Genomic DNA, 113317 nt, shown 5'->3' with positions numbered 1-113317 from the left:
CGGCGCGCCTTATGGCCAGTTCAGCGCCGTCAATCAGGCGCTCGACGGCGAAGGCAAAACGCTCAGCTTCGCCATGAACGCGGGCATGTATCACGACGACCGCGCGCCTGTCGGCCACTACGTCGAAAACGGGCAAGAAGTCATGCGTGTGATCTCGGCCCCCGGACCCGGCAATTTCGGGCTTTTGCCCAACGGCATCCTCTGCCTGCGCCCGGGCCGGGCGGACGTATTCGAAACGCTGGCCTTCGTGGAACAAGCCCCCGACTGCACCTATGCCACGCAATCCGGGCCGATGCTGGTGATCGACGGCGCGCTGCACCCGCGCTTTTTGCCTGACAGCACCTCACGCTATATCCGCAACGGGGTCGGCACGTCCGCCGATGGGACCAAGGCGGTCTTTGCCATCTCGAACAACGCCGTCACCTTCCACGAATTCGGCAGCCTGTTCCGCGACGCGCTCGACCTGCCCAACGCGCTCTTTTTCGACGGCAATATCTCGCGGCTGTACATGCCCGACCTGAACCGCGACGACTTCGGTTTTGCGCTGGGCCCCATCATTGGAACGGTTGTGCCCGCCCCGCGTTAGGCCCACGTCCGGGGGTTGCCCTGACCAAACAGGGGCAGGCGCATGTCGAAAAAGAAAAACCTGAATGACCAACCCGTCGGCTGGGCGCTCTTCCGCGTGTCGGCGCCCATGAGCATCGGCATCTTCGGCGTGCTAATGGTGGGGCTGGCCGACGCGTTCTTTCTGGCGCGCTACGGGGATTTCGCGCTGACGGCGGTGGGGTTCATCTACCCCGTGACCATGACGCTCACGTCCCTGTCCATCGGGCTCAGCGCAGGCACCAGCACGGTCGTCAGCCAGGCGCTGGGGCGCGGCGAAGAAGAAGGCAAACAGCGCACCACCATGCACGCGATGCTGATGGGCCTTGCTTTGTCGTCTGCCCTCGTCACCGCATTCTTCCTGCTCTCCCCCTGGCTCTTCGGCACCATGGGCGCATCGGACCAAGTGCTCGACGCCGTCATGGCCTACATCCCGTGGTGGTGCCTCAGCTTTCCGCTGCTGGTGATGGCGCAACTCCTGAACTCGGTCTTCCGCGCCGCAGGCCGGTCCGAGGTCGCGGCAATCACCATGTTGGCCCAGGCGACGCTCAACATCGCCCTGACCCCGCTGTTGATCTTCGGCTGGGGGGCCATTCCGGAATTCGGCGTCGCAGGTGCAGGCATGGCCACCTTCATCGCGCGCGCAGCGGGATTTGCGGGCGTGGTCCTGTACGCCTGGTGGACGTCCGAGCTGTGCTTTGATGTGAACCCGGCCAAGGGGATCGTCAAAACCGTCAAACGCATCGGCCGGGTGGCCGCGCCCGCCTCCCTGTCCAACGCGATCAACCCGGGCGGCATGGCCGCCGTCACGGCGGCGGTTGCCGTGGTCGGGGACGCTGCCGTCGCAGGCTTCGGGGCGGCAACGCGCGTTCAATCGCTGCTGTTTCTGCCCATGCTCGCCATGTCGGCGGGCATCGGCCCGGTCGTGGGCCAGGCCTGGGGGGCCGAGGATCAAAGCCGCGCGCAAAAGGCCGTGCGCCTGACCTTCTACGCCTGCGCCGCCTATGGCGCGGTCCTCGCCGCCGTCCTTCTGATCTTTGCACAGCCCATCGCGGCCCTGGTCGCCGACAATGAAGACGCGGCAGAGTACGGCGCGCAGTACCTCCGGCTCGTCGGACTGTCCTTCTTTGGCTACGGCATCCTCGTCACGGGCAACGCCGCCATGAACGCCCGCGACCGCGCGCTGTGGTCCATGGGCCTGAGTGCGGCGCGGATTGCGCTGATCTATATCCCCTTCGCGTGGGCAGGCGTGCTGATCTTCGGCTACACCGGTATCCTCGGGGCCGCACTGCTGGCCAATGTGCTGGGCGCTTTCGGGGCGATCATCGCCTGCCGCGCCGTGGGGCTGCTGGGCACCGACACCGCAATCATCCGCGGCCCGGCGCGCGCCGCACGTTCCCTCACACCCTCTGATTGACAAGGCCCGCAGCCCTGCGATACGCGGCACGCCTTATCGAACACACGAGGACAGCATGGGCCGTTCACGCAAAGGACGCGACATTTCCGGGTGGTTGGTGGTGGACAAGCCTGCGGGCCTGACCTCGACCGCCGTCGTGAACAAGGTGCGCTGGGCGCTGCAGGCCAAGAAGGCGGGCCACGCAGGCACGCTTGATCCCGAAGCGACAGGTGTGCTGGCCGTGGCCTTGGGCGAGGCGACCAAAACGGTCCCCTACATCACCGACGCGCTCAAGGCCTACCGGTTCACCGTGCGACTGGGCCAAGCGACGAATACGGACGACGCCGAGGGCGAAGTGATCGCGCAGTCCGCCACCCGCCCCTCCGATACACAGATCAAAGCCGCCCTCGGCCACTTCATCGGCGACATCATGCAGGTTCCGCCCAAATTCTCGGCGGTCAAGATCGACGGGCAACGCGCCTACAAGCTGGCGCGCGATGGCGAAGACGTCGAACTGGCGGCCCGCCCCCTCTGGGTCGACGAACTGGTGCTGACCGACCGCCCCGACCCAGATCATGTCGAGTTGGAAATGGTCTGCGGCAAGGGCGGCTATGTCCGCTCCATCGCCCGCGATCTGGGCGAGGCGCTGGGCTGCTACGGCCACGTGCGCGAACTGCGCCGCATCTGGTCCGGCCCGTTCGAGGCCGAGGAGGGCCTGACCTTCGAGCAGATCGAAGCGCTCGCACACACACCCGAACTCGACGCGCACCTGCGCCCTACCGCCCATGGCCTCGCCGACCTGCCCGAACTGCGCGCCACAGCGGAAGGGGCGGCGCGCCTGCGCAACGGCAACCCCGGCATGGTGATGGCCGCAGACGTCGACTATGGCGAAGAATGCTGGGCGTCGTTCGACGGCAAACCGGTGGCCGTGGGCCGCTACAAGGCGGGCGAGCTGCACCCCGCACGGGTCTTCAACCTGTAACAAACCGGCGCTGCACGCCCGAAACACGCCCGAAAACCATCGCCAAATGTTACAATCCCGGGGATTCCGATAAGCGCTGCGTGAGCGGCCTTCTCAAATGGAACCATTCGGTCCACATCTATCCCATCACACCAGCAAACGTCCTAGATCGGGAGAGAGACCATGAACACCCAAACCCTTCGCACCGCCGGCACCGTACTGACAGCCGGTGCCTTTGCCACCATCGCCTTTGACGTCTTCGGCCAGGCGCTCAGCCCGCTGTTCGGATACGCCAAACTGGCGCCCGTCGGCCTTGCCGGGGCGTCGATCAAGGCCATCTTCGGCGCCAACCCCTCCGGCGCGGCCTACCTGCTGCACGCGCTGACCGGGCTGATTTTCTACGCCGTGGGCTGGTTCGCCATCGCACGTCCCATCCAGCGGGCGATCCTGCCGCGGCTGCACTGGTCGCTGACCGCAGTGGCCTACGGCACAGCCCTCTGGGTCTTTGCGCTCTACTTTATGGCGCACCTCGTCACGGGCAATGCGCCGTTCCTCGGCTTCACCGGGATCACCTGGGTCGCGCTTTGGGGTCACATCGTCTACGCCCTCGTTGCCGCCGGGATCATGGAGGCCAAGGGCGCCGTCCTGAACATCCGCCGGAACTCGGTGGCCGTGCCCGCCGAATAAGCGGAACCACACAAACCGATTGATGGGGCGGTCTGCGGCTGGCAGAACCGCCCCATGATCACTCGGACCCACATCAAGGGCGACGCGCCGTCGACCGCAATCTACTCCGACTGCGAACGATACCGCTACAGCCTGACGCGTATCTGGGACGGCTCTGGGCGGAAGGTGAATTTCGTGATGCTGAACCCCTCGACCGCGACCGAGGTGCAGAACGATCCCACGGTCGAACGGTGCGAACGGCGCGCACGCACACTGGGCTACGGCAGCTTTGCAGTGACCAATATCTTCGCCTGGCGCGACACCGATCCGCGCGCTATGCGGGCGGCAGTGGACCCCATCGGTCCGGACAATGACGATGCAATTCTCGACCGGGCGGCCTGGGCCGATGATGTCATCGCGGCGTGGGGCACCCACGGCGCGCATATGAACCGCGGAGCAGCCGTTGCCACCCTCCTATACGGCATCGAACGGCCACTCTTTCACCTGGGGCTGTCCAAGGCCGGGCACCCAAAACACCCGCTCTATCTGCCCTACACGCAACAGCCCGAAGCCTGGGCAATCCCCGCCGCTGACACCCCGCGTTAACCATTCTACCGGAATGGCTTTGCTTCAACCGCAGGTATACGTTAGAAAACCTACGGGTGGGTTTTGCCTAGGCGTTTGGAAGTAGTATTATGTTGTGGCTTGCTGGTTTGATGGGACTTGTCGCGGTCGGTGCCGTGGGCGTCGTGGACATGACGACAAACGATGAGGCGGAGGACACAGCCGATGCGGAAACGGAGGCTGACGTCACCGCGCAACCCGATGCAGAATCCCTTTCCGACAGCGCCAGCAGCGGCCCGGAACCCCAGACACCTTCGGACGAAACGCTGATCCTCGGCAGCCAGACGGATGACATCCTCGTCGGCACCGATGGCGATGACACGCTTTATGGCGAAGAAGGCGATGACACGATCGACGGCGGCGCAGGCGACGATACGCTGAATGGCGAAGATGGCGATGACGTCATCACGGGCGGGGCCGGTGACGACGATATGTTTGGCCACAGTGGTGATGACCTGCTGGCTGGCGGCGACGGCAACGATCAGATGCAGGGCGCACAGGGCAACGACACCCTGTCTGGCGGCGCCGGTGACGATGCGGTGCATGGCGGCTTGGATGACGACACGCTGACCGGCGGGGCCGGTCAGGACACCCTCTTTGGCGGTTGGGGCGACGATCTGCTGAACGGTGTCGAAGACAACCCTGACACCGACGCCAGCGACGACACCGACGGCAAGGACTATCTCAACGGCGGCGGCGGGGACGACATCATCATCGCAGGACAAGAGGATATCGTCACCGCAGGTGAGGGCGAGGATACCATTGTCGCTGGCACATGGATGCAGGACGGAGCGGCCGCGACAATCATGGATTTTGACGCGGAAGACGACAACATTCTCCTGGTCTACGACGATGCAGAGGATGAACCCGTGGTGTCGCTTGAACTGGATCCCGACGATCCCAACACGACGCGTGTGATGATGAACGGGGTTGCCGTGGCCAACGTGATCAACGGCGCACAGATAGATATGGCCAACATCGCCGTCATGCCGCTCAGCCTCGCTCAAAACGCAGGCATGGCGCCAACCTGACCTAATTGCAGGGCACACGGACCCCGTTGCCAAGCCACCGAATCTCTCCTATACGCCCGCATCTCCGGCACGTTGCCGGACACTATGGCCCCGTGCTGGACGACATCCCGGCCGGCGGCGTCTCACTCTAACCTGAAAAGGAGATCCCGATGTCGATCACAGCCGAAGACAAAGCACGCGTGATGAAAGATTACGGCACCAAGGAAGGCGACACCGGTTCGCCCGAAGTCCAGGTCGCCATCCTGTCCTCGCGCATCGCCACGCTGACCGAGCATTTCAAGACGCACAAGAAAGACAACCACGGCCGCCGCGGCCTGCTGAAAATGGTTGCCCAGCGCCGCAAGCTGCTCGACTACCTCAAGGGCAAGGACGAGGCGCGCTACTCCGACCTCATCAAACGCCTGGGCCTGCGCCGCTAACACAGCTCAAAACCGAACAACCAAAACCGCGCCATCCGGCGCGGTTTTCATTTGAGCGGCGCTGTCACAAACCATTGGTCTCGCACCGCGCATCCAAGCCCCTCGCCCACAGCCTGAGAACATCGTGTTTGCCGTGCGCGGCATAGTCCGGCAAACGGTGCAGGCGCGCTTGCACGTCTTTCGGCAACCGGGCTTGGAAGGTATCGGACAGAATGATGTCGACACCAAAGTCACGCGCGGCACCCTCGATGCGCGCGGCACTGTTCATCGTGTCACCCAACAATGCGATCTCTTTCTTCCACGCGCCAACCTCACCCGCCGCAATCGGGCCGCAATGCAACGCAATGCGGATGTGCATCACCTGTCCATAGCGCGCGATGTATGCGTCAGATTTGGTTTCAAGCATCTCGATCATGGCGGTGGCACAGGTCAAGGCATGCTCGAACTGATCAGGCTTTGTCATTGGCCATGTGGCGATGACCGCGTCCCCGACATACCGGTGAATCTCGCCGCCCATGTCCGCGATAGGCTCATCCAGATCATACGCCACATCCCCCAGCAGCTCGTGAAACCGCAAATCACCCAATCGCTCGGCCAGCGCGGTCGACCCGGTCAGGTCCGCAAACATGACAATGCGGTTCTCCAGCCGGGGGCGCCTGTACCGCCCCGTGAACACGGCCAAAGACGCCTCCTTGCCCAACAGCTGATACAGTTCCAGCGCAGTTGAAATAGCCGCTGCAATGCTGATCGACAGCCAAAAGCTGAACAGAAAGCCCGGCTCCAACCACCGCGCCGTGCCAAAAAGCACCCAGGGCGGCAGCACAAGGCTCACAACGATAATGACGGTGTAGGCGACCGCACGCATCAGCACGATGCCCGCGATGGGCACTTTTCTGAGCCATCGAATAGACCTGTTCGACAGAAAAGTGGCCTCGAACACGATGCACCCGGCCCCGATCAGTGCGCCCGTCACAGCCGCCACACCCAACTGCGAAAACGGGACAGGCAGCCCTCCGTCCAGCAGGGTCGTGAGCGCGCCGACCAAAAAGGAAAACCCGATCACCTTTGCAAAGAAGATCGGCGTTTTCGACCGTTTCACAGCATCTTCCTCTCCAACGCGCAGACAACCAGAAGGTACTCACGTCCGCAAATCGGGTGCAAGACCGGGCGGGCCATGGCCCTGCACCGGGACATTCTTGCCCGCGTCGGCCAATGGACGGACCGGCGGCGCAACCTACCTCCCAGACATGCACGACCTGCCCCGCATCGCCCTGTCGGTCCGCCAACCCTCCGCCTGGGCCATCATCGCGGGGCACAAACCCATCGAAAACCGCACAATGGGCTCGATCCGGGCGGGGCGCATGGGCCTCGGGCGCATCGCGCTCCACGCCGCCGCCGGGCTGAAGGAAGACGAGTTTCGCTACCTCTACTGGCGCCTCGAAAAACACGGCGTGCGGTGCCCGCATCCAGCCGACCTGCCACGCGGCGCGATCATCGGCTCGGTCGAGGTGACGGGCATCATCACAGACTCCGACAGCGAATGGTTCGGCGGCGCCGCAGGGCTGACGCTCAAAGACCCGGAACCCTGCGACCCGATCCCGGCCCCCGGCACGCTGGGATACTTCGAATGGTCGCCCGGCGGCACCCTCGCGCCACCCGCGCGCTGGATGCAGAACTGGGGCACCGCCGCCCCCGACGCACAGACGAACGACCTCTTCCCCGACGCCCCCATCGCCTTTGCCAAGCCGCCGAAACGGCCCTGGTCCTAAGCGCGGATGCGCCGCAGCGGCGATGCTTCCAATTGCGACAAAAGTGCTGTATGCGCGCACAATCTGAAAGCCTGGCGCCCGGACCTCAGCGCCCGACAAACAAGATACCGGGGTCAGGGGGAATACGCCCCCTACGCAAATGGCCATCCGGCCAACTTAGGAAACACTTGATGTTCAACGAGACGAAAAAATCCATGCAGTGGGGCGAAGAGACGCTCACACTGGAAACCGGCAAGGTCGCCCGTCAAGCGGACGGGTCCGTCATTGCCACGCTGGGCGAAACCAGCGTCATGGCGAACGTGACCTTCGCCAAATCCCCCAAACCGGGTCAGGACTTCTTTCCCCTGACCGTCCACTACCAGGAAAAATACTACGCCGCGGGCAAGATCCCCGGCGGTTTCTTCAAGCGTGAGGCACGGCCCACCGAGAAAGAAACCCTGACCGCCCGCCTGATCGACCGTCCGATCCGGCCCCTGTTCGTCTCCGGCTTCAAGCACGAAGTGCTGGTGATGTGCACCGTTCTGTCCCACGATCTGGTCAACGACCCCGACATCGTCGCGATGATCGCCGCCTCCGCTGCCCTGACCATTTCGGGCGCGCCGTTCATGGGCCCCATCGCCGGTGCGCGTGTTGGGTACGAGGATGGCGAATACATCCTGAACCCCACCGTCGACGACATGCAGGACCTGCGCCTGAACCCCGAGCAACGCCTCGATCTGGTTGTCGCCGGCACCAAAGACGCCGTGATGATGGTCGAATCCGAAGCCTACGAACTCAGCGAAGCGGAAATGCTGGGTGCGGTCAACTTCGCACACGAGCAAATCCAGCCCGTGATCGACCTGATCATCGCGCTGGCCGAAGACTCCGCGAAAGAACCGTTTGACTTCCAGGCCCCCGACTATTCGGACCTCTACGAAGCGGTCAAAGCCGCAGGCGAAACGCAAATGCGCGAAGCGTTCGCGATCAGCGACAAGCAAGAGCGCACCAGCGCCGTGTCCGCCGCCCGCACTGCCATCGTCGAGGCGCTGACCGAAGAGCAGCAAGAAGACGGCAACCTCGGCTCCGCCCTGAAGAAGCTCGAAGCGTCCATCCTGCGCGGTGACGTGGTCAAGACCGGCACCCGCATCGACGGTCGTAAAACGGATGAAATCCGTGACATCGTGTGCCAAACGGGCCTCCTGCCCCGGACGCACGGCTCGGCACTCTTCACCCGTGGTGAGACGCAAGGCCTGGTCGTGACCACACTGGGCACCGGCGACGACGAACAGTTCATCGACGCCCTGCACGGCAACTTCAAATCCAACTTCCTGCTGCACTACAACTTCCCGCCCTACTCGGTCGGCGAAGCGGGTCGCGTGGGCCCTCCCGGACGGCGTGAAATCGGCCACGGCAAACTGGCATGGCGCGCGCTGCAAGCCGTGCTGCCAGCCAGCACCGACTTCCCCTACACCGTGCGTCTGGTATCGGAAATCACCGAATCCAACGGCTCCTCCTCCATGGCGTCCGTTTGCGGCGGCTCGCTGTCGATGATGGATGCAGGCGTTCCGCTGAAATCGGCTGTGGCCGGTGTGGCCATGGGCCTGATCCTCGAAGAAGACGGCAGCTACGCCATCCTGTCCGACATCCTGGGTGACGAAGACCACCTGGGCGACATGGATTTCAAAGTGGCAGGCACAGAAAACGGCATCACCTCGCTGCAGATGGACATCAAGATCGCAGGCATCACGCCCGAGATCATGGAAAAAGCCCTGGCACAGGCCAAAGACGGCCGGATGCACATCCTGGGCGAGATGGGCAAAGCCATCAGCGGCGCGCAGGAATTCTCGGTCCACGCACCGCGCATCGAAACCATGCAAGTGCCCACCGACAAAATCCGTGAGGTCATCGGTTCCGGCGGTAAAGTGATCCGCGAAATCGTCGAAGTGTCGGGCGCCAAGGTCGACATCAACGATGACGGCATCATCAAGATTGCATCGCCCAACGGCGAAGCCATCAAGAAAGCCTACGACATGATCCACTCGATCGTGGCCGAACCGGAAGAGGGTGCGGTCTACACCGGCACCGTCGTGAAGATCGTCGATTTCGGCGCCTTCGTGAACTTCTTTGGCAAGCGCGACGGCCTGGTGCACGTGTCCCAGATCGAAAACCGCCGCCTGAACCACCCGTCGGACGTCCTGAAAGAGGGCCAAGAGGTCAAGGTCAAGCTCTTGGGCTTTGATGACCGCGGCAAGGTCCGCCTGTCGATGAAAGTCGTCGATCAGGAAACCGGCGAAGAAGTGAAGAAAGAGGAATCGGCCGCGGAATAACACCGCACCGATTTCGTAAATGACAGGCCCCGGCAGCGATGCCGGGGCCTTCTTGTTTCACACGTCCATTTGTGGTCTCACACCGCCATGCCCAGCCCCTCTGACATCCAGATCATCACTGTCGCCTACAACAGCACCGGCGTGATCGGCGACATGCTCGCCTCGGTCCCCGCTGACGTGCACGTGGTCATCGTGGACAACGCCAGCAGCGACGCGGGCGCGCTGGCCTCACTGGCGGAAACCCACGGGGCAACCGTCGTCACGAACCCCGAAAACCGCGGCTTCGGCGCCGCCTGCAACATCGGCGCGGCGCATTGCAACCGCCCATGGCTCCTGTTCCTCAACCCCGACGCACGGCTCGAACCCGGCTGCCTCGACACGCTCTGCCACGCAGCAGACGCACACCCACAGGCCAGCGCCTTCGCCCCACGGGTCCTCGACGGCAAGGGCAGGCAAGCCTTCCGCCGCCGCTCCCGCCTCCTGCCCAAAAGCAGCCACTGGACGGGGCAAGCGCCACAACAGGACACAAACGTCCCCCTGCTCAACGGCGCAGCGATCTTTGTAAAGGCATCGCATTTCAGCGACATCGGCGGCTTTGACGACCAAATCTTCCTCTATCACGAAGATGACGACCTCAGCCTGCGCCTGACAGCAGCACACGGCCCCATCCGCTTCGTCCACGACGCGGTCGTCACCCACGCCGAAGGGCGCAGCACCGCGCGCACCCCCGCCACTGCCGCGTTCAAGGCCCGGCACATGGCCCAATCGGCCATCTATGCGATGGAAAAACACGGGCAGACCGGCGCACGCCGCCGCATCATCGCCCATGGCCTGATGCAGCTCATCTCACCGATCACCCTCATCTCGGCCCGCAAACGGGCCAAGGCCATGGGCTTTGTCAAAGGGGCGCTCTCCAAAGGGATCGCGCCCCAAAGCTAGGGTTACTCCGGGGCCTTCGTCTTGCGCAGATAAGGCAACACCGTCTCGAACGCGCCAAACTTCGCCTTGGCGTCCTCGTTCGATACCGACGGCGGAATGATCACATCCTCGCCCGGCACCCAGTTCGCAGGCGTCGCCACGCCCTTGGCCGACATCTGCAAGCCATCCAGCGCCCGCACCACCTCGGCAAAATTGCGGCCCACGGTCATCGGATAGGTCATCGACAGCTTCAGCTGCTTGTCCGGCCCAATGATGAACACCGACCGCACAGTCGCCGAATCTGCCGGGGTCCGGCCATCAGGCAAATACGCCTCGGCGGGCAACATATCGAACGCCTTCGACACCGCCAGCCCGTCATCTGCAATGATCGGGAAACCGGCCTTGGCCCCAGCGACCTTCTCGATATCACCCTTCCACTTCTTGTGATCCTCAACGCCGTCCACAGACACACCAATCACCTTGGTCCCACGCTTCTCCCACTCTTCCGCCAACTGCGCCACGGCACCGAACTCGGTCGTGCACACGGGCGTAAAATCCTTCGGGTGCGAAAACAAAATCGCCCAGCTATCGCCGATCCACTCATGCAGCGAAAACGTGCCGTGGTCCGTTTCGACCGTCAAATCCGGGATGGTGTCGTTGATGCGCAAACCCATAGTGTCCTCCGTCGGGATAGTAATGACACGGGCAACCTAAGCCATAGAACGTGCCATTACATCCCCCGTCTTGTGGCGCGCCGATGCAGGTGCCACAGTCCAACAAAATGTCAGGGAGGCAGAGATGCTCGAAAAACGCGATTTCTACATCAACGGCCAATGGGTCGCCCCGCAGGACGGCACCGACCACCACGTGATCGACCCCTCGACCGAGGAACCAACAGCCGTCATCTCACTCGGCGGCACCAAGGACGCAGAGGCCGCAATCGCCGCGGCCAAGGCCGCCTTCCCCGCCTGGATGGCCACCCCGGTCGAGGACCGCATCGCCCTCGTCGACAAGCTGATCGACATCTACAACACCCGGGCCGAGGACCTGGCCCAGGCCATGTCCACCGAAATGGGCGCCCCCCTCGACATGGCGCGCAGCCAACAGGTCGGCGCGGGCACATGGCACCTGAAAAACTTCATCCGCGCGGCCAAATCCTTCGACTTCAACCGCCCCCTCAGCGACCGCGCCTCGAATGACCGGATCATCTACGAACCCGTCGGCGTCGCGGCTCTGATTACCCCGTGGAACTGGCCCATGAACCAGGTCACGCTCAAGGTGGGTGCCGCCGCCATCGCAGGCTGCACCATGGTCCTGAAGCCTTCCGAAGAATCCCCCCTCAACGCCATCATCTTTGCCGAGATGATGGACGCGGCGGGCTTCCCGCCCGGCGTCTTCAACCTGATCAACGGCGACGGCCCCGGCGTGGGCACGGTGCTGTCGGGCCACCCGGATGTGGACATGGTCAGCTTCACCGGCTCGTCCCGCGCGGGCAGGCTCATCTCGAAAAACGCCGCCGACACGCTCAAACGTGTCCACCTTGAACTGGGCGGCAAAGGGGCCAATGTCATCTTTGACGACGCCGATGAAAAGGCGGTCAAACGCGGCGTGTTGCACATGATGAACAACACCGGGCAGTCCTGTAATGCTCCCTCCCGGATGCTCGTGCAACGCAGCAAATATGACGCCGCGGTTGAAGAGGCCGCCGCCATCGCGGGCAAAGTCACCGTCGGCCCCGCCAGCGAAGAAGGGCACCATATCGGCCCGGTGGTCAACGAAGTGCAATGGACCAAAATCCAGGACCTCATCCAAAAAGGCATCGACGAAGGCGCCAGGCTGGTTGCCGGCGGCACAGGCCGCCCCGACGGCTTCAACAAAGGGTACTACGTCCGCCCCACCGTCTTTGCGGACGTCACCAACGACATGACCATCGCACGCGAGGAAATCTTCGGCCCCGTCCTGTCGATCATTCCCTTCGAGACGGAAGAAGACGCCATTGAGATCGCCAACGACACGCCCTACGGCCTGACCAACTACGTCCAGACCCAGGACGGATCAAGACTGAACCGTATGGCCCAGGCCCTCCGCTCCGGCATGGTCGAAATGAACGGCACCTCCCGCGCCGCAGGCTCCCCTTTCGGCGGCATGAAACAGTCGGGCAACGGACGCGAAGGTGGCATCTGGGGGATCGAGGATTTTCTCGAAGTCAAAGCCGTCTCAGGCTGGGCCGCCGAATAAACCAAGATCCAACTTCACTTGGCCAAATAAACTCCGGGGGGAGGCGCAGCCCGGGGGGCTGGCCCCCCTCATCCTTCCGCTTCCGCGACACGGCCGGATCAGCACCGTAAGGCGGGCTTCAGCCCGCCATCCGCCGGCATTTACGCGCGCTTAACCTTTGCCACCGTCCGCACCGTTAACACCCGCAAATCGCGCCAAGTGGTGCACAGCCGGTGCACAGGCTGTGCACGCCTTGTGTACGGTCCGTGCATCGCCCCAAACCCCTTGCCTGCAAGGCGTTAACGCCCGTTTTGCGACGTCGCGTCGCCAAGGGGCTTAGCAGCCCCACCGAACGTTGCGTCTCAGAACGGCGCAGCAGCCCGAAACCGCATCATCTTGCCACTGTCCGGATGCTTGATCCGCAGCTCCTCCGAATGCAGCATCAACCGCTCAAAGTCCCGCGCAAGTCCGTCCGCATAGAACGGATCACCCAGGATCGGATGGCCCAATTCCATCATATGCACCCGCAGCTGATGGCTCCGCCCCGTCTGCGGCATCAACCGCACCCGGCTCTCCGTTTCGGTGTCGCGCAGCACCCGCCAATCGGTCACCGCGGGCTTGCCATTCTCATGGTCCACATGCTGCCTGGGCCGGTTCGGCCAGTCCACGATCAGGGGCAGATCGACCCGCCCCGTCTTGGGTGTCATGCGCCCCCAAACCCTTGCGACATATGTCTTTTTCGCCGCCCGCAGTTCGAACTGCTTGGACAGGAACCGCTGCGCATGGGGCGTCAATCCAAACACCATCACCCCGCTCGTATCCCGGTCGAGCCGATGCACCAACAACGCCTGCGGCCACACCGCCTGCACCCGCGCAATCAGGCAATCCGACAGGTGCTCCCCCTTGCCCGGAACGCTCAACAAACCCGACGGTTTGGACACCACCAACATCTCCGCATCATCATGCAGAATGTCGAGCGGTTCATCAGGCGGGGCATAGACATCATCCATCCCGCCCGCCTGACAAATGCGCGAACATTTGGCAAGTCCGATCACGTTTGAGAGAGGCACAGACACAGCGTTTGCCTAATACGCCACCCCGTGTTCTGTCAGCGATATGAAACACTTAGCCGCCCTTCTCCTCGCCCTGCCAACCCTCGCCTTTGCCCAATGCGGCCCCGACGCCGCCTGCGCGATCGACGGCGGCAGCTACCACATGACCGGCGCCGAAACCGGGCCTGACCCCAAACCTGCGCTCGTCTTTTTCCATGGTCACAACGCCAGCGGCCAAATGATTTTCCGCGGCGGGATCCAATCGGAATTCGCCGACGCAGGCTATGTCGTCATCGCCCCAAACGGCCAGCAAATCCCCGGTCGAGAAACCCGGTTCTGGCCGGGCCGCGATGGCAGCGCCCGAGACGATGTCGGCTTTGTTCTGGACGTCGTGGAGGACGCGAAAACCAAGGCGCGCATCGACCCGAACCGCATCTATGTCGCGGGCTTTTCCGCAGGGGGATCAATGGCTTGGCTCATGGCCTGCAAACAGGCCGACGCCTTCGCTGCCTACGTCTCCATCGCCGGCGCACTCCGCGAACCCAACGACACAACCGACTGCCCAAACGCCCCCGTCCGCTTTCTGCAAATCCACGGCTTCGCCGACAACCAGGTCCCCTTCGAAGGGCGCGCCATCCGCGACTGGCACCAGGGCAGCCTGTGGGACAGCCTTGCGCTGGCCCGCACCGCCAACCAGTGCCGCACGCATCCCGACACCATCGAGATCGGCGACCAATTCCGCTGCCGCGACTGGAACGCAAGCTGTTCAAATGGCGCGACAAAATTCTGCGAACACGATGGCGGCCACGGCATGCCACGCGGCTGGACGACCCTTGCCAAACAGTGGTTCGAAGGCTCCTAAGCCGTCGCCCGCATCTGCCGCACCATCGACACCGAATAGATCACCAGCGCCGCCCAGATCATCGGAAACGCGATCATCCGCGCCTGCCCGAAGGGCTCCTTGAACACCACAACGGCGCACAGAAAAATCATCGTCGGCGCGATGTATTGCAGGATCGCGATTGTCGTCAGGCGCAGCCCCTTGGCCCCATTTGCATACAAAATCAACGGGATAGCCGTGACCGCCCCGCAACCCAGCAACAACCAGTCGGTGCCAAAATCGCCCACCAGAAACTGCCCCTGTCCTGTGCTGGCCAGCCACCCGACATAGGCCAGCGCCGGGACCAGCAGGATCAACACTTCAAGCAAAAACCCCTGGTTTGGCCCAATCGGCAACTGCTTCTTCGCCAGCGCATAGAACCCCCAGGTCACCGTCAACCCAAGCGCCGCCCACGGCACAACGCCTGCCGAGACGGTCAGGACCACCACAGCACAGGCCGCCAATCCGATGGCAACCTTCTGCGCCCCGGTCATCCGTTCACCCAGCAAAACCGCGCCCAAGGCCACTGAAAACAAGGGGTTGATGTAATACCCAAGCGCCGCGTCCAGCGCGTGACCACTGGTGATCGCCCAGACGTAGATGCCCCAGTTCAACGTGATCAGCGTCGCCGTCACACACCCCATCGCCAACATCCGCGGATTGCGCAGCGCCGTCATCAGGTCGCCCGTGCGCCGCAGCAGGATCAGCAAGAGCGCTGCAATCGGCACCGACCAGATGATCCGATGCGCCACCACCTCCGCCGGACCAAGATGGTCCAGCAGCTTCATATAAAGCGGCAGAAAACCCCAAAGAAAATAGGCGGATACGGCAAAGCCGAGCCCTTGGGGCGTATCACCGGATGGTTGTGTCATGGGGTGGTCCTTTCCGGCCCACCCCTAACACCGGTTCAAACCCGCGTCACGCCTTCACGCGCTCGGATTTCGGGTCATACATCGGCTTCAACGACGCCTCTGCCAGCACCCGTGTGCCAGCCACGTCAATCTCGAAGGTGGAGCCCAAAACCTCCGCCGCCGTCTCGCCCTTGCAGGGCACATAGCCCAGGCCCATCGCAGCCCCCAGATGGTGTCCATACGCACCTGAACTGAGATACCCCACGATATCACCGTTCCGCACAATCGGCTCATTGTGATACAGCAGCGGCTCGGGATCGGTCAGCTTGAATTGCAGCAGCCGGTTCTCCAGCCCTTCGTCCCGCTTGCGCAGCACCGCATCGCGCCCGATGAAGGACGGCTTGTCCTTTTTCACGGCAAAGCCCAAACCCGCTTCCAGCACATGATCTTCGCAGGTGATGTCATGGCCAAAATGGCGGAAGCCCTTTTCGATGCGACACGTGTCCATCATGTGCATCCCACACAGCGACATACCCAGATCCTGCCCCGCCTCATACAGCGTTTCAAACACGTGACCGGCCATGTCGGAGGAGACGTAAACCTCCCATCCAAGCTCACCCACGTAAGTCACCCGGTGCACCCGGGCGAGGCCCATGCCGATCTCGATCTCTTGCGCCGTACCAAACGGATTGACCTCGTTCGAGAAGTCGGCGGGGCTGACCATTTGCAAGAGTTTACGGGCATTTGGCCCCATCACGGCCAGCACGCCTTCGCCTGCTGTGACGTCCGTGATGACGACGTTGAAGTCACCCACGTGGCGCTGCATCCAGGTCTGGTCAGCAAGTCGCGTCGCTGCCGGGGTCACGACCAGATAGGCCGTTTCTGACAGGCGTGTGACGGTCACGTCCGCCTCGATCCCGCCAGTGTTGTTCAGGAACTGGGTATAGACGATCTTGCCCACCGGCACCGTATAGTTGCCGCCGCCTACGTAGTTCATGAACGCCTCGGCGTCGCGCCCTTCCACCCGGATCTTGCCGAAGGAGGACATGTCGTACATGCCCACATTCTCGCGGATCGCCTTGTGTTCGTCGGCGACGTTGCCAAAGAAATTCTGGCGCCTCCACGAGTATTCGTAAGCCGGTTGCTGACCGTTGCGGGCGATCCAGTTGGCGCGCTCCCATCCCGCGAACTCACCCATCACGGCGCCCTGCTGGATCAGATGGCTGTGAAACGGACTGCGGCGCACCCCGCGCGCGGTCGCCTTTTGCCGGAAGGGGAAGTGGTCGGCATAAAGCAGGCCCAGCGTCTCGGTCGAGCGTTCAGCGAGGTAGGTCTTGTTGCCCTGGAACGGCTGCATCCGGCTGATATCAACGTCGCCGAGGTCAAAGGGTTTGTCTCCATCCTGCATCCACTGCGCCAGCGCCATGCCCGCGCCACCCGCCGACTGGATACCGATGGAGTTGAAGCCACAGGCGACCCAGACATTGTCCATCTCGGGCGCGAGGCCAAGGTGGTAGGCGTCGTCGGGCGTAAAACTCTCCGGCCCGTTGAAGAAGGTGTGGATGCCCGCCTCCGCCAGCATGGGCATCCGGTTCACCGCCGCTTCGAGGATCGGCTCGAAATGATCAAAGTCCTCGGGCAGTTGGTCGAATTCAAAGTCGCGCGGAATGCCGTCCACGGCCCAGGGCTTCGCGTTTGGCTCAAACGCGCCCAGCAGCATTTTCCCTGCGTCTTCCTTGTAATACGCGCACTCGTCCGGCACGCGCAGCACGGGCAGTTGCGTCAGGCCCTGAATGGCCTCGGTCACGATGTAGAAGTGCTCGCAAGCCTGCAGCGGCACGTTCACGCCCGTCATCTTGCCCACTTCGCGGCCCCACATGCCCGCGCAGTTCACGATCATGTCGCAGGCGATATGGCCGTTGGTGCCATCCTCGCCCTGCCAATCCACGCCCGTGACCTTGCGACCCTCGCGCGCGATGTGGGTCACGGCCACCCGCTCTTGCACCTTGGCCCCACGCTGACGCGCGCCTTTGGCCAGCGCAAGCGCGATGTTGGCCGGGTCGCCCTGACCGTCGAGGGGCAAATAGACACCACCCGTCACGTCGTCGATGTTCAGATGGTCGTAGCGGGCCTTGACCTCTGTTGGCGAAATCTCCTCGACCTCCACACCAAAGGCGCGGGCCATGCCCGCCTGGCGGCGCAGCTCTTCCAGCCGCTCTTCGGTCAGGGCGGCGGTGATCGACCCCACGCGTTTGAAGCCGGTCGCAACCCCGGTTTCCGCTTCCAGATCGCCGTACAGCTCCTGCGAATAACGCGCCAGCTTGGTCATGTTGGCCGTTGCCCGCAACTGCGCGATCAGGCCCGCCGCATGCCAGGTGGTGCCGGATGTCAGTTGCTTGCGTTCCAGCAGAACAACATCTGTCCACCCCAGCTTGGTCAGGTGGTAGGCAACAGAACATCCAATGACACCGCCGCCAATGATGACGACGCGGGCGTGGGAGGGAAGGTCAGGCATGGCGTATCCTCAGATGATGGTGTGGCCCGCAGCGCGCAGGCGGCGGGCGATTTCGGCAATATGGGCGGGGCTGACTTCGCAACAGCCGCCGACGATGGTGGCGCCGGAGGCGACCCATTGCATGACGTGGTCGGCGTAAAGTTCGGGCGTAAAGTCGCGGCGCAGGGTCAGGCTATCGACGGTTGGTTTGTCCTCGAGGAACCCTTCGGCGATCTGTTCGAACCCGTTGGCATAGGCGCCAATGGGCAGGGTCGTGCCCTTGAGCGCCGCGAGGGCGGGCGGGATGGCCTCGGGCGTCGAGCAGTTGATCAGGATGGCGGCGGCACCGCCGTCCTCGGCGACAGGCACAACATCAGCGACCGGTTCACCCGAGCGCAGGCGCGACCCATCGCGGTCATCGACCGTGAGCGCCAGCCAGACGGGCAAGCCCAGCGGCACACTGGCGGCAAGGATGTCGCGCGCATGGGCGACTGACGCAACCGTTTCGCAGATCAGCAGATCACAGCCAGGCGCCAGCAATTCGGCCACCTCCGCAAAAAGCGGGACAGCCTCGTCGGCGGGGGGATGCAGATCCGGCCGGTAGCTCGCCCGCAACGGGCCAATGGCACCGGCAATACGGCCGGCGCCATGTTCGCGCCGCGCCGTCCGCGCCTCGTAAAGCGCGCTTTGGTGCAGGGCCGTAAACGCGCCCTCAACCGGGGTATCCGTCAGACGGTCGTGGTGGATGGCATAGCTGTTGGTCGTGGCAATCGTGGCCCCGGCAGCAAAGAAATCCCTGTGCACGGCCGTGACCATGCCGGGATGATCCAGCATGATCTGTGTGGACCATAGCGGCGTGGGCTTGTCCCCGGCGCGGTGCACCAGTTCCTGGCCCATGCCACCGTCAAGAAGTGTGATCTCTGCCATTGTTCTTTCTCGCAGGGCGCCGGAAACCGATACAGTTTCCGGTCCGTTTTCTGGCTCAGAAAACGGCTACGCGCGCAGCCGTTCGTTCTCCGGGTCCCACAGGGGCTGATCAGGTTGCACAGTGGCCGGATAGCGCTTGCCAAACATCTCGACCTCAAGCGTCGTGCCTGGCGAAGACAGATCCGTCCGCACAACACCCAACGCGACAGAGGCATTGATACGATGTCCCCACGCGCCCGAGGTCGTCTCGCCCACGACATCATCACCGCTCCAGATCGTGGACATGTAAGGCGCGTCCTGATCGCCCGCGTCCACCAGCATGGTGACAAACCGCTTCTTCGATCCCTGCTGCTTTTCGTTCTGCAACGCGGCCTTGCCGGGGAAGTCCTGCGGCTTGTCCAGCTTGACGAAACGGTCCAGCCCGCCTTCGAACATGGTGTAGTCGGTCGACAGATCACCCTTCCATGTGCGGTAGCCTTTTTCGACCCGCATGGAGTTCAACGCGTACATGCCGAACGGGGTCGCGCCTGCATCGCGGATCGCCTCATAGACCTTGGCCGCCTGATCGGTCGGTGCGTGCACCTCCCACCCCAGTTCGCCCACAAAGGACACGCGCGCCATGGTCACCGGCACACCTGCCAAAGTCGCCGATTGGTGAGTCAGCCAGCCAAGCGTCAGATCGGCATCCGAGATACCCGCGAACAGGTCGCGCGATTTTGGCCCGGTTACCAGCATGGTCGTGACGTCCTTGGACAGGTCCTTGATCTCAATGCCTTCGGGCGCGCGAGACACCAGCAACTCAAAGTCGTGCCATTGCGCCACGGCGGCGGTCATGATGGTGAAGTCGTCCTCTGCGTGTCGGATCACCGACACTTCGGTCAGGATACGGCCCCGGCTGTCGGCGAAGTAAGACAGGTTCATCCGGGCCGCCTTGGGCAGCGCGCCGGTGATCTGGGTGCGCAGGAATTCGGCGGCACCTTGGCCCGCGAGCGAATAGCGCGAGAAGCCACACATATCTATGACGCCGACGCCATCGCGCACCTCTTCGACCTCTTCCTTGATCCGCTGTTCCCATGGACCTTCACGGTCCCAGGTCTGCGTGGCTTCCTCTGAGGTGTCATCACCATCCTTGGCAAACCAGTTCGCCCGCTCCCAGCCGTTGTAAGCGCCCATCTGCGCGCCGTCGGCCAGCAAGCGGTCGTGGTTGGGCGATAGCTTCTTGTCGCGTCCGGCGGGCCATTCGTGGTGCGGGAAGTGCATCGCGTATTCGTGGCCGTATGTTTCCAGCGCTTTCGACAGGCAATAGTTGTGATCGGCATAGTCGGTGTAGCGGCGTGGATCGACGGCCCACATGTCCCACTCGGTCTCGCCATGCATGATCCATTCGGACAGCACCTTGCCCGCGCCACCGCCCTGGGCAATGCCGAAGGTAAAGGAATGCGCCTCGAACGCGTTCTTGACGCCGGGCATGGGCCCGATCATCGGCAACCCATCGGGGGCGTATGGGATGGGACCGTTGATGTTGCGGCCCACACCTGCGGTCCCGAGGGCCGGGACACGCTCCATCGCGTCTTCGATATAGAACTCAAGCCGCTCCAGATCGTCGGGATAAAGCTGGAAGCTGAAATCGTCGGGCATCGGATCATCGGGCGTCACCCAGTGTGCCTTGCAATTCCGCTCGTACGGCCCAAGGTTCAGACCATTCTTGTCCTGCCGCAGGTAATAGCTGATGTCCACGTCGCGGATCATGGGCATCTTGTGGCCCTTCTCCTTGGTCCACTCCGCCAGTTCAGGGATCTCATCGGTCAGGAAGTATTGGTGCGACATGACCACCATGGGCACCGTACGGCCACCGAAGGGCTTGAACATCTCGCCCACGCGCTGCGCATAGTAGCCAGCACAGTTGGCGACGTATTCGGCGCGGATGTCACCCTTTTCCGTCTTCACGATCCACTCGTCGCCATCGCGGTCAATGCCAATGACCGGGCAAAACCGTTCGATCCGGCCCCCAGCGTCCCGCGCGCCCTTCGCCATGGCCTGGGTCAGCTGTGCCGGGTCGATGTCGCCATCCAGCGGATCCCACAGGCCGCCCGCCAGATCGTGGGTCTCCATGAAGGGGTTGAATTCCTTCAACTCATCCGGCGTGCACATCTGCATCTCAAGGCCCTGATACCGACCCATGCCGGCGACGCGTTCAAACTCCTGCATCCGCTCCTTCGAATGCGCAAGGCGCAAGGCACCCGTCACGTGGTAGTTCATCGGGTAGTCAACGTCGTCGGCCAGCGTCCGGTACATCTCGAGCCCGTAGCGCTGCATGTTCATCACGGCCCAGGAGGACGAGAAGTTCGGGCAGTTGCCCGCCGCATGCCAGGTCGAGCCTGCCGTCAGCTCGTTCTTTTCCAAGAGCACGCAGTCTTTCCACCCCGCCTTGGCCAGATGGTACAGGGCCGAGGTGCCGACCGCTCCGCCGCCGATGATGACCACGCGGGCCGTTGTTGGAAAATCGCTCATGGTCAGGTCTCCCTTTGCGGAACGTTGTCCGCGATGTCGTAATAATCGCCCTTGTCGGCGGTGAATATGTGGGCGCGCAAGTGCAGTCCCGAAGGGCCGTCAATCGACCCCATGGAGAAGCTCATCCAGTCCTCGGAATGATCCTTCCAGAACAGGAAGGACCCGCAGATCGGGCAGAAACCGCGCTTGGCTGTGTCGCTGGCGGCAAACCAGCGGACCGCGCCCTCGATCGTGATGGTGTCTTCGGGGGCATAGGAAGACGCCCATGTGTGCCCCGATTGCTTGCGGCATTGGTTGCAGTGGCAGTTGGCCGGTTGTCCGATCTCGCCCGAAACCGTGTAGCGGACGGCACCGCATAAACAGCTTCCCTGCATCTCAGGCCCTCCCCGGTGTCGACGTCGCGCCCAGAAGCACACCGTAGATCACAAAGCAAACCGACATGGTCCGCCGGACCCAAACGTTGAACACGGCGCCGAGGGCCGCACGCCCAATCCCGGCCCCCAAAGCGGTGTAGCCGGAGTAGCTGAGCGCGGTGATCGTCAGGGCCGTTGGCATGATCAGCCACATTTGATCCCAAACCGGCACATCAGGCTGCACGAATTGCGAAAAAGCGGCCAGGTATCCTGCTACGCTTTTGGGATTGATCGTCGCGATGGCCAAGGCGCGCAGGTAGATGGATTGCCCTGTCTGCGCAGACACACGCGGCGGTGTGCGCGCCATCAGCCAACCCCGCACACCAAGGTAAATCAGAAACCCCGCGCCGGTCAGCTTGGCGGCAAAGAACAAGGTGGGCGATGCCGCGATCAGTGCGGTAACCCCCGCCGCCGACAGGATCAGGAACAGCGTGGCTTGGGTCAGAATGGCCAGAATACCCGGCACGGACCGGCGAAAGCCCAGCGTCATGCCGTTGGTGATGCAGTTGACGGCGTTGGGGCCGGGGGTGGTGACAAACACCACCCAGAACAGAGCGAATATGATCCACCCCTCGACCGACATCAGTACACCGGCGGCGCGATGACCCAGATCGCAACCGCGGGGGCATCATGTGGGTTTTTCCAGCGAAACGGCTCGCCACGGATGCGGAAACTATCGCCCGGTGCGATGGCGAATGTCTGGCCCGCAATCTCAAGCTCGAGGCGCCCAGAGATCAGGTATCCGACCTCCTGCGTCGGCCGGGTGACGGCGTCGGCGATCTCGCTGTGGGGTTCGAACGTGGAGTGCACCATCTCGAAATCGTCGGTGAGGTCCGGGGACAGCAACTCTTCGACCAGCCCAGCCGTGCGGGAGCCGATGGGGCGGCGCGCGCCACTGCGCACAACGTATCCTTCCTCACGCGCAGGGGCAGCACCTCGGCGAAACAGTGTTGAGACGGCAATATCGAGTTTGGCGGCGATGTGGCGCAGATCGGTGATCGACGGCTCGGACAGGTCGCGCTCCACCTGGCTGATCCAGCCGACGGACCGGCCAAGCGCGTTCGCCATATCCTGCAGCGTCAGACCGCGCGCTTTGCGCAATGCGCGCAAGTCGGCGCCAAGACTGTGGGCAATGTTCGGATCAGATTGCAGCATACGCGTGAAATTCCCTTTCCGAATTTCACGTAAGGGCAAGCGAAATGAAAAATCAAGCTAGATTTTCACGGGCGCATGAAAACGTCCCTGAGAATCGCGCTCAACGCATCTGCGTCGCCCTGAGAAAAGGCATCCGGCTGATCGCTGTCGATGTCGAACACTGCGATCAGATCGCCCGCTGCGTTCTTGACGGGCAGCACCAGTTCGGACCGGGTGGAACTTGCACAGGCGATGTGGCCGGGAAAGGCATCGACATCCGCCACAAGCTGGACCTGACCCGTGCGCGCCGCCGCGCCACAGACGCCACGAGCGAAGGGAATCTGCAAGCACCCATGCCCACCCTGATAGGGCCCGATCTTGAGCATCTCGGGCCCGGTCACCCGGTAAAAGCCGGTCCAGTCAAAGCGGTCATCGCTATGGTGCACCTCGCAGGTGACGGTCGCCATCAGGGCGACGGTGTCATCTTCGCCTTCGGTCAGGCTTTGGATCGTTTTGGCAAGCGTGGCGTAGTCCGGCACCGGTCGTCCCTTTGTCATGCGTCAGGACTGGGGCGCTGCCCCAGACCCCGTGGTATTTTTGGTCAGAAGAAACCCTAGGGCCGCTCAATCGCGATCGCGGTTCCTTCACCCCCGCCGATGCAGATGGCGGCGATGCCCCGTTTGAGGTTCCGCTTTTCAAGCGCGTTCAGCAAGGTGACCATGATGCGTGCGCCCGATGCGCCGATGGGGTGGCCAAGCGCACAAGCGCCGCCGTTGACGTTCACGACATCATGGCTCAGCCCCATTTCGCGCATGAAGGCCAACGGGACAACAGCGAAGGCTTCGTTGACTTCCCACAGGTCCACGTCGTCTTTGGTCCAGCCGATGCGGTCCATCAGCTTCTGCGCTGCAGGCACGGGGGCTGTGGTGAACAGGCCCGGTGCCTGAGCATGGCTGGCGTGACCCAAGATGCGGGCGCGAACGGTCAGACCCTGCGCTTCAGCCGCATCTTCAGACGCCACAACCAACGCTGCCGCCCCATCCGAGATCGAAGAGGAGTTCGCCGCCGTTACGGTGCCACCATCGCGAAAGGCGGGTTTGAGGTGCGGGATCTTGTCAGGGCGCGCCGTGCCGGGTTGTTCATCGGCGTCCACAACGATGCTGCCCTTGCGGGTCTTGACCTCAACCGCCGCCACCTCTCCATCAAATGCGCCGCTTTCAATTGCCGACTGCGCCCGGCTGAGCGACGTCAGCGCAAATTCATCCTGCACATCGCGGGTGAACTGGTAAGTCTCCGCGCAGTCTTCGGCGAAGGTGCCCATCAGACGCCCCTTGTCGTAGGCGTCCTCGAGCCCGTCCAGGAACATGTGATCAACCACCTGACCGTGGCCCAAACGCGCTCCACCGCGCATCTTGGGCAGCATGTAAGGGGCATTGGTCATACTCTCCATCCCGCCGGCGATCATGGTCTCTGCGTGGCCCAGCGCGATCTGGTCGAAGGCCATCATCGCCGCCTTCATCCCCGATCCGCACATCTTGTTGAGCGTCGTGGCAGGGACATCCTCGCCCAGACCTGCGGCAAACCCGGCCTGACGCGCAGGGGCCTGGCCCTGACCGGCGGGCAGGACGCAGCCCATCAGCACCTCGTCCACGGTGGACGCACCTGCGCCGTCAAGCGCCGCCTTGATCGCGATCCCGCCCAGCGCAGATGCCGACATGTCGGACAGCGCCCCCTGAAATCCGCCCATGGGGGTGCGCGCGGCCCCGGCGATCACGACTGGTTTCATGGCTCTGTCTCTCCGCTCAGATGGTGGCAACCGAATAGTAAGGATTGGCACCTAGACAGACAATGTAACCAGAGAATTGCAAGAGGGCGCGCATGGATCTTCGCAGCCGATCAGAGGACAGCCTGCAAGTGGTGTCAGTACATGACAGCCGCATCGACGCAGCCGTCGCCATTGAGTTCAAAGAGGCGATGCGCAGCGCCACGGACAACGAGAATGATACTGTCGTGCTCGATCTGAGCGAAGTGCAGTTCATCGACTCCAGTGGCCTTGGGGCCATCGTCGCCGCCATGAAACAAATGGGGCAATCGCGCAAGCTGGCGCTGGCCGGGCTGACGCCGACGGTGGAAAAGGTGTTCCGCCTGACCCGCATGGACAGCGTGTTTCCGGTGTTCTCGACGCTCGACGGCGCGCTCACCGAGTTGAAGCACTGATTGTGTCGCTCCAGATGAAGGCGCTTTCGATGACCCAAACGACCTTTCTGCCAGCCTTTCACATCTCTGTCGTCAGTGGGCAGCTTGCCGTTCGGCAGGCGTTGGCGCAACTCCTTGACGGGCTGAAACCCCTCGCGCTGGACGTGGAAGAGGCGGGGACGGTCGAACTGGTGATGGCCGAGGCGCTGAACAACATCGTAGAGCACGCATATCCCGAAACCGATGCGGACGGCCCCATCAGCATCACCTGCGCACATCAAAAGGACGGTCTGCATCTGACAGTAGTCGATTCGGGCCGCGCCATGCCAGACGGCCAAACGCCCGTTGGCACAGCAGCCGACATCGACGTCGATCTCTGTGACATGCCCGAGGGCGGCTTTGGTTGGTTCCTGATCAAGGATCTGGCCAAGGACGTCACCTACAAGCGTCACAACGCGCAAAACCAGCTGCGCCTGCGTCTTGCCGTAGCCTTGGCCTAGCACGCGCATGTCCACGCAGCCCTGAATTCCGCAAAAGAGACGCCGATCCACCACAATCCTGCCCGAATCCGACGGCATATATTGACCTGTAGCTGCACTAGCTTCCCTCGGTGCTGCGTGTAATTGCCCCCACCCAGTGCGCGGCACCGAGGAACTTCTTCCCCCAAATTCAAGTAGACACCGCTCCTGCGCACTTTACCTTGCGCCGAACGAATTGATCTTGGGGACCCATCATGCGTGACTTTCACCTGCCTGGCCGCTCACCGGTCCTTGCAACATCAGGCATGTGTGCGACGTCGCATCCCCTGGCGGCTCAAGCGGCGATCGACATCCTGAAATCAGGTGGCAACGCCATGGACGCGGCCATTGCAGGCGCGGTTCTGCTGGGAATTTGCGAACCTCAGATGACCGGCATCGGCGGGGATTGTTTTGTGCTTTGGTCGGCACCCGATGGCAGCATCCACGGCCTCAACGGATCCGGCCGCGCCCCAACCGCTCTGGACGCCGCCGATTTGCGCGCCGCAGGCGAAGCAACAGTTCCCACGCACAGCGCCCATGCCATCACAATCCCCGGCGCCATTGACGCGTTTTGCACACTCGCAGATCGTGTCGGGCACCTTGGCATCGACCGCCTGCTTGTCCCCGCGATCCACTATGCAGAGGCGGGAGTGCCCGTCGCCCCGCGCGTCGCCTTTGACTGGGCCAGCGACCAGACTGTCCTGCAAGGGGCGGCGCGCAACGCATTCCTGATCAACGGCACGGCGCCAGGCAAAGGCCAGATCTTTGCCGCACCCGGCCAGGCGGAAGTGCTGCGGCGCATCGCCAAAAACGGGCGCGACGGCTTCTATACCGGCGAAGTGGCCGAGGATATGCTGGCCGCCTTGACCGCCGCCGGCGGAAAACACACCGCCGCAGACTTCGCAGCCACCGCCTGCACCGACACCACGCCGATCCGCAGCACCTACAACGGCATCGACCTGGTCGAACATCCGCCAAACGGGCACGGCGCCACCGCCAACCTGATGCTGAACATCCTCACGCATTTCGACATCGCGGCCATGGACCCATGGGGCACGGAACGCACGCATATCGAGGCCGAGGCGGCCAAGCTGGCCTATGACGCGCGCAACCGGTTTCTGGCCGACGCGGACTATACCACCCGGCTCGACCACATGATGGCGCCCGAAACAGCTGCACACCTCGCCGCCCTGATCGACCCGAAACGGGCGATGCCGAATGCAACGACGATCAGCGAACAGGTGCACAAGGATACGATCTACATCACAGTCGTGGACCGGGACGGCATGGCCGTTTCGCTGATCTATTCGATCTTTCACGGCTTCGGCTCGGGCATCGCCACGGACAAATTCGGCATCCTCTTCCAGAACCGCGGCGCGGGCTTCACACTGGAAGAAGGGCACCCCAATGAGCTCAAGGGCGGCAAGCGACCCATGCACACGATCATCCCCGGCATGTTGGCCAAAGAAAACAAAACGTTCATGCCTTTCGGCGTCATGGGCGGCGCCTACCAGCCCAACGGGCACGCGCGGTTCGTGTCAAACCTGACCGACTTCGCGCTTGATCCACAAAGCGCCATCGACGCGCCCCGGGCCTTCTCCGACGCGGGCAATATGAAGGTCGAGCGGGGTTACACCGACACCGTCCGGGCCGACCTGTCCGACATGGGGCACGCCGTCAGCATCCCCGATACGGCCATCGGCGGCGCTCAGGCGATCATGATCCGCGACGACGGCGTCCTGGAAGGGGCAAGTGATCCGCGCAAAGACGGGTGTGCGCTGGGATACTGACGGCAATCGTAACGCGGAGGTGTCCTCCGCCCCGCCGGTCAATTCAATTGAAAATGCAGGGGGTAAGCGCCGTCTTCGAATGGGCCAAAGAGATCAGGGATATCCGGGTGATCCACAGGCTGGCCGGAATAATCCGCCACCAGGTTCTGCTCGGACACATAAGCCACGTAATAGCTTTGATCGTTTTCTGCGAGCAGATGGTAGAACGGCTGCGCCTTTTTTGGGCGGCTGTCCTCGGGAATGGCTTCGTACCACTCTTCCGTATTGGAAAACTCGGGATCGACATCAAAAATCACACCGCGAAACGGATGCTTCTTGTGACGGACGACCTGGCCCAGATGATATTTAGCGCGTGTTCTCAGCATAGCGTTGCGCCCCCTAACGCCCGTGACTACACGGTGCAAGGGATATTTGTCCAATAATTGAGCACGAATTCGCTGGAAACAGTTTGTGAACCTTACCGTAACAGTTCTTCAGATCGTTGCCCCCGTGTTCCTGCTGGCCGGGATCGGCTTTGCCTGGGTTAAGGCCGGGCTGGAATATCGCATTCAGTTCGTCACGCAGCTGGCCATGACCCTGTCGCTGCCTTGCCTGATCTTCGTCTCGCTCATGCAGACAGATATCGACCCCGGCGCGTTGGCCGCGCTCTCCATGGCGTCCGTGGTGGCATATGGGGCGGTCACGCTGGTGATACTCGCATTGGTCCGCCTGATGCGGCTCGACACGTCCACCTATGCGGCGCCGCTGATCTTTGGCAACACAGGCAACCTCGGGCTGCCGCTGGCGCTCTTTGCGTTCGGGGACATCGGGCTCAGCTATGCGATCATCGTCTTCGCGATCATGGCGCTCTGGTCCTACACCTTCGGCATTTGGCTGGTTGCGGGGGCCGGGTCGTTCGGCAAGGTTTTGCGCGAACCGCTGGTCTGGGGCACCGTTCTTGGCGCGCTGTTTTTGTGGCAAGGTTGGGAAACCCCCACCTTTCTGACCAATGCACTGGACCTTGTCGGCCAGATGGCGATCCCGATGATGCTGATCACCTTGGGCGTCGCCGTGGCCCGCCTGTCGGCCAAGGGGCTCATGCAGGCCGCCGCCCTTTCGGCTGTAAAACTTGGGCTTTGCACCAGTATCGCCTGGGGTGTCGGCCAGTATTTCACGCTCGATCCAACGGCGTTCGGCGTTCTGGTCTTGCAGGTGGCGACCCCGGTCGCCGTCACCTCGTACCTGCTGGCAGAGAAATACGGGGCACGGTCCGACAAGGTGGCAGGCCTCGTCGTTGCATCCACCCTGATGTCTGTCGCCGCCCTGCCACTGATCCTCGCCCTCGTTCTGTGACAAAACGTGATTTCCACAGGCTGCAAAATGGGGTAAACTTACAAAAAACATAAAAAGCGAGTGAGGCAGATGAGCAGACTCTTTCGCGCTTTGGCATTGGTTCTTTTGGCTGCCAGCTGTGGTGGCGGGTCGGGCACGGCCCCCAACCGGCTGGACAACGCCTGTTCCATTGTCAGTGAGCGCCCAGAATACCTTCGCGCCTTCCGGGCGGTTGAACGCAAATACGGCGTGCCGGTGCACGTGCAGATGGCGACGATCTACCAGGAAAGCAAATTCATTTCCGACGCACGCCCCCCCTACCGGTACGCAGCCGGTGTGATCCCGACGGGTCGTATTTCCAGCGCCTTCGGCTACAGTCAGGCTTTGGACGGCACGTGGGATGAGTATCTGGACCAGACCGGAAAACGTCGTGCGCGCAGGGACAGCATCCGCGACGCCACAGACTTCATGGGCTGGTACATGGCCGAAACCAACCGCCGCCTCGGCATCCCGCTAAGCGACACGCGCAACCAGTACCTTGCCTATCACGAGGGGCGGACGGGCTATACACGCGGCTCCTACCGAAACAAGGCGTGGCTGATGCGGGTCGCGGGCGAGGTTGATCAGCGGTCCACGATGTACGCGGCCCAACTGCGGTCCTGCTAGGCTCTAGTCAGCGGTGCGCCGCGGTGCATCGAACAGGCGGTTGGAAATCGAACCGCCTGTTTGCAACTCACCCAACACCACGGTGGTCTGACCGCCTCCGCTGTCATTCACGACCCACTGACGCAACTGCACCGGGTTGCCTGTAAACTTCATCTGGATGTTGCCGTATTCCGGATGCTCGGGGTCCTGCGCCGTCACAATCGTGGCTGTGCCGTCAAAGTCATGCCCCACGACCATATTGGCCTGAGACAGGTTCACGTTCCGCGCCAGGATCAGCGACAGCGGCGTCCGGCGCAGCGGATAGGTCTCGGGCGGTTGGTTGGACTTGGAATCCACGATGTAAACGGCGTTGGCGCTCGCCACCAGCAGCGACTCATTCGGCGCATTGTACTCGAACCGCATCTTGCCCGGCCGCTTGATATAGATGTTGCCGGTGTCCACCGTCCCGTCATCATTGATCTGCGTGAACGTGCCCTGCGCCGTGCGCAAATCGTTCAAATAGCTGGAAATCGCATTCAGGGGCAGCTTGTCCGCCCAGGCCGCCTGCGCCGCCACAATCGCCACGGCCACAGCCGCCATCCGGGTCCAAAGGGTCATACCGCTCACCTTCCATTGTCTGGTCTTGGCCCATGTATATAGGCCGCGACCACGTGTTATGCGATATCAACCGTCAGCAGGAACGGGCAGTTCCCGCCGATCACTGCTCCGGCACCAGAATCTCACGCTTGCCCACATGGTTGGCCGACGACACGACGCCCTCGTCCTCCATCTGCTCAACCAGCCGCGCGGCCTTGTTGTAGCCGATGGCCAGTTTCCGCTGGATATACGAGGTCGAACATTTGCGATCCTTGATCACAATGGCCACCGCCTGATCATAAAGCGCATCCTCGCCATCCGTGTTTCCACCCAGACCCAGAACAGCGTCAATGTTGCTTTCCTTGTCCTCATCCGGCCCATCGACCACACCCGACACATAGTCCGGCGCGCCAAAGGCCTTGAGGTGGTTCACGATCTCCTCGACTTCCTCATCGCTCACAAACGGCCCATGACAGCGGGTAATCTTCGCCCCACCCGCCATGTACAGCATGTCCCCCATGCCCAAGAGCTGCTCGGCCCCCATCTCGCCCAGAATGGTGCGCGAGTCGATTTTCGAGGTCACTTGGAAGGAAATCCGCGTCGGGAAGTTTGCCTTGATCGTGCCGGTGATGACATCGACCGAAGGCCGTTGCGTCGCCATGATCAGGTGGATACCGCTCGCCCGCGCCATCTGCGCCAGCCGCTGAATGCACGCCTCGATCTCCTTGCCCGCGACCATCATCAGGTCGGCCATCTCGTCCACGATGACCACGATGTAGGGCATCGCCTCGGGCGCAAACTCCTCGGTCTCGAACACGGGCTCACCCGTCTCGTCATCAAATCCGGTCTGCACGGTGCGGCTGAACATCTCGTCCTTCGCCAGCGCCTCCCGCACCCGGCCATTGTAGCCGTCGATGTTGCGCACGCCCATCTTGGACATCTTGCGATAGCGTTCTTCCATCTCGCCCACGACCCATTTCAGGGCGACAACCGCCTTCTTCGGATCGGTCACAACGGGCGACAACAGATGCGGAATGCCGTCATAGACGCTCAGTTCCAGCATCTTTGGGTCGATCATGATCAACCGGCATTCCTCGGGCGTCAGCTTGTACAACAGCGACAGGATCATCGTGTTGATCGCCACGGACTTACCGGAACCGGTTGTCCCCGCAATCAGCAGGTGAGGCATCTTGGCCAGGTTGGCCACAACCGGATCACCACCAATGTTCTTGCCCAACGCCAGCGGCAGCTTCTGGTTGCCGTCACCAAATTCCCGGCTCGCCAAAATCTCGCGCAGCACGACCTTTTCCCGGTTCTCGTTCGGCAATTCGATGCCAATCACGGACCGACCGGGCACGGTGGACACACGTGCCGACAGGGCGGCCATCGACCGGGCAATATCATCGGCCAGACCAATCACGCGGCTCGCTTTCAAACCCGGCGCTGGCTCCAATTCATACATGGTGACCACGGGGCCGGGGCGCACCGACACGATCTCGCCCTTCACACCGTAATCATCCAGCACGTTTTCCAGCATCCGCGCATTTTCCTCCAACGCCTCATCACTCAGATGATGGCGCTGCACGGCCGTCGGGCTTTCCAGCAAGTTCAGGGGCGGCAGTTCGAAACCGGGATGCGTATCCTCGAACTTCAGCTTCGGCTGCGCCTCAAGCTGGGCGCGCGTGCTGGGCTGCACGACCTTGCGGGCGGGCTGTTGCACGATCTGGCGCGGCTCGGCCACGGGAATGGCAGGCGCCTCCGGAACGGGCTCGGACATCGGCACATCTAACTGCTCGGGCATCTCGTCCGGAACCGGCACATATGCGTCAACCGGCGCATGGGCCGCCGTCAAAGGCGGCTCAGACCGCACAACCGCAGGTGCTGTCAGCGGCGGCTCGGGCGGCAAGGCATGCTGCGGCGCAGTGTTCAACACCAGGGGATCTGGCCCGCGGCCCCGCCCCTTGGTCAACGGCGCCACGCTTTCGGCCTGCAGCGCAGGGTTCGACCGCACACGCGCCTTGATCACATCCGCGATCTTCGACTTGATCCGCGCATCGCCGGGCCCCTCGCCCACATCCACATCGCTATATGTCTCGATCAATTCCTGCTCCGGCATCTCATCCGGCACAGGGTCCGACCGCTTGATCAGCGTCGGCATCCGCGACAGCAGGCTTGGCCTCGCAGGCGCGTCATACTCTTCGTCATCGTCATAATCATATGCCTGCACATCCGGCACCGCCGCAGCATAGGCTTCGGCTTCCGCGGCCTCCGCCGCGCGTGCGGCACGACGCTCAGCCTGACGTTCCTGGATGCTGCGCGCCGCCTGAACGGCCCCGCCCGCGCTGCGGCCCAGAACGGTCATCAAAAGGGCATAGGCCATGACCAAACCGACCAGCATGAACCGCGCCAGCCGCGCGATCTCAAACCGGGTAAAGCCCAGAACAAAGGCACCGAACACCACGATGCCAATGCCCATCAGCAGCGACATCAGCTTGACGGCAAAGCTCGACGCAAGGGGCAGCACGGTCAGGATAAAGGCCATGACCGTGTCGCCAAACAGCCCCCCCAGACCAAAGCCATGCGTGGACAACCACAGATCACCCGGCTGCAAGGTCGCGGCATAGATCGACCCGAACGCAATCGCGATGGGGGCAAAGATCAAACGGCCCAGCGCCCGCTCGGTCCCGATATGCAGACCAAAGCGCACACCCCAGACCATCAAAACAATGGCGATCCCAAACACACCCCAACCACCGATCATGAACAGCGGTGCGGCAATGGAGGCACCGGTCCGGCCCAACCAGTTCTGCACCGGCGCATCGGTCGACGCCATCCAGTTCGGATCATCGGGGCTGTAGCTCAGCATCATGGCTGCCGCCATCAGGCCCGCGATCAGCAGGCCGATGCCCACCAACTCACGCCCGCGCTTTTCCAGCGCCACCTGCATCCCTTGATCGAAAAGCGGATCCCGCCGTGTCTGATATGCCATGCTCGCCTCGTCTTTTCTTATGCGGCGTAAAGAACGTCGCGGATGGCCATCAGGCCGCGCTCCGTCTCTGCCTTTGGGGCCACCAGCGCGGCCCTGATAAACTCATGTCCGGGGTTCAGCCCGTCGATCTCACGCGCCAGATACGCGCCCGGCAGCACGCGCACACCGGTCTCCGTCCACAGCTTCAGCGCCGCTGCCTCGCCGTCACCAACAGGCAACCAGAGAAAAAAGCCCGCCTCGGGTGACATGTATCCCGGCACGTTGCCCAGGATGCGGTCCGCCATGTCGTACTTCTCGTGATACTGCGCCCGGTTCTGGACAACGTGCGCCTCATCCGCCCAAACCGCCGCCGCAGCATGTTGCAGGGGCGTGGGCAGCGGCGTGCCCGCATAGGTGCGCAGCTGCTTGGCCTCCCGAATGGTCGCGGGTCCACCGACAATGAAACCTGACCTCAGACCCGGCAAGTTCGACCGCTTCGACAGCGAATGAAACGCGACAACCCGCTCGGGGTCCGCATCCCCAATGCACTCCAGCACACCCACAGGCGGTACATCGCGGTAAATCTCGGAATAGCACTCGTCGGCAAAGACCTGAAAATCGTACTGCTCGGCCAGCGCAATCAAATCTTGCCAATAGCCCTTGCCCGCCACGGCCCCCTGCGGGTTCGCAGGCGAACACATGTAGCAGGCCACCGTTCGGTTCAAAATCTCCGGATCAACCGACGCGTAATCCGGCAAATGCCCCGTCTCCGCCGTCGCAGGCACCAGCACAGGCTCCGCTCCCGCCGAAATCGCCGCCAGCATATAGACCTGGTAAAACGGGTTCGGCATCAACACGACCGGCTGCTGCCCGTTCTTCACCTCCGGGCACAGGGCCATGCCCGCATTATAAAGCCCCTCGCGCGTCCCGTTCAGGGGCATCACATTGGCATCGGCATCCATCGCCACGCCATAGCGGCGGCCCAACCAATCGCAAAACGCCTGCCGCAACTCCGGCAGACCTTCGTTCGGGGGATAGTTGTTGAACCCCGCGGCATGTTCCGTGATCACATCCGTGACCCAAGCGGGAAAGGCATGTTTCGGCTCGCCAATGGTCATATGCACCACGTCGCCACCCGGCTCGTGATGATCGAGCAGAGCGCGCAGACGCGGAAACGCATAAGCCGGAAGGTTCGAAAACCGCTCGGGAAACTTCATCAAACTGCCTCAGGTTCGGGATCATTCACGCCCCGTTTGCAACAAGGATACCCCAACCGCGACTCCCCCGTCCAGAAAAACCGGGCCAAACGCCCAACTTGTGGCAAATCCGCCAACAGGCCCTTCTTCTCTTTGAAAATACGGCGGGGAGTTTGAGGGGTGGAACCCCTCATCAGCAAACATGAATCGCGTCGCCGCAAGGCGTCCTTCGGATCAGCTCAACGCCTCTTCCGCCGCGACCCCCAACCGCAACAACGCCTCTTCGCCACCTCGAAAACCCATCATCATGATCCCGCAACTGGGCACGCCCGTGGGCAAGGTCAGCGCACAAATCCCCATCAAATTGCCCACCCGGGTGTTGCGCAGCGCCAGCAGGTTCTCGGTCTTGTAATAGTCGCCATAGCTGGTCAAACGCTCCAGATTTGGCGGCACATTCGGCGCCGTCGGCGCCAGCACCGCATCATAGGGCGCCACAGCCATATCCCAGGCCTGCCGCACGGCCTCCAGCTTGGCCCATGCGGCATTGTAATCGGGCGCGCTGAATGCCTTGCCCAGCCGAAACCGCTGCAAAATCTCCGAATACATCGCCTCGGGCTGCGCCTCGATCACATCACGCCACAGCCCGTACACCTCACCCGGCATCAACGGCCCCGCCTGCGCCAGCGCCTCCTCCAACTCCGGCACTTCCAGCGGCTCCACCACGGCACCCGCGGCACAGAGCCGCTCCACCGCACTCTCATAAGCCGCCCGCGGCGCGTCCCGAATGTCGTCCAGCACCACCGTCTTCAACAGCGCAAAGCGGCGCCCCTTCAACGACGCGCCACGCAGATCACAGGGCGCACGCCCCTCCATCACCGCCATCAACAGGGCGGCATCCTCCACCGTCCGCGTCAACGGCCCCACCGTATCGAACTTCAGCGACAAGGGGACACAGCCCTCCAGCGACAACCGCCCGTGGGTGGTCTTCAACCCCACCAGATCGTTCCACGCGGCTGGAATACGCACCGACCCGCCCGTATCCGACCCGATGGCCGCAGGCGCCAGCCCAAAGGCCACCGACGCCGCCGCACCCGAGGACGACCCCCCCGGCACAGCCTCCGCATCATTCACGCAAGGCGGCGTCGCGGTCGACGGGTTGTACCCCAACCCTGAAAACGCCAACTCGCTCATATGGGTCTTGCCCAGACACACCAGACCCGCCGCCGTCGCATTCTGCACCACAACAGCATCGCGGTCCGGCACACGACCGGCCAGCAGGTTCGATCCCGCCTCGGTCCCGTCCCCGGCGGTATCGAACAGGTCCTTCCAGCTGACAGGCACACCATCCAGCACCGACAACCGCCGCCCCGACGCCGCACGCGCGGCAGCCGCGCGGGCCTCGGCCATCGCCCGATCCCGCGTCAATCGGGCATATACCCGATCCCGCAGCTCATGCCCCTCAATGCGCTCGAAAAACGCGCGGGACAACGCAATCGGATCAACCTCACCCGCACCAATGGCGCGGCCCAGATCCGCCGCACTCTTGCCCAACCACTCCTGCATGCCCGCCCTCCGATCACTTCGGCCAGACGGTAGCGACGTCGCAGCGCATGGACAATCCCAAGCGCCCGGCCATATTGCGGCACATGACCCATGACAGCGATATCCTGATCGTCGGCGGCGGGCTCTCCGGCCCGATCCTCGCCCTTGCCCTCGCCCAGACGGGGCACAGCGTCACGGTCATCGACGCGCTCGGGGAAAAGGTGCGCAAGAATGCGGGCTTCGACGGGCGCAGCTACGCGGTGGCGCTCACCTCGCAACGGTTGCTGGACGGGATCGGCCTCTGGGACAGCATCGCAGACCACAGCCAACCCATGCTCGAGATCAAGGTCTCGGACGGGCGCGCAGGCGAAGGGCCCTCGCCTTTCTTCATGCACTTCAACCATGCCGAGATCGAGGAAGGGCCGATGGGCTACATGGTGCAGGACCGGCATATCCGCCGCACCCTGCTCGACGCCATGGCGGCGACAAAAAACATCACCCATCTGGCAGGCGAAACCGTCACGGCACAGGACATCGCACCGGGGTCGGCCACCGCGACACTCGCTTCTGGCAAAACGCTCACAGGCAAGGTGCTGATCGGCGCCGACGGGCGCGGCAGCGGCACCGCCACCCGCGCAGGGATCAAGCGCACGGGCTGGGGCTATGGCCAGACGGCACTGGTCTGCGCCATCGCCCATGAAAAGCCGCATAACGGTATCGCGCACCAGTTCTTCATGCCGCCAGGTCCGCTCGCGATCCTGCCCCTGCCCGGCAATGTCTCCTCCATCGTCTGGAGCGAGACGGACGACAATGCCCAACGATTCAACGCCCTGCCGGACGCCGACTATCTGACCATGCTGCGCCCCCGTTTCGGCGACTTTCTGGGCGACATCAGCCTCGCCGGGCATCGCTACACCTACCCGCTGTCGCTGTCGCTGGCACAAAACCTCATCTCCGACCGGCTGGCACTGATCGGGGACGCAGCCCACGGCGTCCACCCCATCGCGGGGCAGGGACTGAACGCTGGCATGCGCGACATCGCAGCACTGGCCGAGGTGATCACAGACGCCACCCGCCGGGGCGAAGACATCGGCAGCCTCGCCGTGCTCAAGCGCTACGAAGAATGGCGCCGCTTCGACAACACCGCGCTGGCCATGGCGACGGACGGTTTCAACCGACTGTTTTCGAATGACAATTCATTGGTGCGCGGCCTGCGCGACATTGGCATGGGGGTGGTGAATGCCTTGCCCGGCCTGCGCCGCAGCTTCATCCGCGAGGCCGCTGGCCTCACCGGAGACCTGCCACGCCTGATGCAGGGCCAACGCCTCTGACGGGCGCACGACGCGTGCGCCTTACGCGCCCCTCGTAAGGCGGAGGTGTCCTCCGCCCGGCACCATCAATCCAGCTTGCGGGCCTCGTCTTCCAGCATGACAGGAATACCGTTGCGGATGGGATAGGCCAGATTGGCCGCCTCGGAAATCAATTCCTGTTTCTCCGCATCATAGCGCAGCGTGGCATGGGTCAGCGGACAGATCAGCGCCTCCAGCATGTGGCGATCAATCTCGATGCTCATTGCATCATCTCCCCTTCGCCACCGCGCAGCGCGAACTCGATCAATGTGACCAATGTCTCGCGGCGGGTGCTCAGCGACGGCGCCTCAAGCAGGGCCTGTTTGTCCTCGGGATCAAAGTCCAGCATCATCGACAGCGAGTTGATCAGCAACTCGTCATCCGCGTCCTTCAACGTCTCCCAATCCGCCGAAAGCGATTGCGCCGCGAAATATCGCCCCAGCAAGTCAAGGAAGACGGGCCGGTCAAATGTCGGGTCTTCCTCCGTGCGGCCCTGATCGCGATCAAACCCGGTCCACGACACTTCGCACCGGCGGTAGGGGGTGAACCCGTCCACCTCGGTCTGCACGCGAAAGCGCGAAATGCCCGACAATGTTATCAGATAGCGATTGTCTTCGGTTTCCGAAAACTGCGTCACCCGTCCGGCACAACCAATGGTTTGCAAGCCGTTGCCCTTGCGCCCTTCAACCTCGTTCGGCTGCACCATCCCGATCAAGCGACCGGGTGTTTTCAACGCATCGTCCAGCATCTGAAGGTAGCGCGGCTCAAAGATGTGCAGCGGCAACCGCGCGCGCGGCAAAAGCAGCGCCCCCGGCAACGGAAAGATCGGGATCACACCGGGAAGGTCAGCCACTTTTATCATGTCGTGTCAGCTAGCCCGCAAACGGCCTCAGGCAAATATCATCGACGACAGTTTACGCCGACCGTTCAGGACCACCGGATCGTTCGGTTTCAACGCATCAAAGATGGTAAAGAGCTGCTCCTTGGCCGCGCCCTCGTTCCACTCACGATCCCGGCGGAAAATCTCCAGCAACTCGTCCACCGCGCTCTCGGCATCTCCGCTGGCATGCAGCGCTTGCGCAAGGTCAAAGCGCGCTTGCAGGTCGGTCTCGTCCGCCTCGACCGCAGCACGCAACTCCGCCACCGGCCCGGCATCGGCGGCCTGTCGCGCCAGTTGCAGTTGCGCATGGGCCGCTTCCAGTTCGGCACTCTCCGAAATCTCTGCCGGGGCACCGTTCAGGATCGCCTCGGCCTGGTCCAGATCGTCCATCGCGATATGCGCGCGGACCAAGCCGCCATACGCACCAGCATGGCTCGGATCTTCGCCCAGGATCGCCGCAAAGGTCTGCGCCGCATCCACCGCCGCCCCCTCGGTCAGCATCTCTTCGGCGGCGGCGACAGCCTCGTTCAGGCTGTCCCCCGGCGCCTCGCCTCCCGCCGCCTTGATCACCCGCTCCACAAACGCCGTGATCTCCGATCCGGGCAGCGCACCCTGAAACCCGTCCACCGGCTGGCCCTTGAAAAAGGCATAGACGGTCGGGATCGACTGGATCTGCAACTGGCCCGCAATCATCTGGGCCTCGTCCACATTGACCTTGACCATCCTGACCGCGCCCTTGGCGGCCTTCACCGCGTCTTCAAGCATGGGGCCAAGGGTCTTGCACGGGCCACACCACGGCGCCCAGAAATCGACGATGATGGGCACGGTCTGCGATGCCTCGATGACATCCTGCATGAAGGTGGCTTCCGATCCGTCCTTGATCAGGTCGGCGTCAGCGGGTCCGGCGGACAGTCCCAAATCCATCATATCGTCATTCCTTCGCAGCGCGTTCAGAGGGCAGCAGATGGCGCTTTATATGGACCTCAATCCGCCCCGTGCCAAGTCGGTAAGGTCAATCTGCATCAGCGGCAGCGTGCGGCCCGCGATGGCCTCGGACGGCACGCGCCCGATCTCGCGCGCGCCCATGCGTGCATAGAACGGCGCCGCATCCGGGTCCGCTTCGATCTCCATCCGCTTGGCACCCGCCGCACGGGCCGTCTCAATGGCCCACTCCATCAGGGCGCGGCCAACGCCCCTGCCCATCCCTTCGGGCGCCACGAACAGCTTGTCCACCTGAGCCATCTCACCCTCGATCCCCAGCTTGCACAGACCCTGCGGCACCCCGTCGTCAAAAACAACAAGCCGCTCGCTCTCGAAATCCAGCGGAGACAGCTGCAACACAGCGCGCGCCGCAGCCATGAAATCCGCGTCATAGCCCCAATGCGCCTTGGACCGGTGCATCATCGCGGTCAGCGCATCCCGCTCCTCAATCCGCGCGCGCCGGATCACAGATCGAACGTCGCAAAGACCGGCGCATGATCGCTCGGCTTCTCCCACCCCCGCGCGTCGCGCAGGATCCGGCTGGAATGCGCCGCGTTCGAGATGTCGGGCGTGGCCCATACGTGATCCAGTCGGCGGCCCTTGTCGGCCGCGTCCCAATCCTTGGCGCGATAGGACCACCAGGAATAAAGCTGCCCCTCCGGAATATCCGCGCGTGTGACATCGACCCAACCGCCCGCGTCCTGCGTTTCGGCCAGATGCTCGACCTCGATGGGCGTGTGGCTGACAACCTTCAAAAGCTGCTTGTGCGACCACACATCATCCTCGCGCGGGGCGATGTTCAGATCACCGACAAGGATGGATTTCTGCGGCTTGTCCCCATGAAACCAGTCGCGCATGTCGGTCAGGTAATCCAGCTTCTGCCCGAACTTCACGTTCTTGTCGCGGTCGGGCACGTCGCCGCCCGCAGGCACATAGAAGTTGTGGACGGTCACGCCGTTCTCAAGCTGCCCCGCAATGTGGCGCGCATGGCCCAGATCCGCGAAATCCTGCGCGCTCGATTCCACCATCGGGATCTTCGACAGGATGGCGACACCGTTGTAGCCCTTGTCGCCGCGCGCCACCATATGGGTATAGCCCAGCGCCTCGAACCCTTCGCGGGGGATCTTGTCCACCGGGCTCTTGCACTCTTGCAGGCACAGCACATCGGGCGCGTCTTCCTGCAGCAGCTTCAGGACGATGGGTTCGCGCAAACGGACGGAATTGATGTTCCATGTGGCAAGGGTAAAGGACATGACAGGACGCTCCGGCTCGGGATTTTCCAGCAGAGTAAACGGGGCCGGGCGGGGCCTCCACCCGGAAAACGACGCGCGGCCTGGTCGAGATATAGGGTCGGGCCGATGGACACCGCGAAACACACGCACCCGTCACGCCGTCACGCCAATTGCGCCATACGGTCCAGCCTGCGCCCAAAGCCGGCCTTGCCCGACGACGCCAACCGCCCGCCTGCTTAGACGACATGACCCGAACCTGCGCCTGCCGATCCTGGTCGAGGGCACAGACAGCCTTTGGGACGCCGACATAATCGCCTGTCGCCTGTCATACATCGCGGGATCAGATTTCTGGCGCGCCGGACGGACAGCCCCCGACATGATCCGGTGGATCAGGTGGGGCCGCGGCAATTTTGGGCCATGGCGTTGCGACAGATCGGCGTACCGATGGGCCATGTCGGGATGATCGGGCACACCCTCGGTGATGGATGGCACACCGTGGAAAAAGGCGGCGCAAGGCGTGATGTCGGCGATTGCAGACATCTCACCCGCAACATGGCGGCGTCCGGCAAGTGCGGCCTCCCGCCAGACGCATTCCATCCGTGCCGCCGGTCGCCCGACATCTGCGACAACCTCGTCCCAATGATCTTGTCTCCGAAGAAACTCAGACCGTTGCGCCCGACATCGTCGACATGGCGAAACACCCCACGTTCGATCCGCCGGTTCCACATCTCGACCGTCGGCCGCTCCTTCGCCATCGTTGCCGCAAGCGGTGGTGGGGCGATTCGTTGCCTCGACACACCGGCAGACGGCGACGCGTTCAGCGATATGGGCCTCATCCTTGAGTTCCGGCACCGGCAGCGCGCCTTGCGACTTCTTCTGCTTGAACGGGGACTATCCGTCGACGCCGCTTGCCACGTCGATGTGCACGCAGGCCGACCGCACACCGCCCGCCCGATGCACCCCGCCCAAAATCACGCCCAAAATCTCGGCCAGCAGCGCCAGGATCGCGCGCGATGCTTTGCCGAAGTCGGGCTTTTGGTGTCCGAATGGCCTGCACGGTGTAGACTGTCATCACCAGATGGCCGTCAGGGACGGCCGTTCCAACCACGACCGGAGGGCACGTCGATGATCCACGCGGGGACAAGCCTCAAAACCAAGTGCCTGGGACCCAGGTATCCGGGCGACGCGCCATGAGCGACGCACCCTCTGTCGAGGTCAAGTCCCGCGCCGAACTGCGCGCGTGGCTGTCTGCCAACCACGCCACCGCCAACTCGGTCTGGCTTGTCGTTTACAAGAAACCGTCACCGCACCACCTGCCCTGGGGCGACGCAATCGAAGAGTTGCTCTGCTGGGGCTGGATCGACAGCGTCACCCGCAAGGTGGACGACGCCCGGTCGTCCTACCGCATCTCGCCCCGGAACCCGAACTCGGCCTGGTCCGCCGTGAACAAGGCCAAGGTCGAAGCCGCCCGCGCCTCCGGCGCCATGACGCCCGCGGGCGAGGCGCTCATTGACAGCGCACAGGCCAACGGGATGTGGGCGTTTCTGGACGATGTGGAACGGCTCGAGGTGCCTCAGGACCTCGCCCGGGCCCTGAAACAAGGCGACCTGCACGGCGTGTGGGATGCCTACCCCCGCTCCGTCAAACGGGGCACGCTCGAATGGATCAAGACGGCCAAGACCGCACCCACGCGCGCCAGGCGGATCACCGACGTCACCGCCTCCGCCCGCGCCGGCCAGCGCCCGTCCCCGTTCCGCAGGTAAGACCCCGTCCGTCCAGGGGCGGCCGGATCGGCCCAAGGCTTAACATCCGGTAAATCCGCCGCTGCAACCCCTTGATTTCATTCAGGCGTGCCGCAGTCCCACCATGGGACAGGCACCGGTCTCAATCCGGAATGGTCAGTTTCGCCACCAATTTCCGCGCGATCGGAGCCACCACCAAAACGATGGGAAAGGCAACGGCCCAACTGGGCAACCAGGCCCCGATCCACAGCCCCGGAAATCCAGCCACAGGCCCCAGCGTCAGAAGGGTCGAAATCCCCGACACCAGAAACGACATCATCCCGCTCAGAACGAAACCGAAGGCAATATGGGCATATCGGGCAGGGATCATCGCGGCCTCCTGGCTCATCTCTTCGGGCCCAGATGTACCGCATCCAGCACCACGCGCAATCACCCGCTCGGGCGCATCCAGTCGAGCGTTTTCTCCGTGCGCCCCTCTGTCCGATACTCGGCGCTGACCCATCCCTCATAGCCGCGGGCATCAATCGCCGCAAACAGGGCCGGGATGTCGACACGGCCCGTCCCCGGCGGGCTCCGCCCGGGCGCGTCACCGATCTGAATATGACGGATCAAAGGAAACATCGCCTCGAACACGCCCAGCGCATCTCCCGTGATCTCCTGTGCGTGGTAGCTGTCGAATTGCAGCCCGACATTGCGCGCACCCACGGCGTCGATCACCTCTGCAGCCAAGTCGAAACTGTCCAGAAAGTAGTCTGGCTGGCTTTGCGGGCAGAGCGGCTCCAGCGTGAGGGTCAATCCACCCGGCAAGGTCGCTGCGGCCCGCTTGAGGTTGGACACGAGCGTACTCCGCGCCGCCGCACCCGACCCGTCCCCGCTCATGACGTGAATGATCGAGGCGCCGAGCGCCTGAGCATAGCGCACGGCGCGGCGCATATCGTAATCGAACCGCGCCTCTCCGCCCGGCACAGCGGCAAAGCCGCGCGCACCGCCGGCGTAATTCGGCCCCGGCGCGTTCAGCAGCACAAATTGCAATCCGTTCCGATGCAGCGCCGCCTGTGTTTCTGGCGCGGGCACGTCATAGGGCTGTTGGACCTCAACCGCCAGAAACCCGGCCTCCGCCGCTGCATCGAACCGGTCAAGATAGGGCAACTCGGCCCAAAGATAGCTCAGATTGGCAGCGAAACGTGGCATTGGCCGGACCCTAGCCTGCCGTGCGGGCCGCCGCCAGCGCGATCAGAAGCTTTCAACCCAAGGCCGCAGGCTGAGCTCATTGGACCACGCGGATCGGTGCTGGTCTATCAGGTGTAAATAGCTTGTCGCGATCGCCTCCGGGTCAAGCATCTGGTCCGTCCCATCATCGGTCCGCTCAGCCCGCGCGGTATTCGAAATACCACCGTCGATGTTGACCCAGGCCACGTGGATGCCCTTGGGGTGCAGCTCGCGCGCCATGGACTGGGCAAGGCCCCGCTGCGCGAACTTGCCCATCGCAAAGGGCGCCGACTGGGCAAACCCTTTCACCCCGGCAGAGGCGCCGGTGAACAGGATCGTGCCGCGCTTTCCCGCCCGAGGCTCTTGATCCTGCATCACCCGGGCCGCCGCCTGACCCATCAAAAAGGCACCAAAGGCCGTGACCTCAACCGCGCGCCGCACAGCTTCCGGTTCGAGATCGGCAATCGGCCCGCGCTGGCGCGCCGAAGGGTTGTAGATCGCCACGCGCAAGGGCCCATCAAGCCCGGCAAACAGTGCCGCAACCGCCGCAGGATCGCTGCCGTCCAGCGCCACGGTGCGGGCCTCCGTCTGGTGCGCCAGATCCGCCAGCTTGTCCGTGTTCCGCGCACCCAGAACCAGATCGTAGCCGCGGCCGTGCAATTGCCGGGCCAGCGCTGCGGACAGGCCACTGCCCGCGCCGATGATCAAAGCCGTGCCTTGGGTCATAATCGAACCTCCTGCCGGGCGGACGACACGTCCGCGTTACGACAGAAGGTGCAAGAACCGCATCCGCTTGGCCATCGAAGAAATCGCACACCGGCTGTGCACATCGTAAGGCGCAGGTGTCCTGCGCCCGCAGGTCAAGGCAGCTCGTCCGATGGGATAATGCCAAAGAACTGGCCCGAGGACCAAATGCCGAACCACCCATCGTGATGTGTGCCCAGATCCACCAGCCGGTAGAAACTCTTGCGGTCGATCAGCGCCTCGAGGCCCGCGCGGATCAGGACATAGGGCGACGGCTCGCCCGTTTGTGCTTCCCGCTCCACCCGGATGGGATGCTCTGGCCCCGCCTCGGCGACATCATCCACATGGGTCACAAACCGCAGCACCTGATCTTTGCCTTCTCCCGACGCCTCGAAGTCGATGGCGACAAAGGGCGCATCCTCCACCGTGATCCCCACCTTCTCGACCGGGGTCACGAGGAAATACTTGCCATCCTCACGCTTCAATATCGACGAGAACAGCTTGACCAAGCCGGGCCGCCCGATGGGTGTGCCCTGGTAAAACCATGTCCCGTTCCGGGCAATCCGCATGTCCAGATCGCCACAGAACGGCGGGTTCCACAGGTGCACCGGCGGCAAACCGCGTGTTTTTGCAGCAGTGATAGACGCCACAAGGCCCTCGGCGTCTGGTGTCACGGTTTTTTGTCCGCTCATATCTTTTGCCATTCTCCACTAAGGCAATAGGTTGGTATCAACGATCATATATTCCGAACGAAAGAGATGTCATGACCGACGCAGAGGACCTTGTTGCCGAAATCGAGACACTTGGTGGCAAACTGGCAGAGGCCAAGGCCTCGATCACCAAGCGCTTTATCGGGCAGGAACGGGTCGTGGACCTGACCCTGACGGCTCTGCTGTGTGGCGGGCACGGGCTGCTGATCGGCCTGCCCGGTCTGGGCAAGACGCGGCTGGTCGAAACGCTCAGCACGGTCATGGGGCTGGACGGCAGCCGCATTCAGTTTACGCCAGATCTGATGCCTGCGGACATTCTGGGCTCGGAAGTGCTGGACACGGCAGAAGACGGGCATCGTGAGTTCCGCTTTGTGCCTGGCCCAATCTTTTGCCAGCTTCTAATGGCGGACGAGATCAACCGCGCCTCGCCCCGGACCCAATCCGCGTTGTTGCAGGCGATGCAGGAAAAGACTGTGACGGTGGCCGGTCATGACCGCGCGTTGGGCACCCCATTTCATGTGCTGGCCACGCAGAACCCCATTGAGCAAGAAGGCACTTACCCATTGCCGGAAGCGCAGCTTGATCGCTTTCTTGTGCAAATCGACGTGATGTATCCTGATCGCGGGACCGAGCGCGACATCCTGCTGGCCACGACAGGGACCGAGGATGCGCAATCGACGGCCGTCTTCACCGGCGCGGAATTGCTGGCCGCCCAGACCCTCTTGCGCCGCATGCCGGTGGGCGACAGCGTGGTCGAGATGATTTTGGATCTGGTCCGCGCCTTCCGTCCGGGCGAGGCCGACGCGTCTGAAAAGGTCAAGGAAACCGTCGCCTGGGGCCCTGGGCCCCGTGCGGCTCAAGCGTTGATGCTGGCCGTCCGCGCTCGGGCTTTGTTGCAGGGCCGTCTCGCGCCATCGGCTGAGGACGTCATCGACATGGCCCGCCCCGTTCTCATCCACCGCATGGCCCTGAACTTTGCCGCGCGCGCCCGCGGCGACAGCCTGTCCGACCTGATCGAAGAAACAGCCGCCGGGCTGAGCCGCAAGGACGCCGCCGCGTGATCACTCCGCTCGCCCTGCGCGAAAAGGCCGAAACGCAGGCCGCGCGCCTGCCTGCGCTGCTGGCGCGGGCAGAGCAGTTGGCCGGTGCCGTTCTGCTGGGCGAGCATGGCCGCCGCCGCGCCGGGATGGGCGATGATTTCTGGCAGTATCGCCCGGCGCAGATCGGCGACAGCCGCCGTATGATTGATCACCGGCGCAGCGCCATGGGCGACGTGCAGTTCGTGCGCGAGCGTGAATGGCAGATCGCGCAATCCGTGATGCTGTGGGTCGATCAGGGAGCCGCGATGCGCTTTGCCTCCAGCGACGATCTGCCGTCCAAGGCAGAGCGCGCCCGTGTTCTCGGGCTGGCCACGGCGATCCTGTTGATCCGGGGCGGAGAGCGGGTCGGCCTGACCGGCACGCGCCTGCCGCCACGCCGGGGCAATGCGCAGATCTTGCGGTTGGCCGAGATGTTTACCGAGGATGCGGAGCAAGACTATGAGCCGCCCGAACACCGGGCCATGATCCCGCACGCGCGGGCCGTCTTTGTCTCGGATTTCATGGGAAATATTGACGATGTAAAGACCGCGCTGACCAAGGCGGCAGATCGCGGCGTGCGTGGTGTGCTGCTGCATGTGCTCGACCCGGCAGAGGAGGCGTTTCCGTTTCGAGGTCGCACCATCTTTGAAAGCGTGGGCGGCACGTTGGAGCATGAGACGTTGAAGGCATCGGACCTCAAGGATCGGTATCTGGCGCGTCTGGCCGAACGCAAGGCCGAGTTGCAGCATCTGTGTGGTGTCGCGGGCTGGCAGTACGGGTTGCACCATACGGACACGCCTGCGCAATCCGGCCTGTTGTGGGTTTGGCGGGCGCTGGATGGCGGGCGGGCGCGGACATGATGGTGCTGGGCCCCATCGGTTTTGCAGCACCCTGGTTGCTGGTCGCGCTGGTCGCGCTGCCGATCCTGTGGCTGATCCTGCGCGCGATCCCGCCTGCGCCGCTGCGCCAGCGCTTTCCCGGCGTGGCCCTGCTGCTTGGATTGCAGGACGACGAAAGCGTTTCAGACCGCACACCGTGGTGGCTGCTGTTGATCCGAATGCTGGCCGTGGCGGCAATGATCATCGGGCTGGCAGGCCCCGTGCTGAACCCCGAGGACGATGGCAGCGCGGAGGACGGTCCCCTTCTGATCGCTGTTGATGGCACGTGGGCTGGCGCCGCGCGATGGGCGCGCCTGACCGAAGCGCTGGATGGAGAGTTGCGTCGTGCGGGGGTCGCGGGCCGACAGGTCGCGCTGCTGGACCTCGCCGACCCTCAGGCGCCGGTGTTCCGTGCGGCCAATGCCGTGGCGGCGACCCTGCCGGGGTTCGCCCCCTCGCCCTGGCAACCGACGGATGCTGACGCATTGGCGCAGATCCTGCCCGAAGGTGGGTTCGAGACGGTCTGGTACAGCGATGCGCTCGACTATCCGGCGCGTGCCGATCTGCTGGCGACGTTCCAGTCGCGCGGCGCTGTGCGTGTCGTGCAAAATGCGGCCGAGATCATTGCACTGACCCCCGCCGCCTATGTGGACGGCGTTGTGGAAGTGACCGCTCTGCGGTCAGAGGCAGGCCCCGAGCGTGGGGTGAGCATCCTCGCGCAGGGCCGCGACCCCGCGGGAAACGCGACCATTCTGGCCACGGCCAACGCCGTTTTTGACATGGGCGCAGCCACTGCCACCACATCCCTGTCCCTGCCAGCAGAGTTGCGCGCCCGGGTGACGCGCTTTGAAGTGGCGAATGCCCGTTCCGCCGGAGCCGTGACGCTGGTCGACGATAGCCTGCGCCGTCGCGAGATCGCGTTGATCGCAGGTCGTGAAGGCCGCGAGGGGTTGGAGCTACTGTCGCCACTGCACTACCTGCAGCGCGCGCTGGCTCCGAACGCTGACCTGTTGCGCGGGGCACTCACCGATGTCCTGCCCGCGAACCCGGATGTGATCGTGCTGGCCGACGTTGCCACGCTGTCCGAGGGGGAGACCGAGGCCATTCTGGACTGGGTCGATCAGGGCGGCTTGCTCTTGCGCTTTGCCGGGCCGCGTGTCGCCGCCAGCGACATCAGCCGCACTGCTGAGGACCCGCTGATGCCCGTGCGCCTGCGCGCCGGGGGCCGCAGTGTGGGGGGCGCAATGAGCTGGGGCTCGCCCAAGACGCTGGCGCCGTTCCGAGAAAACTCGCCCTTCTTCGGCCTACCCGTGCCGGAGGATGTCGCAATCACCGCGCAGGTCATGGCGCAGCCCGACCCGACGCTGGCCGAGCGTGTGATTGCCGAACTCAGCGACGGCACGCCGCTGGTCACCCGCAAGCGTGAGGGGCAAGGCCAGATCGTGTTGTTTCATGTGACCGCGAATGCCGAATGGTCGTCGCTGCCCCTGTCGGGTCTGTTTGTGGAAATGCTTGAACGGTTGGCGGTATCGGCCACCACCTCGTCTCCGGATGCCGGAGATCTGGAGGGCACGATTTGGACGCCGGAGGTTGTGATGGACGGATTTGGAACCCTGCGTGATGCAGGCGCGATGCCAGGCGTGCCCGGACCTGCGCTGGTCAGTGACCCCACCGGACCGGGCCTTTTGCCAGGTGTCTACACGTCTGGCGACCGCGCGCTCGCACGCAATGTGCTCACGGCAGAGGCAACATTGGAGCCTGCGACATGGCCTGCTGATGTGCCTGTGTCTGGGCTGGTGGCGGCACCCGAGCGGCCCTTGGGCGGGTTGCTGCTGGCCGCTGCGATAGGGTTGTTGCTGGCCGATGTGCTGGCATCGCTCGCCTTGTCGGGCCGTCTGACGGGCCGGGTGCGCGCCACCACGGCAGCACTTGTGGCTGCCATCGTGTTGACCGGGTTCACCGCACCGAACGCGCAAGCGCAAGAAGAACCAACGGCGGAAATCGCAGCCGCCGCCGAGGTGGTCCTGGCCCACGTCATCACCGGCAACGCGAACGTGGACGAGGTGGCCGAAGCGGGTCTACGCGGTCTGTCCGACACGCTGTTCTTTCGTACATCTGTCGAGCCTGCACCGCCCTTTGCGGTCGATCTGGAACTGGACGAACTGGCCTTTTTCCCCATCCTCTATTGGCCCGTCACAACCGATCAGCCGCGCCCGAGCAGAGAAGCCTATGCCAAGCTAAACGACTATCTGCGCTCGGGCGGCCTGATCCTGTTCGACACGCGCGATGGGGATGTCGCAGGATTTGGCGCATCGACCCCGAACGGCCGCAAGTTGCAGGATCTGGCGGCACCCCTCGACATACCCGCGCTTGAGCCGGTGCCCCGCGACCATGTGCTGACACGCACCTTCTATCTGTTGCAGGACTTTCCCGGCCGCCATCAAGGCGGGGAGATCTGGGTCGAAGCCGCCCCACCGGGTGCGGAGCAGGTCGAGGGGATGCCGTTTCGCAACCTCAATGACGGCGTAACGCCCGTGGTGATCGGTGGCAATGACTGGGCGGCGGCCTGGGCTGTCACGTCGTCAGGTCAGGCCATGCTGCCCATCGGCCGCGGCTTTGGCGGTGAACGCCAGCGCGAGATGGCCTACCGCTTTGGCGTGAACCTGGTGATGCACGTGCTGACCGGCAATTACAAAAGCGATCAGGTCCATGTGCCTGCCTTGCTGGATCGGTTGGGCCAATGACCGGGACCGTCCTTTTCGATCCGCTGTTGCCCTGGCCCATCCTGGCCGTTGTGACGGCTTTGGCGATGGCCGGTGTTGTTCTGGCCCTGATCCGCGGCCTGAACGGCTGGGCCTTGCGGGGCATGGCCGCACTGGTGGTGTTGGCGGCACTGGCCGGGCCGTCGCTGCAACAGGAAGACCGCGCGCCGCTGACGGACATCGTGATCCTGGCCGAGGATCAGAGCGCAAGCCAGCGCCTGAACGACCGCTCCGATCAGACGACAAGCGCCGCCGATACGATCGCGGCGGCCCTGACAGCCCGCGAGAACACCGAACTGCGCCGGATCACCGTCCCGGATGGCGAAGAGGACGCGGGCACCCGGCTGATGAACACCCTGTCCGATGCGCTGGCCGAAGAGCCGCGCGCGCGCATCGCTGGCCTGATCGCGCTCAGCGACGGGCGCGTGCATGACGCCGACCTGCCGCTGGACCTGCCTGCGCCTTTGCACCTGCTGCTGAGCGGGCGCGAGACGGATTGGGACCGCCGCCTGCTCGTCAAAAACGCGCCCGCCTTTGCCATTATCGGCGAGCCTGTGACGCTGACCCTGCGGATCGAAGATATGGGCGCTGTCCCCGCGGGGACAGGCCTTGCCCCGCTCGACATCTCGGTCGACGGCGCCCCGCCACAGCGCTTCAACGTGGAGGTCGGCGAGGACATCGAACTGCCCCTCAGCCTGCCCCATGGCGGGCGTAACGTGATCCAGTTCACCGTGCCCGAAGCGGACGGAGAGTTGACCGACCGCAACAACACCGCCCTGATCCAGATGAACGGCGTGCGCGACCGCCTGCGCGTGCTGCTGGTGTCGGGCGAGCCCCATGCCGGGGGTCGCACCTGGCGCAACCTGCTGAAATCCGACAGTTCGGTGGATCTTGTTCACTTCACCATTCTGCGCCCGCCCGAAAAACAGGACGGCGTGCCGGTGGGAGAGCTGTCCCTCATCGCCTTTCCGACCCGCGAACTGTTTCTGGAGAAGATCGATGATTTCGATCTGATCATCTTTGATCGCTACAAGCGGCGCGGCATTCTGCCTGCGCTCTATCTCGACAACGTGGCGCGCTATATCCGCGATGGCGGTGCCGTGCTGGTTGCGGCGGGTCCAGACTTTGCCAGTGCCGACAGTCTGTATCGTTCGCCCTTGGGCTCTGTCATGCCGGCGCAGCCGTCGGCGCGCGTGCTTGAGGAAGCCTACCGCCCAACCGTGTCCGAACTGGGCCAGAAACACCCGGTGACCACTGGCCTGCCCGAGGCCGGTGATTGGGGCCGCTGGTTGCGCCAGATCGAGGTGGATGCGCAAGCGGGCAATGTCGTGATGGAGGGTGTGGATGGTCGTCCGCTCCTGATCCTGGACCGTGTAGAAGAGGGTCGCGTGGCGCTCCTTGCCTCGGACCATGCGTGGTTGTGGAACCGTGGCTACGAGGGGGGCGGGCCGCAGCTGGAACTGCTCCGCCGTCTCGCCCACTGGATGATGAAGGAACCGGAGCTTGAGGAAGAGGCGCTGACCGCGACCGCCACGGGCCAGTCCATGCGGATCGAGCGGCGGACCTTGTCTGATACCGTGCCGCCCGTCGTCATCACCGACCCGTCGGGCAACGTGGTCGAGCTGGAGATGACCGAGGCAGGACCGGGCCGCTTCGAGGCCCTGCACGAGGGCCCTGAGATCGGGCTGTATCGATTGCAGAACGGCGACGCAGAGACCGTCATTGGCCTTGGCCCTGCCGCGCCCAAGGAGTTCGAAGCCACCATCGCAACCGGTGACGTCCTGGCCCAGCGGGTCGAGAGCACGCGCGGCGGTGTGCTGCGGCTGGAAGAAGGCACGCCCCGCATTCGCACGGTGCGCGAAGGTCGGCCTGCTGCGGGACGTGGCTGGATCGGGATCACACCCCGAGGCGCATACGAGACGCAGGACGTGCGCCAGATGGGGCTTCTGCCGCCGTGGTTGGTGCTGCTGCTCGCCTCTGGTTTCATCATCGGCGCCTGGCTACGCGAGGGGCGGCGTTAAGTCTGACTAGCGCTGGACCCGGATGGCCGAACGGGTCGAACGGCCCAAGGCGTCAATGACCGCGATATCTGAAAAGCCCGGCGCGAGTGTGCCGATATCCACCTCGCGTCGTGCCGCGCCCGTTGTGACCACGGCCCCGTTGACCAGAACGGTCAGGGGCAATGTACCGCCCGCCACTTTCACCACCGTTTCCGCGTGCGCCAGCACCGCGCCGTCCGGGGGAAAGACCATTTTCGGCCGCGCCATCGCGTCCCGCGCATCGCCGAAGCGGCGCAGGTTGGGTGGCAGGTCGGCAGTGCTGAGAAGTAGCGTGTCAGGCGGTGGAGGCGGTGCGGGCGTGAGCCGGCGTTTGAGCCTGCCGAATGCTTCAAACAGGATTGGCGCCGCGTGTGCACCCCCAAAGGCCCCCGGCACGGATGTGCCGTCAGGCCGCCCAATCCAGACGCCGATCACGTGCTGACCGTCATAGCCTATGGCCCATGCGTCGCGGTGCCCATAGGACGTCCCCGTCTTGTAGGCGAGGCCCGCAGGCGCGCCCGGCGGCGGTGCAATGCCCCGCAGGATATCCCCCACCTGCCACGCCGCGCGCGGCGCAATCAGCGGCGTGTCCGGTGCGGCAAGGTGGCCGTAGACCTTCACCAAATCCTCAAGGCTGAGCCCGACGCCGCCCAAGGCGACGGCCAGCCCGGCCTTCCCGCCCGGCAATTTGGGATCAGCCCCCAACGCGCGCAGGGCCGCCATCAGCCGTTCGGGGCCAAGGGCGTCCGTCAAGGCAACGGGTGGGATGTTCAGCGACAGCGTGAGCGCTTGCCGCGCCGTGACATCGCCGCGAAAGATACCATCGAAGTTCTGAGGGGCGTAGGACCCAAAGCGTGTGGGCCTGTCGGCAAAGACGGTTTCGGGGTGCGCCAAACCGCGATCGAAAGCCAGCGCGTAGATCACAGGTTTCAGGGTCGAACCGGGGCTGCGCTTGGCCCGGGTCATGTCGATGAAACCGGGGCGGCCATTCGCATCCGTATATTCAGGGGAGCCAACGCGGGCGATGACCTGTCCGGTTGTGTGGTCAAGCACCATGATGGCAAGTGATGTGCCGCGCGCCATGTGCAGGTTGTGGACGGTCGCGAGCCGCGCCATGCTGCGCTGCACGGGCGCCGACAGAGTTGTGTCAAAGCGGGTCGCGCCGGGCTGCGCTACGCGCAATGCGTCCGCCTCATGCGGCGCCAGCCGGGGCAGCGCGCGGGCGCGCGTGGGGACCGGCGTTTGCGAAGGGTCAGCACCGACGCGGGCCAAAACGCGGTCACGTGCAGCGCGCGCAGCCGATGCGCGCCGGTCCGGGCGCCGCGCTTCGGGCGCTTGGGGGAGGGCCACCAGAAGGGCCGCTTCGGCCTCCGTCAACCGATGGGGCTCCTTGCCGAACCACGTGAATGTCGCGCTGCGCACGCCTTCGATCCGACCGCCATAGGGCGCATGTTGCAGGTAGAGGTGCAGGATATCGGCCTTGCCCATCTGCCGTTCCAGTGCCCAAGCCACACGCATTTGCCGCAGCTTACCGGGGATGGAGCCAGTGCCGGAGTTTTCCAGCATCCGCGCCACCTGCATCGTGAGGGTGGAGCCGCCGGACACCACCCGCCCGGCCTGCACGGCCTGAGCAACAGCCCGCAGCATGGCCCGACCATCGACCCCGTTGTGCCGGTAGAACCGCTTGTCCTCGTAGGCGATCAGCATCTGCGTGAGCCGAGGGTCGACCCCATCGGGTGGAACGGCCAGACGGATACGTCCATCCTCCACGGCAAAGGCGCGCATGAGCTGCCCGTCGCGGTCGCGCATCTCCACAGATGTCTCGGCCAAGGCTGCAGGCAATATGGTGCGGTCCACCCAAGCATCCCACGCGTCATGCAGGCTGGCAGCTGCCAGCATCAACGCCGCCGTGGCAAAGAACAGGCGGTGCGGTCGCTTCATTCCGTGACCACCGTGCGGCCTGTTTCCGTGACAGCGCGGTATTCCGCACGGTACATATCCTCGACCAAGGCAGCGGGGTGGTGGAAATCACCCGGGCTGACGGCACGGGCGATGTAGGCGAGGCGGAATGCAGACGAACCCGTATGGTTGACGGCAGCAAGGAACCGGTCCGACCGGAACTCGGCATGTTCGGTATTGGCCGTGTTCAGCCATTCCAACCCTGCCACATCGCCGGAGCGGATGAGATTCGGGTTGTCGATCTCGATCCCCGCGGGCAGCGGGTCGTCCACCATCAGCCGCGCGCCGACTTCTTCGAACGGGGTGACTGTCAGCACGATCACGCGGCGTTCACCGATCTGCCAGGGCCCTTGGACCGGGACACCTTCGAGGTTATAGGCGGCGCGGGCGATGCTGTAGCCATAGCCGCCCGCTTCGGGCGCCGCGATCGGCACGCCGTAGGTGGTCAGTGTCACATTCTGCGCGCTGTCCGAGATATTCCGGATTGTCGAAACGGCATCGCCGGACGCGCGGCTTTGCACCACTGGGCCAGAGGTTGGCGTGCCATCGACCGACAGAACGGACGCGCCTGCGCCGCTGCGCAGTGCCTGCGCCGCCATCAGGACCTGCGCTGCTTCTTGGGTCGAATAGCTGCCGCTGTTTGCCGTGATCGAGCCCGCCAACCGGGATTGATCGACACTCGTGCTGCCTGCTTCGACCGCAAGGTGCAACAAACCTGCGGCATCGCGCAGGGGTGTGCCGTAATCTGCGCGCAGAGTCGATGCCTCCCTACCTGAGCGTATGGCCAATACCTCGGCCAGACCAAACAGGCGGTCGGCGCGCGTCTGCTCGCCGTAGCTGGCCAACGCGGCACCCAGTTGTGCGCGTGCAAGGGGGGTAGACAGCGCTTCGGCCTTGGTGTCGGCATAGTAGCGCAGGTCGCCGATGGATGCGGACCCCGCTCGGGCCAGCACCATCAGGGCATAGGCGATGTCCTGTCCTCCATACTCGAAATCGGGCGCGTAGTTGATCCTGTTGCGCAGGTTGTCGAGCGCGAGGCGCAGGGCGCGTTCGGGCACGTCATGCCCCTGCTCCTGCGCACGCAGCAGGAAGTCGGTGACATAGGCGTCGAGCCAGAAGTCCCCAGATTGCGCCCGCCAAAGGCCGAAAGCGCCATTGCTGGCCTGCCGTGTCAACACTCGGGCAATGGCCGAGCCAATCCGGGTGTCGATATCAGCCAGCCCCGCCGCTTGTGCGGTCTGCGGGATGTAAAGCAGCGGAAGGGCCGCCGAGGTGATCTGTTCCGTGCAGCCATAGGGGTAGCGGTCAAGCTGCCGCAGCAGGCCCGGCATGTCGAACCGTGCCAGCGGCCCTGCTGCAAGCGTGGCGCGGGCGCTGCCGGGGCGGAGGTCTGCAAAGATGTTGTCGTCGAATGTGAGGGCCGCGCCCGCCGCAAGCGACAGACGGCGGGTGGTGGCGATGAGAGGATCGTTGGACCGCACGCCAAGCGTTAGGCTCTTGCGCAGTACGGACCCGTCTGGCGTCGTGAGGGCGACGTCGATCTTGTGATCGCCCACCTGCTCCGCCGTCAGGGGCAGGGCGACGCGCAAGGTTCCATTATCGCCCAGCGTGATGATCTCGGGTGCGTCACCCAAAGCAAGTCCGGTTGCCGTGACGGACAAATCCATGTCGCCTGATGCGCCCGCCGCATGGACGAACTCCAGTTGCAATCGGCTTTGATCACCGGGGGCAAGGAAGCGCGGGAGTGCCGCCGAAATCACCACAGGATCACGCGCCACGAGGTCAGCCGTGGCTTGCCCAACCCCTTGATCGGACCACGCCACCGCCATCAGCCGGATCGTGCCGTTGAAGGCGGGGCGCGGTATTGTTACCTGCGCCAATCCATTCTCATCGACGGCGACAGGCCCGGAAAAGGCAGCCATCACCGCTTCGGTCGGGGGCGGCCCTTGCCGCTGCATGGCGTTGCCCGCGTCCCCGCCCGAGCGCACGGCCCCCAGCGCACCGCTTTGCCCGTCGATCAACCGGCCATAGACGTCGCGCAGATCAACGCCAAGGCGCCGCTGGCCGAAATAGTGATCCTGGGGGTGTGGCGGCTCGAACCCTGTCAGGTTGAGGATGCCGACATCCACCGCAGCCAGCGTGACATGGCCGGCCGCACCGTTCAGGCCATCGACGCGAACGGCGACCTCGGTCATGCCGGGCTGGCCATCGGTTTCGGTGGGCGCGTCGATCGACACCGACAGCGCCTTGTCCGCCGGGTCGATGGCGGCGTGGGCGAGGCCCAGGACACGGGCAGGCTCCGGCCCGCTGGCCAGGCTGCCGCGCAAGACAGAGGCGGTGACATAGGCACCCGTCCCCCATTCTTCAGTCACTTGCAACGGGATCACCGTTTCGCCCGCCGTGACCGTCACGGCCCGGCGCGAGATCACATGGCCCGACAGGACAGAGATCAGCGCGACGCCGTCATACGGCGGCGTGATCCGCAATTGCGCGGTGTCGCCGACGGCGTAGCGTTCTGCGTCCAGCGACAGGTCCAAGCGGTCCGGTGTGTCGCTGCTGTCGGATGCGCCGTACCATCCGGCAGCAAAGCTGACGGAGCTTGCTGTGTATGGCCCTTCGGTGCTTTCGATCACCAGTTCATAGTCGCCCCATTCCGTGGGGCTGCTGATGCTGATCGGGTCGGCGCCGAGCGTGGCGGTGCCTTGGCCCACACGGATGCGCCGCGTGATGGGTTCCCAGTTCCAGTTGCCGTACAGCTGGTACCACTGGTATCGCGTCTCGATCCGGTTGACGGTCCAGGTGACGGGTATGTCACTGCTTGCGCCGACAGCGATGGCTTCGAACTCGGCTGTGGCGCCTTCCGGCAGAACATCGTCAAAGACAGGTTTGATGCCGATGACGGGCCCCTGCGCCGCGATGGGCCGGGTCAGGCTACGCTCGACGGGCCGCCCACCACTGTCGGAAACGCGGACGGTTGCGACGGCTTCCAGCAGTACGTCCTCGGCCACAACCTCGGGCCAGGGCAGCGGCAGGCGGAATTGCCCGTTCGCATCGGTGCGTCCACCCTGAACATAGCGGCGCTGGGCGGAGAAGGCCGCGTCGTGGCGCCCGAATTGGTAGCCCGGATAATCTGCGATCCCGCTGCGCCTCTGCACCTGAACATCCCCTTCGACGGCAAGGTTCGCACCCGGGGCGCCAAAGAGGTACTGGGCGTCTACGTCCACCATGGCAGGTCCGCGCAGGGTGAGCGGTTGATCCCCTGCGCTCAGGGTCACGTCGATGCGGTCGGGAATGAAATCTTCGACCAGCACGGTCCGGGTGGCCAACGCGGGTGCGTCCATGTCGCCTTTGACCTCGATCCGCCATGTGCCACGCGGGACGGTTTGCCCCAGCGGCAGGGCCAGAACATGGCCGCCGCTTTGGCCCTGGGCGCTGACGGTGCGGCTGTACTCAACCCCGTCAGGACGGCTGAGGATAACGGTCAGTGGCAGGCCGGTGATCGCCTGTGCCTGCGCATCGCGCGCCAAAGCCGTCAGATGGATCGTGGCACCGGGCCGATAGGCCCCTCGATCGGTCGTCACGAACAGATCAATGGGCGGCGCAGGCGGGCGCCCCTCCACCCCGCGGTCGGACAGGTCAAAGGCGGCATCGGTGAGCGGCAGGAAGACGAAATCATCCGCTGTTTCGACCTGGATCATGGCCGGGCGGGCCGAACCGCGCCCGCGTGTCAAACCTGCATCGAACTGAGCGAACCCCTCGGCATCGGTCCGGGTCGAGCCCAAAACCGAATTCGCCTGCGAGATCAGGTGGACAGTGGCCCCTTCGACAGCGCCCGCATCGCTGAGCGCACGGACAGAGGCGGTCAACCCATCATTGCCCTGCCACGTGGACAGCCCCAGGTCCGACAGCACGAACCACTGTGTGGCCGCCGCCACATCAAAAGGATCACGACCCGGCTCGCGCGCCGACAGAACGTAAACCCCCGGCGGTTGATCGGCCAACGCCTCTTCCAGCGGCAGACGGGTGCGCATTTCGGTGTTCAGCTCATTCTGCACCTCGCCGGTGCCGCGCCAGATCTCTTCTGCGATGTCGCCGGTGAACTCGGCCATCTGCCATTGCGACAGCGGGCGGGCGAAGACGTCGCGCCGCATCGACTGGACCAGATTGCGGTCGCTTACACGGCTCAGGACCAACTCGACGGCATTCACGTTGACCGTCTCGATGGGAATGCTGGGGGCCGCGCCGCGCGGCAGAACATAGCCGCGGCCCGGAAAACGCACGACAGGCGCGCGGTCGCGGACATAGAGGCCGAGCGTGATGTCCTTGGCCAGCACCTCTCCGCTCTCGGCGGGCAGGCCGGAGCGGAAAGTGACCGTGTAGCGCGCGCCGTGCGCGACCCCGTCGATGCACAGATCGCGCCCGTTGGCGGCCACAACCAGACCCGGCGTTGCGGTGCGCACAAAGGGTTCGTAGTCAGTGCCCGCCTGCACCAGCGGCTCGGAAAACGTGGCACAGATACGCGGCGCGGCGCTGTCATTGTCGATCTGATGTTCCACAATGCGAAAGCCATACTTGCCGATGGCCGCATCCAACGCCCGGTCGATGTCGTCGCGCGGCTGAATGGATCGGGCGAGACGCAGCGCATCAATCATGTCCCGGCCACGGTTGTTGCGTTCCAGCGCTTGCGCCAGGGTTTGCAACGCGCTGACCTGTCCCCCCGCGGTGTCGGCCCGCAAGTAGCCGTTCAGGGCGGCAGGCACTGCCTCTTGCAAGGCGCGGCGGCGTTCGGACGTAGATGCGTTCTCGCCAAGGTTCATCGCGATATCGGCATAACGCACCCACAGATCCGGGGCATCTGTCAGCGCCACTGCCGAGCCAACCCAACGCAGGGCGGCGGCACGGTCGCCCCTGTCCAACGCGCGCTGGGATGCCGCCAGCACTGCATCTACGGACTCCCCGGCCAGGGCAAAGCGCAAGCCGATATCAGCCGCAAGCTCGCGGGCGGCGACGACGTCGGCCTCAGGCAAATCCAGTGCGTCGGCCCGCCGCTGTGCCGCAGCGCGAAGCGTTGCGGCAAGCGGAACACGCGTGGCCGAGCGTGCGCCAACATAAGGTTGCCGATCCGTGATCTCGGATTTCGGAAAGCACGCGTTCGAGCGGTCGTTGAAGGTAAAGGCCACGCAAGCGTCATCGGCGCTGCACGCCCGCACGCATGCCGCAAACGTGGTGTCGAAAAGGGCCGTGCGGTCGGCGCCAAAGAAATCCACATCGCGGGTCACAACATAGCGGTGGTCGGGAACAGCACCCTGCCCCCACGCCGCAACGGCCCACAGCACAGCACAGAGTGCAACGATCATGTGGCGCATGGCGCACCTCCCGCAAACAACTTGGATCCTATGCGCCCAGCCTGCCACGCGCGCGACCGGACACGCAACGCTTTCGCCACAGGGTTAAGGCGTTCTTCATCATCGCTGTGAAATACCAATGCAGCGAAGTCGAGGCGGAGGGCAGGCATGAGCCTTGCAAACAAACTGGCAGAAGAGCGGCGCGGTCGCCTGGCCGCAGAGCGCTTGCTTGAACTGAAAGAGGCCGAACTGTCGGCGGCAAACCGCAAACTCGGGAAACATGCCGCAGCGCTTCAGGGCGAGATTGTGGAAACCCGCGCCGAGGTCGCCACCGTCAAAACCGAAAACGAGCGCGTGAAAACCGAGTTGGGGCAGGCCAACCAAAAGGTGCAGATCGCCGAACGGCGCCTATGGCATTCGGTGCAGACCATCACCGACGGCTTTGCCTTCTTCAACTCCGACAACCAGATGATCGCGGCCAACGAAAGCTACCTGGCCATCTTCGACAGGATCGACGCGATCCGCCCCGGTGTGAATTACATGACCATCCTGCAGGTCCTCACGGATGAGGGGATCGTCGATACCGAAGGGATGCCGGACACGGAGTGGCGCCAGATGATGCTGGATCGCTGGATGCAACCGCAACCTGACCCGGTGACCGTGCGCCTGTGGAACGACCAGTATGTGAAGCTGGTGGACCGGCGCAGCCCGGCAGGCGATATCGTCTCGCTTGGCCTCAACATCACTGAATCGGTGCGGTATCAACAGGAACTCAAGGCTGCACGCACAGAGGCGGAAGCGGCAAGCCGCGCAAAATCCGCCTTCCTCGCCAACATGAGCCACGAGATCAGGACGCCCATGAACGGCGTTGTCGGCATGGCCGAACTGTTGGGCGACACCGGGCTCAGCGAAGAACAGCAGCTCTATGTCGATACGATCAAGAACTCCGGCGAGGCGCTGCTGGTAATCATCAACGACGTGCTGGATTATTCCAAGATCGAGGCGCAGAAGCTGCAATTGCACCTCGAACCCTTCGATCTCGAACGCAGCATTCACGAGATTATCATGCTGCTCCAGCCCTCCGCCCGCGACAAGGGGCTGACGCTGCTTCTGGACTACGATCTGTTCCTGCCCACCACCTATGTGGGCGATCCGGGCCGGATCCGGCAGGTGCTGACCAACCTGATGGGCAATGCGGTCAAGTTCACAAGCGAAGGACATGTGCTGGTCCGCGTCACCGGAGTGCCCGATCTGGACGCAGGCCACGCCGAGGTGACGATCGTGATTGAAGACACCGGCATCGGCATTCCCGAAGACAAGATCGACCACATATTCGGTGAGTTCAATCAGGTCGAAAACGAGCGGAACCGCCAGTTCGACGGCACGGGCCTTGGCCTCGCCATCTCCGCCCGTCTGGTCAGCCTGATGGAGGGCGAAGTCTGGGTGAGCAGCGAAGAGGGGATCGGATCGGTCTTTGGTTTCCGTATTCCCCTGAAACTGAGCGAGGCAAAGTTGCCCGAACACCCGCCTGTGCCCGACGGATTGCGCCGCGTGATGGTTGTCGATGATATCGAAGCCAACCGCACCATCCTGCAACGCCAGTTGGAGCAGTTGGGCCTGGGCGTCGTCAGCTGCGCCTCGGGCGCAGAGGCCCTGGAACAATTGCGCGACATCGACCTGATCCTGACCGATCACAACATGCCCGACATGGACGGGCTGGAACTGGCCGAAACCATCCGCACGCGCGGTGTGGAAACACCCATTCTATTGCTCAGTTCGAACCCCAGCTTTGCGACCAACGATCCGGGGGCGAAATATCTGCACGCCATCATGCAAAAACCGGTGCCGCGTGCCGACCTTTTTGCGCGGCTGGAAAGCGTGGGGCCCGTGATCGGCGCCAACGGCGCGCCACCCCCTGCACCTGAAAAGCGCCGGATGGTGGTGCTGGCGGCCGAGGACAACAAGACCAACCAGCTTGTGTTCGGTAAGATGGTGAAATCCGCCGACATCGACCTGCATTTCGCCAATAACGGGATCGAGGCGGTGGACCTGTTCCAACAGGTGTCTCCCGACCTGATCTTCATGGACATCTCGATGCCCAAGATGGACGGGAAGGAAGCAACCCAAAGAATTCGGGCGTTGGAAGAAGACACCGGAGGACACGTCCCCATCGTCGCCCTTACCGCACACGCCATGGACGGCGATGACAAGGGCATTCTCGAAGCGGGTCTTGATCACTACCTGACGAAGCCGCTGCGCAAGCCGGAAATCCATGGCATGTTGCACGACATGTGTCCGGATGGCGTCAAGCACCCGTTCGAAGATGCAGTGCCGAACGAGGGCGCCGCCTAGTTCGTTGGGTAAGGCCTGACAAATACGGGTTTTGCGTCGCTCGACAGGTCCGGCCGATAGACGTAGCCTACGCTGTTGAAACTGCGCACCCCGTCCAAGTCAGTCACCCGGTTCTGGATGATATGCCGCGCCATGGCCCCCCGCGCCCGCTTGGCAAAGAAGCTGACGATTTTGGGGCCCTGCCCCTTGTCTTCCATAAAGGCGGGCGTGATCAGGTTCAGCTTCAGCGCCTTTTCCGGCACCGCTCCGAAATACTCCTGACTGGCGCAGTTCACCAGCATATCACTGCCGGTTTCCTCGGCCTGCGCATTCAACGCCTTGGCCAGATCGGTGCGCCAGTAGTCATACAGCGACGTGCCGCGCCGCGTTTTCAAACGGCTGCCCATCTCAAGCCGGTACGGCTGGATCGCATCCAGAGGACGCAGCAGGCCGTAGAGCCCGGACAGAATGCGCAAGTGATCCTGGGCATACTCCGTCTCCGCCTGTGACAGCGTTTCTGCATCCAGACCCTGATAGGTATCCCCGGCAAAGGCCAGCATCGCCGGGCGCGTGACGTCTTCGGCGGGCGCATCCTCGAAGGCCTGAAAGCGGTCGCGGTTCAGGCGGGCCAGATCGTCGCTCAGATCCATCAGCGACTTCAGCTTGCCCAAGGTCAGGTTCCGCGCTGTGCGAACCAAGCGCACGGCGTCGTCCTGCATGGCGGGGGCGGTCATCGCAACGTCCCGCTCTGCCCAGTCCAGCCGCTTGGCCGGGGAAATCACCACCAACATCTGCTCACCCCCAAAGTATGTCTGGGCATATCTAGGATGCCGCCCGCAGCACGTCCAGAAAGGCAGGCCCAAATCGTTCGGCCTTGCGGTCACCTAAAAGCCGCTCAATGCCCGCATCGTCATCCGGGCGCAGTTGCGCGATCTTTGCCAATTGGGACGCGGAACAGCTCAGCGGCTTGTCAGTGCCATCCTGCCCCCGCGCCAATTCCGCCTGCACCGCCAGCAACTGGTCATAGATCGTGCCCGCATTGTGCCCCGCCAGCTTGCGGCGGGACGGATGGAGCGCCTCGGCCTCTCCATTGATCACTTCAAGGAAGGCACGACCAAACTTTTCCAGTTTCTTGGCCCCGACCCCGCTGACCTGCGCCATCTGGTCCAGATTGGCCGGTCGCCGTTCCGCCATCTCGATCAGCGTGCGATCGGGAAAAATGACGTAGGCCGGGACCTTGGCGGCCTCGGCCAGCGCGCGGCGCTTGGCTTTGAGCGCCGACAGCAGCGGCGCATCTTCCTCAGACACCATCGCCTTGACCGCCGGGCGGCGGGCGGCAGCGGCCTTGATCGTGTCGCGGCGCAGGGTGATCTTGGCCTCATTCCGCAGGATTGGCAGGGCCGCATCCGTCATCCGCAGCGCGCCATAACGCTCGGGGTCGGGGCGCACCAGATCGTGCCCCATCATCTGCCGGAACACGGCCTGCCACTGCTGTTTTGTGTATTCCTTGCCCACGCCATAGGTCGGCAGGCTGTCATGCCCGCGCTGGCGGATCTTGTCCGTCTCGATGCCCAACAGAATGTCGATCAGGTGCCCCGCACCGAACCACTCGTCGGTGCGCAGCATGGCCGACAGCGCCTTGCGCACCGCCGTCGTGCCGTCAAACACCTCCGCCGGTTGGTCGCACAGATCGCACTTGCCGCAAGACACCTCTGTTTCGCCGAAATACCCCAGCAGCGTCTGGCGCCGACATTCCAGCGCCTCCGCCAATCCCAAAAGCGCGTTCAGCCGCGCGTGATCCGCCATGCGCCGTTCGGGCGGGGCAAGCCCTTCGTCGATCTGCGTGCGCCGCAGTTTGATGTCGTCCGGGCCAAACAGTGTCAGCGTCTCCGCAGGCGCGCCGTCACGCCCCGCACGCCCAATCTCCTGATAGTAGGCCTCAATGGATTTGGGCAGATCAGCATGCGCGACCCAGCGGATATCCGGCTTGTCCACGCCCATGCCGAACGCCACCGTGGCCGCGACGATCAGGCCGTCTTCCTGCTGAAACCGCCGTTCGGCGATGCGGCGGTCGTCCGCCTCCATCCCGCCGTGATAGTGGATCGCCGCGTGCCCCGCCTCGCGCAGCGCCTGCGCCAGCGTTTCTGTCTTGGCCCGTGTGCCGCAATAGACGATGCCCGACTGCCCCTTGCGCGCGGCGGCGAAGTTCAGGATCTGCGCGCGCGGCCCGTTCTTGGCGGCAAAGGCAAGGTGAATGTTGGGCCGGTCAAACCCACGCAAAAACGTCCGCGGCTGCGCCCCATCGAACAGCTTCTGGACAATCTCAATCTGCGTTTCCGCATCTGCCGTTGCGGTAAAGGCGGCCAAGGGCACGTCCAGGGCGCGCTTTAACTCACCGATACGCAGGTAATCAGGGCGGAAATCGTGACCCCATTGGCTCACGCAATGCGCCTCGTCCACAGCAATCAGGTTGACACCGATGCGGCGCAACATCCCGATGGAGGACCCCGCCGCCAGCCGCTCCGGCGCGATGTAAAGCAGTTTCAGCTCACGCCGCTCCAGCGCCTCCCACACCGCGTCCGTCTCTTCCGGCGTGTTGCCAGAGGTCAACGCACCCGCCTGCACACCCGCCTCTTGCAAGGCGCGCACCTGATCGCGCATCAGGGCAATCAGCGGAGAGATCACCACCGTCACCCCGTCGCGCATCAGCGCAGGCAATTGAAAACAAAGGGATTTACCGCCACCCGTCGGCATGATGGCCAGCGCGTTTTCGCCCGCAGCCACGGCGTCAACGATCTCTTCCTGCCCGGGGCGGAAGCCGTCGAACCCGAATACGTCCCTCAACAGCGTGGCAGCGCCGCTCATTTCCGAAAACCCTGTCAAATTTTATGTAGTCTGCTCGTTGGATACAGACTCACATTTTAACAGGCGGTGAACAAGGGGCATCACGCCCGCAGGATCAGAAGAAGATGGCGGGCAGGATGATGCTGCGCAGGGCGATCACGATGACAAAGGCCACCAGCGGCGCCAGATCCAGCGGATGCGTGTCAGGCATATAGCGCCGAATGGGGCGATAAATCGGCTCCAGCAGCTTGTTCAGCCCGGTCCAGATCGACCCCACCAGCGGCTGGTGCATGTTCAGCACATTGAAGTTGATCAGCCAGCTCATGATGATGTGAACGATCATGATCACGTAAACGACGCTCAGGATCAGATCGAGCAGTTGGTAGATCACCAGCATGGGCGGGGTCCTTTGTTGTTCCGGCAACAGACCTAGGCCGTTGGGCCATGTGGCGCAAGGTCACGCAGGATGACCCATTGAACTTTCGCTGCGCCGCCGCAATTTACGATGTAAGGAGTTAAGCCCATGTTTCCGTTCGTTCGCCTTGCCAAGGAAATGGTCAAAGCCCGCCGCCAAGCGCCGCTGGGCCTGACCGATCTGCACATCACCCAGCACCGCGTTTGGCCATGGGACCTGGACGGGTTCATGGAGCTCAACAACGGGCGTGCGCTGACACTTTACGACCTCGGTCGCTTGGGTCTGGGCCAACGCGCCGGGCTGATCGGCACGCTCAGGGCGAACCGCTGGGGCCTGACCATGGCGGGGTCCTCGGTGCGTTACCGCCGCCGCCTGCACGCCTTCCAAAAATTCGAGATGCGCAGCCGAGCGGTGTGCTGGGACGACAAGTTCACCTATCTTGAACAATCCATGTGGAAGCCTGATGGCGAATGCGCCAGCCACGTGCTTTACCGCTCGGCCGTGACCGACAAGAACGGGATCGTGCCACCGCACAAGGTGCTTGCGGCCATGGGACAAGACGCCGTGTCGCCCCCAATCCCCGACTGGATCGCCGCGTGGATCAAGGCCGAAGCCCAGCGCCCCTGGCCGCCGATGCAAGATGCTGAGGCACACAAAACTCCGCTGAAATCGGCCGCCTGAACAGTGTGACCGCAAACACCGTGCATCGGTTCTTTGTGATTTCCGGTTGCTCGGGGGGCGGAAAGTCCACCTTGCTCGACGCTCTGGCGGCGCGCGGTTTTGCAACCGTCAGCGAACCGGGGCGCCGCATCGTTGCAGAAGAACGGCAAGGCGACGGCAAGGCTCTTCCGTGGGTAGATCCAGCCGCCTTTGCCAACCGGGCAGTGGCCATGGCGCGGCAGGATCTGGACGCAGCAGCCGCTCACACGGGGCCTGTGTTTTTCGACCGGGGCCTGATTGATGCCGCAGTGGGTCTGCACCGTGAAACCGGCACGTCCTTTGCCGACACGATCGGACCCGTGCGACCCTACGCCCCGCTCGTATTTCTGGCCCCGCCCTGGCCCGAGATCTACAAACAGGACGCTGACCGGCAGCACAGTCTGGACACAGCAATGGCCGAGTATGCCCGGCTGGAGAACGCCTATGCGCAGCTTGGCTATCAGCAGATTCACCTGCCCAAAACGTCCCCGGCGCAACGTGTCACCTTTGTGCTGGACCGGCTGGCCATGACATAGCCCGGCTCAAAGCTTGTCTTGCCACACCCCCTTTGGCCTGCTTTGGTCGCCCCAACAAAAAAACGTGGCCACCAATGGGGTATAGGGCATGGCAGAGATCAGTCTGAAAAGACGCATCCAGGGCTGGATGGCCTTCGACTGGGCGACCCAGCCGTTCTACACCCTCGGGCTGACCTTTATCTTCGGGCCGTTCTTTGCCCAGGCCTCGCTCGAATACTTCCTGACGGTCTACAGTGACGAAGAGGTGGCCAAGGCCGCGTCGCAATCCACGTGGTTCTGGGGCCAGACCATCGCCGGGCTGCTCATCGCCTTTACTGCGCCCATGATCGGGGCCTATGCCGACAGCACCGGGCGACGGATGCCGTGGATCTGGCTTTTCGCGATCATCTACGTGCCGTTCACCTTTTCGCTTTGGTACACGGACCCAAGCGGCGCGAACATCTACCTGATCCTGTTCTGCTTCAACCTCGCCTTCATAGCGGCCGAATTCATGCTGATCTTTGTCAACGCCGTGCTGCCCTCGCTCGGGGACAAGGACGAGGTCGGCAAGATCTCCGGCAACGGCGCGGCCATCGGTTATTGGGGCGGAGTACTCTCTCTGTTCCTGATGCTGCTCCTGTTCGTGACCAAGGGGGACGGGACGACAATCCTCGGAAACGTGCCACTCCTGGGCCTTGATCCGGAGCGGTCCGAGGATTTCCGCTTTGTCGGCCCGTTCATCGCGATCTGGTTCATCATCTTCATGGTGCCGTTCTTCCTTTGGGTCCGCGAACCGAAACAGGCCAACCGACAGGGCGGCGTGGCGGACGCCATGCGCGACCTCAAACAATCGCTCAAAGGGGCCTACCATCGCAAATCGCTGCTGAATTTCCTGATCAGCTCAATGCTGTACCGTGACGCGCTCAATGCGCTTTATGCGGCGGGCGGAATCTATGCCCGCCTGGTGCTGGAATGGTCGATCATGCAGATCCTTGTTTTCGGTATCGTGGGCGCCATCACCGCCGCCATCGCCACGCAAATCGGCGGCATCTTTGACAAGCGCAAGGGCCCGCGCCCGGTCATCCGCGTGTGCTGCTACATCCTGATCCTCGTTTGCCTGGTGATCGTGGGCATGAACCGCGACAGCTTCTTCGGCCTGATCGCCATGCCCGAAGGGTCCGCCATACCGGACATCGTCTTTTACATCTGCGGCGCGGCCATCGGTGGCGCGGGCGGTGCGATCTACGCCGCCTCACGCTCCATGATGGTGCGCCACACCCATCCCGAACGCCCGACCGAGGCCTTTGGCCTCTTCGCGCTGTCCGGCAAGGCGACCGCATTTTTGGCACCCATGCTGATTGCGCTCTTCTCGACCATGACAGGCAGCGCACAATTGGGTTACATTCCGGTTATCGCGCTCTTCATCCTCGGCCTCTGGCTGCTGCGCTACGTGAACCCCGAAGGAGACCACGCCAAATGGTCAACATCCGCCGTTCCTGTACCCTGATCGCCGCCTTGCTGCTGTGTGCCTGCACCAGCGGCGCCGGCACCGACATCTCGGGCGCGCCCACGCCTGACGTCGATCCGGCCACGTTGCAGAACATCGCCAAGGGCCAGTTTGGCGCCAAAAGACGGGCCTCCGCCCAAGACGCCGCCGCCTTGGGCGGATACTCGCGCGGGTGTCTGGCGGGCGGTGTGCAGCTGGCCGAAACCGGACCCACCTGGCAGGCGATGCGGCTCAGCCGCAACCGCAACTGGGGCCACCCCGAACTGGTGGACTATGTGCAGGACCTGAGCCGCGAGGCGGCCAAGCAACCCGGCTGGTCAGGCCTCTATGTCGGCGACTTGAGCCAGCCGCGCGGCGGGCCGATGCTGACGGGTCACCGCAGCCACCAGATCGGGCTCGATGCTGACATCTGGATGCTGCCCGCCCGCAACCTCACGCTCAGCGCCGCTGAACGGGAAAACATCAGCTCGATCTCGACCCGGCGCGCCTCGGGCGCCTATGTCAACGGCAACTGGACCCGCGCCCATCACGAGATCATCAAGGCCGCCGCCAGCGACAGCCGCACCGCGCGCATCTTTGTCTTCCCCGGCGCCAAGGTGCAGATGTGCCAGGACGAAACCGGCGACCGGTCGTGGTTGCGCAAGGTCCGGCCCTGGTGGGGACACCATTACCACTTCCACGTCCGCCTCAACTGCCCGCGCGGCGCACGCGGCTGCGTGGACCAAGCCGCCCCGCCCCCCGGCGACGGCTGCGCCGATGCGCAACAATGGGTGAACAACATCCTCAACCCACCACCGCCCGATCCGAACGCGCCCGCACCCCGACCCCGCCGCGAACTCAAGGTCGGAGACCTGCCGCAACAATGCTCTGGCGTTCTGGCCTCGCGCTAATCCTGACCGTCACCACGGCAACCGCCGATCCGCTGACCTTTGTTCGCAGCTGGACACTGGTGTCGGATCGCGCGGATTTCGGGGGGCTGTCAGCGATCGAAATGGACAGCGGCGACAGGGCAATCGTGCTGTCGGATCGCGGCCCACTGTTCACACTGGCGCTCGACCGGGCTGCGATGACGGTCCAGATCGGCACCACCCCCCAACCGCACCCGGACCGCGACAGCGAGGGGCTCGCCCGAACGGACGACACCCTGTTCTTCAGCTACGAAGACCCCGGACGCATCTCAGCCGGTGACGGTACGCAGGTGCCATCGCATCCGGATTTTGCGACCTACGCCCGCAACGGCTCCCTCGAAGCGCTGGCAGCGGATGCCAACGGCACACTCTATACCCTGCCCGAACGCTCCGGCGGTACCGAGCGGCCCTTTCCCATCTACAGATACCGGGGCGGGGCCTGGGACATCCTCGCAACATTGCCGCGCACCGGACCGTTCCTGCCCGCGGGCGCTGACATCGGGCCCGACGGCCTGCTCTACATCCTCGAACGCGCATTCACACCACTGGGCTTTCGCAGCCGCATCCGCCGCATGGACCCCAACACGCCCGGGGCCGGGGCCGAGACACTTCTCAAAACATCCGCCGGACGTCACGACAACCTCGAAGGGCTCGCGATCTGGCAATCGGACAGCGGCGCCACCTGCCTGACGATGGTGTCGGACGACAATTTCCTCGCCGTCCAGCGCACCGAATTGGTCGAATACGCCCTGACGGAAACGCTTGCAGAAGGTGCCACCTGCAACTAGGAGACGCGCGTCCGGCATGTCGCCGGGCCAAGTCGCCGCAACCTTGCAAAAACGGGCACCAGATATGACACGCGCGCACCTTCCCGGCATCCTTGCCATGGCCACCATCGTCGTGGCCTCGAACATCCTCGTCCAGTTCCTGTTCGGCAACTGGCTGACATGGGGGGCATTCACCTATCCCCTCGCCTTCCTTGTCACCGACATCATGAACCGGGTCTACGGCGCGGGTCCTGCACGCACGGTCGTCTTCGTGGGCTTCATCGTCGGTGTGTTCTGCTCGCTCGTGGGCACGCAGATCATGATCCAGGGCGACGGGTTCACCTATCCGGCCGTGACATTCCGCATCGCCATCGGCTCCGGCCTCGCCTTCCTGACCGCGCAACTGCTCGACGTCGGCATCTTCTCGGCCTTGCGCCGTGGGGCATGGTGGAAGGCACCGCTCGCGTCGACCGTCATCGGCAGTTCGGTGGACACCGCCATCTTCTTCACCATCGCCTTTTCCGCCAGCCTGATCTGGCTTGAACCCGGCAACGACGTATCCTGGGCGGGCGAAGTGCTGCCGCTTCTGGGCATCGGACCCGCCGTCCCGCTTTGGGTGTCGCTGGCCGTGGCCGACTGGATGGTGAAACTGACCCTCGCGCTTATTGCGTTGGCACCGTTCCGCTGGTTCACCGCCCGCGTGTCAGAGCCTGCGAAAATCCGTTGACTTTCGCGGGCACTGTGCCACCATCACAGCGAGTTCAACAAATCGGAAGGAGGTGATCCAGTGTCGAGAAAGGTATTGGAGAGAGGTGTCGGAACAGCTTGGGAGGTCGCCTGCTAGGGCAACCCCGCGCGGCGCAGACCGCCAAGTTGGTCGGTTGATCTAACCGGCACAACCTCCGAAACATTTCGAGAAGGGCCGCCCACCGGGTGGCCCTTTTTCGATCAAGAGAAGCATTGCATGTCACCACCGCTCAGCAGCCTCGTGCTCTACACCTCGAAGGTCGAGGAGATGACCCAATTCTATGCCGACCATTTCGGCTATACTGCGCATATCGAGGACGGCGACCGGATCGTCGAACTGCGCCCACCGGGGCCCGGCATCACCCTGTTGCTGCACCCGATGGGCAAGGGCCGAAAACAGGGCCAGGTCCTGGTCAAACTGGTCTTCGCCGTTGAAGACGTAGAAACGTTTTGCGATACCGCGCGCACCAACGGGCTGGACTTCGGATCGCTGCACAAGGCCGACGGCTACGTCTTTGCCAACGCCAAGGACCCGGCCAGCAATTCAATCAGCGTGTCCGGCAGGCTCGCATAAACCCCTACAAACAAGACCATGCTGCGCATCAATGACGACATAACAATCGAAGACTGGGAACTGAGCGAACAATTTGTCCGCGCCTCCGGTCCCGGCGGGCAGAATGTGAACAAGGTGGCCACAGCCGTCGAGTTGCGGTTCGAAGCGGCGCGATCCCCTGCGCTGCCCCCACCCGTCAAAACCCGGCTCAAACGGCTCGCCGGACGGCGCTGGACGACCGAAGGTGCGCTGATCATCCAATGCGACGAAACCCGCAGCCAGGCCCGCAACCGCGAGATTGCGCGCCAGCGTCTGGCCGACCTGATCCGCAAGGCGCTGGTCAAACCCAAACGCCGCATCGCGACCAAGCCCACGCTTGGATCAAAAAAGCGCCGTCTGAAGGCCAAGAAAGAGCGCGGCGCGGTCAAGGCGCTGCGCGGGCGCATCGCCTCTGACGACTAGGCTCAGCTGAACGACAACAGATCAACCGCGGCGCGCTGCGATGTCGCGCCGTCATAGTCGGGCGTCAGCGGCACAAACCCGAACGGCACGCCTTGCCCGCGTGTCACATCCTGTGGCGCGCTGCCACAGGCGGTCAGAAAAGTCGTACCAGCCAGAATAATTACCAAAACAAGTCGTGTCATATGTCTGCTCGTTTCTTTCGAAAGCCCCTGATTGTTGACCGTATCGCAGGCAATCAAGGCGATATTAGGGCCGTTGTTCGCTCTCGTGATACAATTCACGGGGCCGCGTCTCGGTCCGTCGGGCCGCTTTCACCAAATCACACGAACATGGCCGCCGTGACCAAACCCGCCAGCACGCATCAAGCGAAACAGGGCATCGCGCGCTGTTCGGTCAGACCACAACCTCCATCCGCTCCTGCTCCCCCACGCCAAACACCCTCTTATAGCGCTCAATCTCCGACGCCGGCCCCATCGCCTTGTTCGGGTTGTCCGACAACTTCACCGTGGGCCGCCCGTTCGCCGACACCGCCTTGCACACCAGCGAAAACGGCGCCAGCCGGTCGTCTTCCGTCAGCCCCTTGAAGTCGTTGGTCAGCATCGTGCCCCAGCCGAACGACACCTTGACCCGGCTCGCAAACTGCTGGTGCAGCTCGACAATCTTGTCCGCATCCAACCCGTCCGAGAAAATCACCAGCTTCTCCCGCGGATCCTCGCCGCGGGCCTGCCACCACTTGATCGCCACCTCGGCCCCCGCCGCCGGATCACCGCTGTCGATGCGGATGCCCGTCCAGCCCGCCAGCCAATCCGGGGCGCGCTCCAGAAACCCTTCGGTGCCGTAGGTGTCGGGCAGGATGATGCGCAGATTGCCATCGTGCTCATCGTGCCAGTCGCTCAGCACGTCATAGGGGGCCTGCGCCAACGCCTCATCCGTCTGCGCCAGCGCCGAATACACCATCGGCAACTCATGGGCATTGGTGCCAATGGCCTCCAGATCGCGGTTCTTGGCGATCAGGCAATTGGACGTGCCTGCAAACTGCGCGCCCAAGCCCTCGCCCATGGCTTGAACACACCAGTCCTGCCACAGGAAGGAGTGCCGCCGCCGCGTGCCGAAATCGGCCACGCGCAGCCCGTCATGGCCCTTCAGCCGTTCGATCTTTTCCCACAGCTTGGTCATCGCGCGGGCGTAAAGCACCTGCAGCTCAAATCGGCCCATCTCGTTCAGAACGGCCCGGCCCCGCAGCTCCATCAGCACGGCAAGGGCCGGAATTTCCCACAGCATCACCTCGGGCCATGACCCTTCGAACGTCAACTCATACTGATCCTCGCGCCGCTCGAGGTGATAGGCGGGCAGGCGCAGCGCCTCGAACCAGTCCATGAACTCGGGCGTGAACATCTGCCGCTTGCCATAGAACGTGTTGCCGCGCATCCAGGTGCTCTCACCCCGGCGCAAACTCAACGACCGGATGTGATCCAACTGCTCGCGCAACTCCCCCTCGTCGATCAACTTGGCCAGCGGCACATGACGGGACCGGTTGATCAGGGAAAAGGTCACCTGCGTGTCCGGCTTGTTCCGAAACACAGACTGACACATGAGTAGCTTGTAAAAATCCGTGTCGATCATCGACCGCACGATCGGGTCAATCTTCCATTTGTGGTTCCAGACACGGGTGGCGATGTCGACCATGGGCGCGTTTCCTTGGCTTCGGTGGCCCGTTGTGCCCCAATCCGGCGCTTGGGGGCAAGTCAGGCCCCAAAGTCAAGCCAGTCTGACACCCGCCGCCGCCATGCCGGACGTTGCCGCCGCCAGCGATCCATCCAGATCAATGGCCCGGCACAGGTCCATGCGCACATCCACTTGGAACCCCAGCTTCGCCGCATCCACGGCCGAAAAGTTCACGCAGAAATCCGTCGCCAGCCCCACCATCGTCAGGTCGGTGATGCCCCGCGTGCGCAGATACCCCTCAAGCCCCGTCGGCGTTTTCTGATCATTCTCGAAAAACGCCGAATAGCTGTCGATGGCGGGGCGGTAGCCCTTGCGGACGATCATATCGGCGCGGTCCACGTTCAGATCGGCGTGAAACGCCGCGCCGCCCGTCCCCTGAACGCAATGATCCGGCCACAGCACCTGCGGACCATAGGACATGTCGATCATCTCGTAAGGCCCCTTGCCCTTGTGCGAAGATGCGAACGATGAATGCCCCACCGGGTGCCAGTCCTGTGTCAGCACCACGGCGTCAAAGTCATCCATCAGCCCATTGATACCCGCCACGATCCGATCCCCGTCCGGCACAGCCAGCGCACCACCGGGGCAAAAGTCGTTCTGGACGTCGATCACGATCAGGGCGCGGGTCATGGGCTGGTCTCCTGTGGTGCAGTGCCTTGTCGCACCCGCCCGCCCCCTTGCGCAAGGGCACACCCATCGCCTATCTCGCGGCCATGTACACCATCGCCGCCCTTTACCACTTCACGCGCTTCGACGATCCCTCCGCGATCAAGGGGCCGCTGGCCAAACTGTGCTGCAACGCAGGGGTCAAGGGCACGCTGCTGCTGGCGCCCGAGGGGATCAACGGCACCATCGCAGGCCCGCGCGCGGGCATCGACGCCGCCCTTGCCCATATCCGCGCCCTGCCCGGCTGCGCCGATCTGGAGTGGAAGGAAAGCACCAGCGACACGGCCCCCTTTGGCAAGCTCAAGGTCCGCTTGAAACGCGAGATCGTGACCATGGGCCAACCGGACGTCGATCCGGCGGCGCGCGTGGGCCACTATGTCGACCCTGCCGACTGGAACGACCTGATCGGGCGCGAGGATGTCGCCGTCATCGACACCCGCAACGATTACGAGGTTGCCATCGGCACCTTCGACGGCGCCATCGACCCTGCGACCCGCAGTTTTGGCGAGTTTCCCGCGTGGTGGGAGGAAAACAAGCACCGCTTCCACAACAAAAAGGTGGCGATGTTCTGCACCGGCGGCATCCGGTGCGAAAAATCCACCAACTACCTGCTTGGTCAGGGGGTCGAGGACGTGTTCCACCTCAAGGGCGGCATCCTGAAATACCTCGAAGAGGTGCCCGCGCAGGACAGCACATGGCAGGGCGAGTGCTTTGTCTTTGACGGGCGGGTCAGCGTCGGCCACGGGCTTGAGGTCGGACCGCACCAGCTCTGCCACGCCTGCCGCCGCCCGATCCTGCCCGCCGATCAAGCGCGCCCGGAATACGAGGCTGGCGTCAGCTGCCACCACTGCGCGGATGAGACCAGCGCCGAGGACAAGGCGCGCTTTCGCGAGCGGCAAAAGCAGATCGAATTGGCCCGCGCAAGGGGCGAGGATCACCTGAACGGCCCCATGGTCCCCGACAAGGGCTGACACGGGCGGACGACACGTCCGCCTTACGATTGGCCCCGGTCGCAGCGTTTAACCCTTCATCAACCTTTGGCACCGCACGCACCGTTAACCATGGGCGTCCGGGTCATTTGGTGCATCATCGGTGCACAGGTTGTGCACGCGATGTGTACGCCTTGTGCATCGCCCGTCCCCCTTGTTTGCAAGGCGTTAACGCGGGTCTGGCGGATCAGCCGTCGCCCGCACGTGCAGCCGTTGCGCGTACGCTCCCCTCAGGCCGGTTGCAGCGCCCGTTGCGGACGGGCCCGCATCAGCAGCCACACCATGATCGCGATGTTCAGCCCGTTCCACGCGACACCGTTCCAGAACGCCATTCTGTAGCTGCCGGTGACATCATAGATCCACCCCGACATCCACCCGCCCAGCGCCATGCCCATGATGGTCGCCATCATCACAAAGCCGACCCGCGCGCCCGCCTCTCGCGCGGGCATGTATTCCCGCACAATGATCGCATAGCTGGGCACGATGCCCCCTTGGCTCAGACCAAAGATCAGGCTCACGACATAGAGCGAAACGAGGGCGTCTGACGGCAGGTACAATAGCAAGGCAATGCACTGCAAAACCGATCCCAGCAGCAGCGTCCGCACGCCCCCCAACCGGTCCGCAAGTATCCCCGAGACAAGCCGCGACCCAACCCCGCCCAGCAGCATCAGCGCCAGCATCTCGGCCCCCACTGCAGGACCATAGCCCAAGTCAACGCAATAGCTGACGATGTGGACCTGCGGCATCGACATCGCCACGCAGCACCCTACCCCGGCAAGGCCCAAAAGCCATGCAAGGGCACGAGGCGAAAGGCCGACGGACACGGCGTTCGCGTTCGACGTCGCCTCCGCCAATTCATGTGCAGTCTCAGGCACTTGGCGGCGCAGGGCCAGCGCCAACGGGATCACGACAATCAGCGTGGTGATGGCCAGCACGGCATAGGCGGCACGCCAGCCCTGATCCTCAAGGATACCGGCCAGCAGCAGCGGCCAGATGGCGCCTGACAGGTAGTTGCCACTGGCCGCAATCGCGACCGCGATCCCGCGCCGATTCAGAAACCAGTGAGAGATGTCCGCAATCAACGGCCCGAACCCGACCGAGGTGCCAAGGCCAATAAGCAACTGCGCCACCGACAGGGCGAGGATGGACCCGCTTAGCATGGCAAGACCGTAGCCCGCGGCAATCGCCACGGCGCAGGCAACCAGAACCCGCGAAACACCCCAGATATCCACGGCCCGTCCCACCACGAAATTGCCGACGGCGAACCCGATCATGGTCAGTGTATAGGGCATGCTGGCCGCCGCACGGCTGACGCCGAATTCGGCCTCGACCGCGGGCATGATCACGATGATCGCCCACATGCCCACATTGGCCACCATCGCAATCAAAAGGGTCACGCCCAGGCGCAACCAGGAATATCCGCTGTCATGGGGTGAGACGCTCATGCCCCATCTGCGCACCGCCTCGACACGGGCACAAGCCATGGGCGCAAAATACCAACAATTCGAACCGTTAAGCGGGCTGTAACTGGCCCCGTGCTACGCATCTGTCTGGGTGATAAATTGAGGTATGGGATATGAGCGTGCAAGCCAATGCGCGGCCAATCATCATCAAGAGGAAAAAGGTGTCGGGCGGCGATGGCCACCACGGCGGCGCCTGGAAAGTGGCCTATGCGGACTTCGTGACCGCCATGATGGCCTTCTTCATGTTGATGTGGCTGTTGAATGCAACGACCGAGAAACAGCGCAAGGGAATTGCCGACTATTTCTCGCCGACGATCCCGATCAATCGCATTTCCGGTGGCGGCGATGGTGCCTTTGGCGGCGACAGCGTGTTTTCCGAAGTGACGTTGCCACAGAATGGCACGGGCGCCTCGTCGCAACGCCCCACGGAATCAAAACAGGCCCGCGGTGAAACCGGTGCTCAGGACAATGGTGATCTCACGGCCCGGCAGGATGAAGTGTTTGAATCGCTCGAAGCGCGCCTTTTGGGCAAAGGCGGCGAGTCGAAAGTCATGGACAATGACCTTCAACACATTGTCACCAGACTCACGGATGAAGGGTTGGTGATCGAGCTCTTCTCCCTCGAAAACACACCGTTGTTCGAGGAAGGCACTGATATTCCTACACAATTGCTGCGCGATCTATCACGGCTGATCACCGAAGCCGCACGCACAGTCGAAAACGACATTGCCGTCGAAGGACATGTAAGGGCTGAGCCCATAGTGGTGGCGGACCGCTCGACCTGGCGCATGTCGGTCGCGCGCGCGGACGCGATGCGCAAGCTGCTCAAGCAGACCGGTGTTGCAACAGGACGCGTCAAACGGGTCACGGGACATGCGGATCGCGAGGTGGCCGTCAAAAACCCGATGGCCATTCGCAACAACCGGATCGAAGTGATCTTTTTGCGGGACTGAGGCGGAATAGCTTGAATTTTATCTGTTAGCTGCACGTTAAGGCGACGCACCTATCTGTTGGCTGAATTAGTCGGTACAGCAGAAAGGCGTGTCCATGACAATCTCTTCCTCGCTCAATGCAGGTGTTGCAGGGCTGCAGGCAAACGCAACGCGGCTTGCGTCCATCTCGGACAACATCGCGAACTCCTCAACCTTTGGCTACAAGCGGGTGCAAACCGACTTTCAGTCGATGGTCATTTCATCGAACGGTGCGACCTATTCGGCGGGCGGCGTGCGCGCCTCGACCGAGCGTTTGATTGACCAGCGCGGGTCGCTGGTATCTACATCCAATGCAACTGATCTGGCGGTGCGTGGTCGCGGCATGTTGCCGGTAGCGCAGTTGACTGACGTCAATCTGGCCAATGGCAACAGCCAGATGTTCCTGACGACAACCGGATCCTTCCGCACGGACGCAAATGGATATCTGCGATCCGATTCCGGCCTCGTTCTGATGGGGTGGCCCGCACAACCGGACGGGTCGGTCCCAACGTTCCCGCGCGACACGTCCGATGGCCTGGAGCCCGTCCAAATCAACGTCAACCAGTTCTCGGGTGAGCCGACAACGCAACTGTCGCTGGGTGTCAACCTGCCGGCGACCGATACGGACGCAGGTTCCGCGGGTGACGTGCAATACCTGTCGGTCGAGTATTTCGATAACCTTGGCACGTCGGAAAACATCAACATCAGCTTCACCCCGACTGTTCCCGGCACGGGCACATCGAACGAATGGACGATGCAGTTGACCGATTCTGCGCTCGATGGTGCGGTCGTGGGTGAATACGTTCTGACCTTCGATGACAGCAGGTCGGCTGGCGGAACGCTTGCATCTGTCGCAACAACGAGCGGCGGCGCTTACGATCCTGCGACCGGCAATATCGTCATCAACGCGGAAGGCGGGCCACTTGAGATCAACATCGGCCAACTTGGCGCAAGCGACGGCCTGACACAGCTGTCGGACAGTTTCGCCCCGGTCTCTATTTCGAAAGATGGCTCACCCGTCGGCAACATGACCAATGTCGAAGTTGATGCAAACGGGTTTGTAACCGCATTTTTTGACACCGGGATCAACCGCACGATCTACCAAATACCTCTCGTGGACTTGCCAAACCCCAATGGTATGGTCGCGCTGGATCAGCAGACGTACCAGCCATCCCCCGAGAGCGGCAGCTTCTTCCTGTGGGATGCCAGTGACGGTCCGACCGGTGACATCGTGTCCTATGCACGAGAGGAATCGGCTGTCGACGTGGCCGGAGAGCTGACGGCCATGATCCAGACACAGCGCGCCTATTCGTCCAACGCCAAGGTCATCCAGACCGTGGACGAAATGCTGCAGGAAACGACAAACATCAAACGTTGATAACGGCGATCAGCGCCATTGAAAGCGGGAGTTCGCTAAATGTCATTGTCCAGCGCATTATACTCGGCCATGTCCGGGATCCGAGCCGCCAGTCGCGGCTCGGAGATCGTGTCAAGCAATATCGCGAACGCCAACACGCCCGGCTATGCACGACGCACTTTGTCGATTTCGTCAGAAAGCGGCGGAGGCGCCGTGGGTGTCCGGATCAACGGCGTCGTCCGACATATCGACCAACAGGTCATAAATGATCGACGTCTGGCTGAGGCAGAAGTTGGGTACAGGTCAGAAACGACGTCGGCGTTGACCAGAATTGAAGATCTGATTGGCACACCCAATAATGCTGGATCGCTGGCGGCACGTGTTTCGGATTTTGAAAAAAGCCTTATCACCGCGACGAGCAGACCAGATGCTACAGAACGCCTCACATCCGTGGCTTTTGCTGCGAAGGATCTGGCGAAATCAATCAATACCGTGGCGCAGGGCATTCAGGATGCGCGGACGCAAGCCGATCGCAGCATTGATGCGCAAGTAAGCAGGCTGAATGACGCGCTGAAAGGCGTCCAGACGCTGAACGCGCGTATTGTAGCAAGCGGACGGGTCGGAACCGAACTTTCGGCCCTGGAGGATCAGCGCCAACAATTGATCGACGAGATCAGCGCGATGGTTCCCGTGCGCGCAGTCCCCCGAGACCACGGGGCCGTTGCACTCTATTCGACCGGCGGTGCAATTCTGCTTGAGGGCGGCGCGGTTGAAGTCGGCTTTGAACCCACCAACGTGGTCACGCCGTATGCGTCAGAGGCCGATGGAACCCTGTCGGGTCTGACACTCAACGGCATCGCGGTGAACACGAGCTCCGCAAATGGTCGCCTGCACGGCGGCACGCTGGGCGCACAGTTTGAAATCCGGGACGAGATCGCACCCGATGCGCAAAGACAAATCGATGCACTTGCACGCGATCTGATTGGTCGATTTGAGGACAGCAACGTCGATCCAACCATTGCCGCAGGAGAGGCCGGGCTGTTTACAGATGCCGGTGCCCCCCTTGATCCGGCGGATGAGCTTGGTCTGGCCAACCGCATTTCCCTGAATACTTTGGTTGATCCGGACGATGGCGGACAAACCTGGCGGATTCGAGATGGATTGGGCGCATCGGCACCTGGTGATGTGGGCAATGGCGCGTTGCTTATCGCACTGACAGACGCGTTTGTCGCGCAGCGGCCGCAAGCATCTGGCGATTTTGGAGTGGCCGACCTCAACATTGATGGGATCGTCGCCAGTGTCTCATCACAGCTTGGATCGGACCGGTTGCGCGCAGACCAACAATTGTCGTTTGCATCTGCGCAAGCGGTGGAATTGGCGCAAATCGAGCGGGCCAATGGTGTTGATACAGACGCAGAGATTCAAACACTCATGATCCTTGAACAGGCTTATGCAGCAAATGCGCGCGTCATTTCGACCGTTGATGAAATGTTCGATGCCCTGATGAGGATTTGAAGATGAACACCTATGGCTTCGGCGATCTTGCACAGACATTCCTGCTCCAACGACGCAGCGCAACGCTAAAAACCGAGATGGCGCGCCTGAACGAAGAACTGGCAAGCGGCCAGGTCAGCGACGTCAAATCTGTCCTCGCGGGCAATGTCAGTTACCTGTCGGATATTGAGAGCGATATCCGCACGCTGTCCGCCTACAAGGTCGCAACCTCCGAAGCCAGGCAGTTTGCCGAAAGCGCGCAAACCGCGCTGGACCGCATGGATACCAGCGCGGGCACGCTCAGTACGGCGCTGCTCACGGTCTCCTCTAGCGCGGTTGGCCCGGTCCTTGATCAACTCTCGGTCGATGCGACGAATGAGTTTCGGACACTTGTTTCAACCCTGAACACCTCAAGTGCAGGCCGTTCGATTTTTGCCGGAGCAGCGACAAACACGTCCGCCTTGGGTGAGGCAGACGCTATACTGACAGATCTGCGCGCTGCGATCGCAGGGAACACAAACGTTTCTGACATAGCAGATGCTGTGACCCAGTGGTTTGACGACCCTGCCGGATTTCGGAGTGCCGCATATACCGGGGCGAACAGCGCAATTGCACCCTTTCAGGTTGGCGAAGACGAACAGGTATCTGTAGATCTCAGAGCGGACCAAGCGGTCTTTCGGGATCTTCTGAAAAGTACGGCGCTGGCCGCGCTGGCAGCCGATGCAAGCCTGGGGCTGTCCAGCCATGAACAACAGAACCTATTGGTGTTGGCAGGGAGCGAATTGATCCTGGCAAAGGATCAACTGACCGCAACTCAAAGCAATTTGGGGTCGGCACAGGCACGCATTGACTCAGTGTCCACGCGGAATGCTGCGCGTGAAACAACGCTTCAGTTCGCCAAAGGTGCACTCCTTCAAGCCGATCCATACGACACAGCAACTCAATTGGAGGCAGTCCAATTTCAACTTCAATCTCTCTATACCGTTACCGCGCGCATGTCGGATTTGTCATTAGTGAATTTCGTCAGATGATCCGGATTTTGGTTTGCGTTCTCGCCGCTGCGCTTGGGTCACTCGCAGAGGCAAATCCGGTCCGCATCAAGGACCTTGTGGACTTCGATGGCGTTCGCGGCAACGACCTTGTCGGATACGGGTTGGTCGTCGGGCTCGATGGGACCGGTGACGGATTGCGGAACGCGCCATTTACCGAAGACATCATGACCAACATTCTGGAACGGCTCGGCGTCAATGTAACCGGCGAGCAGTTTCGTCCGAAAAACGTCGCTGCCGTGATCGTCACTGCGACTTTGCCTCCCTTTGCCAGAAGTGGCAGCCAGATCGACATCACGGTTTCGGCCATTGGAGATGCCAAGAGCCTATTGGGCGGCACATTGGTTATGACGCCAATGAATGCGGCGGATGGTGAAATCTATGCCGTCGCGCAAGGTACAATTATTGCTGGTGGCGCCGTTGCCGAGGGCGATGGTGCCCGCGTGACGCAAGGCGTCCCCACATCCGGTGTGATTCCGTCCGGCGCACGGATCGAGCGAGAGATCGACTTTGAGCTCAGCAGCCTGACAAACATGCGCCTGGCTTTGCGAGATCCGGACTTTACCACGGCTGCCCGCATCGAAGAGGCAATCAACGGAGTGTTTGGTAGATCCGTCGCGACGATGTTGGATTCTGGGACAGTGTCTCTGAACATCGCTCAAACACGCGCACGTTCGGCTGCGCACGCCCTTGGCCGCATAGAGAACATTGCGGTACAACCAGAGCGCAAAGCGCGTGTGGTCGTCGATCAACGATCCGGGACAATAGTAATGGGTGATGACGTACGCATCTCTCGCGTCGCGGTGTCACAGGGCAACTTGACACTTCGCATTCAAGAGCAGCCCTTGGTTGTTCAACCGAACCCGTTTGCCGACGGCCAATCCGTAGTCGTGCCGCGCACGACTGTAGACCTGCAGGAGGACGACGGTCCTGGACTGGCCGAAGTCCCGGAGGGCGCGTCACTTTCTGAGGTGATTGCTGGCCTTAACGCGCTTGGTGTCGCCCCGAGAGACATGATAGACATCCTAAAAAGCATCAAGGCTGCAGGCGCATTGCATGCGGAGTTTGTTGTTCGGTAACTGGGGTTAACGTGATTATAGATCCGTGCCGAGCGTCACTGGCTGAGCGCGTCTTTGAATTCAATTCAGTTGTTTGCGGTTACTTATGACCAACGCTGGCCCAATGGTTACTTTTGTCATTCCCAGAAGCAACACAATCGAGAACTTCAGAAAACGCTTTCAAAAGTAGCTGCGGACCAAGCTGCCTGCGATCAGACTCCAACCGTCTGCGATAACAAAGAATGCTAGCTTGAAAGGCAGGGAAACAATGGCGGGCGGCACCATCATCATACCCATACTCATCAAAATTGCCGCAGCCACAAGATCAATAATAAGGAACGGCAAAAAGATCAGGAAGCCGACCTGAAATGCGCGCGAAATCTCCGACAACAGGAAACTGGGAACCAGAACCGACAAAGGCGCATCAGTGTCAAGCGTTACCCCCCGCGTATCGGGACGAAGATCGGCCATCGCAGCAAAAGTCTCGGCATCAAGCCTTCCTGCCATGAAAACGCGGAACGGCTCCAAGGTTCGGGTGAATGCAACGTCAGGCTCTATCTGTTCGTCTATCAACGGACGCAAACCATTTGTCCAAGCTTCGACAAAGACAGGTTCCATTATGAAGTAAGTCAGGAAAAGCGCGAGACTGATAATAAGCATGTTCGGGGGGGATTGCTGCAAGCCGATCGCCTGCCGCAAAATCGACAAGACGGTAACCAGAAAGGGAAAGCAAGTCACCATGATGGCAAGACCAGGCGCGAGGCTGAGCACTGTGATCAAGGCAATAAGCTGCAAAGTGCGGGCGCTTAGCGAAGCGTCGTCCCCAAGCGATATCGCAACATCCTGAGCGGAAGCCCCCGCCGGCAAAAACAGCAGAATGCAAAGAAGAATTGCGGATCTCATGACAAGCTCAGAGACCCGCACCCAGATCGAATATCTCGGTCAAGCGCACGACCAATTGCCCCTCGTCGTCACCTTCGGCCTCTTCCAACGTGCCGCGCGCGATAAGTTTGTCGCCAACAAACAAGTCAACCGGGTCATCAACGCGCTTATCGAGCGTCAACACAGCGTTCGACCCCAGCATGACCAGGTCGCGGACAAGTGGCCTGGCGCGTCCGACTGAAACCGTGATTTCAATTGGAACTGCCGTAAATGGGTTATGCGCGTCAGATGCCAGCGCTTTCGTCGAGGGTACTTCAGCCATCATTTACCTCAAAGGTTTGGGCTTCAAAAAAAGAGGTAACAGCAGCTGAAATCTCCGCGACTGTGCGGTCGAGATCGAGTTCTGCCTCTGTCTGTTCGGTGCGCAAAACCACTTGTGATGGTGCGAGAAGATTGTCACTGACCAACAGGAAAGGCTCTGGAATGTCATCGTTAAGAACGCTGCGTACAGCCGCCTCGTTCTCTGGTGCCACTGCAATCTCAACCCGTTTGTCCAGGCTGGCACGCACCATATCCTGAGCCTTTTCACGCACGTGCGCCCCGAGGCTGGAATGCGCGACCCGGGGCAGGATGATGTCCGTGACGCTTTTGATGATCGTTTCCACGGTCGCGGTCATCCCTGCTCTCAGTTCATGGTATTCAAATGATGCATCTTGCAGGCTTGACGCCAGTCCGCTCGACACAAAGCTCTGTGTTTCCGATTGGGCGGCCACAGCATCTTCCCAACCCGCCTGATAGCCATTTTCAAAGGCCTCAAGCTTTTGGTCTTCAACCACTTCAATCGGCAGGGAGGCAGCGTCGGCGAGCTTCGGTTTCTCCTCGCCAAAATCTTCGAAAAGGTGCGCAGCTGACATCAGGCGCGCTCCTCTTCAAGCCAACTCCTCAAAATCTCCACAGTTTCTTCCTGCCGTTCACCAATCATTGAACGAAGACGATCAACCGGATCTTCGGAGAATGGGACAGGCAATGCGCCATCTGGACCGGACGTGAGAGCCGGAAGATCCGGCAGCATTTCAGGGGCCGCCGCTATGTCGATCTGAGGCAGATCCCCCGGTTCCGTCACAATCTGTGGAGTGTTGTCAAAGTTACCACCAGACATGCTTGGCGGCAGAGCAGGAAGCTCCTCCGTTGCTGTGGCAGAGCGTGTCAGCACAGGCTTAACCACAAACAGGCCCAAAATAAGTGCCACGACCGCAAGAATAGCCATCTGGATCGCCGACATTACATCCAGATGAATTCCATCGAAAACGGAGGCTTCGGCGATCGTGCCTTGGGGCAAGATAGGCTGCAATTCCATTGCCTTTATCGTGATCACGTCGCCCCGGTTTTCATCATATCCAACGGCAGAGGCCACCAATTCACGCAGCGCTTCAAGCTCTTCCGGCGACCGTGCAGTTGTTGCGACATCGGCCCCTTCTGCTGCGATCGCGTCATTGACCAGAACAGCCACTGTGACCCGACGGATTGCCCCGGCCGACTTCACAATGGCGCGCTCAGTTTCAGAAACTTCGTAATTGATGCGCTCGCGTGTTTCCGAGTTTTGGGAAGAAGAATTGTCACCGCCAGCGCCTTCACCGTCGGGGAGATTGGATGCAACGGTGACATCCCCATTGCCCGCCTCGTTCGACGTGCTGGTCCGTTCCTCGGTATCCGTGCTGATCACAACACGTTCCTGAGGGTCGAAACGGCGCTCGCGGATCTCTTCGGTTTCTGTCACCGTGTCCACGCTGACTTCAACAACCGCATTGCCCGGCCCAACGCGCGCTTCGAGCAGCCGTTCGACACGCTCTCTCAGCATCTGGGACTTGTCATCTGAACCAGTGGATGGCGCTGCATCATCGCCCATTCCAAGAACTGCGCCATTCGAGTCAATCACTGCGACATCATCAGCAGACAGGCCGGCAACGGCAGACGCAACAAGAAAACGGACGGCTTTGGCCTGCTGAGCGGTCAGCTCGCCTCCATTCGCTGTCAGTGACACGGATGCCGTTGGCGTGACGCTCCGTTGAAACGGGTTCGATCCCGTCGATGCAATATGAACACGTGCCATGGCCACATGAGGGCTGGATACGATTGTCCGCGCCAATTCCCCTTCTTTGGCGCGCCAATATGCAGCGTCAAACATTTGCGATGTGGTGCCGAAACCCGAAAGGCTGTCTAAAAGTTCGTATCCTTGGCTGCTGTTTGCAGGAAGTCCTTCGCTTGCGAGGGTCAATCGTAGTTGGTCGCGCTCTTGCGAATCTACAAAGATTGAACCACCGCGCACCTCAAACGGGACGCCGCGCTGCTCAAGCGCCCGTACCACATCTCCGGCAGCGCCATTTTCCAGCCCCGCGTAGAGCAGCGTCAGTGTTGGTGACGTCACAATGCGCGACATCGCAAGAATCGCCAAGAACATCGCCAAGGTCGCCACGACCACGGTTATCTGGCGTTTGATATCCAGTCCCATCCAGACATTCAGTAATTGCTGCACAATTGCCTCCGTCATACCGGGCGTTCTGCCCGGCGTTGTGCCAGCAATGACTGAACAGCCTTAACAATCGGTTAGTTGATCTATGAGAAATCTGCATCCGACATATTCTGAGCAGGAACCAGATGACGAACGCAGCTGTAGAAACACCGGAAGAGGCGCAGAAGTCCTCAAAGTTACCTTTGATACTTGGGGTTGTGGCCCTGTTGCTTGGTGCGGGGGGCGGCTTCTTTGCGACGTTTTCCGGTATGGTCCTTGCGCCCGAATCGGCGGAAGGCCCGACGGAAAGGGGCGCAGACTCACCCGAGCTTCCTGACGTATCTTTTGTTGCCCTGGAACCGATGGTCGTTTCTTTGGCGCCCAGTTCCCAAGGACAACACTTGCGATTTCGAGCCCAGTTAGAAGTGCCATCCCAATATGTAACCGACGTGGAAGCAATTCTGCCGAGGGTCGTCGATGTTCTGAATGGTTACCTGCGCGCATTGGAAACCAAGGACATCGAAAGCCCTGCTGCGCTTACGCGGTTGCGCGCGCAAATGCTGCGCCGGGTCGAGATTGTGACCGGAGCAGGTCGGGTAAACGACCTTCTCATCATGGAATTCGTTTTGAGCTGATGGTGGAAAAATGGACTTGATTGCTGACATCTTCTTAGCAGCCGGTGCGCTTGGCGCGGGCTTTTACTGTTTTGTTCTCGGTCGGAGGCTGAACCGTTTCAACAACCTCGAAAAGGGCGTTGGTGGCGCTGTCGCCGTTTTGTCTGCGCAGGTCGATGACCTGACCAAAACACTGGAGGCTGCTCAGAAAACCGCAGCAGACTCAGCAGAAACGCTGAACGATACAACGCAGCGCGCAACAGAAATGGCGCGGCGCCTTGAGCTGCAAATGGCTTCTTTGCACGACGTTCCAAGCACCCCGTCTCCAGACCCAGCGCCGCCTGTTCCGCAAGAGACGAGCGCGCCGGTCTTCGCGCGTCGAAGTGCTGGAGGCAGGCAATGAAGAGACGTCGCTCGGGTGGAGTTGCCAACCGCGGATCAATTGCTTTTCTTGTCGCATTGCTCATTGCATCTGCAGCAGTGCGCATAGGGACAAGCGCGAATTCCGCATTGGCGGAAGTGGACCTCGCAAACGGCTTTGCGCTGCCCCTGAGCGTACAGCCTCCACAGGCCAAACCAAAAGAGCTTGAAAGCGGTGACATTAAGCCGCTGCTTGATGCAATTCGTGCACGGGAAGAACAGGTCACCAAACGGGAAAGTGCGCTCGCAGCGCGAAGTAAAGCACTGGACGTCGCCCAGACGGAAGTCGAACGACGGCTGGCGGCGCTGCAAACAGCTGAAGAACGCCTTCGAGGTACATTGGCGATCGCGCAAACAGCGGCCGAAGACGACTTGTCGCGCCTGACGACAGTTTACGAAAACATGAAGCCCAAGGATGCCTCTGCGTTGTTTGAAGCCATGGAGCCGGGCTTTGCCGCCGGTTTTCTGGGGCGCATGGATCCAACCGTTGCCGCAAAGATCCTGGCGGGCCTCGATCCGCAAGTGGCTTATTCGATTAGCGCGATTGTCGCGGGGAGGAATGCCAAAGCCCCTAAAAACTGAGCAGTTGTGAGGCTTTGTTAACCGGTGTCTGCAATCGTGGTGACAGATCGAAATGAGGGAATCGTCACGTGATTGGAATCATTGGCATTGTGACCATTTTCGTAATGGTATTCGGCGGATACCTGGCCGCTGGCGGCAAAATGGGGATCATCCTAAAGTCTCTTCCATTTGAGATGACGATGATCATTGGCGCAGCTGTCGGCGCCTTCTTGATCAGCAACTCGATGGCGGAGATCAAGCACACGATAAAAGATCTAGGTAAGGTCTTCAAAGGACCTAGATGGGCACATGAAGATTATCGAGACCTGCTGTGCTTGCTGTTTGAACTCATCCGGCTGGCACGGCAAAACCCGGTCGCAATCGAGGAACATATCGAAGATCCGGAAAATTCCTCAATATTTTCGCGTTACCCCAAGATCGTTGCGGATCAAGAGGCGACAGCCCTGATCTGCGACACAATGCGTTCCGCATCGATGAACTATGATGACCCGCATCAGGTTGAGGAAGTTCTCGAAAAGCGCATGGAAACAAACATGCATCACGCGTTGCATTCGAGCCATGCGTTGCAAACCGTCGCGGACGGCTTGCCGGCCCTTGGTATCGTCGCCGCGGTCTTGGGCGTCATCAAGACCATGGCATCTATTGATCAACCGCCAGAAATCCTGGGTAAACTGATCGGCGGCGCGCTTGTCGGTACCTTCTTAGGTGTCTTTCTTGCTTACGGTCTGGTTGGTCCTTTTGCGGCCAAAGTAAAAGCCGTCGTGGAGGAAGACGGCCATTTCTACCAACTCATCCGAGAAGTACTCGTGGCAAATCTGCATAATCATGCAACCAACATCTGCATCGAGGTTGGCCGCCAGAACACGCCATCCCATTGTCGCCCCTCCTTCTCAGACTTGGAAGAGGCACTGAAATCAGTAAAGCAAAACGCAGCATGACGCGCGCTCTAGGACTTTTCTTAATTTGCTTGGTATCATGTGCGGCTGCGGCAGCTGAGGAAATTTCCGTGCGGTCCGGCGCGCATGAGGGTTTCTCCCGCCTTGTTCTTGATGTGACGCCAGGCACACAATGGTCGCTCAACCAAGACACGCGCAGTGCACGTATCACTCTTACGGGCCATAGAGATGGATTCGATACATCGCGTGTTTTCGAGCGGATTGACCGAAGTTTTGTAGACAACGTTACGACATCAGCAGACACTTTATCTATTTCCTTCAATTGCAATTGCAAAGCCGACGTATTTCTATCAGGAGATCGTATGGTCGTGATTGACGTTATGAAAAGCGCCGCCAGTTCAAATTCGCTTTCCTTTTCAGTTGAAAGGCCACCGGTCAGCAACATCGGATCTATGCAATTGCCGCTCACTACATCCTCTGAATTGATCAATTTGCGGGATGCATTCTCTGAAACGGATTCTGAAGAAAATCGAGAAAAACCCTCATTGGCACTAGGCCCTATTTTGCCGCGAGTTGTTCCAGATTTTAACCCGCAGCAAAATGAACTGGTCGCTCTACACCACGCACAGGAAGAGCTGGCCGAAAGGATCGGCCAAGCAGCAACAGCGGGTTTGCTCAGCGCTCATCGAGGTGGTTCCCCGGTTCTTGAACGACAAGCGCGCCCACAAATCGACGTGCGGGTATTCGATTCTTCATTGCCGGAAAATAATACGCCCGAACGGCAAGGCCCAGTGAGCGGCAACTTGAGGGTAACCTCTAGCAGTGATCTTCCGCGCAGCGGCGCGCCTCAGCTTCAAGCATCAACCACATTGGGCGTAAGATGTATCGATCCGTCTGTCGTGCAGGTTCAGGAGTGGGGAGGTAGCGCACTCTTTGCGCCGCGCATCTCTACTCTTCGCCGTAACCTGTATTCAGAGTTTGACCGATTGAATACTGACGTTGCAGTAGAGCTGGTACAACTTTATCTGCACTTTGGTTTTGGAGCAGAGGCCACTCAAATTCTACGCATGGATGCCGGCTTACAAACGTCGAACCCCGCATTGATCGACATTGCGAACATCATGGAATTTGGAGGCGCGGGCGACAATGGCTACCTAAGCAGATTTTTGGACTGTGACTCGGATGTTGCGCTATGGGCGATTTTATCGAAAGAAACGCTGCACTCATATGAAACAGTCAACAGTAAAGCAGCCATTCGAACTTTGAGCAGCCTGCCCCTTCATTTGCGCCAGCATATAGCACCAGCGCTCAGTAAAAAACTGCTTGCGTATGGTGACGAAGATGGCGCAGCTGCTGCGCTGCGAGGATTGGAACGAACTGCTGAACCTCTATCGTCTGCGGCCGAGCTGGCAAAGGCAGATATCGAATTGGTACAAGGAAACACTGTTTCGGCTCAGGCAAGGCTTGAAAGGGTGGTGGGATCGAATGATCAACAGTCTGCTGAAGCTCTCGTGCGGTATGTGGATACGCAGTTTAACACTAGTGTAGAGATCGACGAAAGTATTGCCGCATTGGTCGAAGCATACGCAATTGAATTCCGAGATGATCCTCTTGGGGAGAAATTACGGCGCGCACATGTCTTAGCCTTGGCGACTTCCGGACAGTTCGATGCAGCCTTTTCAGCACTTGAACGGATCAGCTCCAGCAGGATTGAGAATGCATCGGCCGAGTTACGCTCGTCGGTTTTGGAAGTGCTATCGCGCGATGCGCCGGAGGGGGTATTCGTTCGACAAGCCTTTGAAAACATTGCAGACGGTTCGGTGGAAATCTCGCAACAAGCCGCTCTTCTGCTTGTCGAGCGATTGGTTGAACTTGGTTTTTTTGCAGAAGCTGAACAGCTGTTGTTTGCTCAAAGTGACATTCCCCAAACACCTAAGAACAGGCAGTTGCGGGCGGAGGTCTCGCTTGGTTTATCTAGACCACTTGAAGCTCTGTCGCTTCTGCGCGGATTGGAGGGCCAGCAAGCTGCCCGATTGCGTGCACGTGCGAACACACTGAACGGCGATCACGACAGCGCTTATGAAATCTTGAGAGACATCGGTGCTGACGCGGACAGCTTGCAAGCGGCCTGGCTTTCAGACGATTGGCAAGTTCTGCTCGAACCTGATGCGCCAGTTTTGGGTCCGGTAATGGAAATTGCTTCGTCGCAGTTGGATACATCAACCGACATCGATGGAATGCTAGGTCGAATACAGAGCGCATTGCAAGACAGCGCCGACGCCCGAGCAGTCATCGAACAGCTGATCGCTACAAATACGAACAGCGACTAGCTTTTGAAACAACCGATGCTCCAAGCAAACTTAGTTACCAAATATAAACCTGCCTGCGTCTAGCCTGCAACGATCACAGAAGTGATAAGGACGGCCCGCTATGAGATCAAAGTCGCTCTACTCAAAGGTATGGCGGTGGATGCAGTGCGTTTCAATCGTACCAAATCTGTCACCGGCACACCAGCACTTGGCAATTGATTGCGTTCGGCGCTGTCTCCCCGCAAATGTGTGGGCCCTCGACCCGTCTTGCCGATATGATGCACTTAACTTTCCTATCCCGAAAGTTGCGAGAAATCAGCGCTCGGCACATTACGGGCAAAAAAAATGACGCTGTCCAGATCTGCAATTTTCAGCCCCACAGTTTTGCTCGCAATCGCGCTGATGGGAATCATTGTAATGATGATTTTGCCGATGCCTGCTTGGGTACTCGACATTGGCCTCGCGGCATCTTTCGCGCTGGCAATCCTGATTTTCACGATAACTCTATTCATCGAGCGGCCACTCGACTTTTCATCTTTCCCAACAATCCTTCTCGCGTCGTTGATGTTGCGACTGTCTTTGAATGTGTCATCGACCAAGCTGATCATTGGACAAGGCCACACTGGCACCGGTGCCGCCGGAGATGTAATCGAAGGCTTCGCTCAGTTCGTCATGGGGGGAAGCGTCTTTCTGGGTTTGGTCGTGTTTTGCGTGCTCTTGATTGTGAACTTCATGGTCATAACAAAGGGTGCGACGCGTATGGCCGAAGTCGGCGCACGGTTTGCTTTGGATGGCATGCCCGGAAAGCAACTGGCAATCGACAGTGACATGTCAGCCGGGGCAATCGACCACAACGAAGCTAAGGCGCGCCGCGAATTGGAGCAGGCCGAAACGACGTTCTTTGGATCTCTTGATGGTGCCTCAAAGTTCGTCAAAGGCGATGCAGTTGCTGGCCTGCTGATCACGCTCCTGAACCTGGTTGCAGGATTGGTCATGGGTGTTGCCATACATGGCATGGCTTTAGGCAACGCGTTTGAGACTTATGCCATTCTGACCGTAGGTGACGGCTTGGTATCGCAAATTCCTGCGGTCATTATATCGATTGCGTCAGCTTTGTTGCTAGCGCGTGGCGGTGCGAAAGGCGCAACTGATTTGGCCGTCTTCGGACAACTGGGGCGGCATCCTGCAGCGTTGGTTACAGTTGCGGTGTTGATGGCTCTGCTGGGCCTTTTTCCCGGGCTACCACTGTTGCCCTTTATGGCGGGTGCAATAGGCCTTGGGACCGCTGCATACATGGTCAGGAAAAAGAATTCCGACAGCACGACTGCCGAGATCGACCTCGATGAAGTAACAGAGGCAACACCGGAGAAGTCACTCGGTGATATTCTCGAGCTTGATGACATTCATGTCGAATTTGCACCAGATCTTGTCACAATGGTGCTTGATCCTGGAACGGGCCTCGATGCGCGCATCGCGAACATGAGGGTGCACGTGGCAACCGTCTTCGGCATCATCCTCCCCGAAATCCGGCTTACCGACAATGCTGGTCTGCCAGTCGGCGGATATCTATTGCGCATTCAAGGGGTCGAGCAGGCACGCGGAACAATTCGGCCCAATGACATCCTGGCGCTCGCGCCAGACGCAGTCGAAAACCTGCCTGGCGGAGAAGACACGACAGAACCGGTCTATGGTGCTCCGGCGCGCTGGATCGCCACGCAAGATCAGGAAATGGCCGCACTTGCCGGTGTGACATTGGTCACCCCCACGGAAATCCTAGCGACGCATTTGTTGGAGGTCATCAAACGTAACTTTAGCAGGCTTTTGACACTCAAATCATTGCGGCGGCTGCTCGAAGAGATGAAGTCAGTCACCGATCCCGTCAGGGCGGAAGCAAATCGCAAGATGTTGGATGCCCTTATACCGGACAAGGTGCCCATGGATGTGCTTCATGCCGTCTTGCGCCTGCTGCTGGAAGAACAGGTGTCGATCCGAAATTTGCCCCTCATCCTCGAAGCCGTTTCAGAAGCACGCGCAGTGAATGCACAGCCCGAAGCAATCTGCGAACACGTTCGTCAGCGTCTTGGGTTTCAGATCATTTCCGGTATCCGGCGTGACGACGGGACACTCCCACTCATCCAACTTGCTCCTGAATGGGAGGATACATTTGCGAGCTACCAGGTTGATGCAGATCGCGGCCTCGACATCGCGCTACCACCCGACCTCTTCAATCGACTGGCAGACAACGTGTCGGAGAAGCTACAGGAGGCAAGCGGTCAAGGTATCTTTCCGGCCGTGGTGACCAATACGCGCAGGCGCCGCTTTTTGAAAACAATGATGCGCGCAAAGGGCCTGAACAACCCGGTTCTCTCCTTCGAAGAGATTGGCGTCGACGCCCGTCCATCACTGGTCGGCGTCGTTGCAGCATGAATGCAGCTGCCGAATTGCTTGGTATCGTGCAAACCCAACTGTGGTTGGGTTTCGTCGTGTTCTTGCGTGTTGGGGCGACGGTCTCACTGCTTCCGGGCTTCGGAGAACAGTCCGTACCCATGCGGATCAAGCTGATTGTCGCGTTGGCGTTTACTCTGATCGTCGCTCCAGCCATCGGGGCAGACCTGCCTGCCTTTTCGATCGATACACTCAGTATTCTCGTATTTACGGAAACGCTGGCTGGCCTGTTGATTGGCCTTGGAATTCGCTTGTTTGTACTGGCCTTGCAAACCGCAGGGGCCATTGCCGCTCAATCCACTTCCTTGTCACAGATTCTGGGCGGCGCAGCCATCGAGCCGCTGCCAGCCATGGGTTATGTACTCACGGTGGGTGCGATCGCTCTTGCCGTCATGGCGGGACTGCATGTCAAGGCAGCCCAGTTGCTGATCCACTCTTACGTATTGTTGCCCACCGGAGTGTTTGCGTTGGGGCGTGACGTTGCGGATTGGGGCTTGGGTCAGGTCGCCTATGCATTTGAACTCGCATTTCTCTTGTCGGCACCGTTCTTGCTGATGTCGGTTCTGTACAATCTGGCACTTGGCGTCATCAACAAAGCGATGCCGCAATTGATGGTGGCCTTCGTCGGGGCCCCTGTCATCACACTGGGTGGCCTGTTTCTTTTGTTTTTGGCAGCACCGGTGATGTTGTCCGTTTGGTTGTCCGCGCTCGACCAGTTTATGGCCGCTCCGTTTGAGGCGCCAAGATGAGCGGTCAGGATGAAGACACCGACAAGTCCTTTGATCCGACACCGCACAAGCTACAGGAAGCCCGAAAGAAAGGTGAAGTCGCAAAGTCCGCGGATCTACACACAGCCTCAGCTTATGCTGGCTTGACCTTGGCCCTCGTTGCCGTCGGGGCGTATAGCCTCACATCCTTCGGCAGCGAGATGCAGGTCCTGTTGGACCAGGCGCTGCCACTGTCGGACGACCTGTTCGCTGGCGGACCCTCTGCAACGATGGGAGCCATTTTGCGGTCGGCATCCGTCGCTGTTGCACCAGTCTTTTTTGCGCCGGCAGTCGCTGTATTGCTTGCAGTCTTGGCACAGCGCGCTTTTGTTGTCGCGCCAAGCAAGCTTGAGCCGAAGCTTTCCAGGATATCGCTGATCCAGAACGCCAAGCAGAAGTTTGGCCGGGGTGGGTTCTTCGAATTCGCCAAGAGCTTCGTCAAACTCCTGTTGTACTCTGCGTGCTTGGCACTGTTTTTGACGCGTCGTCTGCCCGAGATGATCAATGTCATGCACGGATCTCCAGGCCTGGTCGTCACGCTTTTGGCTGAGCTTGTTGTCGCGTTCCTTTTTGTCGTTGTCCTGATATCTGTCGCGCTCGGCGGGATTGACGCTGTATGGCAGCATCAAGAGCACATTCGAAAAAACCGGATGTCCCGCAAGGAAATCATGGATGAAGCCAAGAACTCCGAAGGTGATCCGCACCTAAAACAAGAAAGACGCGCACGCGGACAAGCCATAGCAAGCCAGCAAATGATGAGCGACGTGCCGACTGCAGATGTGATTGTTGTCAATCCCACACACTATGCCGTTGCACTGCAATGGTCGCGTGCCAGCGGGACAGCACCTGTTTGTGTCGCAAAAGGCGTGGACGAAGTTGCGTTGCGCATCCGGGAAATTGCCCAAGAAAACGCCGTCCCGATCCATAGCGATCCACCGACCGCACGCACACTGTTTGCTGTGACCAATATCGGTGACGAAATCCTGCCAGAGCAATATGCCGCGGTCGCAGCGGCCATCCGTTTCGCCGACGAGATGCGTCAACAGGCCAAGGGGCGTATCTGATGAAAGAACTGGACATGCTGAAGCAGCTTGCAGACTTAAAACATCGTCACAGTGAACTGGCGCTGACAAAGCTCCGGAATCGAGAGAGTGCGCTTCGCGCGGAGCTCAAACGCTTGCAAAGCCTTGCTCACGACACCCATTGCCTGCCGGCGTCCGATGCAAATCTTCGGGCCATTGGAGGAGATATCATCTGGCTGAAATGGCTGGCAAAAAACCAACGATCTCTTAGTATTGAGTTGGCGCAAGTCCTTGCTCAAAAAGAAAGCCTGATGGCGGCGTTCAGAATGGCGACCGGCAAAAAAGCTGTCACCGAAGAGCTGATGGCCCAAGAGGCACTAAAAATGAAAGCCGACGACCGGAAAAAGCGTTTGGAGCAGGCGATAGACTTAGCACAATTGCAGCAGCAGCCGCGCAATCAATAATCTTGGCGCGCAATCTCGATGATGAGCACATCCGAGATTTGATCTCCCATGTCCTTTTGCGCAACCTCGCGCAGCGCCGCGCGCAATACAGCAAGGTTATTTGCATTGGTGAAAGCGCCGTCAAAGCCGCCGACATTGGCATGATCGAACAGAACCTGAAGAAATGAGTCGCGCAATTTTGGTTCTTTTGAATAGATGGCATCTTTCTGCCCAGCAGGCACTTCCAGGCTCAGGGACATCACCACAAGCGCCTGGACAGCATCCTTACTGACAACGGGAACGACAAACTGGTTGTTCATTTTGACATATTCGCGGTCCGAGATGTCGTCACTGTCTTCGGTTTTATCCTCGGCCTCGGCCGACACTTCCGCGTCTGCAGCCAAGCCTGGCTCGGGTTCTGGGCGTAGAAAAATGCCAGCACCGACGCCAGCGCCGGTACCGATCAACAAAAGCATCAAGGGAAGCAGCTTTTTCACTTTGTACTCTCCTAGAACGGTAAAATTGCGTCAAGAACCTGCTGACCTATCCGAGGCTGCTGTACGTCAGTGATTTGTCCGCGACCACCATAAGAGACACGCGCCTGGGCAATCTTGTCATACGTGATCTCGTTCTGCCGCGAGATATCCGCCGGTCGTACGTAGCCCGAAACAAGAAGCTCTCTCATTTCAAAGTTGACGCGTAACTCCTGCGATCCCGAAATGGAGAGGATCCCATTCGGAAGAACATCAATCACAGTCGCTGCAACACGCAGTGTCAGCTTCTCCTTCCGTTTGACTGAACCATCTCCGCTGGATCCCGAGTTGGACGTAATTGAGACCAGATCGGAAGATGACGCACCGGTTGGCAGTTTTTCGTCCAACCGCTGCGGCAGACCGCCAAGCTGTGGGACTTGCAAACTCTCTGTCCCACTCCGTGACCGATCGGTTTCATTTGAGATTTCAGCACTTTCGTCAATTTCTATGACGACTGTCATAATATCACCGCGCTGCATCGCGCGCCGATCCCCCAAAAGGGACGATCTTTGACCGCTCCAGAGCGATGCACTGTCGGTCGCACCGACATCTTCAACAGCCAAAGGTAAAGTTGCACCAACCATGGCCGAATGCTCTCGCGTCTCAAGCGGGTTAGAAAAACTTGGTGCCTTGCCCAAGTGATCTCCGCGACCACAAGCAGCCACTAGACTGAGCGCAAAAAGCGCCATCACATGAGGAGCGGAAAGCCTGTAATTAAACTTTGTCATCTGGTCACCTTGATAGAGCCGTCTTCCTGAACGAAACCGAACAGAGTTGCGCGCGAACTCAGGTTCATAACCCGCACGCGATCTCCTATCCCGCCACGTTCCAACGCACGCCCCTCAGTTGTGATCGAAAGTCCGCTCGTGTTGAAAAACAGCGGCACGATCTGGTTGCGATTTATGATTGCAGGAGGCCCAATTGCGTCAAACGGGATGGGGCGCCCAGCATAGAGTGCGATGCGGGCCTCCTGTCCCACAACGTCGAGAAGTCGGTCAAACACGCCGGGTTGCACTACGTCAAGAAGGGCGAGATCGGCCGATGTGATCACCGTCCCGGGCCGCAACGTACGCGTGGGCGTCACCATATCGGCGGATGCCACGCTGGCCGTCAAACAGAGAATACCAATCCAGCGCATCACCGAACCTGCGTCATTGCCCCCATCATCTGGTCAGCGGCTGAGATTACCTTGGAATTCATCTCATAGCCGCGCTGTGCCGCAATGAGTTCGGTAATTTCGCGGACCGCATCAACCGAGCTCTCTTCGAGATAGCCCTGGCGCAAAGTGCCCAAGCCATCGAGACCTGGCGTCGTGACAATCGGAGGTCCGGACGCATCCGTCTCAGCAAAAAGATTGCTGCCAAGCGCCTCCAACCCTTTTGCGTTCGAAAAACCTGTCAAATTGAACTGGCCGATCAGTTGCCCCGCCGCGGTATCTGAAAAATACGCGTAGACTTCGCCGTCGCCGTTGATTGAAATGCTGCGGGCATCCTCGGGGATGACAATCTCAGGTGCCACTGGATACCCGTCCGAAGTCACGATCAAACCTTCGCCAGTGCGTTTAAGAGCACCATCGCGCGTGTACCCGGTTTGACCTGAAGGCAATGTGACTTCCAGATACCCGTTGCCGTCGATCGCGACATCAAGGTCACCATTCGTTGCGGCCAATGACCCCTGCGCCAGGTGAACAGACACCGCAGCCGGACGCACACCGAGACCAAGCTGTACGCCTGTCGGCAACACGGTGCCATCAGACGCATTGATAGAGCCTGGCCGCGTCATTTGTTGATAATGCAGATCCGCAAACTCGGCGCGGCGCGCGTTGTAACCGGTCGTGCTCATGTTCGCGAGGTTGTTTGAGATCGTTTCAACCCGCATTTGCTGGGCCAGCATCCCCGTGGCCGCGATTTTCAAGGCGCGCATTTGCGTCTCCTCAGCTTGATTTCAACATCGCGTCCATCGCACGGCGAACACGTTCATCTTCAGAATTCAGAAAGTTCTGCCCCATCTCATAAGCCCGCTGGATTTCGATCATGCGGGCGAGCTGGCCGATGGGGTCCACATTGGAGTCTTCAACGAAGCCTTGCAGCATGCGTGCTGTTTCGGACGGCTCAAAACCATCGTCTGAACGGAAGAGCACTCCGCCTTCCCGCGTCAAGGTGGCGGGGTCAACAGGCTGAACCAAACCAATTTGTCCGACAAAGGCTCCATCCGCACTGATCGACCCATCGGGAGACACGGACAGCGACTTGGCGCCCGATGGGATGAAAACAGGCGCCCCTCCGGCGTCGAGGACAGCGTAGCCATCCGGTGTCACAAGATCGCCTTGCGCATTTGGAGAAAAGCTCCCGGCACGGGTTACACGTTCTCCCTCAGGTGTCTGGATCAGAAAGAAACCGTCCCCTTCGATAGCGAAGTCAAAGGTTCCACCGGTTTGCGTAAGAGTGCCCTGAACAAACGATGTGTGCCGCACATTCCCGTGGCCCATTGACAAGGATGGACCACCCTGGATCCCCTGCACATGTTCGGAAAAAACCAGGCCTTCCTGTCGGTATCCAGTGGTCGCGCTATTGGCGATGTTATTGGCGACAATTTGCATCTCGCGCATCAGACCCGACTGTCGGCTCAACGCGATGTATCCTGTACTGTCCACCTTACCCTCCAATCACGAGCGGGATGATCCGGCTCTGGAAAAAAGACACAAGCGTCTGCGTCATGAAGCCCATGGTCAGCCAGAACACGAGAACGATGGCCGCAAGTTTTGGCACAAATGTCAGCGTCATTTCCTGGATCGAGGTCAACGCCTGGACCAATCCGATGGACACACCGGCCACCAGCGCGATGACAAGAATGGGCGCAGAAACCAGTACAGCGATCCATAGACCTTGTCGCATCGTGTCAAAAAAGATGACCTCATTGAGCATTTCAAACAGGCATCCGAAGGATTTCCTGATACGCTTCGACCACCTTGTTCCGGACCGTTACGGCCGTTTCCACAGCCAACTCCGTCTGCGCCAGTGCCTGCACCAGCGAGTGTGGGTCGGCTTTGCCAACCATCGCATCCTTCGCAACTTGCTCGCCATGTGCGAGGGTCTGGGCAAAGTCCATTGCAACGCGGCCAAATACACTGGCGCCTTCGCCATCACTGGGTCGTGTCGCTGGTCGCTGTGCCGCATAATTCTGTGCGGCCGATAATGTTCCGATTTCCATTCTGGATCTCCTTTCGTGCGCCGTCAGCGGCGCAGCAGTTGCATCAAGCTTGACGACATCTGCCGCGCCTGCTCGAACATTTTCAAATTTGCCTCGTAGCTGCGCTGCGCTTCACGGGCGTCTGCCAGTTCAATCATCAGGTCGACATTCGACCCTTCGTAGTGACCACCTGCATCCGCCATCGGGTGCGAAGGATCGTAAATGCGCGCCAATGGGCGATCATCCAACGACATGCGGCCAACCTCGACGCCAGCAACACCGCTCCCTGCATCAAATTCCGTCCGAAAAGGAATTGTCTTCCGTCGATAGCCGGGCGTATCAGCATTCGAGATGTTTTCCGAAAGGTGCCGCAGTCGAGATGCCTGCGCCTTGAGCCCGCTTGCGGAAACAGACAATGACTTCGCAAATTCATTCATCGTTACGCTCCTACTGGCGGCCCAAGCTGGCGCGAAGAATTGTCAACGAGCTCTTGTATATGGCCAGGGACCGATCATGCTGGCGCTTGGCGTCTGTTGCCCGCAACATCTCCGTCTCGATTGAAACACTGTTTCCGTCGGGCGCAGCGAATGACTGATCTTCCTGTACCATTGCACGGACGTCGTTCGTCGCGCTGCCATGCATATGGGCTGATCGTGTTGCGCGCTGCGAAGCGGCATTCGAAGATGCAGGCGCATAAACATCCGCAAAGTCAGGTATATCGCGGGCAACATAGCCGGGTGTATCTGCGTTCGCTATGTTCTGCGAGATCACGGCCTGCTTTTGACCCGCATGCACGGCCATTGCATACGCAGTTTCGAAAATGGCCAGGTTCTGAAACATCGGGGCTTCTCCCTCGTGAATTTCAATCAACGCTTAACTGTGATTCCCTAAGAAACTGTTTGCAGATGTCAGGAGAATCCGATGCGCCACGCCATGCGATTGCAAATGCTGCAAGCTCAGCTTTCCCAAGTTCAGGTCGCTCGGCCTATTGGCCGGATCAGTGGCACGCGTGGCAATGTACTGACCGTGTCCGGCCTCAATGATGTTGGCCGGATCGGCGACCGGGTGTTGATTACAAAACAGTCTGGCGATCCACTTCCGGCGGAAATTGTTCAATTATCTCAATCCGATGCCACAATTCTTCCCGACGGCTCCTTTGACGGTGTGGCGCTGAATGACCGCGTGATGATTGATGCGCAAAACAGGATCGCGCCGAATGAAACGTGGCTGGGCCGCATCGTGGATCCGAATGGTGAGCCGCTGGACGGGCGACCGCTCGGGCGTGGTCTTAACCCGCAGCCCCTCAAGAATAATCCGCCGCCAGCGGCGTCGCGGCGACCTCTTGGCAAGCGCATGGACACCGGCCATTTGGTCTTTGATACGATGCTGCCGATCGTACGAGGACAAAGGATTGGACTGTTCGCCGGGTCAGGTGTCGGGAAATCCAGCCTCATGGGAAAGTTGGCGACGCATATGTCAGCAGATGTGGTTGTCATCGCGATGATCGGTGAACGTGGACGCGAGGTAAGGCATTTCGTTGATGACGTCTTGGGCGCCGATGCGATGAACAGGGCCGTTGTCGTTGCGGCCACATCAGATCAATCTCCTCTGGTTCGCCGTCGATGCGCTTGGACCGCAATGGCAGTGGCAGAGCATTTCAGAGATGAAGGACTTTCCGTTCTTTTTCTCGCCGATTCCATTACGCGTTTCGCAGAAGCACATCGCGAAGTGGCCAGCGCTGCAGGCGAGGCACCGGTTCTGCGGGGCTTCCCCGCGTCGACGTCGCATTTGATAATGTCTCTTTGTGAAAGGGCGGGACCTGGTGGTCCAGATCAGGGCGACATCACGGCCATATTCAGCGTATTGGTGGCCGGCTCGGACATGGAGGAACCCATCGCAGATGTGTTGCGCGGCGTTCTAGATGGTCACGTTGTCCTTGATCGAGAAATTGCAGAACGTGGCCGCTTTCCTGCAATTGATGTCTTGCGTTCAGTCTCGCGAAGCTTGCCGGCGGCTGCGACGACCGCTGAAAACGAAACAATTGCGCAAGTCAGAAAACTGATGAGCGTGTTTACGCAAAATCAGATGATGATCAATGCGGGCCTCTACAGCCAGGGTTCAGACCCTGAAATTGACATGGCCATCCAGGCGTGGTCACACTTGGACAAGGCCATGTCTCAGGTACATGAACACGGGTGCGCTCACAGCTTTGATCAGTTAAACCTCGCGATGCGGAGGGCTGGGATCAATATCAAGAATGGCCGGAGTACACGCTCGTAGCGTCCCGACAAAAGCCGTTTCCTGATAGAAGAAACTCTGTACAAGCGCGACGCGTCCAATCGCGCTTGCTTCATGAGCTTAAAAGCGTCAACGCGATAGAAGCACTCGAAGCGCTGCCGCCCGCCTGCTCGAGTTGAGCGCGCGCAAAGTACGTGGTGATCAACCGATCCAAAGTCTCATCATCCGCAAATTCAGCTGGATCCGAAACACCCAGGATACGCTCTGCACGCTCCTGAAACACGGAAAGTTGCTGATCAATATCCACCTGTCCGAATGCCTCAGGTAGGCCGAGCGCGGTTTCAAAAAGACTGCGCAAGGGTGGTTGACCCATTATACTGAACCATTTCGACGCATCACTGCCTTCGCTTTGAACCACGTCGGACAGGGTGCGTTCAGCATAAAGAGCGATGCGCATGCTCTCATCCTGGTTACCTGCTGCGATTTCAAAGCTGTTCGCTTCGAACTTGCCTACGATGTCTTCGGCAAAGCCAGAAAAGAGGCTCCCTCGAACTTCGTTTGGTCCTAGGCCGAATGCGGCAGAGAATTCCCGGTAGCGATTGTCCGAGAATCTGTTGGCAAGCGAGTCGCTGGCCGTTGTGCCCTCGTCCAGCATCTTCTGGATGAAGAACGTATTGTTGATGTCATCGGTCAGACCAAATGCGCCCAAGGCGACTGTCAGAACCTGCCGGTCAGAAACGAGTTCCTCGGCCGTCGTGATTGATCCAATTTTCTCCAGAAAATGGTCCGTGTCCCGTTTCACCTGCGCCGATTGACTGAATGTCGCAAGCTGCTGGTCATATGTCCGCTGCAGGAACTGCCAACCGACGAGCCCGGACGAAATGAGAACCGGTTGATACATGCCTAGTGACCCGCGGCAAGCAACCGTTCTTCCCGAGGCATCAACGCGCGAAGCGCCTTGAGACACCGGTAGTGGTCACCACTGACAAGGGCATGCGATGCGATATCCAGATGTTTGCGGCTATCGGCGTCGACAAACACCTGGCTCAATTCCTCGATGCTGCGTAAGAGCGCATGTCGGGCCTCGTCCTGATCACTGTCGCCGGACAGAACGAGTTGCACCGCATAGCAGACGCGTTTTACCGGCGTTTTTGCATCTTCGGGATGAACCGCATCCCGCAGTCGCAGGATATGGGCGTTTGGCGTCATAATAGCCAAACGGCTTCTTCGCTCACCGTTTTCTATGACGGCCCCATTGATAAGAACGCGTTCCTTTGGGCTCAGCTTCAAAATGAGTCCGCTCATTTCTCTCCCCCTTCGGCTTTGAGACCACGGAGAACCGCCATGTTGATTTCCAGCAACGGCAAAACGGATGCGTTTTCACGCAGCACGCGCGTTGTGTGATGGCGCGTAAAGTCTGCAAGGTACATGATGCGCGCTTTCAACTCATCAGGCAGTGGGTTTGCCTCGTCCGCCACATCAACGACCAAAGCCGTCCAAAGCCGCTGATTCATGTGCAGCGCACTTGCGAACGCCGCGAAGTTTGTTTTGGCCTCAACCGCGCTGTCGCGCAGTTGTTTGGTGACCTTTGCAACCACTTCGTATTCCGACCTGCGCCCACTTTTTGTCGACGTAGCGTGTTCTGCATAGCCCTTCAGGGCTTGGGACATCGCGTTCAAGGTTTCACCTGCTCAATTGGAATGGGCGAAGAAGGCGCGATCTGGGCGCGCCTTCTTCATTGATTTTAACGGAAGAGCGACAGAATGGTCTGCGGCGCCTGATTGGCGATCGACAGCGACTGAACACCCAACTGCTGTTGTGTCTGCAGCGCCTGCAAACGGGCCGACACCTCTTCCATATCCGCGTCGACCAGCGAACCGATCCCGGATTTCAGCGAGTCCGACAGTTTACCGATGAAATCCGACTGAGTCTCGATCTGCGTTTGAGCGGAGCCAAACGATGCAGCTGCGTCGATGGATGTCTGGATGAGGTCGTCAATGGCACCCAGTGCGTTTGTCGCACCACTATCCGTCGTCACATCAATGGTTTGTACAGCAGCAAGGCCGTTTGCGCCACTTGCGCCGGGCGTGCCGCCCTCGGACACTTCTGTAAAGACAAGGATGTTATCAGTGCCACCACCCGTTGCGTTGGTGATGCGGAACACGTTGTTGTCACCCGTCGACGCAGGATCGAAGGTCACGGAGTAGCCTTCACCAGACGCGGTTGCCGCATCGAAGAACGATTGAACCTGATTGCCCAGCTGACGCGCGACATCGTTTACAGAGTCATCGGCCGTTGCAACATATTCGAAAGTTCGGATACCCAGCGTGCTGCTGCCGTCGGCAGTATTGATGTTCAGGTCATCGATTGTGATCGAATAGCTGAGGCCTTCCGCAACTTGGGTGAAGGTGAAGTCCAGGGTGCCGCCATCGGCGATGGTCGACGTCGCAGTTGCCGGATCATCGCGATCATAGTCGGTCCCGAGGGCAAAGTTCGTGTCATCGCCGCCAGCCTGGATATAGTCGTTGGCCGTTGCCTGATCTGCAGCCGCCGTTATCCCGAGCGATTGGGAGCTGACATTGCCGGTCACAGCAAGGTTTTCGCGATCCACTACAATCTGACGCGCAGACACGGATCCGTCGGACGAGCGGTCAAGCGAAGACAGAATGTTCAGGGCGTCGGTGCTCGAACCGTCAAGAAGGTTCAAACCGTTGAACTGGGCGGCGCCGACGACGGAAGAGATCTGATCACGCAGCGCAACAATGTCTTCCTGGATCGCATCTCGGTCAACGTTTTCCTCTTGTGCGGCGACAATGCGACCCTTCATTTCGGTCAGCAAGTCCGTCACTGTTTCCGACGCGTTCCGTGCAACCGCAACAGTGCTTTCGCCCAATGACAGGCTTTCGGACACCGCCTGAAACCCTTTCACATCCGATTCCATCACTTTGGAAATTGCCCAGATGGCTGAATTGTCCTTGGCGTTTGCCACCGATTTACCGGTCGAAATCTCGCTTTGAGTCATCGCCAGGTTCTTGTTGATCGACTTCAGCGTTTGAAGCGCGACCATCGCGCTGTTGTTGGTCAGAATGCTCGACATGTGCATTTCCTTTTGTCATGGCGCTTTGCGCCCTGGTTAACGTTCTGTCCCTGTTGGGACAGCCAAACTGCCGTTCTGACAAATGCACATCAAAGTACGGATGTGCGCCACCTGCTTCCAAGTGCGCGCTCACCTATGAAGAGAACTGACTAACGCTTTGCTAAAGTGGCCACCTTGAAAACCGAAGATTTGACTCAATTCCCGCTACGCCCTCTTTTCCAGCGTGGACACCGCTTTCACGTCCACCTTTTTTCGCTTTCCCTGCGCGTCATAGGTTTCCAGAGATTCCCGAACACGGCGAATTGCGGCAAGCCGGCGCGCCACGGATTTCACGCCGTCGGCCGCTGACTGAAGAAGATCCTGGTTCCGCTCGACCTTGTTGCGCAGCGCCGCCACACCAGACGTCTGGTCACTTTCGGACCGGCTTAAGGCATCAACCAAGTTTGTCTTGCGCTCGAACAGTCGCTTCACATCATCAAGGTTTCCCGCCAGCAATGCCGTGCGTTCAGCATCAAGGAGGTCGTCAAGTTCATCAATAATGAACGCTATACTTTCATGCCCCATTGTTACGCTCCTTTAGTGATTCAAACAGCGCTTCGGCCAAACCGATGCCACCAGCTTCGACCATTTTTTCGGCCTGTGCCTGCACCAGAAATGATGAAAACTGGTCTTCTCCTTCTCCGCCGCCAAAGCTGTCACGGCTTTCACCCAGACCCACTGATTTCAGCATCTCGGCAAGAAATGCCGCTTCAAGTTTCTGCGCCGACCGACGCAATGCGGCATCGCCTGCATCTGGTTGTTTTACGATCTGGGTCTGTATCGAGTTTGCTATCATCTGCATTCCTTAGAATTCGAAGAACTTTTCGCGACAATGCAGGCCAGCGGTAAAGAAGCGGTAACTATAGGCGGTACATTTTACATCCAACGCGGAAGAATCCCGGAGAATTGCGTGCAAGTTTTCAAGAACGGCGCCATCAGTCTGCCGACATCACACCAAGATACGCAGGCTGAGCGTGCGGATCCTCTTCACGCGGATATGCCCTTTTCGCGGCATTTTCGGCCCATAGGCCCTGAGGCCGAGAGCTTCGAAACCGACGTTCAGCTCCTCGATGCGGCTCGACCCGAACCGGACGCTACCGAAAAGCCTTTGCCTAAGGATGCGGAGGCCGAAGAAGCGGTGCCACCCTCGCACGCCGTGAAAGACGCAGAAACAGAGCGGAGAAGTGGCAAAGGGTCTGACCTCAACACCATCATGGACTTCAACGCGGCCAACACGACCGAGCGCCCTCAATCTGATGCTGTAGAAACTGCGCTTTTGCACAACGCAAGCGACACAGGTGCCAAACACAAGACGGAGCACAAACCGTCACCGATCTCTTCTGTCGTGCAAGGTATGTCGATGACCCCGATGGGCAGGGTCACAGACAACGGTGCGCGCGCGCCGGGCGGCAACACTTTCGAACATGATCTGGGCACTCCAATGCGTGTGCCGCACGCAGCCCTGAGCACCGATGCAGGGCCAGTCAGCCAAACAGCAAAGGCAGATGTCGCCCGCTCGGGGGATGCGGCGGCGCTGCCTGTCCAACGCGATATCTTTGCAGGCGACGGTGCTATTGTATCCAGTGAGGGCAAAGGGGCGCAGACCGTTACACAACAAGACGTCGCCGCAATGCCTGCGGACCGCGGCCTTGCGACTTCACAAAAAACGCTTGAACCCGCAGGCAGGTTGAACGTTTCAGCCACAGATCGAAGTCGGCCCAAACCATCCCTTGCAGAACATTCGAATTTCGAACGGGCGCCAGACACCCGCGACACCAACCGTTTGGTCCGGTCAAACACGACAGACACGAGCTTATCAAGCTTGCTCGCTGCGCCCGACCGCGCGTCTCACCCCAGGTTTGCCCAAGCGGACTTGGCTCTGAATGCAGATGACCTTGTGTGGGACATACGCCCTAGCACGGCCCACACGACCGCACCGACATCCCTGCAACTTCAAAAAGCGGAATTGCCGCCGCCCGTCGTGCAGGCAATTGCCGAAGCAGTCCGGAAAGCGCCAGACAAGCCGATCGAAATCGCGCTCAATCCAGCGGAACTTGGTCGCGTGCGCATGGTGATGACAACGTTGGAGACGGGCATCACCGTCACGATCACTGCCGACCGCGGCGACACATTGGATCTGATGCGCCGGAACATTGATGATCTTGGCAAGTCGCTGAGCGAGCTAGGATACGAAGACGTGTCATTCTCTTTCGAAGGTGGCCAGAACCCATCCGATGGCACCGATGAACACACAGCTGAAGATGCACAATCCAACAACGGGCCGTCCGAAAACGTGCCCGACCCACAGCACGCCGCAGTTGCAAAAGTCGTCTCGCAACCGGGTGCAACCACCGGAATAGACATGAGGTTCTGAACCATGGACATCAATCAAATATCCCCAAGCGCCACTGCGCAAAGCAATGGATTCGGAACCGCCGCGACGTCGAGCGTTTTGAGCTCAGATTTCGAGGTGTTCCTCCAGATGCTCACCGCTCAGGCAGAGTATCAGGATCCTCTCGAACCCATCGATTCTTCCGAATATGCGGCTCAACTGGCGCAATTCTCAATGGTCGAGCAGCAGGTCATGACAAACGATCTGATGCAAGAGATGCTGACCGCGCTTGGCGCCAACGATATGGCTGGCGCCGCAAATTGGATCGGCATGGAGGCCCTTGTGCAAGGCCCCGTCAAATTTGACGGCACGCCTGTGACACTCGCTCCAAACCCACCCGTCGCGGCAGACAGAGTTACATTGATCGTCACCAACGCCCAGGGAACTGAAGTTGCGCGCCACAGCATGCCCGTGAGTGCAGAACCATACGTATGGGACGGCCGTACACCGACGGGCACCGCTCTGCCGCACGGGGAATACTCATTCCAGATTGAAAGCGCCGCAAACAACGAGGTTCTGTTGACGGAACCAGCCCTTGCTTACAACCGCGTGACCGAAGCCCGCATTGATAATGGCTCAACCCTGCTGGTGTTGAACAGCGGCTACATGGTGCTGGCGCAAAATGTGACCGGGCTACGCGAACCAGGCTAGGGCAAGGCATCCGCTGCTTTCAGGGCCAAGTAGACGCCAGGCATCAGGACCCTGCGGAAGGCACCAAGCGGAAACCTCTTTGCAGGTCGCGCAACAACGGTCGGGATGCGAACCCGCCCTGCGTCGTTCACAAGGCGCGCAAGCAATCCACCGCAATGCACACCCATCGCGACGCCATTGCCGTGATAGGCAAACCCGGCATTCACACCCGGCAGACCGGGCACCGCACCCACAAACGGAACCCGGTCTCGGGCCAAGCAAACCAGGCCGGACCAGCCATGCGTCACCTCGACCCCGGACCACGCCGGAAACATCCGCCTGAAATCACGTACAACGGCGGCATGCGCCGCACGCTCACCCGCCGGTGACGCGCGCAAACCGCCACGCATTCCGAACAGGAACCTGCGATCAGGCATCAGGCGAAAGTAATGCAGCAGATGGCGCGTGTCATATGCCATCTGGTCGCTGGTCCAGCCCTGCTCCTCCAACTCGCTTGGCTCCAGCGGGCGCGTAACAATGACCGACGATTGCGCAGGCATATAGCGTCCCGCCATCCAATTCGGCACATCCTCGCTCGAATACCCGTTGGTTGCGATGACACTCTGCGGTGCATGCACCGCGCCATGCGTGGTCGTGACACGTCCCGGCGCAATGACCGTCACCGCCGCGCGTTCGTAAATCGTGACCCCCTGCGCAACGCAGGCCTGCACCAAACCGCACAACAGTTTGCGCGGGTTGAGGCCAAAACCAACCGGCACCGTCAGGCCACCGTGAAACGGCCCCGACATCCCGACCGCTGTCAGATCGGCGGTGGACAAAAGCTCAGGCTCTACGCCATAGTTTTTGCGGACCGACTGCATATGACCCCGCAAGGATGCGACATCCCGTGCCCGATGCGCGAGGCATGTTTCGCCAACGGAATGTCGATCCACATCCAAGCCAAGCTCGGACACAAGTCGATCCACGCCCTCTACTGAGTCGCGTTCGGTCTGCCGCCACTCCCGCCGGGCTGTCACACCATAATGCCGGTCCAGCCCCGCATCGCTACGCATGCTGCCGCCCAAACAGCAAAATCCCCCATTGCGCCCCGACGCACCCCAACCAACAGTCGATGCCTCAAGTACAGCCACCTGCGCCCCTTCCCGGGCGAGGGTCAAAGCGGCGGACAGGCCGGTAAATCCTGCACCCACAATCGCGACATCGCATCTCACATCGCCGTTCAGCGACGCAAAGCCGGGCAAAGACACCGTCTCGTCCCACCAACAGCCCGCACGCGGACCACCCTCATACGCATAGCTGGAAAAGATGCGTTTCACGCCGCCCGCGCGGCTGTTTGCTCATCCCGCCTGGCCCGCAAAGCGGCCTGTTTCGACGCAAGCGACGCGGCAATCACACCGACGGTCACCAACCCGATCAGAATGGTGCTGAGCGCATTGATCTCCGGACTGACGCCAAGACGCACCGACGACCAGATCTTCATCGGCAGCGTGGTGGCCGACGGCCCAGAGGTGAAGGACGCGATCACCAGATCATCTAGGCTGAGCGTAAATGCAAGAAGCCAACCCGAGATCACCGCCGGCGCAATGATCGGAAGCGTGATAAGGCGAAACGCATCCCAGGGTGACGCGCCCAGATCAAGGGCGGCCTCCTCAAGCGACCGGTCAAAACTGACCAGCCGCGACGACACCAGGACCGACACAAAACACATCGAAAAGGTCGTATGCGCCAGCACGATGGTCAGCACCCCGCGATCCAGACCAAGACCGATGAACAGCAACAACAGCGACAGGCCGGTGATCACCTCGGGCATCACGAGCGGGGCATAGATCATGCCGGAAAACAGCGTTCGCCCCATGAACCGACCGCCGCGCACCAGGACATATGCGGCCATCGTTCCAAGGACAGTTGCGATGGTCGACGAAATCACAGCCACCCGCAGCGTCACCCACGCGGCATCCAGAAAGGCGTCGTTCGACAACAACTCGCCGTACCACTTGGTCGAAAACCCCGCCCACACGGTCACCAGTTGCGACGCGTTAAAGCTATAGATCACAAGGATCAACATCGGCACATACAGGAACACGAACCCCAGCGTCAGCGACACGACATTGAAAGAAGACAGGCGATTCATCTGCCGTCCTCCACCTGTCTCTGCTCGTTGCGTTGAAACAGGACAATGGGGATGATCAGGATCAACAGCAGGATCACCGCCACCGCAGACGCAACAGGCCAATCCCGGTTGGAAAAGAATTCCTCGAACAGCACCTTGCCGATCATCAACGTGCCCGACCCGCCCAGCAGCGACGGGATCACAAACTCGCCCAGCGCGGGGATGAACACCAGGAAACACCCCGCAATGATCCCGTTCCGCGACAGCGGTATGGTCACCAGCCAAAACGCCTTGATCCGCGAACAGCCCAGATCCTCAGCCGCTTCAATCAGCGACCCGTCCAAACGGTCCAGCGCCGAGTAAATCGGCAGGATCATGAACGGCAGATAGGTATAGACGATCCCGATATAGACCGCCGTGTTGGTGTTCAGGATGGTCAGCGGCGTATCCACGATGCCGACCCACAGCAGGAACTGGTTCAAGAACCCCTCACCCGACAGGATCCCAACCCACGCATAAACCCGGATCAGGAATGACGTCCAGAACGGCAGGATCACCAGCATCAGCAGCGTGGGCCGCCACTGTTCCGGCGCCCGCGCCATGGCATAGGCCATCGGATAACCCACAAGCAGCGTGAACAGGGTCGAAATCAGCGCGATCTGAAGCGAGCTGACATAGGCTTTCCAATACAAATCATCCTGGGTCAGAAAGACGAAATTCTCGAAATCCAGCTGGCTCAGCATGGTCCAGATGCCGTCCTTCGCCGTCGGCGTGTAGGGCGGGATGGCCAGTGCGATGTCGCTGAGCGAAATCTTGAAAACCACCGCAAACGGGATCAGGAACAGCGCCAGCAGCCACGCGTAAGGCACCGCTATGAGGACCGCGCGCCTCATTCCGCCAACAGCACCCCGGCGGTCTTGGTCCAGCTGACCCAGACCGGGTCTTCCCACGTGAAATCCCGGCGCGAGATGCGGCGCGTGTTGGCAACCTGCGCCTTGATGATGTCACCGGTCGGCAACTCGACATGGTAGGTCGACAAGTTGCCCAGATAGGCAATGTCCAGCACCTTGCCCTGCACCGCGTTGTCGGTGTCGGGCTTGTCCTTGTGGATCGACACCTTTTCGGGCCGGACGGCCAGGTGACACGCCTGCCCGTCCGAAAAGGGGCGCGCGCTGACCGCCGTTACGGGCAGTTCCCGCGCCGCCCAGGTCAGTTGATACGTGTCCTCCCCGATGGGCTTCGCTGTGCCGTGCAGAATGTTCACGTCCCCGATGAAATCCGCGACATAGACACTGTTCGGCGCCTCATAGATGCGCTCGGGCGTGGCCACCTGCATGATCCGCCCCTCGTCCATGACCGCCACACGGCTGGCCACTGTCATCGCCTCTTCCTGATCATGGGTGACGATAACGAACGTGGTGCCGGTCTTTTCCTGAATGTCCATCAGCTCGAACTGCGTCGCCTCGCGCAGCTTGGCGTCCAACGCGCCCAGCGGTTCGTCCAGCAGCAACAGTTTCGGCGCCTTTGCCAGCGACCGGGCAAGGGCCACACGCTGCCGCTGACCGCCCGAAATCTGGTGCGGCTTGCGTTGCGCGAACTTCTCAAGCCGCGTCAGCTTCAGCATCTCGTCCACACGGGCGGCAATGGCGGCCCTGTCCTTGCTCTCGCGCCGCAGGCCAAAGGCGATGTTGTCCCAGACCGACAGGTGCGGGAACAAGGCATAGGATTGGAACATCATGTTCACGGCCCGCTTGTTGGCAGGCACCCCGGCAATGTTCTGCCCGGCCAGTTCAATCGCACCATCGGTCGGGTCCTCGAACCCGGCCAGCATCCGCATCATCGTCGTCTTGCCGCAGCCCGACGGGCCCAGCAGGGCAAAGAATTCGCGTTCAAAGATGTCGAGGGTCAGATCGTCGATTGCGGTGAAGTCGCCAAACCGCTTGTTCACATTCCGGAACCGGATCAGCGGTTTTTCATTCGGGTCGTCCCAGGGGGCGAAAACAGTCTCTGCCAAAGGGGAATCCGTTCAAAGGAATAAGGGCGCGAGGGTGACCCCCGCGCCCGAAGATCAGGCTCAGGTGCCCGACTTGATCTTGGTCCACATCCGCGTGACCGTCCGCTGCACGCGGGCCGGGTACGGTGTTGTGGTATAAAGGTTTTCCAGTGTCGCCTCGTCCGGGTAGATGGCCGGATCACCAATCACATCCTCGACCAGGAACTCCTTCGACGCGGCGTTTCCGTTGGCGTAGTACACGTAGTTCGACGCCTGCGCCATATTCTGCGCGTCCATGATGAAGTTCAGGAACACATGCGCGCCTTCGGGGTTCGGTGCATCGGCGGGAATCGCCATTTGGTCGAACCACATCAGCGCCCCTTCGGACGGTGCATTATACGCAACCTCGACGCCATTCTCGGCCTCTGCCGCGCGGTCGCGGGCCTGCAGGATGTCACCGGACCACCCAAAGGCCACGCAGATGTCACCATTGGCCAGCGCGTTGATGTATTCCGAGTTGTGGAACTTCTGCACATAGGGCCGCACGCCCATCAGGATCGGCTCGGCCATGGCCAGCACCTCCGGATCGTGGCTGTCGGGGTCTTCACCAATGTATTGCAGGGCCGCCGGGATCATCTCTGTTGGAGCGTCCAGGAAGTGCACACCACAGGCCTGCAACTTCTCCATGTTCTCGGGTTTGAAGATCAGATCGAGCGAACCCAGCGGCGCGTCTTCGCCCAAAATCTCCTGCACCTTGCCGACATTCACACCGATGCCCGTGGTGCCCCACATGTAGTTGATGGAATAGGCGTTGTCGGGATCGTATTGCGCCGTGCGCGCTTCGACCACGTCCCACAGGTTTTCGGCGTTCGGCAGTTGGGACATGTCCAGCTTCTGAAATGCCCCGGCGGAAATCTGGCGCTGCAGGAAGGTGCCCGACGGCACCACGATGTCATAGCCGGACGACCCGGCGAGCATCTTGGTTTCCAGCACCTCGTTGCTGTCGAAGACGTCGTAGATCAGGTTCAGACCTGTCTCTTCCTCGAACTTGGTCAGCAACTCTTCGTCGATATAGTCGGACCAGTTGTAGACACGCACATCGTCCGCAACCGCAGCACCCCCAAGGGCAAGGGCTGCGACCGTGCTCAGCATAGTCGTTTTCATGATAAACTCCCCGTATCACGCCCGGTGTGCCCGGGTCAGCGTGCATGAAAACAAGTTTTGTCGCATGCGTCCAGCGGGATTGCACATGCCGCATTGACGGCTGCACCGTTGCCCATATTCTCGGCACGTCACGCAAACCCCGAGGTGTTCATGCCCGCCATCACCAACCATCTGCCCACGTCCGAGTTGCAAGCACTGGACGCCGCGCACCACATGCACCCCTTCACGGCGGGCGGCGAACTGGCGGCCAAGGGCGCGCGGGTGATCACACGGGCCAATGGCGTCTTTCTGCACGACAGCGAAGGCAACGAAATCCTTGACGGGATGGCGGGCCTGTGGTGCGTGAACATCGGCTATGGGCGGGGCGAGTTGGCAGATGTTGCTGCGCGCCAGATGCGCGAGCTGCCCTATTACAATACTTTTTTCCAGACGACCCACGTGCCCGCCATCGCACTTACCCAAAAGATCGCCGAACTGGCGCCCGGTGATCTGAACCACGTCTTCTTTGCCGGATCGGGGTCAGAGGCGAACGACACCAACCTGCGCATGGTCCGCACCTATTGGGCGATCAAGGGCAAGCCAGACAAGCACATCGTGATCAGCCGCAAGAACGCCTATCACGGCTCGTCCGTCGGGTCCGGCTCGCTTGGCGGCATGACAGCGATGCACGCACAAGGCGGCCTGCCGATCCCGGGCATCGTCCATATCGACCAGCCAAACTGGTGGGCCGAAGGCGGCAGCATGAGCCGCGAAGAGTTCGGTGTTTCGCGCGCGAAACAACTTGAGGTTGCAATTCTCGAACATGGCGAAGACAAGGTCGCCGCCTTCATCGCCGAACCCATCCAGGGCGCAGGCGGTGTGATCATACCACCCGAAACCTATTGGCCGGAAATCCAGCGTATCTGCGACAAGTATGACATCCTGCTGATCGCGGACGAGGTGATCTGTGGCTTTGGCCGCACCGGCAACTGGTTCGGCTCGCAAACCCTCGGGATCAAACCGCATATCATGACCATCGCCAAGGGGCTCAGCTCCGGCTACCAGCCCATCGGCGGCTCCATCGTCTGTGACGAGGTGGCCGAGGTCATCGGCTCGGGCGAGTTCAACCACGGCTACACCTATTCCGGCCATCCGGTCGCGGCGGCCGTCGCTCTGGAAAACCTGCGCATCCTCGAAGAGGAGAACGTGCTGGACCATGTCCGCGACGTCGCGATGCCCGCCCTCCACGAAATGTGGCACGGGTTGGCCGATCACCCGCTGGTGGGTGAGACGACGATCACCGGCATGATGGGCTCGCTCGCCCTCACCCCACACAAGGACAGCCGGGCAAAGTTCGCGATGGATGCGGGCACCGCCGGGTTCATGTGCCGCGAACGGTGTTTTGCCAACAATCTGGTGATGCGCCACGTCTATGATCGCATGGTGATCTCGCCGCCACTGATCATCACACCGGACGAGATTGCAGAAATCGGGCGCCGTGCGCGAACTGCACTGGATGAATGCTATGTCCAGTTGAAAGACGGGGACATGCTCAAACCTGCTGCCTGAACGGCATGGTTTCTTCTGACTGAAAATACCACGGGGGGCCCGGAACGGGCGGGGGCAGCGCCCCCTCTACGGTTTGACAACCATGTGCCGCGGAACCGAACAGAAACACT

General features: G+C 61.2%; 112 protein-coding genes (2 of these 112 cut by a window edge). 51 read left to right on the top strand and 61 right to left on the bottom strand.

What is annotated here, in order from left to right:
* The 7 genes from BWR18_RS18035 to rpsO form a co-directional block, all read left to right on the top strand.
* Positions 1–586, top strand: the 3' portion of a protein-coding gene (locus BWR18_RS18035) for a phosphodiester glycosidase family protein (RefSeq protein WP_076629797.1). The gene continues 152 nt to the left of window position 1, outside the view; 586 of the gene's 738 nt are visible here — the last part of the coding sequence; its start codon lies off the left edge, out of view; the stop codon is at positions 584–586.
* A 42-nt stretch (positions 587–628) separates the two neighbouring features.
* A complete protein-coding gene (locus BWR18_RS18030) occupies positions 629–2020 on the top strand; it encodes an MATE family efflux transporter (RefSeq protein WP_076629796.1) in 1392 nt (463 codons plus the stop codon).
* Positions 2021–2075: 55 nt separating this feature from the next.
* A complete protein-coding gene (gene truB, locus BWR18_RS18025; RefSeq protein ID WP_076629795.1) occupies positions 2076–2981 on the top strand; it encodes a tRNA pseudouridine(55) synthase TruB in 906 nt (301 codons plus the stop codon).
* Between the two features lie 162 nt (positions 2982–3143).
* Positions 3144–3647 carry a hypothetical protein gene (locus BWR18_RS18020; protein WP_076629794.1) on the top strand — a complete coding sequence of 168 codons (504 nt, stop codon included), beginning with the start codon at positions 3144–3146 and terminating at the stop codon, positions 3645–3647.
* A gap of 54 nt (positions 3648–3701) precedes the next feature.
* Positions 3702–4232 (top strand): DUF1643 domain-containing protein, encoded by a 531-nt coding sequence (locus tag BWR18_RS18015; RefSeq protein WP_076629793.1) that lies wholly within the window; start codon positions 3702–3704, stop codon positions 4230–4232.
* Between the two features lie 110 nt (positions 4233–4342).
* Positions 4343–5281, top strand: a complete 939-nt coding sequence (locus BWR18_RS18010) for a calcium-binding protein (RefSeq protein WP_254684895.1) — start codon at positions 4343–4345, stop codon at positions 5279–5281.
* A 149-nt stretch (positions 5282–5430) separates the two neighbouring features.
* Positions 5431–5700: a 30S ribosomal protein S15 gene (rpsO, locus tag BWR18_RS18005; protein WP_076629791.1), complete on the top strand. Its 270-nt coding sequence runs from the start codon at positions 5431–5433 to the stop codon at positions 5698–5700.
* A gap of 64 nt (positions 5701–5764) precedes the next feature.
* On the opposite strand, the gene BWR18_RS18000 is transcribed toward rpsO, so the two are convergent.
* The gene (locus tag BWR18_RS18000) at positions 5765–6799 is read right to left on the bottom strand and encodes an adenylate/guanylate cyclase domain-containing protein (RefSeq protein WP_076629790.1); all 1035 of its coding nucleotides are present in this window, start codon (positions 6797–6799) and stop codon (positions 5765–5767) included.
* Between the two features lie 148 nt (positions 6800–6947).
* Here BWR18_RS18000 and BWR18_RS17995 point away from each other — a divergent pair, with 148 nt between their 5' ends.
* The 3 genes from BWR18_RS17995 to BWR18_RS17985 all read left to right on the top strand — a co-directional run bounded on the left by BWR18_RS17995 (position 6948) and on the right by BWR18_RS17985 (position 10714).
* Complete coding sequence (locus BWR18_RS17995; RefSeq protein ID WP_076629789.1) at positions 6948–7469, top strand: hypothetical protein; 522 nt, start codon at positions 6948–6950, stop codon at positions 7467–7469.
* A 170-nt stretch (positions 7470–7639) separates the two neighbouring features.
* Positions 7640–9775, top strand: a complete 2136-nt coding sequence (pnp, locus tag BWR18_RS17990) for a polyribonucleotide nucleotidyltransferase (protein WP_076629788.1) — start codon at positions 7640–7642, stop codon at positions 9773–9775.
* Positions 9776–9862: 87 nt separating this feature from the next.
* Complete coding sequence (locus BWR18_RS17985; RefSeq protein ID WP_076629787.1) at positions 9863–10714, top strand: glycosyltransferase family 2 protein; 852 nt, start codon at positions 9863–9865, stop codon at positions 10712–10714.
* 2 nt (positions 10715–10716) lie between these two features.
* Here the strand turns inward: BWR18_RS17985 and BWR18_RS17980 are convergent, their stop codons facing one another.
* Positions 10717–11367 (bottom strand): peroxiredoxin, encoded by a 651-nt coding sequence (locus BWR18_RS17980; RefSeq protein ID WP_076629786.1) that lies wholly within the window; start codon positions 11365–11367, stop codon positions 10717–10719.
* Between the two features lie 124 nt (positions 11368–11491).
* Between BWR18_RS17980 and BWR18_RS17975 the strand changes: the two genes are divergently transcribed.
* Positions 11492–12931: an aldehyde dehydrogenase family protein gene (locus BWR18_RS17975; protein ID WP_076629785.1), complete on the top strand. Its 1440-nt coding sequence runs from the start codon at positions 11492–11494 to the stop codon at positions 12929–12931.
* Between the two features lie 341 nt (positions 12932–13272).
* Here the strand turns inward: BWR18_RS17975 and BWR18_RS17970 are convergent, their stop codons facing one another.
* A complete protein-coding gene (locus BWR18_RS17970; protein ID WP_076629784.1) occupies positions 13273–13920 on the bottom strand; it encodes an RluA family pseudouridine synthase in 648 nt (215 codons plus the stop codon).
* A gap of 106 nt (positions 13921–14026) precedes the next feature.
* Here BWR18_RS17970 and BWR18_RS17965 point away from each other — a divergent pair, with 106 nt between their 5' ends.
* Entirely contained in the window at positions 14027–14824 is a 798-nt protein-coding gene (locus tag BWR18_RS17965) for an alpha/beta hydrolase family esterase (protein ID WP_076629783.1), read from the top strand.
* On the opposite strand, the gene rarD is transcribed toward BWR18_RS17965, so the two are convergent.
* The 9 genes from rarD to BWR18_RS17920 form a co-directional block, all read right to left on the bottom strand.
* Entirely contained in the window at positions 14821–15714 is an 894-nt protein-coding gene (rarD, locus tag BWR18_RS17960) for an EamA family transporter RarD (RefSeq protein ID WP_076629782.1), read from the bottom strand. The two genes, BWR18_RS17965 and rarD, sit on opposite strands and share 4 nt — an antisense overlap.
* Before the next feature lie 46 nt (positions 15715–15760).
* Entirely contained in the window at positions 15761–18208 is a 2448-nt protein-coding gene (locus BWR18_RS17955; protein WP_076629781.1) for a GcvT family protein, read from the bottom strand.
* 9 nt (positions 18209–18217) lie between these two features.
* On the bottom strand, positions 18218–19114 hold the full coding sequence (locus BWR18_RS17950; RefSeq protein WP_076629780.1) for a homocysteine S-methyltransferase family protein: 897 nt from the start codon (positions 19112–19114) through the stop codon (positions 18218–18220).
* A 66-nt stretch (positions 19115–19180) separates the two neighbouring features.
* Entirely contained in the window at positions 19181–21625 is a 2445-nt protein-coding gene (locus BWR18_RS17945) for a GcvT family protein (RefSeq protein ID WP_076629779.1), read from the bottom strand.
* 2 nt (positions 21626–21627) lie between these two features.
* Positions 21628–21999 carry a GFA family protein gene (locus tag BWR18_RS17940; RefSeq protein ID WP_076629778.1) on the bottom strand — a complete coding sequence of 124 codons (372 nt, stop codon included), beginning with the start codon at positions 21997–21999 and terminating at the stop codon, positions 21628–21630.
* A 1-nt stretch (position 22000) separates the two neighbouring features.
* Positions 22001–22621, bottom strand: coding sequence for a LysE family translocator (locus BWR18_RS17935; protein ID WP_076629777.1), 621 nt, complete (start codon positions 22619–22621; stop codon positions 22001–22003).
* Positions 22621–23193: a helix-turn-helix domain-containing protein gene (locus BWR18_RS17930; RefSeq protein WP_076629776.1), complete on the bottom strand. Its 573-nt coding sequence runs from the start codon at positions 23191–23193 to the stop codon at positions 22621–22623. Before BWR18_RS17930 ends, BWR18_RS17935 begins: the two co-directional genes overlap by 1 nt.
* A 65-nt stretch (positions 23194–23258) precedes the next feature.
* Positions 23259–23729 carry a GAF domain-containing protein gene (locus BWR18_RS17925; protein WP_076629775.1) on the bottom strand — a complete coding sequence of 157 codons (471 nt, stop codon included), beginning with the start codon at positions 23727–23729 and terminating at the stop codon, positions 23259–23261.
* A 56-nt stretch (positions 23730–23785) separates the two neighbouring features.
* Entirely contained in the window at positions 23786–24958 is a 1173-nt protein-coding gene (locus BWR18_RS17920) for a thiolase family protein (RefSeq protein ID WP_076629774.1), read from the bottom strand.
* Positions 24959–25050: 92 nt separating this feature from the next.
* On the opposite strand from BWR18_RS17920, the gene BWR18_RS17915 reads away from it, so the two are divergent.
* The 3 genes from BWR18_RS17915 to BWR18_RS17905 all read left to right on the top strand — a co-directional run bounded on the left by BWR18_RS17915 (position 25051) and on the right by BWR18_RS17905 (position 27676).
* Positions 25051–25389, top strand: a complete 339-nt coding sequence (locus BWR18_RS17915) for an STAS domain-containing protein (protein ID WP_076629773.1) — start codon at positions 25051–25053, stop codon at positions 25387–25389.
* 29 nt (positions 25390–25418) lie between these two features.
* Positions 25419–25868 (top strand): ATP-binding protein, encoded by a 450-nt coding sequence (locus BWR18_RS17910; RefSeq protein WP_076630413.1) that lies wholly within the window; start codon positions 25419–25421, stop codon positions 25866–25868.
* Between the two features lie 233 nt (positions 25869–26101).
* Positions 26102–27676, top strand: a complete 1575-nt coding sequence (locus BWR18_RS17905; protein ID WP_076629772.1) for a gamma-glutamyltransferase family protein — start codon at positions 26102–26104, stop codon at positions 27674–27676.
* Positions 27677–27714: 38 nt separating this feature from the next.
* Here BWR18_RS17905 and hspQ read toward each other — a convergent pair whose 3' ends face one another.
* Positions 27715–28041, bottom strand: coding sequence for a heat shock protein HspQ (gene hspQ, locus BWR18_RS17900; RefSeq protein ID WP_076629771.1), 327 nt, complete (start codon positions 28039–28041; stop codon positions 27715–27717).
* 85 nt (positions 28042–28126) lie between these two features.
* On the opposite strand from hspQ, the gene BWR18_RS17895 reads away from it, so the two are divergent.
* Together BWR18_RS17895 and BWR18_RS17890 are read left to right on the top strand one after the other, a co-directional pair.
* Positions 28127–29008, top strand: a complete 882-nt coding sequence (locus tag BWR18_RS17895; RefSeq protein WP_076629770.1) for an AEC family transporter — start codon at positions 28127–28129, stop codon at positions 29006–29008.
* Positions 29009–29077: 69 nt separating this feature from the next.
* Positions 29078–29653: a lytic transglycosylase gene (locus BWR18_RS17890; RefSeq protein ID WP_076629769.1), complete on the top strand. Its 576-nt coding sequence runs from the start codon at positions 29078–29080 to the stop codon at positions 29651–29653.
* Between the two features lie 3 nt (positions 29654–29656).
* On the opposite strand, the gene BWR18_RS17885 is transcribed toward BWR18_RS17890, so the two are convergent.
* The 4 genes from BWR18_RS17885 to BWR18_RS17870 form a co-directional block, all read right to left on the bottom strand.
* Positions 29657–30250, bottom strand: a complete 594-nt coding sequence (locus BWR18_RS17885) for a LolA family protein (RefSeq protein ID WP_083957759.1) — start codon at positions 30248–30250, stop codon at positions 29657–29659.
* 100 nt (positions 30251–30350) lie between these two features.
* The gene (locus BWR18_RS17880) at positions 30351–33218 is read right to left on the bottom strand and encodes a DNA translocase FtsK (protein WP_076629767.1); all 2868 of its coding nucleotides are present in this window, start codon (positions 33216–33218) and stop codon (positions 30351–30353) included.
* 17 nt (positions 33219–33235) lie between these two features.
* Complete coding sequence (locus tag BWR18_RS17875; protein ID WP_076629766.1) at positions 33236–34414, bottom strand: aminotransferase class I/II-fold pyridoxal phosphate-dependent enzyme; 1179 nt, start codon at positions 34412–34414, stop codon at positions 33236–33238.
* A 213-nt stretch (positions 34415–34627) separates the two neighbouring features.
* Complete coding sequence (locus BWR18_RS17870) at positions 34628–35956, bottom strand: amidase (RefSeq protein WP_076629765.1); 1329 nt, start codon at positions 35954–35956, stop codon at positions 34628–34630.
* Between the two features lie 83 nt (positions 35957–36039).
* Here BWR18_RS17870 and BWR18_RS17865 point away from each other — a divergent pair, with 83 nt between their 5' ends.
* Positions 36040–37266: an FAD-dependent monooxygenase gene (locus BWR18_RS17865; RefSeq protein ID WP_254684894.1), complete on the top strand. Its 1227-nt coding sequence runs from the start codon at positions 36040–36042 to the stop codon at positions 37264–37266.
* Between the two features lie 65 nt (positions 37267–37331).
* Here the strand turns inward: BWR18_RS17865 and BWR18_RS17860 are convergent, their stop codons facing one another.
* From BWR18_RS17860 to BWR18_RS17835, 6 genes are all read right to left on the bottom strand, one after another.
* Positions 37332–37508, bottom strand: coding sequence for a Trm112 family protein (locus BWR18_RS17860; protein ID WP_076629763.1), 177 nt, complete (start codon positions 37506–37508; stop codon positions 37332–37334).
* Positions 37505–38146: an LON peptidase substrate-binding domain-containing protein gene (locus BWR18_RS17855; RefSeq protein WP_076629762.1), complete on the bottom strand. Its 642-nt coding sequence runs from the start codon at positions 38144–38146 to the stop codon at positions 37505–37507. The genes BWR18_RS17860 and BWR18_RS17855 overlap by 4 nt, the downstream gene beginning before the upstream one ends.
* A 27-nt stretch (positions 38147–38173) precedes the next feature.
* Positions 38174–39091 carry a thioredoxin family protein gene (locus tag BWR18_RS17850; protein ID WP_076629761.1) on the bottom strand — a complete coding sequence of 306 codons (918 nt, stop codon included), beginning with the start codon at positions 39089–39091 and terminating at the stop codon, positions 38174–38176.
* A 45-nt stretch (positions 39092–39136) separates the two neighbouring features.
* Positions 39137–39613 carry a GNAT family N-acetyltransferase gene (locus BWR18_RS17845; RefSeq protein ID WP_216637307.1) on the bottom strand — a complete coding sequence of 159 codons (477 nt, stop codon included), beginning with the start codon at positions 39611–39613 and terminating at the stop codon, positions 39137–39139.
* Positions 39610–40398, bottom strand: coding sequence for an exodeoxyribonuclease III (locus tag BWR18_RS17840; RefSeq protein WP_076629760.1), 789 nt, complete (start codon positions 40396–40398; stop codon positions 39610–39612). Before BWR18_RS17840 ends, BWR18_RS17845 begins: the two co-directional genes overlap by 4 nt.
* Before the next feature lie 132 nt (positions 40399–40530).
* Positions 40531–40917, bottom strand: coding sequence for a hypothetical protein (locus tag BWR18_RS17835; RefSeq protein WP_157598829.1), 387 nt, complete (start codon positions 40915–40917; stop codon positions 40531–40533).
* Positions 40918–41567: 650 nt separating this feature from the next.
* On the opposite strand from BWR18_RS17835, the gene BWR18_RS17830 reads away from it, so the two are divergent.
* Positions 41568–42140: a YdeI/OmpD-associated family protein gene (locus BWR18_RS17830; RefSeq protein ID WP_076629758.1), complete on the top strand. Its 573-nt coding sequence runs from the start codon at positions 41568–41570 to the stop codon at positions 42138–42140.
* A gap of 121 nt (positions 42141–42261) precedes the next feature.
* Here the strand turns inward: BWR18_RS17830 and BWR18_RS17825 are convergent, their stop codons facing one another.
* From BWR18_RS17825 to BWR18_RS17810, 4 genes are all read right to left on the bottom strand, one after another.
* The gene (locus BWR18_RS17825) at positions 42262–42489 is read right to left on the bottom strand and encodes a DUF2798 domain-containing protein (RefSeq protein WP_076630411.1); all 228 of its coding nucleotides are present in this window, start codon (positions 42487–42489) and stop codon (positions 42262–42264) included.
* A 59-nt stretch (positions 42490–42548) separates the two neighbouring features.
* Positions 42549–43310, bottom strand: coding sequence for a hydroxypyruvate isomerase family protein (locus tag BWR18_RS17820; RefSeq protein WP_076629757.1), 762 nt, complete (start codon positions 43308–43310; stop codon positions 42549–42551).
* 42 nt (positions 43311–43352) lie between these two features.
* Entirely contained in the window at positions 43353–44054 is a 702-nt protein-coding gene (locus BWR18_RS17815; RefSeq protein WP_076629756.1) for an SDR family NAD(P)-dependent oxidoreductase, read from the bottom strand.
* Between the two features lie 134 nt (positions 44055–44188).
* Complete coding sequence (locus BWR18_RS17810; RefSeq protein WP_076630410.1) at positions 44189–44764, bottom strand: DUF1285 domain-containing protein; 576 nt, start codon at positions 44762–44764, stop codon at positions 44189–44191.
* A 71-nt stretch (positions 44765–44835) separates the two neighbouring features.
* Here BWR18_RS17810 and BWR18_RS17805 point away from each other — a divergent pair, with 71 nt between their 5' ends.
* Genes BWR18_RS17805 through BWR18_RS17790 form a run of 4 tightly spaced genes read left to right on the top strand, consistent with a single transcriptional unit; the run spans position 44836 to position 51522 of the window.
* Positions 44836–45843, top strand: a complete 1008-nt coding sequence (locus tag BWR18_RS17805) for an AAA family ATPase (RefSeq protein ID WP_076629755.1) — start codon at positions 44836–44838, stop codon at positions 45841–45843.
* A complete protein-coding gene (locus tag BWR18_RS17800) occupies positions 45840–46721 on the top strand; it encodes a DUF58 domain-containing protein (protein WP_076629754.1) in 882 nt (293 codons plus the stop codon). Before BWR18_RS17805 ends, BWR18_RS17800 begins: the two co-directional genes overlap by 4 nt.
* Entirely contained in the window at positions 46718–49483 is a 2766-nt protein-coding gene (locus BWR18_RS17795; protein ID WP_076630409.1) for a DUF4159 domain-containing protein, read from the top strand. The genes BWR18_RS17800 and BWR18_RS17795 overlap by 4 nt, the downstream gene beginning before the upstream one ends.
* Positions 49480–51522, top strand: a complete 2043-nt coding sequence (locus BWR18_RS17790) for a hypothetical protein (protein ID WP_076629753.1) — start codon at positions 49480–49482, stop codon at positions 51520–51522. Before BWR18_RS17795 ends, BWR18_RS17790 begins: the two co-directional genes overlap by 4 nt.
* A gap of 6 nt (positions 51523–51528) precedes the next feature.
* Here the strand turns inward: BWR18_RS17790 and pbpC are convergent, their stop codons facing one another.
* Positions 51529–53481 (bottom strand): penicillin-binding protein 1C, encoded by a 1953-nt coding sequence (gene pbpC / locus BWR18_RS17785; protein ID WP_083957756.1) that lies wholly within the window; start codon positions 53479–53481, stop codon positions 51529–51531.
* Positions 53478–58865, bottom strand: coding sequence for an alpha-2-macroglobulin family protein (locus BWR18_RS17780; protein WP_076629752.1), 5388 nt, complete (start codon positions 58863–58865; stop codon positions 53478–53480). The genes pbpC and BWR18_RS17780 overlap by 4 nt, the downstream gene beginning before the upstream one ends.
* Positions 58866–59012: 147 nt before the next feature.
* On the opposite strand from BWR18_RS17780, the gene BWR18_RS17775 reads away from it, so the two are divergent.
* Positions 59013–61196 carry a response regulator gene (locus BWR18_RS17775; protein WP_076629751.1) on the top strand — a complete coding sequence of 728 codons (2184 nt, stop codon included), beginning with the start codon at positions 59013–59015 and terminating at the stop codon, positions 61194–61196.
* Here BWR18_RS17775 and yaaA read toward each other — a convergent pair.
* From yaaA to BWR18_RS17760, 3 genes are all read right to left on the bottom strand, one after another.
* Positions 61193–61966, bottom strand: a complete 774-nt coding sequence (yaaA, locus tag BWR18_RS17770; protein ID WP_076629750.1) for a peroxide stress protein YaaA — start codon at positions 61964–61966, stop codon at positions 61193–61195. The two genes, BWR18_RS17775 and yaaA, sit on opposite strands and share 4 nt — an antisense overlap.
* A 31-nt stretch (positions 61967–61997) precedes the next feature.
* The gene (gene recQ, locus BWR18_RS17765; protein ID WP_076629749.1) at positions 61998–64040 is read right to left on the bottom strand and encodes a DNA helicase RecQ; all 2043 of its coding nucleotides are present in this window, start codon (positions 64038–64040) and stop codon (positions 61998–62000) included.
* A gap of 94 nt (positions 64041–64134) precedes the next feature.
* Entirely contained in the window at positions 64135–64416 is a 282-nt protein-coding gene (locus BWR18_RS17760; protein WP_076629748.1) for a YggT family protein, read from the bottom strand.
* A gap of 126 nt (positions 64417–64542) precedes the next feature.
* Between BWR18_RS17760 and BWR18_RS17755 the strand changes: the two genes are divergently transcribed.
* The 8 genes from BWR18_RS17755 (at position 64543) to arfB (ending at position 70592) form a co-directional block, all read left to right on the top strand.
* The gene (locus tag BWR18_RS17755; RefSeq protein WP_076629747.1) at positions 64543–65115 is read left to right on the top strand and encodes an acyl-CoA thioesterase; all 573 of its coding nucleotides are present in this window, start codon (positions 64543–64545) and stop codon (positions 65113–65115) included.
* A 5-nt stretch (positions 65116–65120) separates the two neighbouring features.
* Complete coding sequence (locus BWR18_RS17750) at positions 65121–65669, top strand: AAA family ATPase (protein WP_216637306.1); 549 nt, start codon at positions 65121–65123, stop codon at positions 65667–65669.
* An 88-nt stretch (positions 65670–65757) separates the two neighbouring features.
* Positions 65758–67155, top strand: a complete 1398-nt coding sequence (locus tag BWR18_RS17745; protein WP_076629746.1) for an MFS transporter — start codon at positions 65758–65760, stop codon at positions 67153–67155.
* Positions 67125–68045, top strand: coding sequence for a penicillin-insensitive murein endopeptidase (gene mepA, locus BWR18_RS17740; protein WP_083957755.1), 921 nt, complete (start codon positions 67125–67127; stop codon positions 68043–68045). The genes BWR18_RS17745 and mepA overlap by 31 nt, the downstream gene beginning before the upstream one ends.
* The gene (locus BWR18_RS17735) at positions 68018–68851 is read left to right on the top strand and encodes an esterase-like activity of phytase family protein (RefSeq protein WP_076629745.1); all 834 of its coding nucleotides are present in this window, start codon (positions 68018–68020) and stop codon (positions 68849–68851) included. Before mepA ends, BWR18_RS17735 begins: the two co-directional genes overlap by 28 nt.
* A gap of 64 nt (positions 68852–68915) precedes the next feature.
* A complete protein-coding gene (locus BWR18_RS17730) occupies positions 68916–69557 on the top strand; it encodes a queuosine precursor transporter (RefSeq protein WP_076629744.1) in 642 nt (213 codons plus the stop codon).
* Positions 69558–69794: 237 nt separating this feature from the next.
* Entirely contained in the window at positions 69795–70151 is a 357-nt protein-coding gene (locus BWR18_RS17725; RefSeq protein WP_076629743.1) for a VOC family protein, read from the top strand.
* A gap of 18 nt (positions 70152–70169) precedes the next feature.
* Positions 70170–70592, top strand: a complete 423-nt coding sequence (gene arfB / locus BWR18_RS17720) for an alternative ribosome rescue aminoacyl-tRNA hydrolase ArfB (RefSeq protein ID WP_076629742.1) — start codon at positions 70170–70172, stop codon at positions 70590–70592.
* 2 nt (positions 70593–70594) lie between these two features.
* On the opposite strand, the gene BWR18_RS17715 is transcribed toward arfB, so the two are convergent.
* The 3 genes from BWR18_RS17715 to pncA all read right to left on the bottom strand — a co-directional run bounded on the left by BWR18_RS17715 (position 70595) and on the right by pncA (position 72947).
* Positions 70595–70774, bottom strand: coding sequence for a hypothetical protein (locus BWR18_RS17715; RefSeq protein WP_157598825.1), 180 nt, complete (start codon positions 70772–70774; stop codon positions 70595–70597).
* A gap of 211 nt (positions 70775–70985) precedes the next feature.
* The gene (pncB, locus tag BWR18_RS17710; RefSeq protein WP_076629740.1) at positions 70986–72278 is read right to left on the bottom strand and encodes a nicotinate phosphoribosyltransferase; all 1293 of its coding nucleotides are present in this window, start codon (positions 72276–72278) and stop codon (positions 70986–70988) included.
* 72 nt (positions 72279–72350) lie between these two features.
* Complete coding sequence (gene pncA / locus BWR18_RS17705; protein ID WP_083957754.1) at positions 72351–72947, bottom strand: bifunctional nicotinamidase/pyrazinamidase; 597 nt, start codon at positions 72945–72947, stop codon at positions 72351–72353.
* A gap of 83 nt (positions 72948–73030) precedes the next feature.
* Between pncA and trhO the strand changes: the two genes are divergently transcribed.
* Positions 73031–73954, top strand: a complete 924-nt coding sequence (gene trhO, locus BWR18_RS17700) for an oxygen-dependent tRNA uridine(34) hydroxylase TrhO (protein ID WP_076629738.1) — start codon at positions 73031–73033, stop codon at positions 73952–73954.
* A gap of 248 nt (positions 73955–74202) precedes the next feature.
* Here the strand turns inward: trhO and BWR18_RS17695 are convergent, their stop codons facing one another.
* The gene (locus BWR18_RS17695) at positions 74203–75417 is read right to left on the bottom strand and encodes an MFS transporter (RefSeq protein WP_076629737.1); all 1215 of its coding nucleotides are present in this window, start codon (positions 75415–75417) and stop codon (positions 74203–74205) included.
* A gap of 131 nt (positions 75418–75548) precedes the next feature.
* Here BWR18_RS17695 and BWR18_RS17690 point away from each other — a divergent pair, with 131 nt between their 5' ends.
* The 5 genes from BWR18_RS17690 (at position 75549) to BWR18_RS17670 (ending at position 81385) form a co-directional block, all read left to right on the top strand.
* Complete coding sequence (locus tag BWR18_RS17690; protein WP_076629736.1) at positions 75549–76388, top strand: flagellar motor protein MotB; 840 nt, start codon at positions 75549–75551, stop codon at positions 76386–76388.
* Between the two features lie 94 nt (positions 76389–76482).
* Positions 76483–77784, top strand: a complete 1302-nt coding sequence (locus BWR18_RS17685; RefSeq protein ID WP_076629735.1) for a flagellar hook protein FlgE — start codon at positions 76483–76485, stop codon at positions 77782–77784.
* 39 nt (positions 77785–77823) lie between these two features.
* Entirely contained in the window at positions 77824–79278 is a 1455-nt protein-coding gene (gene flgK, locus BWR18_RS17680; RefSeq protein WP_076629734.1) for a flagellar hook-associated protein FlgK, read from the top strand.
* Positions 79279–79280: 2 nt separating this feature from the next.
* Positions 79281–80288, top strand: coding sequence for a flagellin (locus tag BWR18_RS17675; protein ID WP_076629733.1), 1008 nt, complete (start codon positions 79281–79283; stop codon positions 80286–80288).
* The gene (locus BWR18_RS17670) at positions 80285–81385 is read left to right on the top strand and encodes a flagellar basal body P-ring protein FlgI (protein WP_076629732.1); all 1101 of its coding nucleotides are present in this window, start codon (positions 80285–80287) and stop codon (positions 81383–81385) included. The genes BWR18_RS17675 and BWR18_RS17670 overlap by 4 nt, the downstream gene beginning before the upstream one ends.
* A gap of 159 nt (positions 81386–81544) precedes the next feature.
* On the opposite strand, the gene fliP is transcribed toward BWR18_RS17670, so the two are convergent.
* The 4 genes from fliP to fliF are packed head-to-tail and all read right to left on the bottom strand — an operon-like array spanning position 81545 to position 84794.
* Positions 81545–82267 carry a flagellar type III secretion system pore protein FliP gene (fliP, locus tag BWR18_RS17665; protein WP_076630404.1) on the bottom strand — a complete coding sequence of 241 codons (723 nt, stop codon included), beginning with the start codon at positions 82265–82267 and terminating at the stop codon, positions 81545–81547.
* Positions 82268–82274: 7 nt separating this feature from the next.
* The gene (locus BWR18_RS17660) at positions 82275–82568 is read right to left on the bottom strand and encodes a FliM/FliN family flagellar motor switch protein (RefSeq protein WP_076630405.1); all 294 of its coding nucleotides are present in this window, start codon (positions 82566–82568) and stop codon (positions 82275–82277) included.
* On the bottom strand, positions 82561–83160 hold the full coding sequence (locus BWR18_RS17655) for a hypothetical protein (RefSeq protein ID WP_076629731.1): 600 nt from the start codon (positions 83158–83160) through the stop codon (positions 82561–82563). Before BWR18_RS17655 ends, BWR18_RS17660 begins: the two co-directional genes overlap by 8 nt.
* The gene (gene fliF / locus BWR18_RS17650) at positions 83160–84794 is read right to left on the bottom strand and encodes a flagellar basal-body MS-ring/collar protein FliF (protein ID WP_254684893.1); all 1635 of its coding nucleotides are present in this window, start codon (positions 84792–84794) and stop codon (positions 83160–83162) included. The genes BWR18_RS17655 and fliF overlap by 1 nt, the downstream gene beginning before the upstream one ends.
* Before the next feature lie 107 nt (positions 84795–84901).
* Here fliF and BWR18_RS17645 point away from each other — a divergent pair, with 107 nt between their 5' ends.
* The 9 genes from BWR18_RS17645 to BWR18_RS17600 all read left to right on the top strand — a co-directional run bounded on the left by BWR18_RS17645 (position 84902) and on the right by BWR18_RS17600 (position 94274).
* Positions 84902–85390, top strand: coding sequence for a flagellar basal body-associated FliL family protein (locus BWR18_RS17645; protein ID WP_076629730.1), 489 nt, complete (start codon positions 84902–84904; stop codon positions 85388–85390).
* Positions 85391–85400: 10 nt separating this feature from the next.
* Complete coding sequence (locus BWR18_RS17640; RefSeq protein ID WP_076629729.1) at positions 85401–85772, top strand: hypothetical protein; 372 nt, start codon at positions 85401–85403, stop codon at positions 85770–85772.
* Positions 85769–86371, top strand: coding sequence for a MotE family protein (locus BWR18_RS17635; protein ID WP_076629728.1), 603 nt, complete (start codon positions 85769–85771; stop codon positions 86369–86371). The genes BWR18_RS17640 and BWR18_RS17635 overlap by 4 nt, the downstream gene beginning before the upstream one ends.
* 68 nt (positions 86372–86439) lie before the next feature.
* A complete protein-coding gene (gene motA, locus BWR18_RS17630) occupies positions 86440–87309 on the top strand; it encodes a flagellar motor stator protein MotA (protein ID WP_076629727.1) in 870 nt (289 codons plus the stop codon).
* 320 nt (positions 87310–87629) lie between these two features.
* On the top strand, positions 87630–89597 hold the full coding sequence (locus BWR18_RS21785; protein WP_157598824.1) for a hypothetical protein: 1968 nt from the start codon (positions 87630–87632) through the stop codon (positions 89595–89597).
* A 324-nt stretch (positions 89598–89921) separates the two neighbouring features.
* Complete coding sequence (gene flhA, locus BWR18_RS17615; RefSeq protein ID WP_076629724.1) at positions 89922–92003, top strand: flagellar biosynthesis protein FlhA; 2082 nt, start codon at positions 89922–89924, stop codon at positions 92001–92003.
* The gene (locus tag BWR18_RS17610) at positions 92000–92770 is read left to right on the top strand and encodes a flagellar biosynthetic protein FliR (RefSeq protein WP_076629723.1); all 771 of its coding nucleotides are present in this window, start codon (positions 92000–92002) and stop codon (positions 92768–92770) included. Before flhA ends, BWR18_RS17610 begins: the two co-directional genes overlap by 4 nt.
* A complete protein-coding gene (locus tag BWR18_RS17605) occupies positions 92767–93852 on the top strand; it encodes an EscU/YscU/HrcU family type III secretion system export apparatus switch protein (RefSeq protein ID WP_076629722.1) in 1086 nt (361 codons plus the stop codon). Before BWR18_RS17610 ends, BWR18_RS17605 begins: the two co-directional genes overlap by 4 nt.
* Positions 93852–94274 (top strand): hypothetical protein, encoded by a 423-nt coding sequence (locus BWR18_RS17600; RefSeq protein WP_076629721.1) that lies wholly within the window; start codon positions 93852–93854, stop codon positions 94272–94274. Before BWR18_RS17605 ends, BWR18_RS17600 begins: the two co-directional genes overlap by 1 nt.
* Here the strand turns inward: BWR18_RS17600 and BWR18_RS17595 are convergent.
* The 9 genes from BWR18_RS17595 to BWR18_RS17555 are packed head-to-tail and all read right to left on the bottom strand — an operon-like array spanning position 94268 to position 98815.
* Positions 94268–94750, bottom strand: coding sequence for a flagellar basal body-associated FliL family protein (locus BWR18_RS17595; protein WP_076629720.1), 483 nt, complete (start codon positions 94748–94750; stop codon positions 94268–94270). The genes BWR18_RS17600 and BWR18_RS17595 overlap by 7 nt on opposite strands.
* A gap of 11 nt (positions 94751–94761) precedes the next feature.
* Positions 94762–95475, bottom strand: coding sequence for a flagellar basal body L-ring protein FlgH (flgH, locus tag BWR18_RS17590; protein WP_076630402.1), 714 nt, complete (start codon positions 95473–95475; stop codon positions 94762–94764).
* A gap of 35 nt (positions 95476–95510) precedes the next feature.
* A complete protein-coding gene (flgA, locus tag BWR18_RS17585) occupies positions 95511–95873 on the bottom strand; it encodes a flagellar basal body P-ring formation chaperone FlgA (RefSeq protein WP_254684892.1) in 363 nt (120 codons plus the stop codon).
* Positions 95874–95923: 50 nt separating this feature from the next.
* Positions 95924–96709, bottom strand: coding sequence for a flagellar basal-body rod protein FlgG (gene flgG / locus BWR18_RS17580; RefSeq protein WP_076629718.1), 786 nt, complete (start codon positions 96707–96709; stop codon positions 95924–95926).
* 10 nt (positions 96710–96719) lie between these two features.
* Positions 96720–97439 (bottom strand): flagellar hook-basal body complex protein, encoded by a 720-nt coding sequence (locus tag BWR18_RS17575; RefSeq protein WP_076630401.1) that lies wholly within the window; start codon positions 97437–97439, stop codon positions 96720–96722.
* A gap of 1 nt (position 97440) precedes the next feature.
* Positions 97441–97710: a flagellar biosynthetic protein FliQ gene (locus tag BWR18_RS17570; RefSeq protein ID WP_076629717.1), complete on the bottom strand. Its 270-nt coding sequence runs from the start codon at positions 97708–97710 to the stop codon at positions 97441–97443.
* A gap of 1 nt (position 97711) precedes the next feature.
* Positions 97712–97996, bottom strand: coding sequence for a flagellar hook-basal body complex protein FliE (gene fliE / locus BWR18_RS17565; protein WP_076629716.1), 285 nt, complete (start codon positions 97994–97996; stop codon positions 97712–97714).
* Positions 97997–98019: 23 nt separating this feature from the next.
* A complete protein-coding gene (gene flgC, locus BWR18_RS17560; protein ID WP_076629715.1) occupies positions 98020–98412 on the bottom strand; it encodes a flagellar basal body rod protein FlgC in 393 nt (130 codons plus the stop codon).
* A 10-nt stretch (positions 98413–98422) separates the two neighbouring features.
* Entirely contained in the window at positions 98423–98815 is a 393-nt protein-coding gene (locus tag BWR18_RS17555) for a FlgB family protein (RefSeq protein ID WP_076629714.1), read from the bottom strand.
* 81 nt (positions 98816–98896) lie between these two features.
* Here BWR18_RS17555 and BWR18_RS17550 point away from each other — a divergent pair, with 81 nt between their 5' ends.
* Positions 98897–100255 carry a FliI/YscN family ATPase gene (locus tag BWR18_RS17550; RefSeq protein WP_083957752.1) on the top strand — a complete coding sequence of 453 codons (1359 nt, stop codon included), beginning with the start codon at positions 98897–98899 and terminating at the stop codon, positions 100253–100255.
* A gap of 70 nt (positions 100256–100325) precedes the next feature.
* Here BWR18_RS17550 and BWR18_RS17545 read toward each other — a convergent pair whose 3' ends face one another.
* From BWR18_RS17545 to BWR18_RS17520, 6 genes are all read right to left on the bottom strand, one after another.
* Positions 100326–101114: a DUF1217 domain-containing protein gene (locus BWR18_RS17545; RefSeq protein WP_076629713.1), complete on the bottom strand. Its 789-nt coding sequence runs from the start codon at positions 101112–101114 to the stop codon at positions 100326–100328.
* 2 nt (positions 101115–101116) lie between these two features.
* Complete coding sequence (flbT, locus tag BWR18_RS17540) at positions 101117–101518, bottom strand: flagellar biosynthesis repressor FlbT (protein ID WP_076629712.1); 402 nt, start codon at positions 101516–101518, stop codon at positions 101117–101119.
* Entirely contained in the window at positions 101515–101883 is a 369-nt protein-coding gene (gene flaF, locus BWR18_RS17535; protein ID WP_083957751.1) for a flagellar biosynthesis regulator FlaF, read from the bottom strand. The genes flbT and flaF overlap by 4 nt, the downstream gene beginning before the upstream one ends.
* Positions 101884–101957: 74 nt before the next feature.
* The gene (locus tag BWR18_RS17530) at positions 101958–103310 is read right to left on the bottom strand and encodes a flagellin (protein ID WP_076629710.1); all 1353 of its coding nucleotides are present in this window, start codon (positions 103308–103310) and stop codon (positions 101958–101960) included.
* Positions 103311–103514: 204 nt separating this feature from the next.
* Positions 103515–103874, bottom strand: coding sequence for a hypothetical protein (locus BWR18_RS17525; RefSeq protein WP_076629709.1), 360 nt, complete (start codon positions 103872–103874; stop codon positions 103515–103517).
* Positions 103864–104145 (bottom strand): rod-binding protein, encoded by a 282-nt coding sequence (locus BWR18_RS17520; RefSeq protein ID WP_172839401.1) that lies wholly within the window; start codon positions 104143–104145, stop codon positions 103864–103866. Before BWR18_RS17520 ends, BWR18_RS17525 begins: the two co-directional genes overlap by 11 nt.
* A gap of 36 nt (positions 104146–104181) precedes the next feature.
* Between BWR18_RS17520 and fliK the strand changes: the two genes are divergently transcribed.
* Both fliK and BWR18_RS17510 read left to right on the top strand, forming a co-directional pair.
* Positions 104182–105723 (top strand): flagellar hook-length control protein FliK, encoded by a 1542-nt coding sequence (gene fliK / locus BWR18_RS17515; protein ID WP_083957750.1) that lies wholly within the window; start codon positions 104182–104184, stop codon positions 105721–105723.
* A 3-nt stretch (positions 105724–105726) separates the two neighbouring features.
* A complete protein-coding gene (locus BWR18_RS17510) occupies positions 105727–106392 on the top strand; it encodes a flagellar hook capping FlgD N-terminal domain-containing protein (RefSeq protein WP_076629706.1) in 666 nt (221 codons plus the stop codon).
* Here BWR18_RS17510 and BWR18_RS17505 read toward each other — a convergent pair.
* From BWR18_RS17505 to BWR18_RS17485, 5 genes are read right to left on the bottom strand one after another with little or no spacing between them, the layout of a single operon-like run.
* Positions 106389–107708: an NAD(P)/FAD-dependent oxidoreductase gene (locus BWR18_RS17505; protein WP_076629705.1), complete on the bottom strand. Its 1320-nt coding sequence runs from the start codon at positions 107706–107708 to the stop codon at positions 106389–106391. The genes BWR18_RS17510 and BWR18_RS17505 overlap by 4 nt on opposite strands.
* Positions 107705–108523, bottom strand: coding sequence for an ABC transporter permease subunit (locus BWR18_RS17500; protein ID WP_076629704.1), 819 nt, complete (start codon positions 108521–108523; stop codon positions 107705–107707). Before BWR18_RS17500 ends, BWR18_RS17505 begins: the two co-directional genes overlap by 4 nt.
* Positions 108520–109395, bottom strand: coding sequence for an ABC transporter permease subunit (locus BWR18_RS17495; RefSeq protein WP_076629703.1), 876 nt, complete (start codon positions 109393–109395; stop codon positions 108520–108522). Before BWR18_RS17495 ends, BWR18_RS17500 begins: the two co-directional genes overlap by 4 nt.
* Positions 109392–110516 (bottom strand): ABC transporter ATP-binding protein, encoded by a 1125-nt coding sequence (locus tag BWR18_RS17490; protein ID WP_076629702.1) that lies wholly within the window; start codon positions 110514–110516, stop codon positions 109392–109394. Before BWR18_RS17490 ends, BWR18_RS17495 begins: the two co-directional genes overlap by 4 nt.
* 60 nt (positions 110517–110576) lie before the next feature.
* The gene (locus BWR18_RS17485; RefSeq protein ID WP_076629701.1) at positions 110577–111659 is read right to left on the bottom strand and encodes a polyamine ABC transporter substrate-binding protein; all 1083 of its coding nucleotides are present in this window, start codon (positions 111657–111659) and stop codon (positions 110577–110579) included.
* A gap of 150 nt (positions 111660–111809) precedes the next feature.
* Between BWR18_RS17485 and BWR18_RS17480 the strand changes: the two genes are divergently transcribed.
* On the top strand, positions 111810–113207 hold the full coding sequence (locus BWR18_RS17480) for an aspartate aminotransferase family protein (protein ID WP_076629700.1): 1398 nt from the start codon (positions 111810–111812) through the stop codon (positions 113205–113207).
* Positions 113208–113273: 66 nt separating this feature from the next.
* Here the strand turns inward: BWR18_RS17480 and BWR18_RS17475 are convergent, their stop codons facing one another.
* A protein-coding gene (locus BWR18_RS17475) for a M24 family metallopeptidase (protein ID WP_076630399.1) crosses the window boundary here: on the bottom strand, positions 113274–113317 show its 3' portion. It continues 1108 nt past the right edge of the window; 44 of the gene's 1152 nt are visible here — the last part of the coding sequence; the start codon falls outside the window, past its right edge; the stop codon is at positions 113274–113276.

Source organism: Tateyamaria omphalii (assembly GCF_001969365.1).
GTDB classification, from domain to species: Bacteria; Pseudomonadota; Alphaproteobacteria; order Rhodobacterales; family Rhodobacteraceae; genus Tateyamaria; species Tateyamaria omphalii_A.
This window is presented reverse-complemented; position numbering and strand designations above follow the sequence as displayed.

Excerpts from the sequence above, each read along its gene's own strand:
- BWR18_RS17870 (WP_076629765.1), bottom strand. The coding sequence starts at position 35,956 with ATGCAGGAGTGGTTGGGCAAGAGTGCGGCGGATCTGGGCCGCGCCATT.
- BWR18_RS17910 (WP_076630413.1), top strand. The coding sequence starts at position 25,419 with ATGACCCAAACGACCTTTCTGCCAGCCTTTCACATCTCTGTCGTCAGT.
- BWR18_RS17815 (WP_076629756.1), bottom strand. The coding sequence starts at position 44,054 with ATGACCCAAGGCACGGCTTTGATCATCGGCGCGGGCAGTGGCCTGTCC.
- BWR18_RS17790 (WP_076629753.1), top strand. The coding sequence starts at position 49,480 with ATGACCGGGACCGTCCTTTTCGATCCGCTGTTGCCCTGGCCCATCCTG.
- BWR18_RS17840 (WP_076629760.1), bottom strand. The coding sequence starts at position 40,398 with ATGTCCTTTACCCTTGCCACATGGAACATCAATTCCGTCCGTTTGCGC.
- rarD (WP_076629782.1), bottom strand. The coding sequence starts at position 15,714 with ATGACACAACCATCCGGTGATACGCCCCAAGGGCTCGGCTTTGCCGTA.
- BWR18_RS17930 (WP_076629776.1), bottom strand. The coding sequence starts at position 23,193 with ATGCTGCAATCTGATCCGAACATTGCCCACAGTCTTGGCGCCGACTTG.
- BWR18_RS17645 (WP_076629730.1), top strand. The coding sequence starts at position 84,902 with ATGACGAACGCAGCTGTAGAAACACCGGAAGAGGCGCAGAAGTCCTCA.
- BWR18_RS17735 (WP_076629745.1), top strand. The coding sequence starts at position 68,018 with ATGCTCTGGCGTTCTGGCCTCGCGCTAATCCTGACCGTCACCACGGCA.
- BWR18_RS17550 (WP_083957752.1), top strand. The coding sequence starts at position 98,897 with ATGCGCCACGCCATGCGATTGCAAATGCTGCAAGCTCAGCTTTCCCAA.
- BWR18_RS17830 (WP_076629758.1), top strand. The coding sequence starts at position 41,568 with ATGAGCGACGCACCCTCTGTCGAGGTCAAGTCCCGCGCCGAACTGCGC.
- BWR18_RS17850 (WP_076629761.1), bottom strand. The coding sequence starts at position 39,091 with ATGATGGATTTGGGACTGTCCGCCGGACCCGCTGACGCCGACCTGATC.
- flgA (WP_254684892.1), bottom strand. The coding sequence starts at position 95,873 with ATGGTGACGCCCACGCGTACGTTGCGGCCCGGGACGGTGATCACATCG.
- BWR18_RS17655 (WP_076629731.1), bottom strand. The coding sequence starts at position 83,160 with ATGTCAGCTGCGCACCTTTTCGAAGATTTTGGCGAGGAGAAACCGAAG.
- BWR18_RS17635 (WP_076629728.1), top strand. The coding sequence starts at position 85,769 with ATGAAGAGACGTCGCTCGGGTGGAGTTGCCAACCGCGGATCAATTGCT.
- yaaA (WP_076629750.1), bottom strand. The coding sequence starts at position 61,966 with ATGTTGGTGGTGATTTCCCCGGCCAAGCGGCTGGACTGGGCAGAGCGG.
- flgK (WP_076629734.1), top strand. The coding sequence starts at position 77,824 with ATGTCATTGTCCAGCGCATTATACTCGGCCATGTCCGGGATCCGAGCC.
- BWR18_RS18020 (WP_076629794.1), top strand. The coding sequence starts at position 3,144 with ATGAACACCCAAACCCTTCGCACCGCCGGCACCGTACTGACAGCCGGT.
- BWR18_RS17690 (WP_076629736.1), top strand. The coding sequence starts at position 75,549 with ATGAGCGTGCAAGCCAATGCGCGGCCAATCATCATCAAGAGGAAAAAG.
- BWR18_RS17835 (WP_157598829.1), bottom strand. The coding sequence starts at position 40,917 with ATGTCTGCAATCGCCGACATCACGCCTTGCGCCGCCTTTTTCCACGGT.
- BWR18_RS17530 (WP_076629710.1), bottom strand. The coding sequence starts at position 103,310 with ATGTCGAGCATTCTGACCAACAACAGCGCGATGGTCGCGCTTCAAACG.
- BWR18_RS17730 (WP_076629744.1), top strand. The coding sequence starts at position 68,916 with ATGACACGCGCGCACCTTCCCGGCATCCTTGCCATGGCCACCATCGTC.
- BWR18_RS17820 (WP_076629757.1), bottom strand. The coding sequence starts at position 43,310 with ATGCCACGTTTCGCTGCCAATCTGAGCTATCTTTGGGCCGAGTTGCCC.
- flgH (WP_076630402.1), bottom strand. The coding sequence starts at position 95,475 with ATGGCGCTTTTTGCGCTCAGTCTAGTGGCTGCTTGTGGTCGCGGAGAT.
- BWR18_RS17980 (WP_076629786.1), bottom strand. The coding sequence starts at position 11,367 with ATGGGTTTGCGCATCAACGACACCATCCCGGATTTGACGGTCGAAACG.
- fliE (WP_076629716.1), bottom strand. The coding sequence starts at position 97,996 with ATGGAAATCGGAACATTATCGGCCGCACAGAATTATGCGGCACAGCGA.
- BWR18_RS17995 (WP_076629789.1), top strand. The coding sequence starts at position 6,948 with ATGCACGACCTGCCCCGCATCGCCCTGTCGGTCCGCCAACCCTCCGCC.
- BWR18_RS18030 (WP_076629796.1), top strand. The coding sequence starts at position 629 with ATGTCGAAAAAGAAAAACCTGAATGACCAACCCGTCGGCTGGGCGCTC.
- BWR18_RS17755 (WP_076629747.1), top strand. The coding sequence starts at position 64,543 with ATGTTTCCGTTCGTTCGCCTTGCCAAGGAAATGGTCAAAGCCCGCCGC.
- BWR18_RS17855 (WP_076629762.1), bottom strand. The coding sequence starts at position 38,146 with ATGATAAAAGTGGCTGACCTTCCCGGTGTGATCCCGATCTTTCCGTTG.
- BWR18_RS17965 (WP_076629783.1), top strand. The coding sequence starts at position 14,027 with ATGAAACACTTAGCCGCCCTTCTCCTCGCCCTGCCAACCCTCGCCTTT.
- BWR18_RS17600 (WP_076629721.1), top strand. The coding sequence starts at position 93,852 with ATGAAAGAACTGGACATGCTGAAGCAGCTTGCAGACTTAAAACATCGT.
- BWR18_RS17780 (WP_076629752.1), bottom strand. The coding sequence starts at position 58,865 with ATGCGCCACATGATCGTTGCACTCTGTGCTGTGCTGTGGGCCGTTGCG.
- BWR18_RS17480 (WP_076629700.1), top strand. The coding sequence starts at position 111,810 with ATGCCCGCCATCACCAACCATCTGCCCACGTCCGAGTTGCAAGCACTG.
- BWR18_RS17545 (WP_076629713.1), bottom strand. The coding sequence starts at position 101,114 with ATGTATCAACCGGTTCTCATTTCGTCCGGGCTCGTCGGTTGGCAGTTC.
- BWR18_RS17555 (WP_076629714.1), bottom strand. The coding sequence starts at position 98,815 with ATGTTTCAGAACCTGGCCATTTTCGAAACTGCGTATGCAATGGCCGTG.
- BWR18_RS17495 (WP_076629703.1), bottom strand. The coding sequence starts at position 109,395 with ATGAGGCGCGCGGTCCTCATAGCGGTGCCTTACGCGTGGCTGCTGGCG.
- BWR18_RS17935 (WP_076629777.1), bottom strand. The coding sequence starts at position 22,621 with ATGTCGGTCGAGGGGTGGATCATATTCGCTCTGTTCTGGGTGGTGTTT.
- flgC (WP_076629715.1), bottom strand. The coding sequence starts at position 98,412 with ATGAATGAATTTGCGAAGTCATTGTCTGTTTCCGCAAGCGGGCTCAAG.
- pncA (WP_083957754.1), bottom strand. The coding sequence starts at position 72,947 with ATGACCCGCGCCCTGATCGTGATCGACGTCCAGAACGACTTTTGCCCC.
- pnp (WP_076629788.1), top strand. The coding sequence starts at position 7,640 with ATGTTCAACGAGACGAAAAAATCCATGCAGTGGGGCGAAGAGACGCTC.
- BWR18_RS17905 (WP_076629772.1), top strand. The coding sequence starts at position 26,102 with ATGCGTGACTTTCACCTGCCTGGCCGCTCACCGGTCCTTGCAACATCA.
- flaF (WP_083957751.1), bottom strand. The coding sequence starts at position 101,883 with ATGTCCCAAGCCCTGAAGGGCTATGCAGAACACGCTACGTCGACAAAA.
- fliF (WP_254684893.1), bottom strand. The coding sequence starts at position 84,794 with ATGACGGAGGCAATTGTGCAGCAATTACTGAATGTCTGGATGGGACTG.
- BWR18_RS17920 (WP_076629774.1), bottom strand. The coding sequence starts at position 24,958 with ATGAAACCAGTCGTGATCGCCGGGGCCGCGCGCACCCCCATGGGCGGA.
- BWR18_RS17610 (WP_076629723.1), top strand. The coding sequence starts at position 92,000 with ATGAATGCAGCTGCCGAATTGCTTGGTATCGTGCAAACCCAACTGTGG.
- BWR18_RS17685 (WP_076629735.1), top strand. The coding sequence starts at position 76,483 with ATGACAATCTCTTCCTCGCTCAATGCAGGTGTTGCAGGGCTGCAGGCA.
- BWR18_RS17510 (WP_076629706.1), top strand. The coding sequence starts at position 105,727 with ATGGACATCAATCAAATATCCCCAAGCGCCACTGCGCAAAGCAATGGA.
- BWR18_RS17670 (WP_076629732.1), top strand. The coding sequence starts at position 80,285 with ATGATCCGGATTTTGGTTTGCGTTCTCGCCGCTGCGCTTGGGTCACTC.
- BWR18_RS17975 (WP_076629785.1), top strand. The coding sequence starts at position 11,492 with ATGCTCGAAAAACGCGATTTCTACATCAACGGCCAATGGGTCGCCCCG.
- BWR18_RS17520 (WP_172839401.1), bottom strand. The coding sequence starts at position 104,145 with ATGATAGCAAACTCGATACAGACCCAGATCGTAAAACAACCAGATGCA.
- BWR18_RS17825 (WP_076630411.1), bottom strand. The coding sequence starts at position 42,489 with ATGATCCCTGCCCGATATGCCCATATTGCCTTCGGTTTCGTTCTGAGC.
- BWR18_RS17970 (WP_076629784.1), bottom strand. The coding sequence starts at position 13,920 with ATGGATGATGTCTATGCCCCGCCTGATGAACCGCTCGACATTCTGCAT.
- recQ (WP_076629749.1), bottom strand. The coding sequence starts at position 64,040 with ATGAGCGGCGCTGCCACGCTGTTGAGGGACGTATTCGGGTTCGACGGC.
- BWR18_RS17915 (WP_076629773.1), top strand. The coding sequence starts at position 25,051 with ATGGATCTTCGCAGCCGATCAGAGGACAGCCTGCAAGTGGTGTCAGTA.
- BWR18_RS17725 (WP_076629743.1), top strand. The coding sequence starts at position 69,795 with ATGTCACCACCGCTCAGCAGCCTCGTGCTCTACACCTCGAAGGTCGAG.
- BWR18_RS17660 (WP_076630405.1), bottom strand. The coding sequence starts at position 82,568 with ATGGCTGAAGTACCCTCGACGAAAGCGCTGGCATCTGACGCGCATAAC.
- BWR18_RS17695 (WP_076629737.1), bottom strand. The coding sequence starts at position 75,417 with ATGAGCGTCTCACCCCATGACAGCGGATATTCCTGGTTGCGCCTGGGC.
- BWR18_RS17810 (WP_076630410.1), bottom strand. The coding sequence starts at position 44,764 with ATGAGCGGACAAAAAACCGTGACACCAGACGCCGAGGGCCTTGTGGCG.
- flgG (WP_076629718.1), bottom strand. The coding sequence starts at position 96,709 with ATGCGCGCCTTGAAAATCGCGGCCACGGGGATGCTGGCCCAGCAAATG.
- BWR18_RS17760 (WP_076629748.1), bottom strand. The coding sequence starts at position 64,416 with ATGCTGGTGATCTACCAACTGCTCGATCTGATCCTGAGCGTCGTTTAC.
- BWR18_RS17605 (WP_076629722.1), top strand. The coding sequence starts at position 92,767 with ATGAGCGGTCAGGATGAAGACACCGACAAGTCCTTTGATCCGACACCG.
- BWR18_RS17890 (WP_076629769.1), top strand. The coding sequence starts at position 29,078 with ATGAGCAGACTCTTTCGCGCTTTGGCATTGGTTCTTTTGGCTGCCAGC.
- pbpC (WP_083957756.1), bottom strand. The coding sequence starts at position 53,481 with ATGAAGCGACCGCACCGCCTGTTCTTTGCCACGGCGGCGTTGATGCTG.
- BWR18_RS17570 (WP_076629717.1), bottom strand. The coding sequence starts at position 97,710 with ATGCTCAATGAGGTCATCTTTTTTGACACGATGCGACAAGGTCTATGG.
- arfB (WP_076629742.1), top strand. The coding sequence starts at position 70,170 with ATGCTGCGCATCAATGACGACATAACAATCGAAGACTGGGAACTGAGC.
- BWR18_RS17940 (WP_076629778.1), bottom strand. The coding sequence starts at position 21,999 with ATGCAGGGAAGCTGTTTATGCGGTGCCGTCCGCTACACGGTTTCGGGC.
- BWR18_RS17795 (WP_076630409.1), top strand. The coding sequence starts at position 46,718 with ATGATGGTGCTGGGCCCCATCGGTTTTGCAGCACCCTGGTTGCTGGTC.
- fliP (WP_076630404.1), bottom strand. The coding sequence starts at position 82,267 with ATGAGATCCGCAATTCTTCTTTGCATTCTGCTGTTTTTGCCGGCGGGG.
- BWR18_RS17955 (WP_076629781.1), bottom strand. The coding sequence starts at position 18,208 with ATGCCTGACCTTCCCTCCCACGCCCGCGTCGTCATCATTGGCGGCGGT.
- BWR18_RS17865 (WP_254684894.1), top strand. The coding sequence starts at position 36,040 with ATGACCCATGACAGCGATATCCTGATCGTCGGCGGCGGGCTCTCCGGC.
- hspQ (WP_076629771.1), bottom strand. The coding sequence starts at position 28,041 with ATGCTGAGAACACGCGCTAAATATCATCTGGGCCAGGTCGTCCGTCAC.
- BWR18_RS17985 (WP_076629787.1), top strand. The coding sequence starts at position 9,863 with ATGCCCAGCCCCTCTGACATCCAGATCATCACTGTCGCCTACAACAGC.
- BWR18_RS17775 (WP_076629751.1), top strand. The coding sequence starts at position 59,013 with ATGAGCCTTGCAAACAAACTGGCAGAAGAGCGGCGCGGTCGCCTGGCC.
- BWR18_RS18010 (WP_254684895.1), top strand. The coding sequence starts at position 4,343 with ATGGGACTTGTCGCGGTCGGTGCCGTGGGCGTCGTGGACATGACGACA.
- BWR18_RS17875 (WP_076629766.1), bottom strand. The coding sequence starts at position 34,414 with ATGAAGTTTCCCGAGCGGTTTTCGAACCTTCCGGCTTATGCGTTTCCG.
- BWR18_RS18015 (WP_076629793.1), top strand. The coding sequence starts at position 3,702 with ATGATCACTCGGACCCACATCAAGGGCGACGCGCCGTCGACCGCAATC.
- BWR18_RS17860 (WP_076629763.1), bottom strand. The coding sequence starts at position 37,508 with ATGAGCATCGAGATTGATCGCCACATGCTGGAGGCGCTGATCTGTCCG.
- flhA (WP_076629724.1), top strand. The coding sequence starts at position 89,922 with ATGACGCTGTCCAGATCTGCAATTTTCAGCCCCACAGTTTTGCTCGCA.
- BWR18_RS17500 (WP_076629704.1), bottom strand. The coding sequence starts at position 108,523 with ATGAATCGCCTGTCTTCTTTCAATGTCGTGTCGCTGACGCTGGGGTTC.
- BWR18_RS21785 (WP_157598824.1), top strand. The coding sequence starts at position 87,630 with ATGGTCGTGATTGACGTTATGAAAAGCGCCGCCAGTTCAAATTCGCTT.
- truB (WP_076629795.1), top strand. The coding sequence starts at position 2,076 with ATGGGCCGTTCACGCAAAGGACGCGACATTTCCGGGTGGTTGGTGGTG.
- BWR18_RS17945 (WP_076629779.1), bottom strand. The coding sequence starts at position 21,625 with ATGAGCGATTTTCCAACAACGGCCCGCGTGGTCATCATCGGCGGCGGA.
- BWR18_RS17485 (WP_076629701.1), bottom strand. The coding sequence starts at position 111,659 with ATGAAAACGACTATGCTGAGCACGGTCGCAGCCCTTGCCCTTGGGGGT.
- BWR18_RS17880 (WP_076629767.1), bottom strand. The coding sequence starts at position 33,218 with ATGGCATATCAGACACGGCGGGATCCGCTTTTCGATCAAGGGATGCAG.
- flbT (WP_076629712.1), bottom strand. The coding sequence starts at position 101,518 with ATGAGCGGACTCATTTTGAAGCTGAGCCCAAAGGAACGCGTTCTTATC.
- BWR18_RS17745 (WP_076629746.1), top strand. The coding sequence starts at position 65,758 with ATGGCAGAGATCAGTCTGAAAAGACGCATCCAGGGCTGGATGGCCTTC.
- fliK (WP_083957750.1), top strand. The coding sequence starts at position 104,182 with ATGCAGGCCAGCGGTAAAGAAGCGGTAACTATAGGCGGTACATTTTAC.
- BWR18_RS17715 (WP_157598825.1), bottom strand. The coding sequence starts at position 70,774 with ATGACACGACTTGTTTTGGTAATTATTCTGGCTGGTACGACTTTTCTG.
- BWR18_RS17640 (WP_076629729.1), top strand. The coding sequence starts at position 85,401 with ATGGACTTGATTGCTGACATCTTCTTAGCAGCCGGTGCGCTTGGCGCG.
- BWR18_RS17950 (WP_076629780.1), bottom strand. The coding sequence starts at position 19,114 with ATGGCAGAGATCACACTTCTTGACGGTGGCATGGGCCAGGAACTGGTG.
- BWR18_RS17885 (WP_083957759.1), bottom strand. The coding sequence starts at position 30,250 with ATGACCCTTTGGACCCGGATGGCGGCTGTGGCCGTGGCGATTGTGGCG.
- mepA (WP_083957755.1), top strand. The coding sequence starts at position 67,125 with ATGGTCAACATCCGCCGTTCCTGTACCCTGATCGCCGCCTTGCTGCTG.
- BWR18_RS17525 (WP_076629709.1), bottom strand. The coding sequence starts at position 103,874 with ATGGGGCATGAAAGTATAGCGTTCATTATTGATGAACTTGACGACCTC.
- BWR18_RS17675 (WP_076629733.1), top strand. The coding sequence starts at position 79,281 with ATGAACACCTATGGCTTCGGCGATCTTGCACAGACATTCCTGCTCCAA.
- pncB (WP_076629740.1), bottom strand. The coding sequence starts at position 72,278 with ATGGTCGACATCGCCACCCGTGTCTGGAACCACAAATGGAAGATTGAC.
- trhO (WP_076629738.1), top strand. The coding sequence starts at position 73,031 with ATGTACACCATCGCCGCCCTTTACCACTTCACGCGCTTCGACGATCCC.
- rpsO (WP_076629791.1), top strand. The coding sequence starts at position 5,431 with ATGTCGATCACAGCCGAAGACAAAGCACGCGTGATGAAAGATTACGGC.
- BWR18_RS17805 (WP_076629755.1), top strand. The coding sequence starts at position 44,836 with ATGACCGACGCAGAGGACCTTGTTGCCGAAATCGAGACACTTGGTGGC.
- BWR18_RS17925 (WP_076629775.1), bottom strand. The coding sequence starts at position 23,729 with ATGACAAAGGGACGACCGGTGCCGGACTACGCCACGCTTGCCAAAACG.